Source organism: Arthrobacter sp. TMT4-20 (assembly GCF_054510775.1).
Map to the genome: position 1 here is coordinate 517,359 of NZ_JBTNDW010000001.1, position 111,886 is coordinate 629,244.

The following is a 111,886-nucleotide window of genomic DNA, read 5'->3' on the forward strand; positions in this document are numbered from 1 at the left end:
GCGACATGATCGGTCGCCTGGTGCGTTTCCCTTACGAGATACCGCTGGGCGTCGTCGTCGGCGTGGTGGGGGCTGCAATCTTCCTTTACCTGCTTTTGAGGAGCCCTGGCCGTGTCCACTAAATCGGTAGCTTCGCCTCCGCGAGCGCCCGGGAGTTGGCGGCCCAACCGACCCACCGCAGTGCTCGTGGTCCTGAGTCTGCTGGCCCTCGGGTGCATCGTCTGCTTCCTCACCGTGGGAATCGTTGGCAGCTGGGATTTTGCAGTGCCGTTCCGCGCGCGAAAAGTCGCAGCCATGACGCTCGTGGCCATCGCCGTCGGCGTCTCAACTGTCCTCTTCCAGACCGTCACCAACAACCGGATCCTGACCCCGTCCATCATGGGCTTCGATGCGCTCTATGTACTGATCCAGACGTTGATAGTCTTCAGCTTCGGTGCCCTGACCCTCGCAACAATCGATGACCGGCTGAAGTGGGTCGTGGAGGTGGGCGCGATGGTCCTGTTCTCTACCCTCCTCTTTCGCTGGCTGTTCTTCGGGGCACGGCGCAGCCTGCATCTGATGATCCTGGTTGGGATCATCCTCGGGGTGCTCTTCCGAAGCATCTCCGGATTCATCCAGCGGATGCTCGACCCCGCAGCCTTCGCCGTGCTGCAGGACTCGTTTTTCGCAAGCTTCAACGCGGTGAACGAGGAGCTCATTGTCATCTCCGCGGTAGCGGTTCTGATCTGCCTGTTGGTCGGAGTCCGGCTGCTCCCAGTCTTCGACGTCCTGGCGCTGGGCGAGAACCACTCGATAGGTTTGGGCGTCAACCACCGACGGACCGTGATGACCGTATTGGTCCTAATCGCCGTCCTGGTTTCAGTGTCCACCGCACTGGTCGGGCCGATCACCTTCTTTGGGCTGATTGTCGCAAACCTCGCGTATGCGCTTACCGGAACCAACCGGCACCGCGTGGTGCTGCCCGGAACGGTCCTGCTGGGCATCATTGCTCTCGTTGGTGGTCAGCTCATTCTCGAGCAGGTCTTCGGCTTCAATACGGCACTGGGCATCATCATCGAGTTTGCTGGCGGAATTTTGTTCGTCATTCTCCTGATCAGGAAGGGACCCCGATGATCACGTTACGAGGGGTAACAAAAAGCTACGGCTCGCAGGCAGTGGTCGACGGCGTCGATCTGGACCTCGGTCGGATTGGGGTCACGTCAATCATTGGCCCCAACGGCGCCGGCAAGTCGACGCTGCTCTCGATCGTTGGACGTCTGTTGTCGATGGATCATGGCACTGTCGAAATTGATGGGCTGGACATCAGGACGACGTCGGGCAGGGTCCTAGCGAAGAAGATTGCCATGCTGCATCAGGACAACCACCTCACTGCACGCCTGACGGTGGGCGAACTCGTGGCTTTCGGACGCTACCCACACTCCCGGGGGCGACTCACCAACGATGACAAGAAACGGATTGACGAGGCCCTGCGTTACCTCGATCTGACGGCACTTCAGTTTCGCTTCCTCGACGAGCTGTCGGGTGGGCAGCGACAGCGGGCGTTCATCGCGATGGTGCTGGCGCAGGACACCGACTATGTCCTTCTCGATGAGCCGCTGAACAACCTGGATCTTCGGCATGCTGTTGAAATCATGCGCCTGCTGCGCCGGGCCGCCGATGACATGGGTAAGCGGGTGGTTCTGGTCATGCATGACATCAATTTCGCTTCGGTCTATTCGGACGAGATCGTCGCGATGGCCGACGGAAAGATCATCCACCAGGGCCCGGTTGAGACCATCATGCGGCCCGAGGTCCTTTCCGCCATCTACGAAACTCCGATCGATGTGCAGAGCATCGATGGGAAACTGATCAGTTTGCATTACACCTGATCTGAGCCACCGACCCCCGAGATCAGCGGGATGCGGCCAAGTTCCCGCAGGGTTAGGACCGGAATCACAGCCTCTGCGCAGGGTTTACGCAGGATAAGAAAAGCACCCGTATTCAAGGAGTTGCTAATGCTACTTTCTATCCAGCGTCGGTTCTCATCCGGCGTACCGTTTACCTCATTCCCAGGAGCATTACATGGTCTCTCTCTTTGCCACCCTGCACGTCCTTGGCATCAAAGCCACCGAACGCCTTCGCCGCGAACAGGCCGGCGCCACCGCCGTTGAGTACGCGCTGATGGTCGGGCTCATCGCAGTCGTCATTATCGCGGCCGTTGGATTTCTTGGAGACGAACTAGTCGTCCTATTTGAGGAAGTCACCGAAGGACTTCAAGGCGCCTAGGGCTCAGTATCCTTCACACAGTGGCGTGGGGTTTTTCGCCCTCGCCACTGTGTTTTAGCTACTGCATCAGTGGATAAGAATTCAGGGAAGGGCGTCCAATGGGCCGGAACAAAGAGCGTGGTGCAGTCGCTGTCGAATTCGCCCTCATCCTACCCATCCTCCTTTTGCTCATCCTAGGCACCATCGAGTTTGGCAGAGTACTCAATGCACAGCTCCAGGTAACCTCCGCCGCTAGAGAGGCGGTCCGCGTGATGGCCATCGAGAAGAAGGAAGACGTGGCAGTGTCCACAGCGATATCATCTGCGCCCGGACTGAATCCACCTTTGTCGCCCTTGCAGGTAAAGGTGGACCCGACGTGTACTGACTCCACCGAAACCAGGGTCACCATCACCTACTCGGTTGACCTGCTTGCCGGCCTCTTTGTCGATGCGATCCCACTTACTGGAAGAAGTGTCATGCGATGCGGCGGTTAAAGGATGAGGCAACGGGAGCCATCGCCGTCACCACAGCGCTGCTGATGGTTTTGGTACTGGGCATGACTGCGTTAGTTGTAGATGTAGGAATGGTGTACTTCGAGCGCGCCCAGCTCCAAAACGGCGCCGATGCGGCAGCCCTCGCCGTGGCTCAGGATTGCGCGGCTGGCGACTGTGGGCTAACCAAGGCGACCGCCACCGCCAATACCTTTGCCGGGAACAACGCCAACGACGGTAAGTCGATTGCAACGGTCGATACCCCCCCTGGCGAATACAGCGTCACTGTCCAGACCAGTACACTCACTGAGGACGGTGAAGCCGCGATTCAGCACTGGTTTGCTCCAATCCTCGGCATTGACTCTACAGCGGTCAGTGCATCAGCAGAAGCATCCTGGGGAAGCCCCATCGTGGATGTGGCACCATTTCCGATGACCTTCTCAAAATGTGAAATTCAGATGACCGGCGACCTGGAGATGATTCACTACCAAAAGAAAGATTCGGGCACCCCGGGCTGCCCCGGCGGGCCACCCGGAGGGTTCGGCAAGCTCGAACAAGACTCAGGAATGTGTGGCGCAACCGTCAACGACGACGGATCGGTCGATAGCGACAACGGAAACAGCGTGCCAAACAATTGCGACGATCTTCTCGCTTCCTGGGCCACCGACATCAAAAGCGGATCCTTCCCGATCGGGTTGTTCCCGATCCATGACTCAGTCAACGACAAGGGCAAATCGTACGGTCTTGCCGGCTTCGCGGCTTTCGAAGTGTACGGCTGGAAATGGAAACAAGGTGGCAGCGACAAAGCTTTTGAGGAGTTTCGTTCCGCGCACTACTCAGGGATGAACTGTGGCAAGGACATCTGCCTTATTGGCAAGTTTGTTAATAAGGTGCTCTTGAACGACGACTACGCTATCGGCCCCCCAAATGGCTTCGGCGTTACCGTCGTGAAACTAACAGGTTAGAGGCGAATACAGAGTGAAGAGCCGCATTATCGGGGCGACTACCGCTGTTTTGCTCGCCGTGCTTGGGGCTGTCCTCCTCCTGCAGTACGTAGGCTCAGCCGAGCAACGCGCATTGGCTGGCGCCGAGACCCAAACAGTCTTAGTGGTCCGTGACGGTCTCTCGGTTCCGGAAGGGACCGTAGCTGAAAGTCTCGCCGACTTCGTCTCTGCGGAGGCGGTGCCCACAAAGGTGGTACCAGCCGACTCAATAGCCAGCCTCACCGAGGTGGCTGGACAGGTGACTAGTGTGGAGCTGGTTGCCGGAGAGCAGGTGCTGAGTACGCGATTCGTAGACCCAGCAGTAGACGATCCGGACAGCCCTATCGAAGTACCCGAAGGTATGCAGGAGGTCACTATTCTGCTGGAACCACAGCGTGTCATGGGCGGCCAGCTGCAGGCCGGAGACACGGTTGGGGTCTTTGTCTCGTTGGCTGACGCAGCCGGGCAGACACCCCCCACCACGCATCTGACGCTTAATAAGGTCCTGGTGACCAGCGTTCAGGGCCTCGCTGCGCCTAGCGAGGATTTAGGCGCGCAAGAGTCCAATCCTGTTCCGCCCGGAAGCGTTCTCGTCACCCTTGCCCGAACCGCGCCCGACGCTGAGAAGATCGTGTTTGGTCAAGAGTTCGGAACTATTTGGCTATCGAAGGAACCCAGCACCGCAACGGAGGACGGTGCGCGTCCGATCACCAGCAACGAGATGTTCGAATGAGCCGCTACGCTATTGTCACCACCGCGCCGGACTTCCACCGGCGGTTGGCGGAAGCCGCGTCAGGCGCCCTCGAAGGGGAGATTCACTCGTGGGCCGGCACAGGGATCCCTGCAACCTCTCAGGACCTTGTAGACCAGCTCCCCGATCCCCGCCTCCTGGACGTGCTCATTTTGGGACCAGGAGTCCCGCTCGACGGTGCGCTAGTGCTGGCTGACCAATTTGAAGTACAGCATCCAGAAGTCAGCGTGCTCTTGGCTACTACGCCGACCCCCGCCGTAGTGCTCAGCGCCATGCGGGCCGGAATACGGGACGTGGTCGAGCCTGAAGCTGACGTCGCCGAGTTGAGCGTCCTCCTACACCGGGCCACGCGAAGCGCGGCCATTCGACGGCGAGCGGCCAGCATGTCCTCTAGCGAAACCGGTGGTTCCGCAAACGGGCGGGTCATTGCAGTGGTGTCCCCCAAGGGTGGGGCCGGTAAGACCACTGTCGCAAGCAACCTCGCGGTTGGGTTAGCTGCCACAGCTCCCCATGCCACTGTGCTGGTAGATCTTGATTTACAATTCGGGGACGTGGCGAGTGCCCTGTCGATCTCGCCCGACCATTCAGTGACCGACGCTGTCCATGGACCGGCCAGACGCGACACCATGGTCTTGAAGTCTTTTCTCAGTGCCCACCCGACCGGGCTTTTCGCCCTCTGCGCGCCGGATCTTCCTGACTCGGCAGAGGACGTTACCGGTGAGGATGTGGCACACCTCCTTGATCAACTGGCGAGCCAGTACCGCTATGTCATCGTTGATACCTCGCCCGGTCTTTCAGACCACACGCTGGCTACTCTCGACAAAGCGACCGACTACGTCTTCGTCACCGGAATGGACGTTCCGAGCGTGCGAGGGCTGCGGAAAGAGCTTGACGTGCTGAGGGAACTGGGACTAACCCCGATTCACCGACACATAGTGCTCAACAGCGCAGACCTGCGCGAGGGGTTGACGCTGGCCGATGTGGAGACGACCTTGGGAACAAAGGTAGATATCGTCGTCCCCTCGTCACGGCCTGTACGGATTTCGACCAACCAAGGTCTGCCACTCCTGCAAGGGAAGAAGAGAGATCCTGCGTCGAAGGCCCTTCGGAGGCTGCTTCTCCGCTTTGCTCCGCCCTTGCCGACAAGTACCAAAGGTCGGGGCCGTCATCGAGGAGGGAAATCGTGAATCTCGCACAGCGGCTGGAAGCCGCACGCCGCCCCGGGGGTGCGGAGGCCGTTACCGCGCCAGAGCAGAGTCGGGCGACACCCGCAAAACCGCAGCCGGGTGCACCTCAAGGCAAGAAGCCACCTAGTCAGCCACCGAGGCAGAACATGCCCGCTTCTGCGGCCCCCGCACCCGCAAGGGACGCCCTAGCCAAGCTGAAGGACCGGGCCGGAACCATCCTGTTCGAGCGTTTAGGTAACCGGCTACTCGACTCGGCCCTGACCGAGGAACAGCTTCACGCCCTGGTGCAGGAAGAACTCACCCAAGTGGTCGAGGAGGAGGAAGTACCCCTTTCAAAGGAGGAGCGGCAACGGCTCATCCGTGGGGTCAGCGATGATGTGCTGGGCTATGGCCCTTTGCAACATTTACTCGACGATGAAGACGTCACCGAAATCATGGTCAACGGCCCGAACATGATCTATGTCGAACACAATGGAAAGCTGACCCGCAGTGGCGTCCGGTTTGCTTCCGAAGAGCATCTACGAAAGGTAATCGAACGTATTGTCTCCCGCGTGGGGCGACGGATCGACGAGTCCTCTCCGCTGGTAGACGCACGCCTTGCTGATGGCTCCCGCGTTAACGCCGTCATCCCCCCGCTGGCTGTCAACGGATCATCACTGACCATCCGTAAGTTCGCTACGGACCCGTTTCAGGTTCACGACCTGATCGGCTTCGGCACCCTATCGCCGGACATGGCTGAACTCCTCGACGCGTGCGTCAAGGCACGACTGAACATTATTGTCTCGGGCGGTACTGGAACAGGAAAAACTACCCTGCTGAACGTTTTGTCTTCCTTCATTCCCGAAGGGGAAAGGATCGTGACAATCGAGGACGCGGTCGAACTGCAACTGCAACAGGATCACGTGGTCCGGTTGGAGAGCAGACCCACCAACATCGAGGGCAAGGGCGAGGTTACCATCCGCGACCTAGTCCGCAATTCACTGCGTATGCGCCCGGACCGAATTGTGGTCGGTGAGGTACGCGGTGGTGAGACCCTCGACATGCTGCAGGCCATGAATACCGGGCACGACGGATCGCTATCCACCGTGCACTCCAACTCCCCCCGCGACGCCATCGCGCGCCTTGAGACCCTGGTCCTGATGGCAGGCATGGACCTTCCACTACGCGCGGTAAGGGAACAGATCGCTGCTGCCGTGGATGTAATTGTTCAGCTGACACGCTTGCGCGACGGCACCCGCCGAGTCACCCATGTGACCGAGGTCCAGGGCATGGAGGGAGAAATTGTGACCCTGCAGGACGCTTTCGTGTTTGACTACAGTGCGGGCGTTGATTCGAACGGTCGTTTCCGAGGAACGCCCGTCGCGACCGGGGTGAGACCCAAATTCACCGACCGGTTTCGGGATCTCGGCATCGAACTCTCTCCGAGCGTTTTCGGTTCCCCGCTCAATGGCAGGAATGACCGGTGACCCCCGAGCCACCAATTACCCAGCTTCTTCTCGGGATAGTGGCGTGTTTCGCGGCTATCGCCTCAGCAATATTCCTTGTCATCATCCCCCGCAAACCACGAAATACCCTCAATCGCACCAAGGCTACTGCCACCCCTTCATCGGTTCAGCTGACGCAACTGGCTTCGCTGACGACCGGTGTAGTCGATAGCCTCCTCAAGAGCCGCAACCTCATGGCAGGGATCGCGGGAAAGCTCGAAGACGCGGGACTGAAGATGCGCCCTGCCGATTTCGTGGTGCTCACAGGGGTGGGTGCTGTACTAGCCGCGTGCGTCGGGTTGGTCCTGTCTGGTCCCTTCATCGCGATTATGTTCGCCGTCGCCGTGCCAGTTCTAGTCAAGGTTGGCCTCGGCCTGCTCACGGCACGCCGTCGGAAACAGTTCGCTGATCAATTGGATGACACACTCCAACTGCTCGCTGGCGGGCTTAGAGCCGGGCACAGTCTGCTGCGTGCCATTGATGCTGTTTCAGCCGATTCCGAGGCACCTACCACGGAGGAATTCACCCGAATCATCAACGAGACCAGACTCGGCCGGGATCTTGGAGAAGCTCTGGATGATGCGGCCATGCGGATGCAGTCCGAGGACTTTTCCTGGGTAGCGCAGGCGATTGCGATTCACCGCGAGGTAGGTGGAAATCTGGCCACCGTTCTAGATCAAGTGGGTCAAACCATTCGCGAGCGCAACCAGATACGCCGTCAAGTCCAGGCACTCAGTGCTGAGGGCAAGTTGTCAGCCGTCATCCTTATGGGCTTGCCTCTTGTCCTTGGTGGCACCCTGATGGTGCTGAGCCCCGGCTATATGGACCCAATGTTCAGTCATCCGATTGGATTTGTTCTAATGGGCGTTTCTCTCATTCTGTTGGCCGTAGGTGCACTTTGGTTGAAGAAAGTCGTTTCATTCAAGTTTTGACGATTGGCCTATGAAAATCACAAGCGAGGAAGGAGTATCCCAATGGCACCTTTGGTAGTCCTTGCAATCAGCGCGATACTCGTCGCGATTCCGCTATTTCTCTGGTCAATCGTCGGCCATCGGACACCGGGTAGGAAGGCCATGCAGGCCAACCTCACGCGAGGCATCGCCGGCGAATCAAAAACGACGAAAAAAACTGACGGTCGTTTTGAGGTCATCGCCAGCCGGTTCACGCCTGATGTCCTCGTCGCGAAGCTTGATCGGCAGCTAGCACTCGCCGGGCGGCCCCAGCCCTGGCCTTTGAAGCGCCTCGTTACCGCCAAGATAACCCTCGCCGTCATCGTGGGGATCTTGAGCATTCTGTATGCCGGGGGTGCACCTAGCGGCAGAACTATCCTGCTTGCCGTTGCTGCGACTGCTGTCGCCTACTTCGTGCCCGACTTGCTGGTCTACAGCAAGGGAACCGAACGCCAGACGGCCCTTGCACTAGAGCTCCCGGACACCCTCGACCAAATGACCATCGCTGTCGAGGCGGGGCTCGGGTTTGACTCCGCGATGGCCCGTGCTGGCCAGAATGGGAAGGGCCCGCTCGCGGCAGAACTGGTGCGCACCCTGCAGGATATGCAGCTGGGGATGGGACGTCGAGAGGCCTATGCCGCACTGCTCGCACGCACCAATTCACCTGACCTGCGTAAGTTCGTCAACGCGATTGTGCAGGCCGACCGTTACGGCATATCTATCTCGGCCGTGCTGAGGGTGCAGGCAAGCGAGATGCGATTGAAACGACGCCAACGCGCAGAGGAAAAGGCGATGCAGATCCCAGTAAAAGTGCTATTCCCTTTGATGGTCTGCATTCTGCCGGTGTTGTTTATTGTCCTGCTAGGACCCGCAGGGATCAACGTTTTCCTCACCGTAACCCAGTAGCCGACCGCGTCTGGTGCGCGGCGAACCAGGCGGGCACCTGATCCGCTGGCAGAGCTGGCGACCACAGGTACCCCTGCGCAATGGGCACCTGCATCCGGGACAGCTCGTCCAGTTGCTCAGCGGTCTCCACCCCTTCAGCCACTACCCGTAGACCCAGAGCCTGCCCCATCGCGGCAATGGCTTCCACAATCGGGCCGGCGTGCACGTCGCTACCACCCAGACCGTCGATGAATGACCGGTCAATTTTCAATGATGTGACGGGAAAGCGTCTGAGATAACTCAATGAGGAGTAGCCGGTGCCAAAGTCATCAACGGCAATGCCAATCCCGAGGCTGCGGAGTTTGGTCAGCGTTTTTAGTGACTGGTCGGCGTCGCCCATCAGGACAGATTCGGTGATTTCCAGGATCACTGCCGACGGTTCAATCCCCGCCGCCCGAATGGCGGTGCCCACTGCTGAGTGAAGGCCTGCGTCCTGCAGTTGCCGCGCCGAAAGATTCACCGCCATCCGCCATTTTTCCGCACCGGGCAGGTTCGCCTTCCACCACTTCACCTGCTGGAGAGCCTGGTTGAGCACCCATAACCCGATCGGAACAATCTGACCGGTTTCTTCAGCGACCGGAATGAACGAGTCAGGCCCAATCAGCCCGTGTTCCGGGTGTTGCCATCTCACCAGGGCTTCAAATCCAACTGGTTTACCGTTCGCCACATCGATCACCGGTTGGTAATGAACCTGCAATTGATCGCGTTCGATTGCACGCGGCAGCTCGGTCTCGACGGCCAGCCGCAACGCCGCTCGCCGGTGCATTGCCTCGTCAAAGACGATTGCCTTGTTCCTCCCGCTCACCTTGGCCCGATACATTGCGGCATCGGAATTGTGCAGCAAGGATTCCGGGGTGTCATTGGCAGAGGAGATTGCGATGCCGATACTGACATCCACGAACACTTCCCGGTCCAGAAGCTCAAACGGTATTTGCACTGCTGCGCGGATCCGGCGGGCCAGTTTCGTCGCGCTGTCCTCGGTCATATCCGCGCAGACAATGACGAACTCGTCACCAGCGAAACGGGCCAGTGTGTCCTCAGGTCGAACAGTGCCCAGCAACCGGGACGACAGCTGGACCAAAAGGCTATCCCCCGCAGCGTGGCCCAGTCCGTCGTTGATGACCTTGAAGCGGTCTACGTCGAGGAAGAGCACTCCAACCTGTGAGCCTCTCAGCGCGCACTCGGCCAGAGCCTCCTGAATGCTCTCCGTGAGCAGCGCCCGGTTCGCCAGGCCGGTCAGCGGGTCCCTGAACGCCAGCCGTTCTAGCGCCTGTTCCCCCAGCTTCCGCTCGGTGATATCCAGCGCCGTCCCCAACATCTTGACCGGCTCGCCGTCGTCGTCCCGCTCAAGAACTGCCCGGGCGTAAACCCATCGCACGTTCCCGCCCTGGCCTCCCACACGGTAGGTGAAATCGACTGACGTCCCATGGTCCATCAAGTCCTTCCACAGGAGGGCAATACGGTCGCGGTCCTCCGGGTGCACCGCACTCAACAGTGGCCCGCGCGAGCCCTCCGCCGTAACCGGCAGTCCATGGATCCTGCAATATTCGTCAGACCGCCAGACCCGGTCGGCATGGGCATCCCACTCCACGGACCCAACGTGGGCCATTTCCTGGGCAGCTGCCAGCCGGTCCCGCTCCAGTTCAGAAGCGGCGCGCAGCCTGTTGATCTCAGACACATCACGGGCGACCGCAGAAGAACCGACCAATTGTCCCTGCTCGTCATACATCGGGGATAGCGTGAGCGAAATGTCTAACAGCGATCCATCTTTCCGCATACCCCGAACCAGCTGGCCGATCACGGGCTCCCCCCGCCGAAGCTTGTCGCGTAGCTCCTCATCCGGACCGGTACGTTCCTCCGGCGAGAGCATCAGCACGCTACGGCCAATCACTTCCTCCGGCGAATAACCGTAGATCCGCTCAGCTCCTGCATTCCAACTAGTGATAATCCCCTCGAGGGTTGCACCGTTGATCGCATCGTTCGAGAATTCGACCAGACTCGACAGCCGGCCCATTTCAGCCTGGGCGCGATTCGATTCGGTCGTGTCCGTGGAGACATCAATCACCGCGATTACCTGCCCGGCTTTGTCATAGAGCGGGGTGATTGTCGAGTAGACGGACAGGCGGCGACCGCTTCTGTGCTTGGTCCAGTGCTCACCAGACCACGGCTTTCCCGACGATACCTGGGCAATGATCGCCGCGGCCTTGGGCCCGTTGTCGAACAGGGCGAGATCCGCGAAGTGCCGGCCAACCGCATCCCCCGCGCTCCACCCCAGCATCTGCGCCGAGGCATCGTTCCAATAGGTAATCCGCCCTTGTAAATCAATTGCGACTACTGATTGCCCGACGGCGTCGAGCAGCGACGCTTGGAAGGAGCTTTCCAGCTGGGCCACTCGCTGCGGCGTGATGTCGATGTGGGTGACAACCAGACCGCCGCTGTCACTCCTGCAGATGCGCGTGCGAATCCAGCGTTCACCGCCCTGAGACGGATACTCAAGTGCAAGGTTTTGATGGACCCCGCTCAAGACAGCGTGGAGACCAGCTGAAACTTCGACGGCGGCGCTGTCACCTTCCGCTGCCGCCGCGACACACTCCGTCAGGTAGGACACCCCGGCGACCGGTGCTGCGATACCGGCGAAGGGCTGAGGAAAACGCTCCCATTCCCGATTCACCGCCGAGATCACGCCATCCACATCCAGTAGCGCTACCGCCACCGGCAGCGCGTCAAGGGTTTCACGCAACCCCGCCCGCGGCCGCTGCGCGGGATTGCCGTCGGCCGGGACCGAGGGTCGGTACGTGGTCATCATCACAGCCTATGCCAACCACCGGTCGGGCCTACCATAAACGGACTTGGCAAAGGAATAACGCAGCTTTTGCGCAGTGTAACCCAAACTATTGACCGAAATAAAGGCGATCGAAGTACTCTCAATAAATGATCCCTGCAAATTGCGCCGTGCCTAAAGCGGTGAGGACGGTTTACACGGTGGCGGAATGTACCGCACCAATCGCTCAGTGCTGCCCCTGATATTTTCGCCACAGGGCCGCGTCCCCCTCATCGATCAAAACACCTTACTGGCCCTTGCAGATCAGCTCGAAAACCCGTCGGCCGTCAAGGCATTCATCCTCGACTTCATCCATGTTTGGGATGAGAGGTTTATCCGGCTAGCGGACACCGTTTCCCGTCGTGACCACGCCGCCGCTATGGAAGCGGTGCTGAGCGTCAGAACCAGCGCAATGATGGTCGGGGCAGCGCGGCTCGCCAGCCTGGCTTCCGCCCTTGAGGAATCAGTCCGGCTCAACGACCTGATCGAAGCCGCCGACATCCTTCCGCTCGTGGAAGCGTGCGGCATCCAAACGATCCGCGAACTGGCTCTTTGCTCTGAGGCTGTTCCCGGGTAAGACGAATGCTGGCCGCTGGATCAGGTTCGCTTGGGCGCCAACCTGTAGCCAACCCCGCGGACGGTCAACAACCACCTGGGTTCGCGCGTATCCTCGCCCAGCTTGCGGCGGAGGTTGCCCATATGGACCTCTACCGCCCGCTCGTCGGCATCACTGATATAGGCGTCGTCCCGGTAGTGGTGACCCCTGACAACCCGGACCAGATTCGCTTTGGTACGGACTGATCCACCGCTTCGCAGGAGATCGTGCAGCAAGTCGAACTCACTGCGTGTGAGGCTGAGTTTGTTCCCTGCCAACGTCGCAGTCCGGGTTTCGTGGTTGAGCGCCAGCCCATTGTGCAGCAGCACCCCCGATTCCCCTTCGTCGAGAGTCGGAGCACTGCCCTCCCCTGTTGCATCGGGGTTCCGTGGCCTACGGAGCATTGCGGCTACCCGCGCCCGGAGTTCCCGTGGGCGGAAAGGCTTGGTGATGAAATCATCCGCACCTGATTGCAGTGCAGTCAGGGTATCCAGTTCGTCGGTTCGAGCCGTAAGCATCAGAACGTAGCAATTACTCGACTGCCGGATCCTGCGGAGCACCTCGTACCCGTCGATATCCGGAAGGCCCACATCGAGGGTCACAATGGTCGCGTTATGTTTGCCGACCAGCTCGACCCCTTCGCGGCCGGAGCCCGCCGAATGAACTTCAAATCCAGATTGGGTGAGGACAGCATCGACCAGGTTTCGCACATCGGCATCGTCTTCGATGACCACTGCAACTCCGGGATCGCTCATATCATTCCCTATTGTCGGCTCGTCTGGCCGCTAGGCCATTGGGCTGTAAAGGATACGTTCCCCCGCATTTCACATTACTTCCGCTCGGTCCCCCAGCATACTCTTTGCTGCGGAGTCTGCTTAGTTTGAATACGCAGACCGTCTCGACTGCGTATCAATTTGCGTGATTCCCGGTGCGAGGATGGGCAACACCTATTGTTAGGAGATAATGGGCGCATGCGTTACGACGGCCTGGGGAAGCCGACAACCGAATACTCTCGCCATGATTCCGGACACTCGGCTAAGCCTGAGCGCTTGTGGCTGCCCGGATTCGGACGGTTCGAAGGGGTCTTCAACCCTCGCAAAAAGGCGGCAATGCACCAATTGCCCCTGACGATTGCGGTCGTAATTATTGCCGGCACCGCACCGTTATTGAATCCAGATTTGCTGCTGAGCGGACTCTTTCTCGCAGGACTAGTCCTGACAATTGCTCTTTTCGCGGCGTGTTTCCTGATTCCGTGGGGGCGCCTACCAACAGGGGCAATGCTTGCCATCCCCATCCTGGATTTTGTAGCCATTTTGCTCTGCCGGAACGGCGCCGTCGACATCGTCCCTGGCCTGGGCGCGCTTGCGGCCTTCCCTGTCGTCTGGCTGGCTGCGTCCGGTCTGATGCCACTGCTGGCCGCGATAGTCAGCTTCGTTGGACCCTACCTCATTGTCCTTTTCCCCTATTTACTGGACTCCACCACCACTTATGCATCCTTGGTGGACACCCTGTTGCTCCCGACCATGACGCTCGCACTTTTCCTCGTGATGAGAGTCCTCACGCTCCAGATGCGGATGCAACGGCTGGAGTTACAGCAAAAGGCCGATGAGGTGTTAGCCCTTGAGGCACAAAGCGGTGATCGCGAGAGACTCCTCGCTGCCATCCTCGACACGGTCGACGTCGGCGTCCTCGCCGTCGATACGGAAGGAAGGACCTTGCTGTCCAACCGGCAGCAGCAACTGTTCCAGCAGGGAGCGTCACCCCAAGACTGCGACGAAGACATCAGGTTCTTCGGAAGCAAGGGATCCACTCCCCTACCCGAATCGCTGCACCCCATTCGCCGGGCCGCCGAGGGCGAATCCTTCTCCAATAACCTCCTCTGGTTCGGCGAGGGAGACTGTCAACGGGCGGTGTCCACAGCAGCCCGGCCGATGACTGGTAACGGCGGGGAGTTCACCGGCTCGGTCATCGTCTTCACGGACGTCACCGACCTGGTGAAGGCGCTGACGGTGAAGGAGGACTTCGTCGCCAATGTCACGCACGAGTTCAGCACACCACTCACCTCCATTCTCGGCCATCTCGACCTGGTACTTGAGTCCCCGGACGTCCTGACCCCGCATACCCGTGAGTCCCTGGCCATCGCCAGACGGAACGCTGAACGCCTCTCCATCCTGGTTTCGGACCTCCTGTCGGCAGCCTCCGCTTCGATCAACCTGCATGCCAAGCCGACCGAGCTGACGGCTCTTCTGAGCTCCCGGATACGGTCGGCCCGAACGCACGCGACCAACGCCGGAATCACACTCGTTTCGGAGGTACCTCAGTGCCTGTGGGCCATCGCCGATCCAATGAGGATGGGCCAGGTGGTAGATAACCTGCTCTCGAACGCCATCAAATACTCGCCCGATGGTGGAGCCGTCACTGTCCGGGCGCATGCGGGCGAGGGAAAAGTCCTGCTGGAAGTCGAGGACTGCGGAATAGGTATGACCCCGGACGAGACAGCCCTGATTTACGGTCGGTTTTTTCGCGCTCACAGCGCAAGGGAATCGGCGATCCCCGGGGTCGGTTTGGGCCTGGCCATCACCAAGGCAATTGTCGAAGGCCACGGCGGCACGATTCATTGCTCGAGCTCGCTGGGAACCGGTACAAAGTTCACTGTCAGTCTGCCGACAACCATGGCCCATGCGCCGGCAGTCGTTGGCTGACCGGATGACGATCAGGGAATCTGTTGGCAGCGAGGTCCTGGCTTTGCCACGCGCTGCCCGCATCGTGACCGCGGCTGTGACGGCGTTGCTGGTCGGCGCAGTTCTCGTGCGGTTCGGGTGGGCACCCGAGACCCCCGCGTTCATCCTGCTGCCCCTGTTCGGAGTAGTGCTGGCCGTTATCGACCTGCGCACCCGGCTATTGCCGAACGCGCTATTGCTGCCGTTCGCGGCCACCACGCTGGTCCTTCTCCTGGTGTCCAGTGGCCTGTCCGGGGACTGGAACCGGCTGGCCGGCGCGGCCCTGGGCGGTGCTGCCATGTTCGGCATCTACCTTGTGCTTGCACTTGTTTCACCGGGCAGCCTCGGGATGGGCGACGTGAAGCTCGCCGCGGTGCTCGGTCTCTACGGAGGTTATGCCGGACTGACCACCTGGCTGGCAACCCTGCTCGGCGGCTTCCTCCTCGGCGGCCTCATTAGTATCTTCCTGCTTCTCTTCACCAAAGCGTCGGCCCGTTCGGTCTTCCCGTTTGGACCGCCGATGCTCGCCGCGTGCTTCGCTGCGATCGTCGCGTTCGGTTAGCTCCGTAGCCCCGTCACAGTACCGTCCCGCCGCGCACGGGTCTCCTCGGCGCGGGTCCCGATGGCGTCGTCGTCGGGGTACCGGACCTCTTCGAGGACCAGCGGGTGAGGGGCAGCGAGCACCGAGCGAGCCTCCTTGCTGCGCGCGGTGAGCCGTTCGAAGAGCCACTCGGGGTCTTTCTCCCCCACACCCACACGCAACGTGGAGCCGATAAGCCCACGCACCATGTTGTGGCAAAAGGCGTCAGCCTGAATGGCCGCGGTGATGACGCCGTCGTCGCCGCGGCTGAAGTCGAACCGCTGCAACTCGCGGACAGTCGTCGCGCCGGGCCGCGGTTTCACAAAGGAGCGGAAGTCCTGCAGGCCGAGGAGCAGCCGGGCGCCGTCGTTCATCCGGTCGACCTGCAGCTCGTCGGGGTGCCAGAGCGTCACGCCGCGGACCAAGGGGTCCCTCAGTTCGGGACGGTCCGCGATCCGGTAGCTGTAACGACGCCACAGCGCCGAGAACCTGGCATCGAACCCGGTGGGGGCCAGCCCTACCTTCAGAACGACGACGGCGGGCACCTGGTGGCGCTGCCGGTCGACTTTGTTGAGTTCACGGCTGATCGTGGCTCCCAGCCTGCGCATCATTGCCGTTTCCGGGGTCATCTCCTTGCCGCGGCTGAGACCAAACCATTCCGCTGGAGTGAGATCCACATGAGCCACCTGACCGCGGGCGTGGACGCCGGTATCGGTGCGCCCCGCGACCGTCAGCCGAGCGGGACGGCGCAACAGCGTTGCGAGCCCTGCCTCGACCGCTCCCTGTACGGTGAGCAACCCAGGTTGCAGGGCCCACCCGGAGAAGGACGCTCCATCGTAGGCAAGATCGAGCCGGACACGCAAAAGCCCGCTGTCCTCACGAAGGACAGCGGGCTTTTGCTCAGTCATGGTGCTTATTCAGATGCGGAAGAATTACTTCTTGCCGTCGTCTTCGGTGGTGCCTTCTTCGACTACAACAACCTCATCGGCGCCGGCCTCGGCGCTGACGTTGGTGTCCTCAGCGGCGACCTCTTCGGCGGACGATGCTGAATCTGCTGAATCTGCTGAATCGACCGAGTCAGCTGACTCTGGCGAATCCGCTGAATCCGCTGACTCTGGTGAGTCTGGTGAGTCTGGTGAGTCTGCCTCTACCGGAGCGGCTGGAGCTGCGTTCGCCTTGGACTGCTCGGCTTCTGCAACGACTGACTGCTTCGCTGACATTGGCTCCAGAACCAGTTCGATGACGGCCATCGGGGCGTTGTCGCCCTTACGGTTACCGATCTTGGTGATGCGGGTGTAGCCACCTTCGCGCTCGGCAACGGCAGGAGCGATGTCCGTGAACAGCTCATGGACGATGCTCTTGCTGCTGATGACGCCCAGGACGCGACGACGTGAGGCGAGATCCCCCTTCTTCGCGAAGGTGATCAGGCGCTCGGCGTAGGGGCGAAGCCTCTTCGCCTTGGTCACCGTGGTGGTGATGCGCTTGTGCTCGAACAGTGAGGCGGCCAAGTTGGCGAGCATCAGGCGTTCGTGCGCCGGACCGCCTCCGAGACGTGGGCCCTTTGTTGGTGTGGGCATGATTGTTTCTCCTCTAAGTGGTCCTGTCCGCCGCTACCAGCGGCGGACAGGTCTTTCTAACGTTGTTAGAGCTCGTCGTCGCTGTATGCGGCGTCGTCTTCTTCAATGGCTGCTGCGCGAGCCGCGAGGTCGAACCCTGGAGGGGAATCCTTCAGGGACAGACCCAGCTCAACCAGCTTGGCCTTGACCTCATCGATCGACTTGGCACCGAAGTTCCGGATGTCCATCAGGTCGGCCTCGGAGCGCGCAACGAGTTCACCCACGGTGTGGATACCCTCACGCTTGAGGCAGTTGTATGACCGAACAGTCAGCTCGAGATCTTCAATGGGCAGCGCCATGTCGGCTGCCAGGGCAGCGTCCGTTGGCGATGGGCCAATCTCGATGCCTTCGGCGGCGGTGTTCAGCTCACGAGCCAGTCCGAACAGTTCCACCAGGGTGGTACCGGCCGAGGCTACTGCATCGCGGGGGGCGATGGCGTCCTTGGTTTCGACGTCGACGATCAGACGGTCGAAGTCGGTGCGCTGCTCAACACGGGTTGCTTCGACCCGGAAGGTGACCTTCAGGACCGGCGAGTAGATCGAGTCGACCGGGATGCGGCCGATCTCCGAGTCGCCGGACTTGTTCTGTGAGGCCGACACGTAGCCACGCCCACGCTCGATGGTCAGCTCGAGTTCAAACTTCCCCTTCGAGTTCAGGGTGGCGATGTGCAGATCCGGGTTGTGGAACTCGACACCGGCTGGCGGTGCAATGTCCGCCGCGGTGACGACGCCGGGACCCTGCTTGCGCAGGTAGGCGACAACTGGCTCGTCGTGCTCGGAAGACACGGCCAGGTTCTTGATGTTCAGGATGATCTCGGTGACATCTTCCTTGACACCAGGAACCGTGGTGAACTCGTGCAGTACACCGTCGATACGGATGCTGGTTACAGCTGCACCCGGGATCGAGGAAAGCAGGGTGCGGCGGAGTGAGTTTCCGAGGGTGTAGCCGAAACCGGGCTCAAGCGGCTCGATGACGAACCGTGAGCGGTTGTCGGCGACGACTTCTTCAGTCAGGGTGGGGCGCTGTGCAATAAGCACTTACATTTCCTTTCAGGGAGCATCCGCTATATGACGCAACACAAATGGTGGAAAGGGACAGCTAGCAAGCAACGCTTATTAGCTTGGGGATCGGTGTCGAACGCCGCCCTGAACAATCCCGGGTAGTGGAATCATTCAGCGCGGCATTCGCACCGTAAAAGCTAATTAGACGCGGCGACGCTTCGGAGGCCGGCAACCGTTGTGGGCGCTGGGGGTGACATCCTGGATGGAGCCAACCTCCAGGCCAGTGGCCTGCAGCGAGCGGATAGCTGTTTCGCGTCCTGAGCCTGGGCCCTTGACGAAAACGTCGACCTTCTTGACGCCGTGTTCCTGCGCACGCTTGGCGGCAGCCTCGGCTGCCATCTGAGCGGCGAACGGGGTTGACTTACGAGAGCCCTTGAATCCAACTTCACCGGCGGAGGCCCAGGAGATAACTGCTCCTGACGGGTCCGTGATGGACACGATGGTGTTGTTGAAGGTGCTCTTGATGTGCGCCTGTCCAAGCGCGATATTCTTCTTATCCTTGCGACGCGGCTTACGTACCGCTCCACGAGTCTTGGGGGGCATTGCTTCTCCTACGAAAGGTGATGGGTGAGGTGCCGGGACCTGAGGGCCTGGCGAAGGCGAGCTATGGAACCAATCCTGGGCCGCCTGATGAGGAAGCCAGTGGGTGGGCCCATGGCCGCCGGATTCCCTGGCCGGACGAGCGCTAGCGAGTCAGGTTAGGGAGCTGCCAGGGACTAGCGCGCGGCCTTCTTCTTGCCGGCCACGGTGCGCTTGGGGCCCTTACGGGTACGCGCGTTGGTCTTCGTACGCTGTCCGCGTACAGGAAGACCGCGGCGGTGCCGGATGCCTTCGTAGCTTCCGATCTCCACCTTCCGGCGGATGTCGGCGGCTACCTCACGGCGGAGGTCACCTTCGACCTTGTAGTTGACTTCGATGTAGTCACGCAGCTGCAGCAGCTCCGCGTCACTGAGGTCCTTGACGCGCGTATTCGGGCTGATCCCGGTTTCTGCCAGCGTCTGGTCTGCACGGGTCTTGCCCACGCCATAGATATAGGTAAGCGCTATCACTACCCGCTTTTCGCGGGGAATGTCTACGCCAGCGAGACGTGCCATAGTGGCGGTTCTCCTTTGGTGTTTCTGGAGGTCTGAGACAGAGCGGCCTGCTGAGAATCTCAGCTCCCCGGCCTCCGTGCCCGGGGGTGTGCTCCCACTGATCGTGGGAACTGCTCTGCCTTTATGGTTGTACTACTGCAGCGCGTGGGTGGTGCTTCTCCTGAAGAGAAGAACTAGCCCTGACGCTGTTTGTGGCGCGGGTTTTCGCAGATTACGAGTACGTTGCCCTTGCGGCGAACCACCTGGCACTTATCGCAGATCCGCTTGACGCTCGGCTGGACCTTCATGGTTTTCCTTTGCGTTGTTTGCAGATTGTGCTGTAACTACACTCCCTATCCTGAGGCAGGACGGGAGAATTCCTTATTTGTAGCGGTAGACGATACGGCCTCGTGTGAGGTCGTAAGGGCTAAGCTCCACTACCACCCGGTCCTCAGGAAGGATCCGAATATAGTGCTGACGCATTTTTCCCGAGATGTGGGCGAGGACAATGTGACCGTTTGCCAGCTCAACGCGGAACATCGCGTTGGGCAGAGCCTCGTTCACAGTGCCTTCAATCTCAATGACACCGTCTTTCTTGGCCATATCCTCCGCTAACGTCTATGCCAGCCACTTACGCGGTTGGCGATTGGGGTTGTGATCGTTGACCTACTCCCAGCGCAGCAACAGATTCGGGTTACCGGACCGTGCACACGTGGCACCCTAAATGGGCACACGAGTAGAGACAACCAACAGGCAACTCTACGCTAACAGCTGTGAAATGTTAAATCTGAGGCCCGGGAATCAGAGCGCGACGGGCGTGACGCCCAGGGGCGCGAGCTTGGCCGCTCCCCCGTCTTCGGCGCTGAGCACCCAGATGCCGCCGTCGTGCACCGCCACGGTGTGCTCCCACTGACATGACCGCTTGCCGTCAGTGGTGACAACGGTCCAGTCGTCGTCGAGCAAAGTTGTCTCCAGGCCACCAAGAACAAGCATTGGCTCTATCGCCAGACACAGCCCTGGCTTGACCTTGGGACCGCGGTGTCCACTGCGGTAGTTGAGCACGTCGGGCGGCTGGTGCATGGCGGTCCCGATGCCATGCCCAACATAGTCCTGCAGGATCCCTAACGGAGCGCCATCAAGCCCGGAGACGTAGTCGTCAATAGCGTTGCCCACGTCGCCGACATTCCGAGCGTTCGCCAGCGCGGCGATCCCATGCCACATGGCCGACTCTGTCGCGTCGGACAGCCGCTGGTCCTCGGCGCGCGCCTGTCCGACAATCACCGAGCGGGCGGAGTCTGAATGCCAGCCGTCCACGATGGCGCCACCATCAATGGAGAGGATATCTCCGTCCTGCAGCGCATAGTCCCCTGGGATCCCGTGCACAACCTCATGGTTCACCGATGCGCAGATCGATGCGGGGAACCCGTGGTAACCCAGAAAGTTGGACGTTGCTCCCGAAGCCTTCAAGACACCAGCGAACACGTCGTCGAGTTCGCGGGTGGTCACGCCCACCGCGGCAGCGGCTACGGCCTCATCCAGCGCTGCCGAAAGGATCAACCCGGCCTTCCGCATGATGCGGATCTGCTGGTTGTTCTTGTATTCGACCTTCGACTGGCGGAACATCGTCAATCTACCGGGTGCCGTTCAGGGCGCCGACAACTCGTTCGGTGACTTCGTCGATGGCTCCGATACCGTCGACCCGCCTGACGATGCCGCGCCCCTCGTACTGCGAGACAACCTCTTCGGTCTGCTCGTGGTACAGGTCGAGCCGGTGGCGGATGACGGTTTCGTTGTCATCGCTGCGGCCGTCCAGCTCGGCGCGCCCGGTCAGGCGACGGATCAGTTCCTCGTCTGGGGCCGTGAGCTGCAGAACGGCGTCGAGGGTGAGCTCGTTCTGCTTGAGGATGTCATCCAGTTCCACCACCTGCGCTGGTGTGCGCGGGTAGCCGTCGAGGAGGAACCCCTCGCGGACATCGTCTTCCTTCAGACGATCCCGCACCATCGAGTTGGTGACGCTGTCTGGTACGAAGTCTCCGGCGTCCATGTACTTTTTGGCCTCCAGGCCAAGTGGAGTCTCGCGCTTCACGTTGTCCCGGAATATGTCTCCGGTAGAAATCGCGACGACGCCTAGCCGCTCGGAGATCCGCGAAGCCTGTGTGCCTTTGCCGGATCCGGGAGGACCAATTATGAGCATGCGTGTCATCGCAACAACCCTTCGTAGTGACGCTGCTGAAGCTGGGCGTCGATCTGCTTCACCGTTTCGAGTCCAACACCCACCATGATGAGGATTGAAACACCACCGAACGGGAAGTTCTGGTTTGCGTTGATCAGCACGAGCGCGATCAACGGGATCAGTGCTACCAGGCCGAGGTAAAGGGCGCCCGGGAGGGTGATGCGGGACAACACGTACTGCAGGTACTCGGCCGTCGGCCGCCCCGCACGGATGCCCGGAATGAACCCACCGTATTTCTTCATGTTCTCCGAAACCTCGTCCGGGTTGAACGTGATTGCTACGTAGAAGTAGGTGAAGAAGACGATCATGGCGAAGTAGAGAGCCATGTACAGCGGGTGGTCGCCGTTGGCGAGGTAGGTGGTGATGAAGTTGACCCATTCCGGCGGCGGGGTCTGGCCGTCGGTGGGTGTGTTGAACTGCGCGATCAGGCTTGGCAGGTACAACATCGACGACGCGAAGATCACCGGGATGACGCCGGCCATGTTCACCTTGATCGGGATGTAGGTACTGCTTCCCCCGAGCGTGCGTCGACCAACCATCCGTTTGGCGTACTGCACGGGGATTCGACGCTGCGACTGCTCAACAAAGATCACCAGTGCCACCACCACCAGACCGATGGCGATCACTGCCACGAACACCGTCCAGCCCTGGGTGCGGAGGATCTCGCCCAGAGAGGTTGGGAAGCCTGCAGCGATGGCGGTGAAGATGAGCAGTGACATGCCGTTGCCGACTCCACGCTCGGTGATGAGTTCACCCATCCACATGATCAGGCCGGTGCCGGCAGTTAGGGTCAGGATCAAAAGCAGGATGGTGATGATGCTGTCATCCGGGATGATCGGCACTGGACAGTCACCCAGCAGGGCTCCCGATCGGGCCAGGGAAACCAGCGTGGTCGCGTTGAGCAAGGCCAACGCGATGGTCAGGTAACGCGTGTACTGGGTCAGCGTTGACTGCCCCTGCGCGCCTTCCTGATGCAGCTCCTGGAACCGCGGGATGACCACGCGGAGGAGCTGGGTGATGATGCTCGCCGTGATGTAGGGCATGATGCCCAGAGCGAAGATGGACACTTGCAGGAGAGCGCCACCACTGAAGAGGTTCACGAACTCGTAGAGACCGCCCTCGGTGTTGCCGAGCTGCAAACACTGCTGAACATTGCCGTAGTCAACACCGGGCGCGGGGATGAAGGCACCCAGGCGGAAGATGGTGATGATTCCAAGCGTGAACAACAGCTTGCGCCGCAAGTCTGGCGTCCGGAAAGCCCGGCCAATAGCGCTAAGCAAGCGTCCTCCTGAAGGTCTTGGTGTCCATGGCGGACAGATACACAACAACCGAGTCTAACGGTTGAAACCCGGTGCGTCGGACCCGGGGGCGGCTAGGTAAGCCTACTTGGCTGTAAAAAAACTCTTGGTGGGCCGGAATGTTCCGGCCCACCAAGAGTCTAGTTGCTAGATCGGGTAGATCACAGCGGCTCTGAATTAGAGTCCGGTGACCGAACCGCCGGCTGCAGTGATCTTCTCTGCAGCGCTAGCCGAGTACGCGTGCACGGTGACATCGACCTTGACGGTGATATCGCCGGTGCCCAGTACCTTCACGGGCTGGTTCTTGCGAACCGCACCGTTGGCGACCAGGCTGTCGACCGACACCTCGCCACCGTTGGGGTAGAGCTCCGAGATCTTGTCCAGGTTTACAACCTGGAACTCGACCCGGAATGGGTTCTTGAACCCACGCAGTTTAGGAAGGCGCATGTGCAGGGGAAGCTGTCCGCCTGCGAAGCCTGCCTTGACCTGGTAACGGGCCTTGGTTCCCTTCATACCGCGTCCTGCAGTCTTACCCTTGGAGCCTTCGCCACGGCCCACGCGGGTCTTGGCGGTCTTCGCTCCAGGGGCGGGACGCAGGTGGTGGACCTTGAGCGCGTGAACGCGCTCGTTGTCCGGATTGACCGTGGCTGCTGCCACATTCTTCTCTGCCATTAGTTGGCCTCCTCAACCTTCACGAGGTGCGGAACCGTGTTGACCATGCCAACGGTAACGGCATCAGCGGTACGGACAACTGTGTGTCCGATGCGCTTGAGGCCGAGGGACCGCAGGGTGTCGCGCTGGTTCTGCTTGCCGCCAATGACGGACTTGATTTGGGTGATTTCAAGCTTCGCTGAGCTTACTAACACGCGCTTGGGAGTTGCCATTACGCACCTGCCTTTTGTTCCTGCATTGCGCGCAGCATCGACGAGGAAGCCACCTGATCCAGCGGCAACCCACGACGGGCCGCTACTGCCTGAGGCTCTTCCAGCCGCTTCAGCGCGTCAACAGTTGCGTGAACAATGTTGATGGCGTTCGAAGAACCGAGTGATTTGGACAGAACGTCGTGGATGCCGACGCATTCCAGCACAGCACGCACCGGGCCACCGGCGATAACGCCGGTACCTGGGGAGGCTGGGCGGAGCAGGACTACGCCTGCGGCAGCTTCGCCCTGAACCAGGTGAGGAACCGTACCACCGATGCGGGGGACCTTGAAGAAGGACTTCTTGGCCTCTTCAACGCCCTTTGCGATAGCTGACGGAACTTCCTTGGCCTTGCCGTAACCGACGCCGACCATTCCGTTACCGTCGCCAACGACAACCAGGGCGGTGAAGCTGAAACGCCGTCCACCCTTGACTACCTTTGACACACGGTTGATGGCAACCACGCGCTCGACAAACTTGTCTTTGTCGTCGCCGCGGCCACCGTCACGGCCACCACGGCCGCCGTCGCGACCGCCACGGCCACCGTCACGGCCGCCGGCGCCGCTGTTGCGGCCACCACGTTCTCCGCGGGCACCGCCCTTGCGGTCGTCGGCTGCTGCCGTTGCGGGTGCCTCTGTGGCCGGAGCTGCAGCGGCAGGCTGTTCAGTACCTGTACTCAATTCAGGTTCCTTTGCATTGTTTTCCTCGGTCACAGTGCCAACCCACCTTCGCGGGCGCCATCAGCGATGGCGGCAATACGGCCGTGGTACTTGTTGCCGCCGCGGTCGAAGACTACTGCTTCGATTCCCGCGGCCTTGGCACGCTCTGCTACGAGGTTGCCCACGCGCTTAGCTTTGGCGGTCTTGTCGCCGTCGAATGCACGCAGATCGGCTTCGAGGGTCGATGCCGAAGCAACCGTGACACCCAGACCGTCGTCGACAACCTGAACGAACATGTGACGTGCAGACCGGTTGACTACCAGACGCGGGCGGACCGCTGTTCCGGTGATGCGCTTACGCACACGGAGGTGGCGGCGTCCACGCTGGGCGGACTTGCTCTTCGAGCTTCGCTTCTTATTAATGCTGATAGCCATGATTATTTACCAGACTTTCCGACTTTACGGCGAACAACTTCGCCTGCGTAGCGCACGCCCTTGCCCTTATAGGGGTCCGGCTTCCGCAGCTTGCGGATGTTTGCGGCGACTTCGCCGACCTGCTGCTTGCTGATGCCGGAGACGGAAACCTTGGTAGGTCCCTCAACGGTCAGAGTGATGCCCTCCGGTGCCTTGACGGCGACCGGGTGGCTGAAGCCCAGTGCGAACTCCAGGTCGGAACCCTTAGCCTGCACGCGGTAACCGGTGCCGACAATTTCCAGGTTCTTCTTGTATCCGTCAGTGACGCCGGTGATCATGTTGGAGATCAGCGTGCGTGTCAGGCCGTGCAGCGAACGCGATTCGCGCTCGTCGTTGGGCCGGGTGACGGTCAGTGTGCTCTCGTCGAGATCCACCAGGATTGGGCTGGGCACGGTGTGGCTCAGCTCGCCCTTGGCTCCCTTGACGGAGACCACGTTTCCGGTGATTTTTACCTCAACACCCGCGGGAACGGAGATGGGGAGACGTCCAATACGTGACATGTGTTTACTCCTTCTCTGTTCCGGCTACCAGACGTAGGCGAGGACTTCCCCACCCACGCCCTTCTTGGATGCCTGGCGGTCTGTCAGCAGTCCGGAGGACGTGGACAGGATTGCGATACCAAGACCACCCAGCACGTGCGGCAGGTTGGTGGACTTCGCGTAAACACGGAGTCCGGGCTTGGAGATGCGGCGGATGCCGGCGATTGAACGCTGGCGCTCAGGACCGAACTTGAGGTCGATGGTCAGCTTCTTGCCAACCTCCGCTTCCTCTTCCTTCCAGCCTGCGATGTAGCCTTCAGCCTTGAGGATGTCGGCGACGCGAGCTTTGAGCTTGCTGTATGGCATGCTCACGGTGTCGTGGTATGCGGAGTTTGCATTGCGCAGACGTGTCAGCATGTCTGCCACAGGATCTGTCATTGTCATGTGGGCTCTTGCCCTTCCTCGTAACGGTTTCCGGGGCCCGGTTTAGGGTGTTGGACTTGCGCCCTGCCCTGCCCGGTACGGACCTGGAACGTAGTTAGATTAATCTTCGGATTTAAACGGGAAGCCGAGCGCCTTGAGCAGTGCGCGACCTTCGTCATCGGTTTTTGCGGTGGTGACAACGGTGATGTCCATGCCACGTACGCGATCGATCTTGTCCTGGTCGATCTCGTGGAACATTGACTGTTCCGTGAGTCCGAAGGTGTAGTTGCCGTTTCCGTCGAACTGGCGGCCGCTAAGGCCACGGAAGTCGCGGATACGGGGCAGTGCCAGTGACACCAGACGGTCAACGAATTCCCACATCCGGTCGCCACGAAGAGTTGCGTGGCAGCCGATTGGCATTCCCTCGCGCAGCTTGAACTGAGCGATGGATTTGCGGGCCTTGGTGACCTGAGGCTTCTGACCGGTGATCTGGGTCATGTCGCGTACAGCACCATCAATGAGCTTGGAGTCCTTGGCGGCATCTCCAACACCCATGTTCACAACAACCTTGACCAGGCGTGGAACCTGGTTGACGTTGGTGTAACCGAATTCTTCCTGCAGTCCGGACTTGATTTCAGCGGCGTAGCGCGTCTTCAGGCGCGGGGAGATCTTTGTCTCTACGGCTTCGGTAGTCATTAGAGATCCTTCCCTGATGCCTTGGCGACACGAATCCGGACCGTACGCTCTTTACCGTCTTTTTCGACGGTATCGATGCGGTAGCCAACGCGGGTTGGCTTGTTGGTCTCGGGGTCAACCACTGCAACATTGCTGATGTGGATGGGGGCTTCAATGACCTCGATGCCGCCGGTCTTCGAGCCGCGCTGCGACTGTCCAACCTTGGTGTGGCGGGTGACGCGGTTGATTCCCTCGACGAGGACCCGGTTGTTCTCCCGGAATACCTTCAGAACCTTGCCCTGCTTGCCGCGGTCTCCGCCGCGTTCCTGCTTGGCTCCGCTGATGACCTGTACCAGGTCACCCTTCTTGATCTTGAACTTCACTGTCTTATTCGCTCCCATGGATTAGAGCACCTCCGGCGCTAGCGAGATGATCTTCATGAAGCGCTTGTCGCGGAGTTCGCGACCGACGGGACCGAAGATACGCGTACCGCGTGGGTCGCCGTCTGTCTTCAAGATCACCGCAGCGTTCTCGTCAAACTTGATGTAGGAACCATCCGCGCGGCGGCGTTCCTTCTTGGTGCGGACGATAACCGCCTTGACGACGTCGCCCTTCTTTACGTTACCGCCGGGAATTGCATCCTTGACGGTGGCGACAATGACGTCGCCGATGCCTGCGTAGCGACGTCCAGATCCACCGAGAACACGGATTGTCAAGATTTCCTTGGCACCCGTGTTGTCGGCGACCTTAAGTCGCGACTCCTGCTGAATCACTTATTACTCCTGTCGTCGCGCTGGTTCTCTATACGAGCCTTGCGGAACGGATATGGGTTGGCCCCGTAATACTGGTCCTCAGCCTGCGCGGGCGCGAACACGCCTGCGCAAAGAATGCTGAACAAGATTATCGGGCTTTTGTCTCAATCGCCGGTGTGGAAGCTCATACCTCTAACCCACCGGACAGACAAGATTTTCATCTTATCGCGAAAGTGCCCCGGAGGTGAAATCGCAGTGCGATATCACCTCCGGGGCCCAGTCGTAACAGCTGGTTCCCTTGCGGGAGCCTACTTGGCGCGCTCGATTACCTCGACCAGACGCCACCGCTTGGTAGCGGACAGCGGGCGGGTCTCGCTGATGAGAACGTGATCGCCGATGCCGGCGGTGTTCTCTTCATCGTGGACCTTGACCTTGGTGCTGCGGCGAAGAACCTTGCCGTACAGTGCGTGCTTCACCCGGTCCTCAACCTGGACCGTGATGGTCTTTTCCATCTTGTCCGAGACTACGTAGCCACGACGGGTCTTACGGTAGCCGCGGGCCAGATCGTCCGACGTCGTTGCTTCACTCTTCTGTTCACTCACTTGGCGTCCTCCTTAGAAGCCTCGGTGCCTGCGTCAGGCGTGCCCGCATCCGGGGCGTCTTTGGTGGAGGCCTTCTTGGACTTCTTGGCCTTTTCAGGCTTTGCTTCCTCAACGGGAGCAACATAGTCAGGCCGAATGCCGAGCTCACGCTCACGCATCACCGTGTACAGGCGTGCGATATCGCGCTTCACTGAGCGCAAACGCCCGTGATTTTCCAACTGACCCGTAGCGGACTGGAAGCGAAGGTTGAACAACTCTTCCTTACCCCTGCGGAGTTCTTCGACCAGGCGATCACGATCGAAGCCGTCCAACTGCTCGGATGTCAGTTCCTTTGAACCTATAGCCATGTCTACTCACCACCTTCACGACGCACAATGCGTGCCTTCAACGGCAGCTTGTGGATTGCTAGGCGCAATGCTTCGCGGGCTACCTCTTCTGATACACCGGAGAGTTCGAAAAGAACCCGACCCGGCTTGACGTTGGATACCCACCATTCTGGGGAACCCTTACCGGAACCCATACGGGTTTCAGCAGGCTTCTTGGTCAGTGGGCGGTCGGGATAAATGTTGATCCAGACCTTGCCGCCACGCTTGATGTGGCGGGTCATGGCAATACGTGCAGCTTCAATCTGACGGTTCGTGACGTAAGCCGGGCTCAGTGCCTGGATACCCCACTCACCGAAGCTGACCTCAGTGCCACCGGTTGCAGCGCCGGAACGACCCGGGTGGTGCTGCTTACGGAACTTGACTCGACGAGGGATAAGCATTTAAGCCTGTCCTCCTTCCGCTGCTGCCGGAGCTGCAGCTTCAGCCGGTGCGGCAGTTGCCTGCGCCTCGGTAGGAGCGGAACCGGCCGGGTTACGACGACGACGGTCTGCACCGCGGTCTCCGCCGCGGTCAGCGCCAGCTGGGCCACGGCTCGGACGGTCGCTTCCGCCGCCGCGTCCGCGGGACGGTGCAGCTGCAGCCTGGGCTGCAAGCTCCTTGGCGGTGATGTCGCCCTTGTAGATCCAGACCTTCACGCCGATACGGCCGAAGGTGGTCTTGGCTTCGAAGAAGCCGTAATCGATGTTCGCGCGGAGGGTGTGCAGGGGCACACGGCCTTCACGGTAGAACTCGGAACGGCTCATTTCTGCGCCACCCAGACGGCCGGAACACTGGACACGGATGCCCTTCGCTCCTGCACGCTGTGCCGACTGCATAGCCTTCTTCATCGCCCGGCGGAATGCCACGCGTGAGGAGAGCTGCTCAGCAACGCCCTGGGCAACAAGCTGAGCTTCCATCTCGGGGTTCTTGACCTCGAGGATGTTCAGCTGAACCTGCTTGCCGGTCAGTTTCTCCAGCTCGCCGCGAATGCGGTCTGCTTCGGCGCCGCGGCGGCCGATAACGATGCCGGGACGTGCAGTGTGGATATCCACACGAACACGGTCACGGGTGCGCTCGATCTCTACCTTGGCGATGCCGGCGCGATCCATGCCCGTCGCCATAAGCTGACGGATCTTGATGTCCTCGCGGACATAGTCCTTGTACCGCTGACCTGGCTTGTTGCTGTCGGCAAACCAGTGCGAACGGTGGTCCGTGGTGATACCGAGCCTGAACCCATGCGGGTTTACTTTCTGTCCCACTAGCGGACCTGCGCTTTCTCAGGGGTGGCTACTACAACTGTGATGTGGCTAGTCCGCTTCAAAATGCGGAATGCACGGCCCTGGGCGCGCGGTCGGAACCGCTTCATCGTGGGGCCTTCATCAACAAATGCCTCGCTGATGAACAGGTTATCTTCGTCGAATGCGATGCCGTCCCGGTCCGCGAGGACACGGGCGTTGGCGACCGCCGACTGTACTACCTTGAATACCGGCTCTGAAGCTGCCTGCGGGGCGAACTTCAGTATTGCCAGAGCCTCATTCGTCTGCTTTCCACGAACCAGGTTGACGACGCGCCGGGCCTTCATAGGCGTGACACGCGAAAAACGCGCAACTGCCTTGGCTTCCATTGCTTTCCTTCTCTCGTCTTCTGCCGCTCGAGCAGCGCCTAGCGGCGCTTGCCCTTGCGGTCGTCCTTTACATGGCCGCGGAAGGTCCGCGTCGCAGCGAATTCGCCGAGCTTGTGCCCGACCATTGACTCTGTGACAAACACCGGGATGTGCTTGCGCCCGTCGTGCACGGCGATCGTGTGCCCCAGCATGTCGGGGATGATCATTGAGCGGCGGGACCACGTCTTGATGACGTTCTTGGTGCCCTTGTCGTTTTCACGAGCTACCTTCACAAAAAGGTGCTGATCGACGAAGGGGCCTTTCTTCAGGCTGCGTGGCATGTCTCCAGGCTCCTATCGCTTGTTCTTGCCGGAACGACGGCGACGCACAATCAGTGAGTCGCTCTCTTTGTTTTTGCGGCGGGTACGGCCTTCGGCCTTACCGTTCGGGTTCACCGGGTGACGGCCACCAGAGGTCTTACCTTCACCACCACCATGTGGGTGATCAACCGGGTTCATGGCAACGCCACGAACGGTTGGGCGGACGCCCTTCCAGCGCATGCGGCCGGCCTTGCCCCAGTTGATGTTGGACTGTTCTGCGTTTCCAACTTCACCGATGGTGGCCCGGCAGCGAACATCCACGTTGCGGATTTCACCGGATGGGAGGCGGAGCTGCGCGAAGCGGCCCTCTTTGGCAACCAGCTGTACTGACGCACCGGCCGAGCGAGCCATCTTGGCCCCGCCGCCTGGACGCAGTTCCACAGCGTGAATCACGGTACCAACCGGGATGTTACGCAGTGGCAGGTTGTTGCCTGGCTTGATGTCAGCACCGGAACCGGCTTCCACCATGTCGCCCTGCTTCAGGTGGTTAGGTGCAACGATGTAGCGCTTGGTGCCGTCAACGTAGTGGAGCAACGCGATGCGAGCCGTGCGGTTGGGATCGTATTCGATCTCAGCAACGCGGGCGTCAACGCCGTCCTTGTCGTGGCGACGGAAGTCAATCAGGCGGTACTGGCGCTTGTGGCCACCACCCTTGTGACGGGTCGTGATCTTGCCGGTGTTGTTACGTCCACCCTTTTTAGGGAGGGGACGCACCAGGGACTTCTCCGGTGTCGACCGAGTGATTTCTGCGAAGTCAGCAACGCTTGAACCGCGACGGCCAGGCGTTGTTGGCTTGTATTTACGAATAGCCATGTGTCATTTCCTCGTTAAAGTGGTCTCCGCCCTAACCGAGCGGACCGCCGAAGATGTCGATCGTTCCTTCTTTGAGGGTCACGATGGCACGCTTGGTGCCCTTACGCTGCCCCCAGCCGAAGCGGGTGCGCTTGCGCTTACCCGAACGATTGAGTGTGTTGATCGAATCGACCTTGACGGAGAAAATCTTCTCCACGGCCAACTTGATCTCTGTCTTGTTCGAGCGAGGGTCGACCAGGAAGGTGTACTTACCTTCGTCGATCAGGCCATAGCTCTTTTCCGAAACGACCGGCGCAAGGACGACGTCGCGGGGATCTTTGGAGATGGTCGCGCTCACTTGGCGTCCTCCGTAGCTGTTGTGCTCTCGTCAGCATCTACGGTCGAGTCAGCTGACCCGACGAACGTGTCGTAAGCGGCCTTCGTGAAGATCACGTCGTCGGAAACCAGCACGTCATAGGTGTTGAGCTGGTCAACATAGAGGACGTGTACTTCCGGGACGTTCCGCACGGACAGAGCCGTGAGATCGTTGGCGCGCTCGATAACGATGAGCAAGTTTGGACGCTCCGAGATGCTGCGAAGCGCTTCGATTGCACCCTTGGTGGACGGCTTGTCGCCGGATACCAGGGACTCGAGGACGTGGATACGACCGTTGCGTGCCCGATCAGAGAGGGCACCGCGCAGAGCGGCAGCCTTCATCTTCTTGGGGGTGCGCTGGCTGTAATCGCGTGGGGTGGGTCCGTGTACGACGCCGCCACCGGTCATGTGAGGGGCGCGGATCGAACCCTGACGGGCGCGACCTGTTCCCTTCTGCTTGAACGGCTTGCGGCCGGCGCCGGATACCTCTGCGCGGGTCTTCGTCTTGTGCGTACCCTGACGGGCAGCAGCAAGCTGAGCTACAACAACCTGGTGCAGCAAGGGCACGTTGGTCTGCGTGTCGAAGATCTCCGCTGGGAGATCGACGTTGACGGTGTTGACAACTGAGTTCGTGACCATATTGGTCATGCTCCCTTCACGGCGGTACGCACGAGGACGACCTGGCCGCGGGCGCCGGGAACGGCACCCTTGATCAGCAGCAGCGACTTCTCGACATCCACAGCGTGAACTGTGAGGCTCAGAGTGGTCTGACGAACGGCACCCATACGGCCTGCCATTTTCATACCCTTGAAGACGCGGCTAGGGGTGGACGCGCCACCGATAGAGCCGGGCTTGCGGTGGTTCTTGTGGGCACCGTGGGATGCGCCGACGCCGTGGAAGCCGTGACGCTTCATGACACCTGCGAAGCCCTTGCCCTTGGTGGTGCCGATGACGTCGACCTTCTGGCCGGCTTCGAAGATCTCAACAGAGAGCTCCTGGCCCAGCGAGTAGGTGTCAGCATCGGAGGTACGCAGCTCAACTACGTGGCGGCGCGGTGTGACGCCAGCCTTTTCGAAGTGACCGGCCAGTGGCTTGGTCACCTTGCGGGGGTCGATCTGGCCGAAGCCGATCTGGACAGCTGTGTAGCCGTCCTGGTCCGCTGAGCGGAGCTGGGTAATGACGTTGGAGTCAGCCTGGACGACGGTAACCGGTACCAGCAGGTTGTTTTCGTCCCAGACCTGGGTCATTCCGAGCTTGGTGCCCAGAAGACCCTTTACCTGACGCGTAAGTGAAGTAGACATTATGATCCGCTCTCCCTTACAGCTTGATTTCGATGTTCACGTCCGCAGGCAGGTCGAGACGCATCAGCGAATCAACGGCCTTGGGCGTGGGGTCAATGATGTCGATCAGACGCTTGTGAGTACGCATTTCAAAGTGCTCGCGGCTGTCCTTGTATTTGTGCGGTGAGCGGATAACGCAGTACACGTTCTTCTCCGTCGGCAGGGGCACTGGGCCAACTACCGTAGCGCCTGCGCGCGTCACCGTCTCAACGATCTTCCGTGCTGATACGTCGATGACCTCGTGGTCATACGACTTCAGCCGGATGCGGATTTTTTGTCCCGCCATGGCGTCTCGACTCTCTCTCTCAAGAATTCTTGAATATCTGTCAGTTCCTGCACGTGCTGCGCCCGTTGCACTGGCGCTCCTCCCACAGACTGAATCCGGAAGTTTCCGGGTTCCTCACCCTGTGGAGGTACCGACCCCCGCGCTCGGGCGTGTCGCGGATTTTCTGCAAACTGATCCCTCTGTTTGCTTCCACGTTTCCAGCCGAACTGAAATGAGGGTGGTTATATTTGGGCTAACCGCCCGGCGAACACTGACCCTGCATCAGGCATTATCCTGATCGGGACGGTATCTCAAACCGCGCGCGCAAGCGCTTGAACAACTTGTCCAGTTTGCCAGATATCAGGGCATAAGGCGAATCCACGCGGCGACACGCCCCCCGGATAGTGAACTTTGCAGGCACCCACCTTCAAAATAGTGGCCAGGCCGCAGAATCGCCGTCGGGCAACCACTCCCCTGCCGCTCTGCCACTATGCTGCGAACCAAACTGCTGCTGGACCATTCCTTCGGCCCGTTCCCGGACTCTCCCCCACGGGTGAACGCGGCCCAAACCCGACAGAGCGGCCGAAAGCGGCTGGCGCAGCACATATATCTGGGGCGTTTGCCGTTTTCTGCTGCGCTGGTCGGGTTCTACCGCTTCCATCTGAGTGGGCTTCCAGCAATCAATCCCTTGGAGACCAGCAAAGAGAGCAGCCGCTGCGGTTTGTTGACATCCTCCCAGACCCAGCGCACCACAGTAAAACCGAGGGCACGCAGCCGATCTTCGCGGATCTTGTCATCGACCACCACCTGGCTGGCGCTACGTCCGCCCATGTACTCGGGCTTCTGGTATTTGATGAGGGCGTCGAACTCACCAATCAGCCCCCGCTCCCGCCAATAGAAGTCCGTCTGGGCGACGAAGCCCTGGGCATCGCGGAACGTCTTTTGAAGTTCGGGCGGCTGGATCCCGAACAGAGCCATGAGTGCCCGGCTGGCGGACTCCCCCGGGGATTCCGACGCCGGATCGCCAAAGTCCAGCACCATGCCAAACCGATGGTTCGCCGCCGCCGTCCCCAGACATTGCGCTGCGGTCCGTAACTGGACCGGGTCAGTCCTGTTCCGCCGGAGTGAGTCATCCAGCGCGACGACGGCGCTGGGGAAGGTAGTCCCAGTTGCCAGAGCCAAAAGTGTGTAGTTCAACGAGGTCGCGCGTAGACCATCCAACCGTACCTTTGCCGGCTCGTAGTCATCCGTGAAATGGCGGCGGATATCCTTCCGCGATCTGTCGGACCGACGGCCCACCTGTTGCGTGTGAACCACGCGGGGGACACCCAGAATTGGTATTGAATGAATCAGGGCTGCAGTCTCGTGGGAGAAAAGCGGCGGTCGCTGGGCGCTGAGGTTTACTGCCAAGACCAGTACCCGATACCTGTCCCAGCGGTCCAGGTTGTGCCATACCTCGGCCCCCAGGTAGATGCCGTGCCTCACCCGGACCAGGGTGCCGGCTCTGCATTGACGCTGCAGTTGGGTGGGGTCCACGCCTTGCAGTGCCAGTTCCGAGGAAGTCCTCAGGTGGTTACGCAATTCGAGCATACGATTCATACCCCGAGTGTGGCGCGCCAGCGACCGGCCAGGGTGCAACGTCGTCGTTTTGTGGACAACGCTCCCCCGGCCAGCGTCCCGGAACTCTTCTCCCGCAGCCGAAAACGTCCTGCGCTGCGGTAATCGGCAAGCGCTGCAGTAATCGGCAAGCGCTGCAGCTATAGGTGGCGCGGATGCCGATATGTACTGCGCCCGCCGACACCTGCTGCGCCATCAAAAGACCGACGCAAGGGCAAACGCAAAAAGGAAAGGCCCCGCTGCAACTGCAGCGGGGCCTTTCCTCAGTGACTCGTGAAGAGTTACTTGATGATCTTGGTAACGCGTCCTGAGCCTACGGTGCGGCCGCCTTCGCGGATAGCGAAGCCGAGGCCTTCTTCCATAGCGATTGGCTGGATGAGCGCAACGGTCATCTCAGTGTTATCGCCAGGCATAACCATTTCAGTACCCTCAGGGAGAGTAATGACACCGGTGACGTCAGTTGTACGGAAGTAGAACTGAGGGCGGTAGTTGGAGTAGAACGGGTTGTGACGCCCGCCTTCGTCCTTTGCCAGGATGTAGACGTTGGCATCGAAATCGGTGTGCGGGGTGATTGAACCCGGCTTGACGATAACCTGTCCACGCTCAACATCTTCGCGCTTGATTCCGCGGAGCAGGAGACCACAGTTCTCGCCTGCCCATGCTTCGTCGAGCTGCTTGTGGAACATCTCGATACCGGTAACCGTGGTCTTCTGGACCGGACGGATGCCGACGATCTCGATTTCCGAGTTGATCTTCAGGGTTCCACGCTCGGCGCGGCCCGTAACAACGGTGCCACGGCCAGTGATGGTGAAGACGTCTTCAACAGGCATCAGGAACGGCTTGTCCTTGTCGCGGACTGGGTCCGGAACGCTGTTGTCGACTGCGTCCATCAGGTCCTCAACGGACTTGACCCACTCGGGATCGCCCTCAAGTGCCTTCAGGCCGGAGACGCGCACAACTGGTGCCTCGTCGCCGTCGAAGCCCTGCGCGCTGAGCAGCTCGCGGACCTCCATCTCGACGAGATCAAGCAGTTCCTCGTCGTCGACCATGTCGGACTTGTTCAGCGCGACCAGCAGGTAGGGAACGCCAACCTGGCGGGCGAGCAGAACGTGCTCGCGGGTCTGAGCCATCGGGCCGTCGGTCGCAGCAACCACGAGGATTGCTCCGTCCATCTGTGCGGCGCCGGTGATCATGTTCTTGATGTAGTCAGCGTGGCCGGGAGCGTCTACGTGTGCGTAGTGGCGCTTCTCGGTCTGGTACTCAACATGCGAGATGTTGATGGTGATGCCGCGCTGCTTCTCCTCGGGGGCCGAGTCGATGGACGCGAAGTCGCGTGCCTCGTTGAGATTGGGGTACTTGTCGTACAGCACCTTGGAAATGGCAGCCGTCAACGTCGTCTTTCCATGGTCAACGTGACCGATGGTTCCGATGTTAACGTGCGGCTTAGTCCGCTCGAACTTTGCCTTCGCCACGGGTTCCTCCTAGAACGTTTTGAGAAGATTTGCTTCCCAGCCGCGCTGTTCGCGGCTGAAACTGTTGCAAGTCTACTGGGGGCTTTTACTTTGATGAAATTACTGCATGCTGCAGGAGCCGGATGGCTCCTGCAGCTGGTCTGCGGAAAAGTTATTCGCCGCGGGTCTTCTGGATGATCTCGTCGGCAACTGCCTTCGGAACTTCCGAGTAGCTGTCGAACTTCATCGAGTACACCGCGCGGCCCTGGGTCTTCGACCGCAGGTCACCGATGTATCCGAACATACCCGACAGGGGCACCATGGCCTTGATGACCTTGACACCGCTGGCGTCCTCCATGGACTGCATCTGGCCACGACGTGAGTTGAGGTCACCGATAACTTCACCCATGTATTCCTCAGGGGTGCGGACTTCAACTTCCATCAATGGTTCGAGCAGGACAGGATTAGCCATCCGTGCCGCTTCCTTGAACGCCATCCGGCCAGCGATCTTGAACGCCATTTCGGACGAGTCAACATCGTGGTAAGCGCCGTCGAGCAGCACAGCCTTGATGCCGACAACCGGGTAACCGGCCAAGACGCCGTCGTTGAGGGCATCCTGGATGCCCGCGTCGACGCTGGGGATGTATTCGCGAGGGATACGACCACCGGTGACTTTGTTGTCGAACGCGTACAGGACGCCGTCTTCAACTTCCATCGGCTCGATGGCGATCTGGATCTTCGCGAACTGACCCGATCCACCCGTCTGCTTCTTGTGGGTGTAGTCGTGCTTGGCAACGGCGCGCTTGATCGTCTCGCGGTAAGCAACCTGGGGCTTGCCCACGTTGGCTTCGACGCGGAACTCGCGGCGCATGCGGTCCACCAGGATGTCCAGGTGAAGCTCGCCCATGCCGGCGATGATCGTCTGGCCAGTGTCAACGTTGAGGGAGACCTGGAAGGTCGGGTCCTCAGCGGAGAGCTTCTGGATAGCCGTTGACAGCTTCTCCTGGTCGCCCTTGGTCTTCGGTTCAATCGCAACCGAGATCACTGGGTCAGGGAAGCTCATCGACTCGAGCACGATCTGGTTGGCACTGTCCGACAGCGTGTCGCCGGTGGTGGTGTCTTTCAGACCGATGGCTGCGTAGATGTGACCTGCAAGGGCTTCCTCAACGGGGATTTCCTTGTTGGCGTGCATCTGGAACAGCTTGCCGATGCGCTCCTTCTTGTTCTTCGTGGAGTTGGTCACCTGCGTGCCAGCCGAAATCTGGCCGGAGTACACGCGGATGAACGTCAACTGTCCGAAGAACGGGTGGGTAGCGACCTTGAAGGCCAGAGCCGAGAACGGCTCTTCGGTGCTCGGCTTGCGAGTCAGTTCGATTTCCTCGTCCCGGGGATCGTGACCGATCATCGGGGGAACATCCAGTGGATTCGGGAGGTAGTCGACAACAGCGTCAAGCATCGGCTGAACGCCGCGGTTCTTGAACGCTGAGCCACACAGGACCGGGTAGATCTCCGAAGCAATGGTCAGCTTACGGATTCCAGCCTTGATCTCGGCAACCGAAGGTTCTTCGCCGGCGAGGTACTTCTCCATGAGCTCGTCGTCAGCTTCGGCAACGGCTTCGAGCAGACGCGCCCGGTAGTCGTTAGCCTTCTCCACGAGGTCAGCCGGGATCTCTTCGATCTCGTACTTGGCACCCATGGTGACGTCACCCTTGGAGTCGCCGCGCCAGGTCAGCGCGCGCATTTCCACGAGGTCGATGACGCCTTCGAAGTCGTTCTCCGCGCCGATTGGCAGCTGGATGACCAGCGGCTTGGCGCCGAGACGGCTGATGATGGTGTCAACGGTGAAGTAGAAGTCGGCGCCCAGCTTGTCCATCTTGTTGACGAAGCAGATACGGGGAACTTCATACTTGTCAGCCTGGCGCCAGACGGTCTCGGACTGCGGTTCTACGCCTTCCTTGCCATCGAACACTGCCACTGCACCGTCGAGGACGCGCAATGAGCGCTCAACCTCTACCGTGAAGTCGACGTGGCCCGGGGTGTCGATGATGTTGATCTGGTTGTTGTTCCAGAAGCAGGTCACGGCGGCGCTCGTGATGGTGATGCCGCGTTCCTTTTCCTGTTCCATCCAGTCAGTCGTGGAGGCGCCGTCGTGCGTCTCGCCGATCTTGTGGTTTACACCCGTGTAGAACAGGATGCGCTCGGTAGTAGTGGTCTTGCCGGCATCAATGTGGGCCATGATGCCGATATTGCGGACCTTGTTGAGGTCGGTAAGCACGTCCTGTGCCACGGTGTCTCCCTTATTCTTGGGTTTCTAGAAGTCGGAGTCTGGTTACCAGCGGTAGTGTGCGAAGGCCTTGTTCGACTCAGCCATCTTGTGCGTGTCCTCGCGGCGCTTGACAGCTGCACCGAGACCGTTGGAAGCATCCAGGATCTCGTTCATGAGACGCTCGGTCATCGTCTTCTCGCGGCGAGCCTTCGAGTAGCCAACGAGCCACCGCAGGGCGAGTGCCATGGAGCGGCCGGGCTTGACCTCGACGGGGACCTGGTAGGTCGCTCCGCCGACTCGGCGGGAGCGGACCTCGAGGGAGGGCTTCACGTTGTCCATTGCCTTCTTGAGTGCTGCGACAGGATCGCCGCCGCTCTTGGCGCGGGCACCCTCAAGTGCGCCGTACACGATGCGTTCTGCAGTGGACTTTTTGCCGTCGACGAGTACCTTGTTGATCAGCTGAGTGACCAGTGGGGAACCGTAAACGGGATCTACAACTAGCGGCCGCTTAGGGGCCGGGCCCTTACGTGGCATTACTTCTTCTCCATCTTCGCGCCGTAGCGGCTACGAGCCTGCTTGCGGTTCTTGACACCCTGGGTATCAAGCGCACCACGGACGATCTTGTAACGGACACCGGGCAGATCCTTCACACGACCACCGCGCACCAGCACGATGGAGTGTTCCTGAAGGTTGTGACCGACACCTGGGATGTAAGCGGTAACTTCGATGCCGCCGTTGAGGCGCACACGGGCGACCTTACGGAGCGCCGAGTTCGGCTTCTTGGGGGTGGTCGTGTAAACGCGGGTGCAAACGCCGCGCTTCATGGGGCTGCCCTTCAGTGCGGGCGCCTTGGTCTTGACGACCTTAGGTGTCCGGCCCTTACGGACCAGCTGGTTAATAGTAGGCACTTCTGCGTTCTCCGTAATGTCTAGAGATATTGGCTGTCGTTTGCGCCGAACCCACACATGGAAGCCGTCGCGACTTGACCGTAGGCGTGCGAAAATGTGGCATTCGTTGTACAAGTTCCCTACAACGCGGAGATACGTCCGTCAAGACGCCGATCCTCTGCCACACAAACAATTACCACTACTCTACCAGAGATCGCTTAGCGCATAGACGCGCCCCAGGAGTCCCAACTTCTGCTGGCCGCTCCCCCACCCAGGGCGGAAGGGTTTAACGCGGCAGGCCCCGCCCACCCGAAGGTGTGCGGGGCCTGCTGCTTCAGTATCTTCTAGCGGATCGTCTAGCGGAACTCGGAACCCATGTCGTAGTCATCCAGTGGGATGGCGTGGAACTCGGGTGTCATCGAACCTTCGACGCCTGCATAGTCAAAGTCGCTGAAAGCGCTCGGACCAGTAAACAGGTTGGCCTTTGCTTCTTCTGTCGGTTCGACGGTGATCTTCGTGTAGCGGTCCAGGCCAGTTCCGGCCGGGATCAGCTTACCGATGATCACGTTTTCCTTCAGACCCAGCAGAGGGTCGCTCTTGCCTTCCATGGCGGCCTGCGTCAGAACGCGGGTGGTCTCCTGGAAGGATGCGGCTGACAGCCACGACTCGGTGGCGAGCGACGCCTTGGTGATACCCATGAGCTCGGGACGGCCTGAAGCCGGCTTCTTGCCCTCGGATACCACTCGACGGTTCTCGTCCTCGAAGCGACGGCGTTCTGCCAGCTCTCCGGGGAGGAGGTTCGATTCACCTGACTCGATCACCGTGACGCGGCGAAGCATCTGGCGAACGATGACCTCGACGTGCTTGTCGTGGATGCCTACACCCTGGCTGCGGTACACGGTCTGTACCTCATCGACCAGGAATTCCTGTGCCTTACGAGGGCCGAGGATCCGGAGGATCTGCTTCGGATCGACAGCACCAAAGACCAGCTGCTGTCCAACCTCAACATGCTCGCCATCAGTGACCAGCAGGCGCGCACGCCGCAGGACTGGGTAGGCGATTTCCTCGGAGCCATCGTCGGGGGTGACAACCAGCCGAAGCTGCTTCTCGCCGTCCTCGATGTTGACGCGACCCGCGACCTCGGAGATCGGAGCGACGCCCTTGGGGGTACGCGCTTCGAAGAGCTCTTGGATACGAGGCAGACCCTGGGTGATGTCTTCCGCCGACGCGATACCGCCGGTGTGGAATGTACGCATGGTCAGCTGCGTGCCTGGCTCACCGATGGACTGTGCAGCGATGATGCCAACCGCCTCACCGATGTCGACCGTCTTGCCGGTAGCCAGCGAGCGGCCGTAGCAGAGGGCGCAGGTGCCGACCTTCGACTCACAGGTGAGCACGGAGCGCACCTTGATGTCAGTCACACCGGCAGCGAACAGCTCGCCGATCAGGACGTCGCCGACGTCGGAACCGGCTGGTGCGAGCACCTTGCCCTTGGAGTCAACAACTTCGCTGGCCAGGGTGCGTGCGTACGCAGAGTTCTCGACCTCTTCGTGCAGCACCAGCTCACCGTCGCTGTTCGGCACCGCAATGGTGACGTTCAGCCCACGCTCGGTACCACAGTCGTCTTCGCGAACGATGACGTCCTGCGACACGTCCACCAGACGACGGGTCAGGTAACCCGAGTTGGCGGTACGCAGAGCGGTATCTGCCAGACCCTTACGGGCACCGTGCGTTGCGATGAAGTACTCCAGCACCGACAGGCCCTCGCGGTAGGAGGACTTGATCGGACGAGGGATGATCTCACCCTTGGGGTTCGCTACCAGACCACGGATACCCGCAATCTGACGGACCTGGAGCCAGTTACCACGCGCACCGGAGGAAACCATACGGTTGATGGTGTTGTCCTTCGGCATGGCGCCGCGCATGGACTCGGCAACCTCGTTGGTTGCCTTGTTCCAGATGTCGATCAGTTCCTGACGACGTTCCTCATCAGCGATGAGGCCCTTGTCGAACTGGGACTGGACCTTGGCGGCCTGCTTTTCGTAGACCTCCATGATGCCGGCCTTGTTGATCGGCGCGGAGATATCGGAGATGGCCACGGTGACACCGGAGCGGGTTGCCCAGTAGAAACCGGCATCCTTCAGGTTATCCAGCGTTGCCGCCGTAACAACCTTCGGGTACCGCTCGGCGAGATCGTTGACGATGGTGGACAGCTGTCCCTTATCGGCAACCTTCTCAACCCAGGGGTAGTCAGCGGGCAGCGTCTCGTTGAACAGCACCTGTCCGAGGGAGGTTTCGATCAGCGCGGGAGTTCCTTCAACCCAGCCTTCGGGCGCAGCGACATCAGCGCTGGGCACGAAGTTCGGAATCCGGATCCGCACTACCGAGTTCAGGTGCAGGACACCCATGTCGAAGGCCATGATGGCTTCGGCCGGGGTGCTGAAGACACGACCCTCGCCTGCTGAACCTTCACGCTTGGTGGTGAGGTGGTGCAGGCCGATGATCATATCCTGCGAAGGCAGGGTCACCGGACGGCCGTCCGAAGGCTTCAGGATGTTGTTCGAGGAGAGCATCAGGATGCGCGCCTCGGCCTGGGCCTCAGGGCTCAGCGGCAGGTGAACTGCCATCTGGTCGCCGTCGAAGTCAGCGTTGAACGCGCCACAAACGAGTGGGTGCAGCTGGAGGGCCTTACCTTCAACCAGCTGTGGTTCGAACGCCTGGATACCCAACCGGTGCAGGGTAGGTGCGCGGTTAAGCAGGACAGGGTGCTCAGTGATGATCTCTTCGAGAACATCCCACACCTGCGGGCGGTAACGCTCAACCATCCGCTTGGCGCTCTTGATGTTCTGCGCGTGGTTGAGGTCAACCAGACGCTTCATCACGAACGGCTTGAAGAGTTCCAGCGCCATCTGCTTGGGCAGACCACACTGGTGCAGCTTCAGCTGAGGGCCGACGACGATTACCGAACGACCCGAGTAGTCAACGCGCTTACCCAGAAGGTTCTGGCGGAACCGACCCTGCTTGCCCTTGAGCATGTCAGAGAGCGACTTCAGCGGGCGGTTGCCTGGTCCGGTGACCGGGCGGCCACGACGACCGTTGTCGAACAGGGAGTCAACAGCTTCCTGGAGCATCCGCTTTTCGTTGTTGACGATGATCTCGGGTGCACCGAGATCGAGCAGGCGCTTCAGGCGGTTGTTGCGGTTGATCACGCGGCGGTACAGGTCGTTGAGGTCGGAGGTCGCGAAGCGGCCACCGTCCAGCTGAACCATGGGGCGCAATTCCGGTGGGATCACTGGGACTGCATCGAGCACCATGCCGAGTGGGCTGTTGGTGGTGGTGAGGAACGCGTTGACGACCTTCAGTCGCTTCAGAGCCCGCGTCTTACGCTGGCCCTTACCGTTCTGAATGATGTCGCGGAGCATTTCGGCCTCGGCGGGCATGTCGAAGTTCTCAAGACGCTTCTTGATTGCTTCGGCGCCCATCGAGCCCTCGAAGTACAGTCCGTAACGGTCGCGCAGCTCGCGGTAGAGGCCCTCGTCGCCTTCAAGGTCTGCGACCTTGAGGCTCTTGAACCGGTCCCAGACCTGCTCGAAGCGTTCGATCTCGATGTCAGCGCGCTTACGCACGTTGGCCATCTGGCGGTCAGCCGAGTCGCGAGCCTTCTTCTTCTCGGCAGCCTTGGCGCCTTCACCCTCAAGCCGGGCAACCTCATCCTCAAGGTCCTTGGCAATGGTGGCGATGTCGGAGTCGCGCTGGTCGATCATTTGCTTCTTCTCAAGGTCGTGCTCGGCCTGGAGGTTCGGCAGTTCAGCGTGACGGTTTTCCTCGTCGACTGAAGTGATCATGTAGGCAGCGAAGTAGATGACCTTCTCGAGGTCCTTCGGTGCGAGGTCCAGCAGGTAGCCCAAGCGCGAGGGAACGCCCTTGAAGTACCAGATGTGGGTGACGGGAGCTGCAAGCTCGATGTGTCCCATGCGCTCACGGCGTACCTTGGCGCGGGTTACTTCGACGCCACAACGCTCACAAATGATGCCCTTGAAGCGGACACGCTTGTACTTGCCGCAGTAGCATTCCCAGTCGCGGGAAGGTCCGAAGATCTTCTCGCAGAAGAGGCCGTCTTTCTCAGGCTTGAGGGTACGGTAATTGATGGTTTCCGGCTTCTTGACCTCGCCAAAAGACCAACCACGGATTTCGTCCGCAGTGGCAAGGCCGATTCGCATGAGGCCGAAGGAGGATTCGCTGGACATATGGTCCCTGTTCTCTCTTTGTTCTCTAAATTCTTGAAGTCTTCATAAGGGGCGGGGAGGAGCGGGCGGTTCCGGCGCCCGCTCCGGTGCCTGGAACGGCGGCAACGAAATTTCTTCGGCCGCGGACGGCCTCTGAAATATTAAAGCCGCCTTACTCCAGGCACCGGAGTGGGCTAAATCCGAAGTTCGCCTTAGACTTCCTCGACAGAACTTGGCTCGGCCCGTGACAGGTCGATGCCCAGTTCCTCCGCGGCCCGGAAGACTTCTTCATCCGAGTCACGCATCTCTATCGTGGTTCCGTCAGTGGAAAGTACTTCCACGTTCAGGCACAACGACTGCATTTCCTTGATCAGCACCTTGAAGGATTCGGGGACACCCGGCTCTGGGATGTTCTCACCCTTCACGATCGCTTCGTAGACCTTCACGCGGCCGTGGATATCATCCGACTTGATCGTCAGAAGTTCCTGCAGCGTGTAGGCGGCGCCGTAGGCCTCGAGGGCCCAGACTTCCATTTCACCGAAGCGCTGTCCGCCGAACTGTGCCTTACCACCCAGCGGCTGCTGCGTGATCATGGAGTACGGTCCGGTGGAACGTGCGTGGATCTTGTCGTCCACCAGGTGGTGCAGCTTCAGGATGTACATGTAGCCGACCGAAATGGGGTCCGGGAACGGCTCGCCGGAGCGACCGTCAAAGAGCAACGCCTTGCCGGATCCGCCGATGAGGCGGTTTCCGTCGCGGGTTTCCCGGGTGGAGTTCATCAGACCAACGATTTCGTCCTCTGTTGCGCCGTCGAAGACGGGGGTTGCAACAGTGGTCGAACCGCTTTCGCGGGGCAGGTTCGGGAGGTTCTTCAACCATTCCGGCTCGCCATCGATCTTCCAGCCCTGCTTGGCCACCCAACCGAGGTGGATTTCCAGGACCTGGCCGACGTTCATTCGACCTGGGACACCCAGCGGGTTCAGCACGATATCGACGGGGGTTCCGTCTTCCATGAACGGCATGTCCTCGATCGGCAGGATCTTGGAGATGACGCCCTTGTTACCGTGGCGGCCAGCCAGCTTGTCGCCGTCGGTGATCTTACGCTTCTGAGCCACGTAGACGCGGACCAGCTGGTTCACGCCGGGGGGCAGCTCGTCGTCGTTGTCGCGATCGAAGATGCGCACACCGATAACTGTTCCGGACTCGCCGTGGGGAACCTTCAGTGACGTGTCGCGAACCTCGCGGCTCTTCTCACCGAAGATGGCCCGCAGCAGGCGCTCCTCAGGGGTCAGCTCAGTTTCACCCTTGGGAGTGACACGGCCAACCAGGATGTCGCCAGCTTCAACCTCGGCACCGATGTGGATGATGCCACGCTCGTCCAGGGCCCCAAGGACCTCTTCGGAGACGTTCGGGATGTCGCGGGTGATTTCCTCGGCACCAAGCTTGGTGTCGCGGGCGTCAACCTCGTGCTCCTCGATGTGAATCGAGGTCAGCACGTCGTCGGAAACGATGCGCTGGGAGAGGATGATCGCGTCCTCGAAGTTGTGACCTTCCCAGGACATGAACGCAACGAGCATGTTCTTGCCCAGTGCGAGCTCACCCTGGTCGGTGGACGGACCGTCGGCGATCATCGTGTTGTACTCGACCCGGTCGCCCTCGGAGACCAGCACGCGCTGGTTGTACGCGTTGCCCTGGTTGGAGCGTGCGAACTTCATGATCGGGTAGTTGGTCTCGGTGCCGTCGTCGTTGAGGATGCTCACCAGATCGGCTGAGACCTCCTTGACAACGCCAGCCTTCGTGGCGGTGACAGCGTCACCGGCGTCGACTGCTGCGTTCTTCTCCATGCCGGTGCCCACGAGGGGACGCTCGGAACGGAGCAGGGGAACAGCCTGACGCTGCATGTTCGCACCCATGAGGGCACGGTTCGCGTCATCGTGTTCCAGGAACGGGATCATGGCCGTAGCCACCGACACCATCTGGCGCGGGGAGACGTCCATGTACTCGACCTCAATGGCCTCGACCAGAACGGGCTCGCCCGAACCGCCTCGGGTACGCACCAGAACCGTAGGCTCGATGAAGTTACCCTTGCCGTCGAGAGGCGCGTTCGCCTGAGCAATCAGGCGCTCCACCTCGTCGTCGGCGGTGAGGTAGTCAATCTGCTCGGTGACGATTCCGCCGACTACCTTGCGGTACGGGGTTTCGATGAAGCCGAACGTGTTGATGCGTCCGTAGGATGCCAGCGAACCGATCAGACCAATGTTCGGTCCTTCAGGGGTTTCGATGGGGCACATACGACCGTAGTGGGACGGGTGAACGTCACGAACTTCCATGCCTGCGCGGTCACGGGACAAACCGCCCGGGCCCAGCGCTGACAGGCGACGCTTGTGCGTCAGGCCGGCCAGAGGGTTGTTCTGATCCATGAACTGCGACAGCTGGGACGTTCCGAAGAACTCCTTGATCGCCGCAACTACTGGACGGATGTTGATCAGGGTCTGAGGTGTGATGGCCTCAACGTCCTGCGTGGTCATCCGCTCGCGGACAACGCGCTCCATCCGGGACAGGCCGGTGCGGACCTGGTTCTCGATGAGCTCGCCGACCGCACGGATGCGTCGGTTACCGAAGTGGTCGATGTCATCGACCTCAACGCGCAGTTCGACGTCGCCGCCGTCGCGCTTGCCGGTCAGAGTCTTCTCGTTGGCGTGCAGGGCCACCAGGAACTTGATCATCGCGACAATGTCGTCAATGTTCAGGACCGAAGCGTCCTTGTCGTCAAGGCTCTTGTCGATACCCAGCTTGCGGTTGATCTTGTAACGACCAACCTTGGCCAGGTCGTAGCGCTTGGGGTTGAAGTACAGGTTGTCGAGCAGCGTCTTGGCAGCCTCGACTGTGGGGGGCTCTCCCGGGCGAAGCTTCCGGTAGATATCCAGCAACGCGTCTTCCTGGGTTTCGGTGGTGTCTTTCTCCATGGTGGCGCGGATGGAGTCGTACTCGCCGAAGGTTTCGAGGATCTGGCCCTCGGTCCAGCCCAGCGCCTTCAGGAGCACTGTGACTGACTGCTTGCGCTTACGGTCAAGGCGGACGCCGACCTGGTCGCGCTTGTCGATTTCGAGTTCAAACCAGGCACCACGTGACGGGATGATCTTCGCGCTGAAGATGTCCTTGTCACTGGTCTTGTCGGCGGTGCGCTCGAAGTAGGCACCCGGTGAACGGACCAGCTGTGAAACGACGACACGCTCGGTGCCGTTAATCACAAACGTGCCCTTCTCCGTCATCAACGGGAAGTCGCCCATGAACACTGTCTGCTGCTTGATTTCGCCAGTGTTGTTGTTCATGAACTCGGCCTTGACATACAGAGGGGCCGCGTACGTAGCGTCGCGGTCCTTGCACTCAGCCATGGTGTATTTCGGATCGGCGAACTCCGGCTCCGAGAAGCTCAGGGACATGGTGCCCTGGAAATCCTCGATCGGGGAGATCTCTTCAAAGATGTCAGCGAGACCGGATGTGGAGGCCACACCCTGCAGCTTCAGCTCCAGGGCTTCCTGCACGCGCGCCTTCCAGCGATCGTTTCCAACCAGCCAGTCGAAACTGTCAGTTTGGAGCGCGAGGAGGTTAGGAACGTCCAGCGGTTCGTGAATCTTTGCGAATGAAAGCCGGGTGGAGACGCCTTCGGCGTCGACCTGGCTGGTAGCGGTTGCATTATTAGAGGTGCTCGAGGCGACCAAGAGGGATCCTTCCACAGACCTTCGGCTTGTTCAGCTATATCCGCCCTCTTTGCACTGCCATCGCGTATCAACGCGAGGATTGTGTGTGCGAACCAGGAGCCTGCGGTCAATGACCGGACAGTAAATCTGCCGTTAAATGACTAACGCAAGACAAAGCCCACCGCTATATGAAGGCCGAGGTTAAGAGGAAAGACGCAAATATCTACTGTACTGCAGAGCTCCCGTCCTGTCCAGCCCGGGTGTGGTATACGTAATCCGGGTCAGCCTGCCTGGGTCACCCAGATCAGGAGCATGGTCACCAGGAATCCGGTGAGGAAGTTCAGCCTGATGAAGCGCCGCCATCCCCGGTTGGCAGTTTCGCAGTGCTCATCGCTGAGGTTGGCGTACGGCAGGATACTGAGGATGTAGGGCAGGGCCAGCAGCCCACCCAGCGTCGCTGGCCACGGCGCCAGCAGCATCAGCAAGCCGCTCACCAGATAGGCGCCGACGGCGAACCGCACCACCGCACGCGCGCCCAGGACCGTGGCGATCGAGGCAATGCCCCCTTCGCGGTCGGCCTGGATGTCCTGGACGGCGCCGAACGCCTGGCTGGCGATGCCCCACAGGAAGAACGCCCCGAGCACCGCCCAGAGCCCGGCGTCGAAGGTGGCGCCGGCCAGGACCAGCCCAAACACTGCGGGGCTGACAAAGTGGGTGCTCGACGTGACCGAGTCGATGAACGGCCGTTCCTTGAACCTCAGACCCGGCGCGCTGTAGGCGACGACGGCGAACACACTCACTGCGAGTACCAGTGCCGAGAGCGGATGCCCCAGCACCAGCAGCACGGCCAGGAACGGAGCGTTGGTGAGTACTGCAGCCCACAGGGTGATGCGGTGGAACCGGCGGTCGAGGACTGCCCCCTCGACGCCGCCCTTGCGTGGGTTGCGGAGGTCCGACTCGTAGTCGAAGACGTCATTGATGCCGTACATCGCGAGGTTGTAGGGAATCAGGAAGTACAGCGTCCCGATGACGAAAGCCGCGTCGATGGTTCCGGTGGTGAGGAAGTAGGCGGCGGCGAAGGGGAACGCCGTGTTGACCCATGAAATCGGGCGCGAGGACAGCAACAGCATCCGCGCCACCCCCGTGTGGCCGGTCCCGGCCTGCGCACTCATGGGCGGGCCTGCTCAGGCGAGCGGGTGGAGGAGGACGGGGTGAAGAGGGTCCACAGTGCCGGCAGCAGCACTACGGCCGCCAACGGGTAGGCGAAGTCTTCGAGGGGCGCAACGCCCACAAACACGCCGGAAATCCATTCAGGGTTGTAGCCAAAAAATCCCAGCCGGATCATCAGGTTGTCGAAAACCGCTGTGAGCGCCAGCAGGATGATTGCCGACAGCCCTATCGCACGCCAGGAAAGCGTAGCCGCAGTGTTGGGAGCTGCCGGCGAGCCGGTAGCTGGCGCCCCGGTACGACGACGGGAGCTCACCACCGCTGCGACGGCGACGATGGCGACGGGGATCAGGAAGATCGCGTTGAGGGTCCAGTACGTCACTGCGCCACCCGCGTTCGTGTCTCGATGGTCCGTTTCATCAGCAGGTAGATGTTCATCGCCATCCAGCAGAGGAAGGTCAGGAAGAACAACTCCTCGAGGGGAAGTTCGGGTGCCAGCATGGCGCCGATCATGAACTCGGAGTCACCTTTATAGAAGATGTCCAGCCCTATTCCGCCCAGGTCCCAGGCCAGGAAGAATCCCACTCCCACGGCCAGGACCAGTCCTGCCCGGCGGGGCGCTGCCCAGAAGAACAATCCGTACCGGTAATCCATCAGGGCTGCACACGCCAGTCCGCCGAGCAGGGAGACCAGGTACAGGGCACTGATCATTGTCTGCCCTTGCTTTCGGCGACCAATGGAGCAGCACCTGGGGCGACCAGCGGCTCGGCCAGCGGCCCGGTGCTGGTGTCGGAGCGCAGCCGTTTGATCAGCAGTTCGGCGCTGATCAAACACATCGGGATGCCGATGCCGGGGATGGTTGAGCTGCCCGCATAGTAGAGCCCTTCCACCTTGCGGCTCTTGTTGCGGCCCCTGAAGAACGCGCTCTGCTTCAGCACGTGCGCCGGGCCCAGCGAAGTGCCTTGCCAGGCGTTGAAGTCCCCCACGAAATCCTGCGGCCCGTAGGTCCGCCGCACCACAATCCGGTCGGCGAGGTCGGGGATGTCCGCCCACTTGCTGATCTGGTCGATTACCGTGTCGGCGAGGCTTTCGATGCGCCGGTCCCCCGCACCGCCGATCCCGCCGGCGCCCAGCCCTGGATCAGCCGGCAGCGGGACCAGGACAAACACGTTTTCGTGACCCTGGGGGGCCACCCCGGGGTCGGTGGCGCTGGGCCGGCACACGTACAGCGACGCCGGGGTCGGCACTGAGGTGGTCTTGCCGAAGATCCGGGAGAAGTTGTCTTCCCAGTCCGCGGTGAACAGAAGTGTGTGGTGTTCCAGTTCGGGCAACTGCCCCTTGACTCCCAGGTACAGGAGCAGGGCGCTGGGCCCTGCGGTCCGCCCGGACCAGTACTTCTCCGGGTAGGTCTGGTCGGCGGGCTGCAGAAGCTGCGTCTCGGCGTGGTGCAGATCGTTGGCGGCGACCACCGTGTCTGCGGGGGTGGTGTGCTCGGTGCCGTCGGCCGACACCCAGCGGACGCCGGTCACCCGGGCCTTTTGGGACCGGCCATCGCCGGGCAGGGTGAGGATCTGTTCCACCCGGGCGCCGGTGATGACCTCGACGTTCCTCGATCGGGCCTGGGAGTCGATGGCCTCGGTCAGCCGGGTGAAACCGCCCATCGGGTACAGGACGCCGTCGTCGAGATCCAGGTGGCTCATCAGGTGGTACATGCTGGGGGCTTCGAACGGGGATGTGCCCAGGAAGACCGCCGGGTAGCCGAGGATCTGTCGCAACCGGTTATCGGTCACCGTTGCGGCAGCGAGCTTGGACAGCGGTTGCAGGAGCAGGCGCACCAGCTTCGGGACACGGCTGAGCACATCGGGGCGGAGCAGGGGCAGGAAGGACTGGAAGGTGGTGTAGAGGAACCGGCGGGTGGCCATGGTGTACGTTTCGCCGGCCGAATCCAGGTACTTTTCCAGGGCCTCCCCCGCACCGGGTTCGACGTCGTTGAACAGCTTGACGACGTCGGCCCGCTCAGCGGGAACGTTGATGGGCTCGGTGTGCCCCTCGGAATACACCCGGTACCCCGGATCCAGCCTGACCAGTTCCAGGTGGTCGGCCGCGCTGGTGCCAAGGAGCCTGAAGAAATGGTCGATCACGTCGGGCATGAGGTACCAGGACGGCCCGGTGTCGAACCTGAACCCGTCGCTCTCCCATAGCCCGGCCCGGCCCCCGGTGGCTGCCTGCTTTTCGAGCACGGTGACGGCGTGCCCCTCCTCAGCGAGCAGCGCGGCCGACGCGAGGCCGGCGATCCCGCCGCCAATTACTACTACGTTCCGGCGTGGGCCGTTCAGGGGTGCGTGCGCGTTCATGGCAGCCTTCCGGTGGTCATCAGGGTGTTTCATCAGGCTGCGGGACACGGCCCGCCAGTGCCTGGGCGGCGATCCGGAGTTTCACGGGATTGGGAACCCGGACCCGTGAGGTGAGGAGCTCCTCGGCGGGAGTCCTGCGCAGCCGCAGGGACAGTTCGGTGAAAAGTCCCTGGGCCAGGGCGACGGCGCGGCGGCTGGAACCCGGCAGGTCGCGGAGGGCGTCGGCCGAGACGGCGAGATCCGCGGCGATGTCATCGAGCAGCCGGTGTTTGTCAGCCTCCCCAAAATTGCCGGGCCTGATCCCCGGGAAGTAGCTGCGCCCCAGGGCTTCGAAGTCGTCGGCGAGGTCACGCAGGAAGTTGATCTTCTGGAAGGCAGCTCCCAGCCGGCGGGCTCCGTCGACCAGCTTGCGTTCCTGGTCGGCGCTGCGCGGGCTGGCTTCCTGGTAGAGGAAACACTTCAGGCACATGAGCCCCACCACTTCGGCCGACCCGTAGACGTACTCGTCGAACGATTCGGCGGTGTGCTCGGTCCGCTCCAGGTCAGCGCGCATCGAGGCGAAGAAGGGCCTGGTCAGGTCCGCGGCGATTCCGGTTTCCCTGGCGGTGTTGGCAAAGGCGTGCACAACCGGGTTGGCGCTGTATCCCACGGCCATGGCTCGTTCGGTTTCCTGCTCCAGGTCGTCAAGCACCGCGCGCGTCTGATCAAGGCTGAGCCCGGCGGCGGCTGCAGCGCCGTCCACCACTTCATCGGCGACCCGGACCAGGGCATAGACAGTCTCAACGTGCTGGCGGACGTCGCCGCCGAGGAGCCGTGATGCCAGCCCAAACGAGGTGGAGTAGGACCTGATCACCACCGCCGAGGTGCGGTGAGTCACATCGGTGTAGAAGGCAAGAGCATCGCGTGGCTGCATGAGAAGCTACCGCACCCTCGCCAGGACGGCAGTGGCCACGGGGCTCAGACCCTGGCGTAGTTCGGCAGGGATATGGCCGGCCTCCAGATGGACCTGCGCCCGCTGCGCATATTCGGTCGCCAGAGCCACCGCATGATCCAGGGCCCCGCAGGTCCGCAGGACGCCGCGGATCTTTTCGGCCCCGGCAGCTGAAAGCTCGGACGATCCGATCAGTGAGGAAACCTCTTCCCACTCGGCCCGCTGGGCAACGTAGGAGATCAGTGCTGTCCGTTTGCCCTCCCGCAGGTCTCCCCAGGTGGTCTTGCCGGTGGTTTTCTCGTCACCGAAGACCCCGAGAATATCGTCGGCGACCTGGTAGGCGATCCCCACATCCCTGCCGAAGTCACCGAGCGAATCGATGATGGTTTCATCAGCGCCAGCCAGGACAGCGCCGGCTTTGAGCGGGCTCTCGAAGGAATAGACCGCCGTCTTCAGGCGCGCCATCTGAAGGGTGTCCTCGGACGACGTCGTGTTGGAGGTTGAGGCGTCGACGTCGAGTAGCTCCCCTGCTGCTGAGGCGAACACTGCGTCGTCCAGGAGCCAGCCGAGCCGTTCCCGGGTGGCGGGGTCGGTGCGGACGCCGTCAAGGAGGCGGTGCGCGCTGGAGAGGGCCAGGTCCCCGGCAATGACCCCCATGGAGAGCCCACGGTGCGCTGCGTCGTCGGGCGCGAGACCGGCGTTTTCCGCGAGCTGACGGTATGTGCCCGAAACGTTGGGGATTCCCCGCCTGACGAAGTCGCGGTCGATGACGTCGTCGTGAACGATCAGGGCTGTGTGGAGCATTTCGAAGGACGCCGCCACCATGGCCGCGGTGGCACGGTCGGTTCCCGCCAGGCAATCGTAGGCTGTCATGACCATGCGCGGCCGGAATCGTTTACCACCGGCTGCGCAGTTCTCGAGGGTTTCCCACAGGTGGTGATAGGTGGGTCCAAGGGTCGCGGCACGGGCCTTCGAGCGGGCGAAGCTCTTGGCGAGGACACTTTCCACCTGCTCCAAGCCGCGGGAGTCAACCAGCAAGGTTTCCATGTCCATAGGTAAAGTAAACACTGACCCCACATTTTTAAGCTAAACGACTCAGGTCAGAGAGCGGTCAGACAGTGTTTGTAGCAGAAGGCAGTCCCCGCTCCAGTGCGGAACTTGTCGTCCTGGTGGACGACGACGGTACCCCCACCGGGACGCAGGAGAAGTCCGAGGTGCACCACACGTCAACTCCGCTGCACCTCGCCTTTTCCACCCATGTCTTCGACGCCGACGGCCGGATTCTCGTCACCCGCCGGGCGCTCTCCAAACGCACGTGGCCGGGCGTCTGGACAAATTCGTTCTGCGGGCATCCCGGTCCGGGAGAGTCCACGGTGGATGCGATTGCGCGGCGTGCCGACTATGAGCTGGGAATCACCGTCACTGACCTGACCCCCGCCCTGCCGGACTTCAGATACCGGGCAGTGGACTTTTCGGGAGTGGTGGAGAACGAGATTTGCCCCGTCTACACCGCCCGTTGCAGCGGGCAGCTTTCCCCGCGGGCATCGGAGGTCTGCCAGTGGGAGTGGGTTGAACCCCGCCAGCTCGTGGAATCGGTCCGTCTCACCCCCTGGGCCTTCAGCCCCTGGCTGACGCTCCAGCTTCCGCGGCTCTACCCCGCTGAGTGATACCGCCGCCGGGTAGCCGGCCTTAGGTGATTGGCCCAGCGCTCCCACGGTGGTGCGATGATCCAGTGCAATGCAATGGTGTGAAAGGCACGGGTGACACGACGTCGCAGGTCGGCTCCCCCCACCAGCGCACGAGGTGAGATCCCGACCCGCAAGGAAAAGTCACACGCCGTCCGGTGGCCGGGATCCAGCGCAAACGCGAGGTCGACGTCGTCGTGCACCTCGGGATCGGTTGAATGCACCCGGGACTGCACCGCCTCCCACACCTCGGTGCGTATCGCCATATTGGAACCGAACAGCGGCCAGCGCGCCATGGCCGCGCCCATGGAGAGGAAATAGGCCCGCATGTACAGCAAATCTGCTGTGACGGCCCGCAGCCGGGATACACCGTAGAACTGGCCGGGCCCGGTCAGCGCCGCCAGCCCGACGTCGGCGGCGAAGCGGGCGGCAATCTTCTCCAGCCAGTCGTCGGAGGGCACTGAATCGGCGTCGCACCGCACGATGACAGCGCCCTGGGCCTGGTTGTAGCCGGCAGCGGCAGCCGCGCCAATGCCCACCCGGGACTCGGTGACCACCAGCGCACCGTGGGCCTCGGCGATCGCGGCCGTGAGGTCGGTGGAGCCGTTGTCGACAACGATCACCTCCAGCGGCTGATAGGTCTGGGCGGCGAGGGCGTCAAGGCAAACCGAGAGGAGCTCGCCGTCGTTCCGGCACGGAATGACCACTGAGAGCGTAGGGAGCATGCCTTTGATACTAGGGTGTTTTACATGATCGACGATTTACTTCGACCTCCGGCAACCCCCTGGGCGGTGATGGCTGACGCGGTCCGCGGGGCCGCTCTGCTCAGCGTCATTGTCGTGCTGCTCTGGTGGGGGCCGGTCGAGTTTGCAGTACTTTTCCTGGTGCTCGGTGGAGTCCTCGTGTCGAGGATGGTCCGGGTTGATCCGAGGATCGACACCGTCTACGGTCTCGCTCTGCTGGTGGCCGCGTGGAGCGCCGTAGTGGATCTGTACGAGCTGATCTCCTGGTGGGATCTTGTCATCCACACGCTCGCCACAGGGGCAATCGCGCCCATCGCCTACCTGCTGCTGTTGCGGATGCGGTACGTGCCTCGGCCCGAGCCGACCCGACGGGCCGGAACGGGAGTCGCGATCATCACCCTCGCGCTCGGTCTGGGCCTCAGCGTGGTGTGGGAGTTTGCTGAGTGGGCTGGAAACGAGTACATCACCAAGGAGATCAATGTGGGCTATGAAGACACGCTGGCCGACATGGCTGCCGGCGGTGCCGGCTCCCTTGCGGCCGGGGTGGTCCTCGCTTCCTCGTTGTCACGACACCGGCACTCCATTTCAGTTAATGCTCACTAGCTGAGCTGGGGAGGAGGGAGTAGCCTTGTCTGCAACTGCTTCAAAGACGAAAGTGAGCGTTCCCCTCGATGAACACTGCAGAAAAGTCACCCGCCGACGTTGTTATTGTCGGAGGTGCCCGGACCCCTCAGGGCCGCCTGAACGGCCAGTTGTCCTCCTTTACCGCTGTTGATCTGGGAGCCCTGGCGGTTGCCGGTGCACTGGACAAGGCTGGGGTCGACGCCGGCACGGTGGGGGCCGTCATCATGGGCCACGTCATCCAGGCGGGCTGCGGCCAGAATCCTGCACGGCAGACCGCATTGAAAGCAGGGATCGGCTGGGATGTCCCAACGGTCACCATCAACAAGGTCTGCCTCTCCGGCCTGACGGCTGTCATCGACGCAGCCCGACTGATCCGCAGCGGCGAGGCAACGGTGGTGGTTGCCGGGGGCCAGGAATCCATGACCCGTGGGCCCCACCTGCTGCCGGGATCCCGCCAGGGCTGGACCTACGGCAACATTCAGGCGATCGACTCGGTGGCCAACGACGGACTCACCGACGCGTTCGACAACGAGTCGATGGGCGCCTCTACCGAGCGCGGCAACACCGGCCTGGGCATCAATCGGGACGAGCAGGACGCCGTCGCCGCCGCTTCACATCAGCGCGCTGCGGCGGCAATGGAATCCGGTGTGTTCGACGTCGAAATTGTGCCGGTTTCGGTCCCCCAGCGAAAGGGTGACCCGGTGGTCCTGAGCCGGGATGAGGGGATTCGCCCGACGACGACAGTCGAGTCCCTCGCAGGGCTGCGGCCAGCGTTTGATCAAGCCGGCACCATCACAGCAGGTAATTCGTCACCACTGTCAGACGGTGCAGCAGCACTTGTCCTGACAACGCGGGCTTACGCCGAGGAGAATTCGCTCACCGTCCTCGCGGTGGTGGGGCAGCCGGGCCAGGTGGCCGGACCCGACAACTCGTTGCACTCGCAGCCATCGCGGGCGATTGAGCAGGCTTTGGGGCGCGCCGGCTGGCAAACCTCGGAGCTGGACTTCGTGGAAATCAACGAGGCCTTTGGCTCGGTGGCGTGCCAGTCGCTCAAGGATCTGGACTACCCCTTGGAGAAGACCAACATCCACGGTGGGGCCATTGCGTTGGGGCACCCCATCGGTGCCTCGGGCGCCCGCCTGGCGCTGCATGCTGCGCACGAGCTCGCCCGTCGGGGTACCGGCAAGGCGGCCGTTTCATTGTGCGGCGGCGGCGGGCAGGGAGAAGCCTTGCTCCTCTACCGCGACTGAGCCGTGACATGAAAAAACCCCTGACTCCATGAGTCAGGGGTTTTTTCGTAAACCAGAAAAGACTACTTCAGGGTTACCGTCGCGCCAGCGGCCTCGAGGGATTCCTTGGCCTTCTCGGCAGCTTCCTTGGTTGCGCCTTCCAGCACAGCCTTCGGGGCGCTGTCGACAACGTCCTTGGCTTCCTTCAGACCCAGGGAAGTCAGTGCGCGTACTTCCTTGATCACTGCGATCTTCTTGTCGCCTGCTGCTTCGAGGATAACGTCGAAGGAATCCTTCTCCTCTTCAGCAGCTTCGCCTGCGCCGCCACCGGCGGGGCCTGCAACTGCAACTGCAGCTGCGGTGACGTCGAAGGTCTCTTCGAACAGCGTAACGAACTCGGAGAGTTCGATAATGGTCAGTTCCTTGAAAGCTTCAATGAGCTCTTCGTTGGTGAGCTTCGCCATGGCGAGAGCCTTCCTTCCTATAGTGGTGCCTGGCATCGGGTTCGACGCTCGGTACCGGAGTTTGGTGGATGAAGAAAATTACTTCTCTTCAGGCGCTGCGGCAGCTTCGGGAGCGGCCTCTGACTCGGCTGCTGCTGGTGCAGCTGCTTCCTCTGCAGCAGGAGCGTCGGCGGCTGGCGTCTCTGCTGCTGCAGGCGCTCCACTTTCCTCCTCTTGCTTGATGCGCAATGCATCAATGGTGCGGGCGAGTGCTGCCATGGGTGCTTGCAGCACTCCGGCAACGCGGGCCAGCTGAAGTTCACGCGACTCGAGAGCAGCGAGAGCCTTTACACCGGCGGCGTCAAGGGCTCGGCCCTCGAAAACACCAGTCTTGATAATGAGCTGTGGGTTGGACTTCGCGAAATCCGTCAGGCTCTTTGCCGCTGCAATAGCGTCACCCTTGATGAAGGCGATTGCAGTGGGTCCGGCGAGCTGGCTATCGAACGCGTCGATGCCGGCTTCCTTGGCTGCAATGCCCGTCAGGGTGTTTTTGACGACAGCGTACTTGGTGTCCTGGCCGAGTGAACGGCGCAGTTCCTTGAGCTGTGCAACGGTGAGCCCGCGGTATTCGGTTAGGACTGCAGCATTTGAGTCTTTGAAATCAGTGACGATTTCCTCAACTGCGCTTACCTTGATTGCGGTTGCCATAACCCTCCTTCCGGGGAATTGATGCCGGCTTTTACTGCCCCAATAAAAAACGCCCCGCGCAGATGCACGGGGCTTCGGTACATCGGCTTTACCGTGTGTACTGAGGAGCTTCGTTCACCTGCGCTGGCCGCCCTTGACGGGAACCTTCAGACACATGCCCCGGCCCGCAAACCACAGGAAACCTGTGGATAAAGGGTGGGGTACGCATCGACCGACGGTCTTTGGTTCTTCAAGGGTACGTCACCGGTCAGAGGGTAACCAAATCCTGGCCCCTCGCGGGGTTTCCGTCCCGGTCTGGGACGCGGGATGGCCAGCCCTCTCACGGAAAAGTGGCCCACCCGCAGGGCAGCGGTTGGGCCACCACTCTTCCGCAGTCCAGCCACTTTCCTGCGCGGCCGGACGCGGTGCAGCCACTTTCCTGCGCGGCCGGGCGAAGGGCAGTCGCGTTTCCACCCGGCCGGACGCGGTGCAGCCACTTTCCTGCCAGCCCGCCCCCGGAATAGTGGCCCACCCGCAGGACAGCGGCGGGGCCACCACTCTTCCGCAGCCCAACCACTTTTCTGCGCCGCCGGACGCGGTGCAGCCACTTTCCTGCGCCACCGGGCGCGGGGCGGCCACTTTTGTCCGTAGCGTCAACCCTTCTTTTGCCAGGCGGCGGTGTACCCCGCGGGCATGAAACTCAGTTCCACGTTCACCGCGAGCATGTGCGCATTCTCCTCCGCGTTCCAGGTGTAGACCCGCTTTGCCTCCGGCCAGACGGAGGGTACGGACAGCAAATTCGCTGCCTTCAACCACATACCGAGTCGATGCCCTCGATGGTTACGCAACACCAGGGTGTCGTCCTGGGACACCACTTCCGGCTTCTCCGGCTGGTACTCCAGGATGGTGTGGCCTGCGAGCAGTCCGGTGGGACAATGCCGGACCGCCCGGACCAGCGAATGGCCACCGGAGCGAAGCAGGCGGTCTTCGCCCTCCCTGATCCGTGCGGCATCCCAGACTTCCTCTTCCCAGTCCAGATCCCCCATCGGCACGTCCGTGCTCATCGTCTGGCGCAGCAGGGCGTATTGCTCCACGAGGTCTTCGGGGCAGCGGTCCCGCCAGTGCACCAGCTCATAATCCTGACCTGCTGTCTTCTGGGCGGTCCGGGCCAGCGCGTCGGCCCGCGGAAGTGACCTGTCCAGGAGCAAGACGCTACACCGATCGATCTGCGCCAGCTGGAACCCGTTACGGAGGGCAAGCGCCGTCGTCGCGCAGTGCCGCGGGAAGGCTCCCGCACCCGTTGCCGGGACCATCACGTTAGCTGGACTGGCATCGAATCCGGCGGGCTCGTCGGTCCAGGCCATGATGATCGTTCTGCCGATCTCCCGCGCGTGATCTTCCAGGGCACGGTAGAGCCGCGCGCCGATGCCCTGTCTGCGGTAGTCAGGATGGACTGCGACGAAGACGTAGCACGTGCCAAGGTTATCGATGAGGGGAATGTCGATGACGGCTTTCCCGACGACGACGACGCCGTCGCGCGCCACGAACATCACACGTTCCTCGTAGTCGTTCGGCTGTGAGGACTCGTACCGCGCCTGTGGACTGTAGTAGTGGTCGTCGTTGCCCCAGAGGACCCGCTCAACCAGGTTGCTTAACTCAGCTGCCGCGACGAAGTCGGCTCCGCCGGCATGGTCGAGCGACGCCGGTCGGGTAAGGACTTCAATGGTGGTGGCAGTGGTTTTCATATCGGAAGTCTAACCGAGTGATTGAGAACTGCCAATCACTAATTCCAAACCGACTGAAATCGATGGTTAAACGACGAAGGGACGCAGCGTTATGCTGCGTCCCTTCGGCTGTCTAGCTCAGAAACTGTGCCCGACGGCGTTCGAACTGCCTAGGCGTCGGCCAGAACCTTGGTGACGCTTGGGTCAACGGTGATGCCTGGACCGAAGGTAGTGGATACCGTGGCCTTCTGGATGTAGCGACCCTTGGAAGCTGAAGGCTTCAAACGAAGCACCTCTTCCAGAGCGACCGCGTAGTTCTCGGCGAGCTTCTGCACATCGAACGACACTTTGCCGATGATGAAGTGCAGGTTGGAGTGCTTGTCGACGCGGAAGTCGATCTTGCCACCCTTGATGTCAGTAACAGCCTTCGTGACGTCGGCGGTTACGGTGCCGGTCTTCGGGTTTGGCATCAGGTTACGGGGACCCAGCACCTTACCCAGACGGCCAACCTTGCCCATGAGGTCAGGGGTGGCGACGGCGGCGTCGAAATCGACCCAGCCGGCTGCAACCTTCTCGATCATGTCGTCGGAACCAACGAAGTCGGCGCCTGCAGCAATTGCCGCTTCTGCCTTTTCGCCCGTCGCGAAGACCAGGACGCGCTTGGTCTTGCCGGTGCCGTGCGGGAGGTTGACCGTGCCGCGGACCATCTGGTCAGCCTTGCGAGGGTCAACACCCAACCGGAACGCTACCTCGACGGTGGCGTCGAAGGTTGAGGGGTTGGTTTCCTTGGCCAGAACTACTGCTTCGAGCGGGGCGTACTGCTTGTCTGCCTCGATCTTGGCTTCGGCCGCCTTATATGCTTTGCTGCGCTTTGCCATCTGCTTTTTCTCCTTATGCAGTTGTGGTCTGCGGACCGCGCGGGCCCTGCCACACTCCGACGCTCGATTCCGCCAAGTTGGCGGTTCTCGCGTCTACGTTTTGTTTGTGAGGTGCACGGTGAATCGCTTCGCCGAGCGGTGGGTGAAAGGCTTTAGCCTTCTACCGTGATGCCCATTGAGCGGGCGGTACCGGCGATGATCTTGGCTGCTGCCTCGACGTCGTTGGCGTTGAGGTCTTCCATTTTCATGGTGGCAATCTCGTTGACCTGGTCCTTGCTCAGCTTGGCAACCTTGACGGTGTGCGGCGTTGCGGAACCCTTGGCAACTCCGGCAGCCTTCTTGATGAGCTCGGCAGCTGGAGGGGTCTTGGTGATGAACGTGAATGAGCGATCCTCATACACGGTGATTTCAACGGGGATGACGTTTCCGCGCTGGGATTCTGTTGCAGCGTTGTACGCCTTGCAGAATTCCATGATGTTGACGCCGTGCTGGCCAAGTGCTGGGCCAATGGGTGGTGCCGGGTTAGCGGCGCCCGCATTGATCTGCAACTTGATCAGGCCGGTGACCTTTTTCTTGGGGGCCATGAAGGGTCCTTCTTTCACATTACGTCCACAGGACAGGAGCGTCCCATGGGTTGTTGGTCACCATGGCGTGATGACCTACCGCACCACCTGGGCTAAGCCGGCCCGGGCGGTACGAAGCTTGATTACTGCAGCTTGGTGACCTGGCTGAACGAGAGCGTCACCGGGGTTTCGCGCTCGAAGATCGATACCAGAACAACCAGCTGCTGGGACTCCGGTTTGATCTCGGAAATTGTCGCCTGCAGGGTCTCGAATGGGCCCTCGTTGACCGTGACCGGCTCGCCTACTTCGAAGTTGACCGTCGCTGGGGTGAGCTGGTTCTTCGCTGGCTTGCCCGATTCAGGATCGGTGTGGACCACTGTGTGCTCGAGCATGGAGAACACTTCGCCGAGGCTCAGTGGCACCGGGTTGTGGGCGTTACCCACAAAGCCGGTGACTCCCGGGGTGTGCCGGACGGCACCCCACGATGCGTCGGTGAGGTCCATGCGGACGAGCACGTATCCGGGAATACGGACCCGGTTGACGATTTTGCGGGTGGTGTTCTTGATCTCCACCACTTCCTCCATCGGCACCTGGATTTCGAAGATGTGCTCTTCCATGTCCAGGGTCTGGATACGAGTCTCGAGGTTCGCTTTCACGCGGTTCTCGTAACCGGCATAGGAGTGGATGACATACCAGTCACCCTCCTGCCGGCGGAGCTGCGCCTTGAAAAGTGCCACCGGATCTTCCGCCGGAGCGGCATCCTCGTCGGCGGCCGGCTCGGAATCATCGACGTCGGTTTCGACATCGGTGGATTCTGCGGTCTCGGTGGATTCTTCAGTTTCGCCTTCGAAAGGTTCCACTGGGGACTCGGTCTCGCCGTCGGCCGAGGCATCGCTGTCAGCCGGGGTCGCTTCGACTCCGGAATCAGCTACCTGATCCTCGTTCTCCAGATCATCCTCAACAGAAGTGATCTGCCGTTCGAGTTCTTGCTCGGACACCTAGCTGCCTGCTTTCTAAAATTCTTCAGCTTGTTTACTGCATTACCGCGCGGGTCTCGCTATGCGCCGCCGAAGACCCATACCGCAGCCGTCCCGAACAGGAAGTCCAGGGCGGTCACAATCAGCATCATGATGATCACGAAGACCATCACGGTGATGGTGTACCGCACGAGTTCCCTGCGGGTCGGTACAACTACCTTCTTGAGCTCAGAGACAACCTGCCGCACGAAGAGGATGATTCGGCCGAAGAAACCCCGCTTGGGAGTGTTCTTCTCGGAAGGGCCACCCTGGGGGCTGCCCGCAGCCGTTTCGGTCACCTTCAACCTCTTCCATTTGTGTCGGTTTCTGTAGTCCGTGAGGACTCTCTTGCTACGTCGAATGCGCAGGGCAGACAGGACTCGAACCTGCAACCTGCGGTTTTGGAGACCGCTGCGCTACCAATTGCGCCACTACCCTATGGATTGATTCCGCCGATCCGACTACGCTAACGCAGGCACGAACCATCATGGCGATTTCAACACCGAGGAATAAGTCTACGCAATGTCCGCCCCGGCGTCGAACCGGAAGACCCGGCGAACCGCCTGGACCGCTAGAAGTGCCCGAAAAAGGCTGAGTTGTGCGACAGTAACGTGGCCGGACGGCGTCTTCGGCCTAAGCTGGAATCACGTCACAGTCCACTGCACCACCAACTCTAAGGGAACACCATGACTGCCACCCCTGATGCCCAGACGCAGGACGCCCCGAACGAGCCACGCCGGCGGATCTCGAAGCGGATTGCCGCCATCGCTGAATCGGCGACACTCGCTGTCGATGCCAAGGCGAAGGCGCTTAAGGCCGCCGGCCGTCCGGTAATTGGGTTTGGTGCTGGCGAACCCGATTTTCCTACACCCGACTACATTGTGGAAGCTGCGATCGACGCGGCACGGCAGCCCCGTTTCCACAGGTACTCGCCTGCAGGGGGGCTTCCCGAACTGAAGCAGGCCATCGCCGAGAAGACGCTGAGGGACTCGGGCTACACGGTTGATCCGGCCCAGGTGCTTGTCACCAACGGTGGCAAGCAGGCCGTCTATGAATCCTTCGCCACCTTGCTCGATCCCGGAGACGAGGTTCTGGTTCCCACACCGTTCTGGACCACCTACCCCGAGGCAATCCGGTTGGCTGGCGGAGTCCCGGTGGAGGTGTTTGCCGGACCCGAGCAGGGCTACCTGGTGACCGTCGACCAGTTGGAGGCCGCGCTGACCCCGCGCACCAAAATTCTGCTGTTTGTTTCCCCATCCAACCCCACCGGAGCGGTTTACAGCCCGGACCAGGTGAAGGAAATCGGCGATTGGGCTGCGGGGCATGACCTGTGGGTGGTTACCGACGAAATCTACGAGCACCTCACGTACGACGGCGTCCCGTTCACCTCCATTGCCACTGCGTCACCTGCAATTGGCGACCGAATGGTGATCCTCAACGGCGTCGCAAAGACCTACGCCATGACCGGCTGGCGGGTGGGCTGGATGATCGGGCCGAAGGACGTGGTGAAGGCCGCCACCAACCTGCAGTCCCATGCCACGTCCAATGTCTCGAACGTACCCCAGATGGCGGCCTTGGCCGCAGTGTCCGGCCCGTTGACAGCAGTTAACGAGATGAAGGTGGCGTTTGACCGACGGCGGATTGCGATGGTGGAGGGGCTGAACGCGATCGACGGCATCGAGTGCCCGGTCCCCAAAGGCGCCTTCTATGCCTACGCTGACGTTCGGTCTCTGCTGGGTCGCGAACTGGGAGGGATTCGGCCAGCGACCTCAGCTGAGCTGGCCGCGCTAATTCTGGACAAGGTCGAGGTGGCGGTGGTGCCGGGTGAAGCGTTCGGCCCCAGTGGGTACCTTCGGCTGTCCTATGCCTTGGGTGATGCTGACCTCGCCACCGGCGTCGGTCGCCTGCAGGAGTTCCTCGCCACGGCGCAGTAATTAACGACGGCGCAGTAGTTTGCACAGTGTCCTCCCGGCCAGCCGCCCGGGCGCTAGAGGAGCCGCCGTTCGGCGGCCCACCGGGTGAGTTCATGCCGGGAGGACAGCTGGAGCTTCCGAAGCACCGCCGATACGTGCGTTTCGACCGTCTTGATGGAGATGAACAGCTCCTTGGCAACCTCTTTGTAGCTGTAGCCGCGGGCGATGAGGCGCATCACTTCGAGTTCGCGGGCCGAAAGCCGGTCGAGTTCGCTATCCACCGAGGCGACTGCCGCGGTGCCGAAGGCGTCAAGGACAAAACCGGCCAGCCGCGGCGAGAACACAGCGTCCCCGGAGGCAACCCTCAGCACGGCTTCGGAAATCTCGGGGCCGGAAATGGTCTTGGTGACATATCCCCTGGCACCGGCACGGATCACAGTCACCACGTCCTCTGCCGCGTCTGACACGCTCAGCGCCAGGAACCGCGTCCCCGCGAGCAGGCCAGTACAGCCCGCGATAACCTCGGCACCGCCGCCGCCGGAACCGCCCGGCAGGTGCACATCCAGGAGCACCACCTGCGGCCGGTGCTCGTGGATGGCAGCAATGGCTTCAGCTACTCCGGCGGCTTCTGCAAGAACTGTGATCCGGCTGTCGAGGTCGGCGCGAAGACCGGATCGGAAGATGGCGTGGTCATCAACCACGACCACCGTGATTGGCTGCTGGGGATCATTCACTGCGCACCGTCTGCTTCCTTTTCTGGCATCACCAGTTTAACCTCGGTGCCTTCCGAGTTACTGCGGATGGACACCTCACCTCCGTGTCGGTCCATCCGGCTATACAGGGAGACGCGGATCCCCATCCGATCCTCCGGAATGGTCTCCGGATCGAACCCGCTGCCCCGATCCCTGACGAAGATCGTCGATCCGGTCGGGCCGGCCTCCAGGTACACGGAAATGTTGCCCCCAGCGTGTTTCGCGGCGTTGAGCACCGCCTCGCGGGCTGCCTGCGCCAGAATCTCCTGCCGCGCGGAGAGTTCAGCGTCCCCCACAACCACTACGTCGATGGGAGTTCCGTAGCTATCCTCGATCTCGGCGGCGAGGGCGCGGATCCGCTCCGCCAGGTTTCCAGACTGCTGGGTGGCATCGGCGTACAGCCAGTTTCGCAACTCACGTTCCTGCGCTCGGGCCAGCCGGACCACATCCTGTTCGGAGCCCGCCCGGTTCTGGATCAGCGCGAGGGTCTGCAGCACCGAATCATGGAGGTGGGCGGCGATTTCGGCCCGTTCAGTTTCTCTGGCCCGCCCCGATCTTTCGGTTTCGAGATCCCGCCAGAACTTCAGCCCCCACGGGGCCAACACCAGAAAGACCCCAGCCAGCACCGCTCCCGTGGCTATCAGTGTTGACCAGGTGAGTTCCCAGGAGATGGACCCGGAAACCATGATCAGCACTCCAACAGTCACCAACAGCAGGCCGGCTACCAGTCGGGCCACGCCTCCGGCCTGCGATGCCCCGGCACGGTTCATCAGGCCAGCACGGCGTGTCTCGTCCAGTTGGGTCCAGGCCAGTACTGCCCCGGCCACCACCACACCGACCGGCAGCAGGGTGTCGAGCGGCAGGTTGGCGCCAAGCTGCTGGGCAATCGCCACTGCCGCCACCAGCAAAAGTGCAGTGCCGAGCAGGACTTCGCGTTTACCGATGAGGGATTGAGTGCTGCCGCGCGACCCAGCCGAGGGATCCGCCGTCGGGCTCACCATTGGGCTTGCGGAACTCCCTACGAAGCTGCTGGTGGCCCCACCGGCAGCCCCCTGGGACGTCGGGAAGGTGAGGCGGGGGCCCACTGGGGTGGGGGCCCGACGGAGTTGTTCCTCCTGGGTGGGGACCAGCACCCACAACCAGCCATAGAGGAAGATCCCTGCCCCGCCGGCAAATGCCAGGCCCACCATGGCGATCCGTGCCACGTTGACCGTGATGCCGAGGTGGGCGGCAAGTCCCGCGCACACACCGGCGATCATCGCGTCGTTGGAGCGAAGCAGGGCTGGTCTCATGACCCAATCCAAACACGATCCCGGGCCGACTGGTGCGGGATTCAGGGAAAGTCAGGTGCCCCTCAGGGACAGGTCAGGGTAGCCCCCGATAGAAACTCTGTTCCCCTGCCGACAGGATTGAGGTATGAACCCGCATCAGGACCCGAACGACCACTCGGATAACCCTCCGATTGAAGCAACACCCGATCCCGTGGAGTCGACTGCCGGACACGGTCAGGACTTCAGCCCCCGGGACCAGCCCGCAGGCGAGGCTCCTCCCGCCGTCAACGGCATGCCTGACCCAGACAGCGCTCCCGGGGGGACGCCTCGGGCCGACACACCCCCAGCAGCCTCCACCAACTTCTTTGGCTGGCTTCGTGGCCTTGGCATCGTCAGGGGTCAGGACCGCTGGATCGGCGGGGTCGCCAGCGGTATCGCGGTCCGGACCGGCCTGGACCCGGTCCTCATCCGGGGCGGGTTTATCCTGCTGGCAATCTTCGGCGGCGTGGGAGTCCTGCTGTACGGCCTCGCGTGGGCGCTGCTGCCCGAACCAGACGGACGCATCCACCTCGAATCCGCGGCGCGGGGCAGCTGGACCTCAGGCATGACCGGCGCCCTGATCCTGACGGTTGTGGGAATCGGCCGCCCCAACTTTCCGTTCTTCGTCGACGACGGTGGTGGTGGTGCATTTTTCTGGACCATCTTCTGGATCGGCGCCGTTATCTTTGGGATTTATGTGGTGGTCACTATGTCGAACAAGAAGACGGACGCCCCAGGGACTGCAAGCGCGCCACCCGCCGGGGCCCACACCAGCTCGACTCACACTGTCGCCACCGACAAACCGGGCACGTCCCGACCGCCGGGCACCCTAACCCCACCGCCTCTGTACAGTGAGCTGCCACCGCTCCCGGCTCCCAGGCAGCGACCGCCTGTGCCGCAGAAACCTCCGGTCCCCAAGCCGAGCGGCGCCGAACTGGCTCTCTACCTGGGTGGCGCACTCATCGCCGTCGGCGCCGTCCTGGTCCTCGACTACACCGGAATTTTCAGCCTGGGCAACTCAGCGATCCCGGTAGCGATCGCCGCTGGCCTGATCCTGCTCGGATTGGGCATCGTGACGCTGGGTCTCCGCGGCCGCACCTCAGGCTTCCTCGGCTTCATGGCTGCAGTCGGCATGGCGGCAGCAGTGGTGACCGGCTCAACCCTAGGCACGGGGGCTCTCACGATCGGCAGCAGTGCCGTCTGGAGTCCCACCACCGAGAGGCCTGCCAGCAACGGATACACCGTGGTTGCGGGTCAGGGCACAGTTGATCTCAGCAACCTGGCCAACCTCGACGAAGACCTGGTGGTCCCAGTGAACTCCCTCGCTGGAAATGTGGGAATCCTGATTCCCGACGACGTCCCGGTCGAGGTGCGCTCCTCAATCGCTCTCGGAGCTCTCAGCACCGTGGATAACGGCCAGGAAGCGACGGCTGGCGGCATGTGGCATCCCGCGCAGATCGATTTGAACCAGGACGCCTCCGGACCGAGGATCATCCTCGAAATCCGCGGCGCCATGAGCCACACCACGGTGGCCGCCACCCAAACCGAACTTGAAAACGTAGGAGGCATCTCGCGATGAGCACCACTGGGTACACTGCCAAGAACGACGGCGGGAAATCAGTCCGCGCCGGCACCGTGGTCTGGGGGCTGATAGCGATCGCGGTGGGAATTCTGGTGCTGCTGTCTCAACTTGTTGACATCAACCTGGACACCGGTCTGGTGCTGATCGGTTTACTGGTCGGCACCGGGGTGGCCCTCGTGGTCGGCGGTCTGATCTCAATGACCGGCCGCAAATCCAACCACCACTGACTACCGAAACGGGTTAGCCTAAATCATGGACAAATTCTTCGATATTCTCCGTAAATCGCCCATCAAGCGTGCCCCGGGCGGGTGGCTCGGCGGGATTGCTTCCGGCATCGCACTGCAGTTCAACTGGCCAGTCGCGTACGTCCGGATCGGCATCCTCCTGAGTTTCCTCCTGCCGTTCATCAGCATCCCGATGTACTTCGTGGCGTGGCTGCTCCTTCCCAAGACGGACGGCACCGTAGCGTTGCAGAAGATCATCGCCAGCCGGTAACGAACGCCGTAGTGAAGTAGGGGGCGCCCCGCAGCAGCGGGGTGCATCTAGGCAGACACTGCTCAGAATGGCGGTGGGGTTTCCGGCCGTGGTGCTGGTGGTGGGTCGGCTGTGGTGAGGTAGGTTTCACCGGCAGGCGAGATCGCGATGATGGTCCCGGGGTCGGGTTGTTGGTAGTGCCAGTAGCCTTCGGTTTTGAACATGTGGTGGCGTTTACACAGGGCCGCCAGATTCCCGTAGCTGGTTTTGCCGCCTTGGGACCAGGGGGTGGTGTGGTCGAGTTCGCAGAACACCGCCAACCGGTTACATCCCGGATGCCGACACGTCCCATCCCTAACCCGGACCGCATCCTTCAGGTCCTGCGGGACCCGGTACGTGGTCGCATCAGCGCCCAGCCTGGCCCCGGTGAAGGGGTGCGTGAGGATCCTGGTGAACGATGGTGCGTGCCCGGCGAGCTGCCGTGCCGTCTCGGGATCAATCGGCCCATAGCCTTCCAATTCACCCGGGGCATCCCCGCCGAGGAGAGTCATCACCGGAACGGTGACGAACACCTTCGCCTGCACACCCCAATACGTGCTGGCCTCCCCCGGCTGACCGGATGCGCTGTTCGTCCCGGATCCGCTGTCCGTCCGCGATTCGGGGTCCGCTGTTCCCGGCCAGCTCCGGTCAGCACCCGGGCCGGCCCCAGCGGCAGTACTAGGTTCGGTCCCAGCGGCAGCAGCAGGGCCAGCTGGGCCAGCTGGGTCGGGTGCTTCACTCATGTGTCCGGTGGGTCCGGCGCTGGTGAGGACATCCACGAGGACGTCGGCGCGTAACTGGGTGAGGGTCCGGTCCTCGTCGGGGCCTTGCAGGTTACGGGCGGCGGTGTCGACGCGGTGGAAAATCCCTGCGGCTTGTTCGGTGGGCAGGAGGGCTGCGAGCCAGGCCATCCCGTCCTGCGCCGGGTCCAGATACACTCGACGGTCCTGGAGCGCCTTCCGGTGCCGCAGGGTGATCGATTCGGGGTGGAAGATGTCACGTAACCGTTGGGCCTGGCGGTAAAACTTCGCCACCGTGGTCTTGCAGGCCAGACCGATGAGCTGGGCCTCGAATGCGGCCATCACGGCGGGAACGGTATCCGGGATACCGATCGCTTCCCCGACCACCGCCCACGCGTGACGGCGCGATAACCTGCCATCCTCCAACGCGGTCAGGGTGGCCCGGTAATCGCGGACCAGCAGCTCACTATGGTCGAGCAGGGAACCAGCCGTGCGCTCCGGCAGACGCAGGGCCGCACCGATCTCCGACGCAGCCAGGGCGTGAGTGTGGTCCTGGTCTTCGGCCCACGGGTGTTCCTCGGCCATCAGGTCATGAAGGTGGGTGGCCGCTTTGGCTTCCTGCGCATCGACCCAGGACCGCAACGCTGAGAGCGTCTGGAGCAGGTTCACGGTCTGCCCCGCGTTCAACGTCACCATCGCCGCGACCGACACCTGACCAGACAACGCCGGCAGCGACGCCGGGCCACCCTCGGCAGCCGGATCAAGAGGATCAGTGGGACCGGGGGGATCGGTGGGATCGGTGGATGCCTTCGGTGCCGTCCAGGTCGAGCCCTCGCCCAGGGGCCCGCCGGCACCATACCCACCCGGGATCCTCGAAGCCCCCGCAGCACCCGCAGCACCCGCACACCCTGGAGCGCCCGGGGACCTGTTCGCGGACCCGGAATCCGGACCGGAATCCGGGCCGGAGTCGGGGAAGAATCCCGGTCCGGTAGAAGAAGCTGTATTGCTTTTCATACCTCCATTCCATCATCGAGCACTGACAAAACAGGGGCCGATTCAGGGTCACCAGAAAAACTTTTTCAACTATTTTTCAACACCAGAGAACCCGCTCCTGAACACCGCTCAACCTTTCCCGGCCAAGGCTGGGATGCGGGTCGAAGGCGTCCTCGTCCGGGGTTTGCCGTCCCGAACCGGCTGATGATCCTGTCCTGCTGTAGCAGGACAGGATCACTCGTCCTACCGGATCTGTCGCCGGGCTGGCCCCGGTGACACGCTGGTGTTATGAAACAGTCAACTGCGTCCAGCCGCACCGAAACACCAGGTTCCGCACCCCCGCCCGATCCGGCGAGCGCCGTCGTCGTCGACTTCCTGACGAAGTCTTACCGGCAGCCGAAGAAGGGTGATCTAGTCGCCGTCGACAAGCTGTCGCTGACCATTGAGACCGGCGAAACCTATGCCCTGTTGGGACCCAACGGTGCCGGAAAAAGCACCACGATCGAGATTCTTGAAGGCCACCGCAAACCAACATCCGGCACTGTCACCGTCCTGGGACAGAACCCGTACAAGGCGCCGGCTTTGTTCCGCTCACGCATCGGCATCGTGCTGCAGGAAGCCACCGATATGGGCACACTGAAGGTCGCCGAGGCACTCAAAGACGCTGCCGCCCTCTATCCCAACCCGCGCCGCGTTGATGAAGTGATGGTTGCTGTGGGGATCGAGGAGAAGGCCGGGGCCCTCATCAAGTCCCTCTCCGGTGGTCAGCGCCGACGGGTTGACGTGGCCCTGGGCATGATCGGCAACCCGGAACTGCTGTTTCTCGACGAGCCCACCACCGGCTTCGACCCTGCCGCCCGCCGCCGGTTCTGGGACCTGATCCGGGGCCTTGGCAAGGATGGAACCACAATTGTGCTCACCACCCATTACCTGGACGAAGCCCAGCACCTCTCCGACCGGCTCGGCATCATCGCGTCCGGACGGGTCATCGCCACCGGCACCGCCGACAGCGTGGGAGGCCCGGACCTCAGAATCCCCCGAGTGCGGTGGAGGGACGACGACGGCCAGCACGAAAAGGCCACCACCTCCCCCGGTGCCCTGATCCACCAACTCACCGAGGGAGGCTCCTGGGAACCGACCGATCTGGAGGTTATCCGGCCCAGCCTCGAGGATGTCTACCTAGAACTTCTGCGCCAGCACGACGCCGACACCGTAACCACCACGACCGCTGACCCGCTGACCTCATCCGAAGGAGAACAGGCATGACCACCCTGAACGCCGGCCAGCAGACCGGCGCTGCACACAACGCAGCCTGGCGGCCCAGCACCCTTGCCCTCGGCGGACGCCGGGCCGTCACCGAGATCAAAGCCTTCAACCGGGACGGGCTGTCGTTAATCCTGATCCTGTTCTTCCCGATTGTCATGATGGCGCTCTTCGGGACCGTGTTCGGCAACGACCCCTCAGTGGGCCCACCCGAGGCAAAAGTCACGATGGCACAGTACTACTTCCCGGGGATGCTGGCGCTCGGCACAATCCTCAGCGGCTTCCAGAACCTCAGCGGCTATGTGGCCGCCGACCGGTTCAACGGCGGGATCAAACGGCTCGCTGGAACCCCGCTACCCATGCTGTCCTATTTCATCGGCAAAATGGGTGTCACCCTGTACCTGATTGTCGGGCAGTCAATCATCCTCGTGATCGGCAGCACTCTCTTCCTCGGCATCGAGCTCCCCACCACCTGGGGCGCCTGGCTAACCGTAGCCTGGCTGCTACTGGGCGCCACTGCCGCCTGGGCGGTCGTCGGGACAGCCTTCGCTTGCATCGCCAAATCGGCTGAAAGTGCTTCGACTCTGGCAGTAATGCCGGTCCTCATCCTGTCCTTCATCTCGGGTGTCTATTTCCAGTTCACGGGTCTCCCAGAGTGGCTGCAACAGGTGGCCAACCTGACGCCACTGCGCTGGACTGCCAGTGGCCTGCGCAGCGTGTTCCTGCCCGAACAGTTTGAACTGGCTGAGCCCGGCCAGACCTGGGCGTTGGGCATGTCAGCCATGGTGATTGGTCTTTGGCTGGTGGTCGGGCTGATTCTGACCCGGCTCACCTTCAAATGGCCACCGCAGAAATGAGGACTTGTGGGCCGCGGCACCTCACCGGACGTAGGGTGTTGGCATGAACACCAAACCCGAGCGCACCGACCGGCTCCTGCCGGAGAACTCGGTGTGGATCCACGGGATGAAGTGGTGGCACATCGGGTTCTACACAGCATTAGTTGTGGTGGTCCTCGTGGTTCTCAACGGGGAGCCGAACCCCACGATCATGGCGGTGACCCTCAGTGCTCTGGGGGTGTTGGCGGCCACGTACCCCTTCCTGACCCGCCAACAACATCTGGGGACGTGGCGTCCTACGGCCTACGTGATCCTCCTCATCCTGGTGGTCGGATTTCTGGCCTTCCTCCCAGGCTCCGGAGCTGTACTCCTCTTCGTGGCGTTTCCGCAGATCTGGATGTTCTCCAGCACGGCGCGTGCAGGGCTCATCAGCACGGCAGCCATCTGCGTCGCGGTGGCAACGGGGCAGCTTGTCCGGTTCGGCGGGTCCCCCGAAGACCTCCTCGGAATCGGACTGCAAGCCGGCCTGTCCTTCCTGGCCTCAACGATGCTGGGACTGTGGATCTACAAGATCATTGACCAGAGCGAGGACCGTGCGCAGCTCCTCGCCGAGCTGGAGGCCGCCCGGACCGAACTCCAACTCGCCGACCAGCGGCAGGGCGCCATGGCGGAGCGGGAACGGATGTCCCGTGAAATTCATGACACCCTCGCCCAGGGCTTCACTTCGGTGGTGATGCTGTCCGAAGCAGCGCTCGCACAGCTGCGCAGCACCCGATTGGACGACGGCGCCGCCCAGGAGCTGGTGGCACGGCTGGACGCCATCAACACCACCGCACGTGACAACCTACAGGAAGCCCGGTCCCTGATTGCGTCGACCGGGCCGTCCCAGCTGCAGGGCGGAGACCTGCTGGGGGCACTGGACAGGCTTGCCTCGGCGGCGACATCAGCGGGCTGTGACACCTCCTCGACTCTGCCCGATGCCCTGCCGCACCTGACCTCGAACCAGCAAATCGCGCTCCTCCGCTCGGCACAGGAGGCACTCACCAATGTCCGGCGGCATGCTTCGGCTTCCCGGTCCCAGCTGAAACTCGAACACTCGGGATCCCATCTGGTCCTGACCGTCAGCGATGACGGCGGAGGGTTCGACCCGGACCTGGATACCTCCGGCTACGGGCTGAAATCCATCAGCGCACGGCTCGGCGAGATTGGGGGGACTCTCAGTATCAGCTCGGCCAACGGAGAGGGATGCGTCCTCCACATGGTGGTGCCCGTCGAAGATCACCAGAGCACCGTTGCGGCCCCGCCTGCTGCGGCGCAGAACCAGCCGGAACGGGTTGAGGCTCAATGACTCCTGCCCAGCCGCGCAGCAGCAGTTCCACCTCACCCAACTCCCCCGCCCACAGTGCCGACGCGGATACGGTCCGAATTCTTGTGGTTGATGACCATCCGGTGGTGCGCGCCGGGCTGATTAACCTGCTCTCCACCGATCCCCGGATTGTGGTCGCCGCCGAAGCAGCCAACGGGGAGGAAGCAGTGGCCGCCGCGACCGACGTCGTGCCCGAAGTCGTCCTCATGGACCTGCGGATGCCGCTCCTGGATGGGGCGGACGCTACCGCCCGCATCCTGGCGAGCCAGCCCGGGGTCAAAGTATTGGTGCTTACCACCTACGACGGCGACTCCGACATTGTGCGGGCCGTCGAGGCCGGCGCGGTCGGTTACCTGCTGAAAGACACCCCGGGTGAAACCATCATCAGTGCGGTGTTCGCGGCGGCCCGTGGGGAAACAGTTCTCGCGCCGCCGATTGCGGCGAAATTGGTGTCACGGCTGAGGGCGCCAGAGCGACCGCGCATGTCGCCGCGGGAACGGGAGGTGCTCCAGTGCGTCGCCCAGGGGCTGAGTAACCCGGATATCGCCGCGAAGCTCTACATTGCCGAAACCACCGTGAAGACCCATCTGCTGCGGATCTTCGCCAAACTGGACGTCGATGATCGAACGCGGGCGGTCGTGGTGGCGATGGAACGTGGCATCCTGAACGGGCACACACCGGGTTCCCGATAGCGGTCTTGCTCCAAAAATGTGTTTAGAATCATAGCTGAGCTCAATGGGGCGCTCTGACCTTTCTACCTCTTCAACCTGCAAGGACCCAGCTCCACATGAAAATCGGAATACTCACCAGCGGTGGCGACTGTCCTGGACTCAACGCCGTGATCCGTGGAGCAGTCCTCAACGGCATCAAGACCCACGACCTGGAATTTGTCGGATTCCGTGACGGCTGGCGTGGTGTGGTGGAGGGCGACATCATCGAGCTCCCCCGTCAGGCCGTCCGGGGCATCTCCAAACAGGGTGGCACCATTCTGGGAACCTCCCGCACCAACCCCTTCGAGGGCAACGGCGGACCCGACGCCATCAAGGCCACCCTCGAACGGCTGGGCATCGACGCGATGATCGTGATCGGCGGCGAAGGAACACTCGCCGCCGCGAATCGGCTTACCGATGCCGGCCTGAAGATTGTCGGCGTGCCCAAGACCGTCGACAACGACCTCGACGCCACCGACTACACCTTCGGCTTCGACACCGCCGTACAGATCGCCACTGAGGCTATTGACAGACTCCGGACGACCGGGGAGTCGCACAGCCGCTGCATGGTGGCCGAGGTGATGGGACGCCACGTAGGGTGGATTGCCCTGCACGCCGGGATGGCGTCCGGCGCCCACGCCATCCTCATCCCTGAGCAGCAGACCAGCCTGGAGCAGATCGCCGAGTGGGTCACCGAGGCCAATCACCGTGGTCGTGCGCCCCTTGTGGTGGTGGCCGAAGGTTTTGTCCCGGCCCACCTGGACCAGGCCCACTCCGAACGTGGCCTCGACACCTTCGGGCGGCCGCGCCTCGGTGGGATCGCCGATCAGCTGGCCCCGGAAATCGAATCCCGTACCGGAATCGAAACCCGCGCCACGGTGCTGGGTCATATCCAGCGCGGCGGGGTTCCCTCGGCGTTCGACCGGGTCCTCGCGACGCGTCTCGGCATGGCTGCCGTTGACTCGGTGGTGGACGAAGCCTGGGGCACCATGGTCTCGCTCAAGGGAACGGAAATTGCGCGGGTGGGCTTCGCGGCCGCTTTGGGTAACCTCAAGGTGGTCCCCCAGCACCGGTACGACGAGGCAGCCATCCTCTTCGGCTAACGTTGCCTAGATGGAACTTGATCCCGGCACCGTCTCAATCATTCAGCTCGGATGGTCTCGGCTGCTGAAACTCGATGACACCGCGTTCGCCGAGGCAGCTGGCGAACGGGTTTACCGCCGGGACGACGACGCCGAGCTGCTGACCTTTGTGCGGCTGTTCGGCGAGGAAGCGTTGGTCGGACCCGGTTGGGCCCTCGACGCAGCAGCAGAGCTCGACGGCGATGTGCTCGCCCGCCACTCGACCCTGCTCCGGCTCTCCAGAGAACAGGGGGGCCGCGGTCTGGGAGCGGCTGGCCTGTATTTTTGCGACAACCTGCCGACCCTCGAACCCCGCGACGACGTGGCAGTGAGCGATGAGCTGGAGTTCGCCGTCGAGCTGGAGCGGCTCTGCCCGCCCGATGACATCGCCGAAGTGGGTCTGAGCGCTCTGGAACACCGCACCATCCTGGTCGATGACTCGACCGCTCCCCCCACACCGTTCGCCGGCGCAGGGTACGACATCTGGAGCGGCATCCTCGCCCATCTGGGGGTACTGGCCGCGCCGGGTCACCGCGGTCAGGGCCACGCCACCTTCATCACCAAGGTGGTGATTGAGGATGCCATGGCGGCGGGACTGATTCCGCAGTGGCGGGCACGCACGGATAACAGCGCTTCGATCAGGACGGCGTTGAAGTCAGGCTTCGTCGCGTGCGGCAGCCAGACCAGCGTGCTGCTACCAGCCGGGCACTAAACAGGGCGGTTGCTACTGCCCGCCGAACAGCTCCAGCAGGTTCTGACGCTTGAACATCTGGGCCGTCTGTCGTGCCGTGGGACTGCCCCGGTCGGGGTCGGCCCCGGCACCTACCAGCACCGCTGCGACGTCGTCATAACCCTTGAAAGCCACGCCCGCCAGTGGCGTCTGACCCTTGTCGTTGACGGCGTTGACATCAACCCCGCGGCGGGCAAGGTCAGCCACGACACTGGCGTGCCCGTGGTAGGCAGCCAGCATGAGGAGACTGTCACCGCCGCTGTTGGTCAGTGTGACGGGAACCCCCGCGTCCAGGTAGCGGCTCAGGGTAGCCGCGTCGCCGGCACGGGCGGCGTCGAACAGCTGGTGTGCCAGTGCGACGGCCTCATCCGCGCTGGTGTCCGGTGAATTGGTGTCCGGTGTGTTGGCATCCGTCATCGCTACCGGCGTCCTTTCAGGAACCCGGTGGCGCGTCCCACCACCTGGCCCGCGTCCGGCGCCACAATGATTTCCTGCGCCGCGGCGTACACCTCATCGCCGTCCTGCACCACCAGTTCACCCAGTGGATCGACCGAACGTTTCACGACGGCGAGCGCTACCGCGCCCATCTCGTAGTGCTGCGCCACAGAGGTCACCGTGCCGACGGTGCGTCCACCGGCGACGACGGCGCTGCCCACCGCGGGCAGGGTGTGCTGGCTGCCGTCGAGCTGCAGGAAGACGAGGCGGCGTGGTGGGTGTCCGAGGTTGTGCACCCGGGCGACGGTTTCCTGACCTTTATAGCAACCCTTGTTCAGATGAACAGCGGTCCGGATCAGGTCCAGTTCGTGCGGAATCGTCTTCTCATCGGTCTCGGCGCCGGCCCGCGGACGCCACGCGGCGACACGCAGCGCCTCGGAAGCCATGGCGCCGGCCAGGCTCAGACCGTGCCCAGCGAGTTCATCCACGGTGGTGGCGAGTTCGGCCTGCGGGATCAGGTATTCGAACCAGGGGCGTTCCAGCCCGGGGTGGTCTTCCTCGGTCACCACCGAATAGGCGTACCCGCCCTCCGTGACCCGCGGCCAAGGGTCGACCCACACGGTGCGTGCTGCCAACGACTCGATGGGTTTCACCGATCCGAGCACCGCCCAGGTCTCTGACACGTCGGCGATTTCCACCCGGAGCATGAACTTCATCCGGTCCAGCCACGCGGCCATACCTGCGGCTTCGAAGCCTTCGACGAGCAGCCAGGTAGTGGTTCCGTCGTCGACCACCCGGGCGTTGTATTCGATCCGGCCCTGCACGCTCAACAGGAGGGTCTCGGAGCTGCTGCCGGGCTCCAGGCCCAACAGGAGTTGCGAAGAGAGGGTGTTCAACCAGCTCAGGCGGTCAGGGCCGGTTACCGTGACCACGCCCCGGTGGGACAGGTCGACGACGGCGGTGCCACGGGCGAGGGCGCGCTGTTCCTTGAAGGGGTCACCGTAGTGGGATGCGGTGCCCTGATCGGGTGCGCCAGCGGCGACGGCGCCGGGCCGGGTGAGCAGCGGGCTGAGATAGGTCATGGTGATGTTAACGCATCCTTAGGCGGGCCGTATTCCTTGGCCAGCCGTGGAGCACGACTGGTCAGGATTCTTTTTTGAGAATCGCGGAGGCGTGGGCTTTCAGCGGCTGGCCGTCGGCGGCGACGTCCCAGCGCCAATACAGGTCGCCCTCCACAAGTCCGTACAGACGTGTGGCGGCCGTGTATTCCTTGGAGTTCTGGCCCCGCATCACCAGGTCGGTGCTGAGCCGAATTTGTGGGCCCTTGATGACCCCGTAGTACAGTTCGGCGATTCCTCCGGGGTGCACAATGGTGGCGGTGATATCGAAACCGTCTTCGGCGTTGCGGAGTTGCTCCACCTCGTCGGCGCTCTTCAGCGCCGGGACGATGTCGGCTGGTTCCAACCCGGGCCCGCCGTCGGCGTCGTTGAGTTTGCGGTCCAGCGCCCAAAACCCGGTTTCCACTGAGAGCGGGCGCAGGCGGGTGCCGTGCTCGTCGGTGAGCCAGCTCTCCGCCGTGTACCGCAGGTACGGGAGCCCGTTCTGGGTGAAAGTGACGAGCTGCTCGAAGTGCTCGGACTCGGACGAACCCTCGCCGAGACGGCCAGAGCCCTTCCAGGTACCCAGCAACCAGGACAGTGGCACCAGTTCGGGCGTGAGGTCCGTGGGAATCTCAAAGGACATGGTGAGCGGGCAGCCTTACTTTTGGCCCTTGTACAGGCGGGTGATCACCAGCGCTGCTACCCCAGCCATCGCCAGCGAAGCGAGTACCAACAGTCCAATGAAGAAGATTTCAAGCGCAAGAATCGACATGCGTCCATCCTAACGCGACGTATCGGCAGCTCTCGACCCCAACGGCGCTCCGGTGCGGCGCGGGCCGGCAGGAGGTAGAAGTTAGGCGGTGAGCAGCTTTTCCAGGAAGTAGACGAGCGAGCCGATCACCAAAATGGGTGCGACGCCGACGGACAGGGCCGCTGCCACGTTCAGTGGCGCTTCACGGGCAAGGAGCAGACGCCGGGTGCACACAATGACCGCTCCACTGATCGCACCCACAATGCCTGCGGCGAGGCCAGGCACATCGGTGAACAGAATGGCACCCAGGGGTCCGGCAGTTGCGGCCAGGACCGTGCCCAGGGGCGCAACAATCCGGTCGGGCCAGGGCAGTAGCGACACGGCCAGGGCAATCATGACGCTGATCCCGGTGACCAGCATCATCCCGGTGTTTCCCGCATTGACCGACAACTGGTCAGCGGCCACCCAGCCGGACCCAAGGCAGACCAGGAAGACCCCCACGCCGACGCCGAGCGTTGATTCCAGCCGAAGGCTTTGGCCGGTTCCACGGAACAGCTGAATCAGGAAGACAGCCCCTAGACCGAGGGCAGCGGCGATAGGCATCCACCGCATGTACTCGCTGTCCGGGGCGGTGTAGGCGGCGGCCGTGGCCGCCAGCGCGCTCGCGGCCATGACCGTTGACTGGGTTTTCTTGGCCGGAACCCCCAGCAGATGAGGCCAGCCGATAGCTCCCACGAGGATGAGGACCGCAGTCACTGCTGCTACAGCACTTAACGAGACGTAGGACGCAGCCACCACCGAGACGACTGCTGTTGCCGCCGCAGCGGCCACCATCCATATTCTCACCCCAGCAATACTGCCTTACCGCTCCGGCAAGTGAAAACGAGGGTCCCGGGTGGGTCGCATCACACCCGGTATACTGAACCAAATCTGACAGGACTGCTGACCTGTGGAGATCGGTCAGGATCTTCATCAGCCGCCCGACCCAGAGCGCCCGATGATGCGCGTCCAAATATATGGAGGACACATGCCGCACATCTTGATGTTGACGAATAGCCCCGGATCCTCGGTGGGTGTGCTTCCCGCGCTCGAATTGCTGAACCACAAGGTCCACATTCTGCCCGCCGAACCGACCGCATTGCTGGAAACCGAGCCCTGCGACGTGGTGATGGTCGACGCACGTAAAGACATGGTCGGGGCCAGATCGCTGACCCAACTGCTGAAAGCCACCGGACTGAGTGCCCCGCTGATGCTGGTGCTCACCGAGGGTGGGATGGCCGCCGTCGCCGCGAACTGGCTGGCTGACGAGGTCGTCCTCGACTCCGCCGGTCCGGCTGAGGTGGAGGCCAGGCTACGCCTCGTCATCGCGCGGTCCAGTGCCGCCGAGACGGAAAGCAGCAGCGAGATCCGCGCCTCTGGCGTCGTCATTGACGAGGCCAGCTACACCGCCCGGGTCGGCGGGGAACCGTTGAACCTGACCTATAAGGAATTCGAGTTGCTCAAGTACCTGGCGCAGCATCCGGGCAGGGTGTTCACCCGGGATCAGCTACTGCACGAGGTGTGGGGTTACGACTATTACGGCGGCACTCGTACCGTTGACGTTCATGTGCGGCGGCTGCGGGCAAAACTGGGCGCCGACCATGAGCAACTGATCGGGACCGTGCGCAACGTGGGGTACCGGTTCACGCTGAACCGGTCCACCGACGACCGGCCAGCGGTCGACGCCTGAGGATTGCCTCCCTCCTGAAGACGCTCCCCAAAACACGCCGCTTAACGAAAGAAGTCCCTCCCCCACTTGCGTGGCGGTGGGACTTCTTTTGTCTTACAAAGTGGAGGACATACGGGTCGAACGTATCGCGGGCACCCCACTGGTGCATCCCCCGTGAACGATCCCCAACTCTACCCCACCGGCTGCGCCAGGCCAAACTCCTCCCCTACGCACGGGGGACCAGGGGGTTAAGCTGGCATTATGACCACAGCCCACGTTCCCACCTGGCCCATTCTCCATTCCGCTGGGGCTCCCGACCCGCGGGTCCTGCAGGACATTCTCGGGCTCGCCGCGGCTGCCGCGGAGGCCGACGGCAACCCTCCTCTGTCCGAGCAGACCCTGGTCAACCTGAAAACCGCGGGTGCCCATCCGGGGTCCCTGCTGGTTTTCGCCACCTACGCGGTCGACGACGACTCTTCCGGCGGAGATCCGGCTGGGGCATCCCACGACACCGAAGAACTGGCCGGGGTTGCGGTGGTGAGCCTGCCCCGCACCGGGACCGGCGCTGATAATGCCGATGAGGGTGAAGCTGGCGGCCCGGGTGTGCTCGAGCTTGTGGTCCGGCCGACCTACCGCAGCCAGGGAGTCGGGACCGCCCTGGCCGACGCCGTCCAGGCCCACGGGCTGCCGAACCTGCATGCCTGGTCCCACGGCAATCACGCGGCGGCTGTCAGCCTGGCCTCCAAGAATGGGTTCGCGCCCGTGCGGGAACTGTGGCGGATGCGTCAGACCCGGGCCGCGTTGGAGGAGTCGGTCCTGGCTCCCACCGCCGAACAGATCACCCTGCCCGACGGCGTTTTTCTCCGCGCCTTCCAGCCAGGCGTCGACGAGCCGGCATGGCTGGCGGCGAACCGGGCGGCGTTCGCCCATCACGCCGAGCAGGGCTCAACCACGCTTGAAGACCTCCAGGCGCGGATGGCCGAAGACTGGTTCGACCCCGCAGGGTTCCTGCTGGCGGTCCGTGAATCCGACGGGCAGCTGCTGGGCTTCCACTGGACCAAGGTGCATCCACGCTCGGGTGACCACCCCGCGATGGGTGAGGTGTACGTCGTCGGCGTCACCCCCGAGGCCCAGGGCATGGGCCTGGGGAAGGCACTGACTATCGCCGGAATCGAGCACCTGCATCGCCAGGGCCTGCAGGCAATCATGCTTTATGTCGACGCCGACAACACCGCCGCTGTGGCCCTCTACCGCAAGCTGGGATTCACCCGCTGGGATGTTGACGTCATGTACGCGCCGCAGGTTTCCGGGGCAAGCTTGTAAGGTGGATCCTGATGCCGTGAAACCCCTCCAGAGAGGGGTGGATCAAGGCAACCTACCCGCTGTCAGGAGACACTATGGAATCGGAAACCGCGGCACGCGTTCCGGCACGGTATGGCTCGTCCGAAGTTGCACCGGCCCGTGCCACCCAGGACCGCATCGACATCCCGGAGTTCGCCCCGAGCCTGCTCCCCTCCGGCGAGATCACGCCTGACCGGTTCCTCGACCGTGAGTCGAGCTGGCTCGACTTCAACGCCCGGGTGTTGGAGCTCGCCGAAGACCCCGACCTGTACCTGCTGGAGCGGGTCAGCTTCCTCTCCATTTTTGCGTCCAACCTGGACGAGTTTTTCATGGTGCGCGTAGCCGGCCTGAAGCGCCGCATCGCGACCGGCCTGGCTGTCCCGTCAGCCGCCGGCCTGAGCCCCATTGAGCAGCTCGAGCAGATCATGGCCGACGGCTACAAGCTGCAGCAGCGTCACGCCGCCGTCTTCGCAGAGAACATTCGACCTGCTTTGGCCGAGGAGAACATTCACCTCACCACGTGGGACGAGCTGGACGACGCCGCCCGCACCGACCTGAACAAGCTCTTCGCCGAGAAGGTCTTCCCGATCCTGACGCCCCTGGCCGTGGATCCAGCGCACCCCTTCCCTTACATTTCGGGGCTCTCACTGAACCTCGCCGTCGTCGTCCGCAATCCGGTGAGCGAAAAGGAACTCTTCGCCCGCGTCAAGGTTCCCGACCAGTTGCCGCGCCTGATTTCGGTGGACGGCCCCCGTGCCGGGAACGTCACCGGCCGTACGGCCCGGTTCATCCCGCTGGAAGAGGTCATCGCCGTCCATCTGGACCAGTTGTTCCCCGGCATGGAAGTCCTCGAACACCACACCTTCCGGGTGACCCGGAACGAGGACCTCGAAGTGGAAGAGGACGACGCCGAGAACCTCCTTCAGGCGCTGGAGAAGGAGTTGCTGCGCCGCCGGTTCGGCCCACCGGTCCGGCTTGAGGTCACCACCGATATCAATCCGAGCATCCGCGCACTGCTGTCACGTGAACTCGGCGTGGAAGAGGACGAGGTGTACGGCCTGCCGGCGCCGCTGGATCTCCGTGGGCTCAGCGTGATCGGCGGCATCGACCGCGGCGAGCTTCGCTACCCGAAGCACGTCCCGCACACCAACCGTGACCTCAAGGAAAGCGAGACGTCGAAGGCTGCGAATGTGTTTGCCGCCATGCGTCGCCGCGACATTCTGCTGCACCACCCGTATGACTCGTTTTCCACCTCCGTTCAGGCGTTCCTGGAGCAGGCAGCGGCCGACCCCAAGGTGCAGGCCATCAAGCAGACCCTGTACCGCACGTCGGGCGACTCGCCAATTGTCGATGCGCTGATTGACGCCGCGGAGTCCGGCAAACAGGTACTCGCCCTCGTCGAGATCAAGGCCCGGTTCGACGAACAAGCCAACATCTCCTGGGCACGCAAGCTGGAGCAGGCCGGGGTGCACGTGGTGTACGGGATTGTGGGGCTGAAGACGCACTGCAAGCTTTCCCTCGTGGTCCGGCAGGAAATCGATGGACTTCGCCGGTACTGCCACATCGGCACCGGCAACTATCACCCGCGCACGGCCCGCTACTACGAGGATTTCGGCCTGTTGACCGCCAATGACCAGGTGGGCCAGGACCTGACCCGGCTGTTCAACCAGCTGTCGGGATATGCGCCGAAATCCACCTTCAAGCGTCTCCTTGTCGCCCCGCGTTCAGTGCGCTCCGGGCTGATTGACCGGATTGAACGCGAGATTGCCAACCAGAAGGCCGGTCTTGCGGCTCGCGTGGTGGTGAAGGTCAACTCGATTGTTGACGAGGCCATCATCGACGCGCTCTATCGTGCATCGCAGGCCGGGGTGAAGGTGGACGTCATTGTCCGCGGGATCTGCTCGGTACGCCCCGGCGTCCCGGGCCTCAGCGAGAACATCACAGTCCGCTCGGTATTGGGCCGTTTCCTTGAGCACTCACGGGTGTTCGCGTTTGCGAACGGCGGAGACCCAGCTGTATTCATCGGTTCGGCGGACATGATGCACCGCAACCTGGACCGTCGGGTGGAGGCGCTGGTGCAGCTCAGCGCGCCCGAGGACATCGCCTACCTCATGTCCCTGCTCGACCGGTACATGGACGAGGGAACGGCGAGCTGGCACCTCGACAACCAGGGCGATTGGACCCGCCATCACAAGGACGACGACGGCGCACCGCTCAGTGACGTGCAGAGCTACCTGCTGGCTTCCCGTGCACGCAACCGGTCAGCGGTCCGCCGCTGATGGCCTCAACTGACGAGGCGGTCACGGAAACCGCCCAGGAGGCGGCGCCGGCGGTGGTGGCCGCGGGTGCTATCTGCTGGCGAAAGGAACAGGGGCAGCTTGAGGTACTCCTGATCCACCGTCCAAGCTATACGGACTGGTCCTGGCCCAAGGGCAAGATCGACCCCGGTGAGACCACCCCTGAGTGTGCAGCCCGGGAAGTGTTGGAAGAGGTTGGCCTGCGGATTTCGCTGGGCATTCCGCTGGCGTCGACTCGTTACGCTGTGGCCTCCGGGCAGAAGGTGGTCTACTACTGGGCGGCACGCACGGAGCGCATGACGGTCCGCCCGGACGGCAAGGAAGTGGACAAGTTCCTGTGGGTCGCCCCGGCCCGGGCGTTGGAGTTGTTGACCAACCCTACCGATCGTGAACCCCTTGAATCGTTGATTGCGGCTTACGCAGCGGACCAGCTGGAGACCTGGCCGCTGATCGTGGTCCGCCATGCCAAGGCGAAGCCGCGCTCGTCCTGGACCCGCGCGGAAGGCGAACGCCCCCTGGCGGCTACCGGTCGCCGGCAAGCCGCAGCAGTGAGCCGGCTCCTTGAGGCCTGGGGCCCGTCCTGGGTGGTGAGCAGCCCATGGGAACGGTGTATTCAGACCGTCGCTCCGTACCTGAAGAACAAGGACATCAAACTCAAACTCGCTGATTCAATGACCGAGCGTAACGCCACCCGCAAGCCGGACAAGGCCCGTTCAACGGTGGAGAAACTCTTCGATAAGCGCCGTCCCGTGGCGCTGTGCACCCACCGCCCGGTCCTCCCCCTCATATTTGGCGTGCTGCAGCGCCACATGCCCGACACCCTGGCAGTTGGGCTGCCGGCCGACGACCCGTATCTGGCGCCCGGAGAAGTGCTGATTTCCCACGTCAGCACCAGGGCTCCGGGGCGCATTGTCGCGCTCGAGCAGTTCAGGGCCTACGACGACTAGCTCCCGTGGCTGTCCCCCGCCTGGCTGGTCACTGTAGTCAGTAGGAACACGGAGTCCTCTATGGCCTCAACCCCGTGACGCACATGAGTCAGTGCGACTATGTCGCCAGCTATCACTTCCGCCTGGTCCTGGCCGGTGATCCGCACCCGGCCGCGCAACACGTACATGCTCGCCGCCGGTGGGGAATTGTGCTCGGCAAGAACCTGCCCGTGCCTGAGCCCGATGATGGTCTGACGAAGTGGCCCATCATGAACAACAATTTTGGCGGAACGGCCCTTGTCACTCGCCATTGCTTCTTCCAACGCCGTCGTAAGAGCCGATTCAACACTAGTCATACTGCCTCCTGAGGTGCGCTGTCGTCTCGGATCCAACCGGAGGGGTCCAAGAATGCTGGCAAGTCTATAGGCCTATGGAGGTAAAGATGTTCCCCGCGTTGAGGTTGCCCACCAAGTACCCCGAAATCGGCAAACGCCCCCGATATATCTACGGCGTTTGCCGGTTTCTGCCGCACTGGCCGGGTTCAGCTGCGTCGACGCCGGCTCATGGGGTTGACGCAGTGCAGAAGGCACGCACCGCTGGGATGACCGACCAGCACCTGCTGGAGCTCGTCCGCGCCCACCAGATAACCCGCCGGTAGGTGTGAAGCGCGCCGGGTGGCCTTAAAGCACTCAACCACTAGAGTGGATGGGGTGAGTTCACAACCCATCCCCACCCCGTACGAGGATCTGCTGCGCGATGTGATGGCCAACGGTGCGGTCAAGACCGACCGCACCGGCACTGGAACGCGCAGCGTCTTCGGGCGACAGCTGCGCTTCGACCTCGCGGACTCCTTCCCGCTGGTCACCACCAAGCGCGTGCATTTCAAATCCGTGGCCCTGGAGCTGCTCTGGTTCCTTCGCGGGGATTCCAACGTGTCCTGGCTGCAGGAACGCGGCGTCAAAATCTGGAACGAATGGGCCGGCGACGACGGCGAACTCGGCCCGGTCTACGGCGTCCAGTGGCGCTCCTGGCCCACACCCGACGGCGGTCATATCGACCAGATCGCCCAGGTGGTCGAGGACCTCAAAACCAACCCGGATTCCCGGCGGCACCTGGTCTCCGCATGGAATGTCTCCGAACTGCACAACATGGCCTTGCCGCCGTGCCACGCGTTCTTCCAGTTCTACGTGGCGGACGGCAAGCTGTCCTGCCAGCTGTACCAGCGTTCGGCGGACACCTTCCTCGGTGTGCCGTTCAACATCGCCTCCTACGCCCTGCTGACTCTGATGGTTGCGCAGCAGGTGGGGCTGGAGCCAGGGGAACTCATCTGGACCGGCGGCGACGTCCATATCTACGACAACCATGTGGAGCAGGTCAGGGAACAGCTGACTCGTGAGCCCTACCCGAGCCCCAAACTGCTGATCAACCGCAAACCCGAGAGCATCTTCGACTACACGCTGGAGGACTTTGACGTGGTGAATTACCAGCACCATCCCACTATCAAGGCACCGATCGCCGTATGAGTTCAATGAATCGCGGCATCATCGAGGCCATCGGACGGGAACCGTTCGTCGGCATGATCTGGGCCCAGACGGAAAACGGTGTGATCGGGAAAGACGGCGGAATGCCGTGGCGTCTCCCCGAGGATATGGAGCACTTCAAGCGGACCACCACGGGGCATCCGGTGATCATGGGTCGCCACACCTGGCAGTCCTTTCCCGCCAAATATCGCCCCCTCCCGGACCGCACCAACATCGTGGTGAGCAAGCACGGGCTGGAGGCAGGTGAGTTGGCGGGCGCCGTCGTCGTCGACTCGCTGGAGGACGCACTCGAGGAAGCCCGACGCAGTCCGGGAGCCGAGCAGATCTGGGTGATCGGCGGCGGGCAGATCTACGAAGCCGCCCTGCCAATCGCCCAGGCGGCCGTCGTGACAGTGATCGAGTCGACGACCAAGGGCGACACCTTTGCCCCGACGCTGGGGCCGGACTGGCAACTCGATGGCGTCACTCCACAGCAAGGCTGGCTTTCGGGCGCCAACGGCACCCGCTACCGGATCAGCCTGTGGACCCGCGGCCGGGACTAGCCGGATAACTCCGGCGAGCTTCGTAACCAAGCGGGGCTCACGGGGGTCCTGACCTAGACTGGTAGCATGACTTCTGCAGTAAATAGTTCATCCTCAGCGCCCAGCGTCGGCTTCGTCGGCTGGCGCGGCATGGTGGGATCGGTCCTGATGCAGCGCATGCAGGACGAGGGCGACTTCCGCCTGATCAACCCCGTGTTCTTCTCCACTTCCAACGTGGGAGGCCCCGCGCCGTCGTTCGCTGAGGGCGCCCCGACGCTCCAGGACGCGTACGACGTCGACACGCTGGCCAAGCTCTCCACCATCGTCACCGCCCAGGGCGGCGACTACACCGCCGAGGTGTACCCGAAGCTGCGCGACAGCGGCTGGGACGGACTGTGGATCGACGCGGCGTCAACGCTGCGGATGGAGTCCAGCTCCATCATCGTGCTGGACCCGGTGAACCGGGACGTAATCGACGCCGGCCTCTCCCGCGGTGTGCGCGACTTTGTTGGCGGTAACTGCACCGTCTCCTGCATGCTCATGGGGCTTGGCGGCCTGTTCCGCAACGGCCTCGTCGAGTGGGGAACCTCGATGACGTACCAGGCGGCGTCCGGCGGCGGCGCCCGCCACATGCGTGAACTGTTGAACCAGTTCGGTGCCATCCACGGTGCCGTGGCGCCCAATCTGGACGATCCGGCGTCGGCCATCCTGGCCATCGATCAGGCGGTCCTGGCGCAGCAGCGCAACCCTTCGATGGACGCGTCACAGTTCGGGGTGCCGCTGGCGGGATCGGTGATCCCCTGGATTGACGCCGATCTCGGTAACGGGATGTCCCGCGAGGAATGGAAGGCCGGCGCCGAAACCAACAAGATCCTCGGCACAGATGCGGTCGACGGCGGCCGGATCCCGTTCGATGGGCTCTGTGTCAGGATCGGGGCCATGCGGTCACACTCGCAGGCGCTGACCCTGAAGCTCACCGAAGACGTGCCACTCGCCGAGATTGAACGCCTCATTGACAGTGACAACGAATGGGCGACGGTAATCCCCAACACCAAGGAAGCAACCATGGCCGGGCTGACACCGGTCGCGGCGACCGGTTCGCTGTCAGTCCCTGTGGGTCGGCTCCGGAAGCTGGAGATGGGACCGCAGTATCTGAGTGCCTTCACCGTGGGAGATCAGCTGCTGTGGGGCGCCGCAGAGCCGCTGCGCCGGATGCTGCTGATCTCCACCGGAAACCTTTAGGAACCAGACTTCCAGGGACTGAAAGGCTCCCCGCTGGGCTAATTGTTAAGGCCTGAACTTTCGGTTCGGAGGGCGCAGCCGATCAGGAGCGGCTCCGGGTGCAGCCGGATACCAAACCGGTGTTCGACGCCGTCGGCCACCAGTGCGGCGATGGCCAGCAGGTCGGCGGCCGAGGCACTCCCCCGGTTGGTGACTGCCAGGGTGTGCTTGGTCGACAGGGAGGCCCGACCGCCTGCAGCGGTGAAGCCGCTGTCTGCGGCAAGGCCAAAGCCCTTCCCGAAGCCGGCCTGATCAATCAGCCAGGCCGCCGATAGTTTGACCTGCCCGTCTTCCGTCGTTGGGTACCGCGGAGCGTTATCGGGGAGGGCCGCCGCGGTGTCGGCGTCGACGAGCGGGTTGGTGAAGAAGGATCCAGTGCTGAACGTGTCGCGGTCGTCGGGGTCCAGCACCATTCCCTTTGCTGCGCGCAGTTTCAGGACGGCCCGCCGCACATCGTTGGCGTAGGCCCGCTCGCCAATGTTCACTCCCACCTCGCGTGCCAGCTCGGCGTACTTCACGGGAGCGCTCATCCGCCCCAGGCCCAACTGGAACTCGACGGTCAGCACCACGTAACGGGGCGACCCGTTCACGGTGGTGTGCTTCAACAGTGAATCCCGGTAGCCGAACTTCAGTTCGAAGTTTGTAAAGGACTTAACAGTATTTGTTTCTCGGTCCCAGGTGCGCACCGTGGCGATGGTCTGCGAGACGTCGGCCCCGTACGCACCAACGTTCTGGACGGGGGTGGCGCCGGTAGACCCGGGGATACCCGAGAGTGCCTCAAGGCCGGAGAAGGCGTGCAGCACCGTGTATTCGACGAGGGCGTCCCAGGGCTGGCCCGCCTCGGCCTTGACCATCACACCACCGCACGTGGCGTCGTCGTCGTTCACTGAGAAACCGGTCGAGGCCAGACGTATTACCGTGCCCGGGAAGCCTTCGTCGGCGATGATGAGGTTTGATCCGCCGGCAATGATCAGCAGGGGGTCGCCCGCTTCGTCAACTGATCGGACGGCGTCGATGATTTCCGTTTCGGTGCGCGCCTCCACGTAGGTGTGGGCGGGGCCGCCGACGCCGGCCGTGGTCAGCTCAGCCAGCAGGGTCACCAGATGTGCACCACTGCCTGTGCCTTGACCAGCACCTTGAGCCCCGCCGACATCACGGTGAGGTCCACGCGGACCGTTGAATTGTCGAGGTCTACTGCGCCGATCTTGCCGGCCACCTCAATCACCGCACCCGGCGTGCCATCGGCGGTGGTGTCCTCGACGATCACCGGTTTGGTGAATCGGGTCTGATAGTCGACGACGGCGGTGGGGTCGCCCACCCAGTCGGTGACCAGCTGTACAGCTGCCCCCATGGTGAACATGCCGTGGGCAATGACGCCCGGCAAGCCGACGCTTTGGGCGAAGTCGGAGTTCCAGTGGATGGGGTTGAAATCACCGGAGGCGCCAGCGTACTTGACGAGGTCCTGACGGGTCACTTCCACCGTGGTGGTGCCGATTTCCTGGCCGACGCTGAGGTCGGTGATAGCAATGCCCATTACTGTTCCTCTCCTCGCACCAGCAGGGATGACGTGGTGGTCGCGGTCTTTTCACCGTCGGTGGTGGAGATTTCAGCGCGGGTGGTGATCATCGCGCCGCCGCCCATTGCGCGGACGCTGTCCACATGGAGCTCGACCACCAGTTCATCACCGGCCACGATCGCACGGTGGTGAATGAACCGCTGGTCGGCGTGGACCACGCGGCTGAAGTCGATGCCGGCGTCGGGATCGTTGATCAGCTGGGCATCCGCCAGCTGCGCCACAATGATCGCGAAGGTGGGTGGTGCCACCAGGTCCCGGTGCCCGAGGTCCTGGGCTGCTTCGACCTCATAATGTGACGGGTGGGTTGCCTTGACGGCGCGGGCGAATTCGCGGATCTTTTCGCGGCCCACGACGTATGCCGGACCGGCGGGATAGCTGCGGCCCTGCAGCTCTGGATTGATGGTCATGGGGCTCCTGACGGGTGCGGTGGAAGTTCGTTTCCAGCCTAGTGCAGTGGGCTACTTCTTCTGGGTACGCGCCTGGTGCCGACGCTTGGCATCCCGCGCACGCACGACCAGTCCCGCCAGGTGCGTCACCAGACCGGCGACAAGTACCGGGATGCCCGTGAACACTGTGGCGTTGCTGCCAGTAGCTGCGCCCAGAACGGCGATCAGAATGCCGGCACCGGTCAGGATGAGGGCGGCGATGACCAGCCGGCGATACAGGTCCGATCCGGTGTCCCAGGGGGTGTTCAACATGGGTTAAGCCTACCGGGGTTAGGCTGCTTTGCAGGAGCTGGCTAGAGCGTCGGCCCTTCCGCGAATATGATGAGTCTTCCCGCAGCGTCGCGCACCCGTCTCACAACCATTCGGAGGCCCCACTGATTCCTGCCCCTCTGCCCTCGCGCAGATTTCGAACCATCACCGGTGCTCTGGGCGCCGCATGGCTGGTTGCCGTGGCATTGATCGTGTTCAACAGGACGCCGGTGGATGCAGGGGCGGGCGACTTATTGCAGCGTGGCCTGCGGTTTCTTCACTCGCGCGGCGTTCCTACTTTCATCGACTACGGTCTGGTGGAGTTCACCGCCAACATTGTCATGTTTGTACCCTTCGGCATACTCTGGTTCGTCCTTTCCCCGCCGGCCTGGAGGTGGATAGGGCCAGCGGTCGGTGTGGGCTTGTCAATTCTGATTGAGCTTTCACAGTTGTTCCTTCTTCCCTTACGGTTTGCCAGTCCTTACGACGTGTTGGCCAATGGACTTGGCGCCTGGGCGGGCGCACTGCTTGCGTGGGCCGGATTGTCGGCCCACGCGTCGGCGCGGCGACAGTAATGGTCATCCATTAGAGTTGCAATTGATCGCAACCACTTCTGAAGGATAAGAGCATGCGTATTTCCGTAATTGGTTGCGGCTATCTGGGGGCAGTACACGCTGCGTGCATGGCCAAACTTGGTCATGACGTGGTCGGCATCGATGTCGACGAGCGGAAGATCACCGAACTCCAGGCTGGCCGCGCACCGTTTTTTGAACCCGGTTTGCCGGAGCTCCTGGAAGAGGTGCTCGCCACCGGTCGGTTGAAGTTCAGCTCGAGCATGGCCGATGCCAAGGGCGCTCAGGTGCACTTCCTCTGCGTGGGCACGCCTCAGCGCAAGGGCGAGTACGCAGCCGACATGAAGTATGTGGATGCCGCGTTTGTTTCGCTACTTGACTCTCTTGAACCCGGCAACGTTGTGGTCGGTAAGTCGACGGTTCCCGTCGGCACCGCAGCCCGCCTGTCGTGCGACTTGGCCGAGCGCCACCCGGAAGCCGTTCTCGCTTGGAACCCCGAGTTCCTGCGGGAAGGGTTCGCGGTGAAGGACACGCTGACCCCTGACCGCTTTGTCTACGGCATTCCCGAGGGCGCCGCCGGCGAAACAGCAACAGCGGCCCTCGACGAGGTTTACCAGCAACCGCTCTCCATGGGAACGCGTCGCCTGACAGCCGATTATGCGACGGCTGAGCTCGTCAAGGCTGCGGCCAATTCATTCCTTGCCACAAAAATTTCGTTCATCAACGCCATGGCCGAGGTCTGCGAGGTCACCGGCGCTGATGTTACTCTGCTGGCTGATGCGATCGGCATGGACGATCGCATTGGACGCAAGTTCCTCAACGCTGGCGTGGGTTTTGGCGGCGGCTGCCTGCCTAAAGACATCCGTGCTTTTATGGCCCGCGCCGGTGAGTTGGGTGCCGACCAAGCGCTGACGTTCCTTCGTGAAGTCGATGACATCAACGTCCGCCGTCGGCTCCGCGCCGTAGAGCTCACCCGGGGCCTGGTGGGCGGATCCCTCCTGGGCAAAAGGATTACCGTGCTTGGCGCAGCGTTCAAGCCCAACAGCGACGACGTGCGCGACTCCCCCGCCCTAAGTATCGCGGCGCAGCTCCAACTGCAGGGGGCTGACGTGACCGTCACTGATCCTGAGGCCATCGAAGGCGCACGCCGCCGCTTCCCTGAGCTGAACTACGAACCTGACCTCACCACAGCCATGATCGGGGCAGATGCGCTGTTGCTTTTGACGGAATGGGATGAATACAAGTCCCTTGCCCCTGACACCGCTGCTAAGGTGGTGGGTTCCAGGAACATCCTCGACGGGCGGAACGTCATCGACCCCGCAACTTGGCGCGCCGCTGGCTGGAACTACAAGGGAATCGGCAGACCATAGACAATGACAGACGTCGACGAGACGCAGCCCTTCGCCGGGGAACCCTTTCGCATCCTTACTGTGTGTACAGGCAACATCTGCCGGTCCCCCATGGCCGAGCGCCTTCTACAGGCAGGCTTTGACGAACAGGCGCCCGGACAGTTCATCGTCGAGAGTGCTGGCACCGGCGCCCTCGTAGGGAACCCGATTGACCCCCGTGTAGCTGGAATGATCCGCCTGCTCGGAGGCTCAGCAGATCACTTTGCCGCTCGCCAGCTGGCACCACAGATCCTGCAGGGCAAAGATCTAATCCTGACGCTGACCCGAGAGCACCGCAGCAAAGTGGTGGTGCTTGACCCGTCAATGCTGAGACGCACCTACACGCTGCGGGAGTTTGCGCGGATCTACGAGCACCTTGAACTCGACGAGACACTCCAGGCAAATGATCGCTGGCGTGCTGCGGTCAACCAGGCCTTCCGTGCACGGTCGGTCCATACTGCTAACGTCGACGAAGACAACGTGGTGGATCCATATCGCCGTGCCGATGAGGTGTATCAACAAATGCAGGTCGACCTTGCACCGGCAATTCGGACCCTCACTTCGCGGCCGCTTTCCTCGCGGACTACGATGTAAGCATCCCCGTTAGCTGCTCGCCTGATTAGTGCGGGACAAAATCTCGACGATCTCTGACCACATCTCTGTGTTTGCGCTCAGTAGACGCAACCGGGCTTCGGTTAGCTGGCTAGACATCGATTCTTTGAGCATGGAAGTCATCAGGTCCGAAGGGAAGCTATCCGTCGATTTGAGCAACCACTCGCTTACGTTGAAGTCGTTCATCAATTCTTGATACTTGTGGGACCACCCGAATGCCAGAGCTGGCGTCCCCTGAGACAAGGCGCTCACTACGGCGTGATACCTGCTGGCTACTACCAACTTCGACTCTCCAAGAACTTTTTTCAGAACAAGCGGGCTTGAGTCAACAAACAATTCTGCACCCAAGCGATCGACCAGCTTCTGTGCCAGAATTAGGTCACTATCCTCATGAACAACAATCACCACCTGAAGTCCAATTGCGCGCATCTCCAATCCAGCACGGCTCAGGAATTCGAGATAGGCTTCTTCTGACAGGGGCGTATGGGAAATTACCTTGCTGTTTGGAACAAGCGAGCCAAATTCTCCACAAACGCGCGATTCTAGGTGATCTACCTTGAGACCAATAGTGAAATCAGGAGCCTTCCGCACACGTATATGTGTTCCCAACTTCCGAACAAAATCAAGGCTTATCTCGTCTCGGGCGTAAACCACATCTGCGTGACTAAGCAGCTTCTCCGACCACATAGCCTGGTCTGCATTGTTGAACGGTCCGAAGGCCTGCGGCAGCATTACGAAAGGAAGGCCCTTCTTGTGCCATTTTGCTGCCTGTCGAGCCTCGCGTTGGCTGCGTTTAGTAGAGAAGCTATCGCTGTAAGCAAATCCTGAGGCATCAACAACCCCAGTAACATCTTTTGAACGCGCAATCCCATAGGCCTGGGCGAGTCCTTTTGGCACGAGGTTACCGGCTGAAGCCGTTAGGCGTGGTGCCTGATTGATAGTTAGCGTTTGCTTAAGTTGCAGTGAAGCTCGAACGTCGAACGACGAACCATTGGGTGACGCGCAGAGAGGAAATCTCTCACCCAGCGCCGAAGCCACCGAATGCATCATCAGCTCGGCACCCTTATTATGGGTATTAACTCCACGTATATCGATTACCATGTTTAGTTGTATCTCCTTAAACTTTCAAGTGACCTTTTTTCGGAATGCGGAGTCAGGCCCTCGGAATCTGAAAACCCAAATCCAACCAACATGACAACCCGCTCAAAGGGTTTAAGACCCAAGAAGTCACTCATCCTTTTGTCGCGTTCCGCTATGTCCGGCCAGTTTATGCATACGGATGAGATCCCTTGACTCTCCAATCCGAGAATGAATGCCATGGCGGCCAGGCATCCATCTGTATAAATTAGATGCCTATCGCGTTCATCTGAGAACGCCGAAAGATCGCCGACAATCACTGCCAAAGCTGGAAGATTGTGGCCGTACCCAGCCGTCCCCATCGGGATCTTGACTACCTCTTGCACAAGATCGGGCTCATCAAAAACTCTGAACGAAAATGGCTGCCTATTACATGCGGACGGTGATTGTCTTGCCACCATCAGGGCTGCATCTATACTCTCCCGAGGGACCGGGCGTGGCAGGTACCACCGCACTGACTTTCGGCGAACAGCCAGCTTAGTCAGATCCTCAATGCTCACGGTGCTCGTCTCACTGAAAGGCGCATGCGGGCCATTTCTCTCCTCAACATTTGATGGAAGCTGCAGGGCCCTGAATGCTCCCTCTGCAGCCAGCACCACTGAATTTCCGGACTCGCGAGTTGCGTCGAAATACTGTTCGAGAACTTCGGACGCCCAGCCCTCCTCGCTGGTTGACAAGACAGAGAGCTCAGTCGACATCAGTTTTCCAAAGAGCCTTACGGTTTCTGAAATGTAGTCGAGACCAAAGAGCGGCCTTCGCGGCTGCATCGTCAGGCCCTTTTCCAACATGTGAATGTTTCGTCGAAGCAGGAAGAACTGTTTGCCGCCACGTATCGTAGCGGCATGTTCGCGGTGGCCGCTGGAAACCAGTTCCCGCTCACGTCTAAACGCATCGCTGAAGAGCGAGTAATAGACCCCTCGTTGTGCCGAGTTACCCCTTTTAAGCCATTCAAGTGTCGCCTTACGGACACGGCCCAATGGACGCCGTAGCTTATTGATCACTGCTTCCCCTTCTCTTCATAATGTTTAGTACAAACCGGGCCGGCGCAGCGATTGCAAGCGTCATTTGATTGCCCGCTGGTCTTGTCGAGCGACCGAGGAAGCATACAAGGTACGAAGCAAAAAAATATGAAGCGACCGATGCCCAGGCCGCTCCGACGATCCCTAGTTGCGGGATGAGCATTAAATTTAGCAAAATATTCAGGATCGCCCCCAGGAGGTGTCGCCAAAGGCTAGCAAGCAGGAATCCTTCAATAATGATCCATTTGCTATAAACCGCTGCCATGAACACGAAAGGAAGTGCAAGAACATGGATCTGGAGAACTACCCCCGCAGGCGCATAGCTCTCGCCGAAAAGGACCGCGATGACCCACGGGCCCAGAAGAAACAGCCCAAGCGAGATAAGAGCGCCGATCCAAAAGGCTAAGTCGTAGGACCGCTGTAGCTGTCTTTGGTAAGCCCCAGGGGTTCCTGCCCGGCGAGCGGATATCAGCCCAGGCATGAGTGCCGTCATAAAGACAGCCGGTAAGAAGTAGAATACCTCGGATATTCGTGCAGCCGAAGCATAGAGACCCACACTTGCGCTCCCAGTAAGTAGTTGCAGAAGCAATATATCGCCCCGGCTGTTGACCTGACCGGCTATGCCCGAGAGAAGCAAAATCCATGAGTCTTTGAGCAAGCTAGTAGTACCCGACAAAGTTCCACTTGAGAACTTTAAGCGCCCCCCGGCCGTCCTGAACCGAATAAACAAGCCAATGCTTACAAGCACACCCTCAACAACGTAGAGGAAAACAAACCAAGTCAGGTCGACTCCGCTGAAGGCCAAGACGCCGCGCAGTAACAGCATGGCCAGCACCACACCGATGCGGATTGGCGCTGTCTTGCCACTTTCCACCCGGGCTTGAAACCAATACTCTGTTGCATCGAACCCCCTGGCAAAGAGTACCGCTAAGGCGAGAGCGCTTGATTCGAATACCAAGTCGTCACCCGAGCTAAAAGCAACTCCAAGTAAAATACAAAAAGCGAAGAACCCGAAAAACTCCCTGATCAGGATCAGACTTGTCATCGTCTCAGGTTGGAGTTTCTTGTCCTCCACAAGCGCTCGGATTGCTAGACCTGATAGCCCAGCTGTCACCACGGTTGTCCCGATACTTGCGAGGGTAACTGCGTAGCTAAATATTCCGAACTCTTCAACAGATAGCGTTCGCGCCAGGATGACGCTGGTCGCACCTGTCGCGCCAAGCGTGACGAACTGCTGCGCCATCGCCCAGCTGGCACTAGACAGAACTTTCCTCGAACTTGGGTTGTCCCCGCTTGTTGTCGTCACCGGACAATCTTTCTGTGTTTCATACGAGCAAGTGAACCCGCCGTGCTCACAGCAGGCGTTTTAGGAAAGAGCACGAAGAACAGTATGGAACAAACCAAGATGGGGAATGCCCTACCCTCCGTCCAATAAATTAGCCGGGGGAGCTCAAGCAGACCTAGGAACAAAACTGCATAGGCGACAGAGGCAGGAAATGATGATCTTACAGCCGCTCGATGAAGATAGCCGAAGATGGCCCCAAGGACGAGCCAGAAAGCAACCATGCCCACAGTCCCGAGCTCGGCGTTTGTCATCAAAAAAGATCCATAATTTGTGAAGTCGGCTTCGCCGTAGAAGCTTAGGTTCTCGAACCACCATCGACCAATGGGTATTCCAGAAATTCCGGGATGCTCGATGACCTGAGCGATGCCGGGAGCGTTCCAGAAAAACTGGACACTGTAGTAGGGCGTCATCTCACTTCCGTCCGCCACCGTGTTGAAGATCGCACTGTTGTTGTATCCAGTCACGTAATAGCCGAGAAGCCGGTACGTCACCCACTCGTGGAAAGGCAAGGTGGATATCTGGGAGTAGTAGATCCAACTCCGGCTATACTCTGAAGCCGCAAAGACGATCCACACAACGACCGGCGCGATGATTGGTACAGAGTTAGCCATTAGCCGCATCTTTGGAGTATTGGATCTCAGCAATACCGCGAGCAGAGCCAGTGGAATTGCTACCTCAATCAGGGCTAGCCGTTCAGCGTAAAATACAGCCCGCACCATAGCCAAAAGTATTATCAAATAATATGCGCGCGATGAGCCAGTTAGCCTCCGAAGTAGGGCACCCAAGAGCACCACAATGGGTCCTAACTGAGTAAAAGTTGTCACACCGGCTATTGGGGAACTATTCGACTTTAATGTGCTTATCGCGCCGGGCTCACGATTTAAGACTAACAACAGATCCGACAGTGTGACACCCTGCAATCCAGCACTAATGAACCACGCCAAATACCCAAGTATAGTGATCACAAAAACGGTTTTGTACGCATTGGTCAAGAAACAAATTTGGCGTACGGAAAACGTCAAATTTGTCCGCCCTCGATGCTCCCACGGCCTATTAAATACGATGATTGCCGCCAAAAAGGCGAACATCCCCAGGGCGAGAGTCGAGTAGTTGCTTGGGGATAGATACTTATCGGTCTCCCAGAGAGTGAAGACTTTTTCGGGGAGTAAACAGGCTAATAGCGCCGTTAGGCCACTCAACAAAAGAAAAGCCGTAGCTGGATGCATCCACCAGACCCACCTCAACGTGAGCGATTTTTCTACTCTAGGAATCTGATCGTTAGAGACAGGCTGCGAGGGCAACTTCATGAATCGCCGACGATGAATTCTAGAAGCGATTTGGTCCGGGAGGTCCAAGAATAGCCTTCTGCTTCTTGTCTACCAGCCAGATTTTCGGAAGTTTTTGAAAATGCCTTCTTTAGAGCAAATGGAATCTCCGTTCGATTTGAGTACAGATAAACCCCTTCTGCTCGTCGAGAACGCAGTGCTGGCGTTTCGGATCCGATAATATAAAGCCCCGCAGCTAAGTACTCGTAGTATTTCATTGGACTACGGCCCTGATTCACTGAAGCTTCAGAAAATGGAAGAAGTCCAACCTTCGCTGATCCAAGTAGATTTGGTAGATTTTCGTATTCTATCGGACCAAGAAGTTCAATGTTTTTCTCAAGCGGCGGTACTTTACTACTTACCACTGGCCCGGCAAGGATGAATGGTTCTTCAGGGAAATCGCGCGCCATATCGTTAACGGCTTCCCAATCGAATCGATTGTCGAGTGCACCAACATAGATAGCTCCGCGACGCACCGAGTGATTTGTATTCTCCGAGTTCGCGAACGCTTTGAAGTCAACACCGTTCTCAAGAACCATTCGTGGGACATCATCTTTAAGGGTCGTAAGCGAATCTATGACATGTTGGGATGTTCCAACAACCCGATTAGCTTTTGTAACCGTGTGCATTTCCGCACTAAAAGCTATTCCTGCAGAATGAGTGTCTGTAGGTCGGTAGACGACGACTTTAGGTGCCAAAATATCGACTAAGCCATGAAGGAGAGGCTGGTCGATAATCAATACATCGGGGTTCCTAGCAACCTTGAAAGCCCAAGGAAGGACTGGAAGCTTCAACATTATTGAAACTAACCTGCTCGGAACCTTCGTTACCGGGAGCAGCGTTATTGGAACAATATGGCTGACGCCGTCGATTACATAGCGATCCCTGGCTATGGCGATTTTGATTCGCCTACGGATACTCCGGTCCCCTATGCGGAGCACATGTCCTAAAGAAAGAGGAGTTGTGATGTGCGTCACTTCGTGGCCAAGGACGGCGAGCTCCCGAGAATAATGGTGGCTACCGATCCGGAAAATGTCTGTGCGCGCTGTGTGGCTGGCGAAAACTATTTTCATTCTTTTTCCTAGCCGGATGTAGCCATTTGCAACATCAGGGTTTTGTTTGTATCTGATAGACATGCGCAACCCGCGAAGTGAAGACTGTCAGCGAGGTCCTTGGTGCTGCATTGCGTCTTTCAGACGCTTCTCCATCTCATATCTAAACTCGTCTCGGGCGCCTTTCGAGCTATTCATCAGTGTTCGATACCTCTCCCTCTCTTCCGGGTCGACTGATAACGACCGCACTTGGGCGACGACGTCATTTATCGAAAACCTATTGACGTTGTGCACGTATGCGCCCAGGCCCAAATCCGCGAACGCCCCGAATCCCTTTCGCTCGTAGGCTAAGTGGATGACGTAGTGCCCCGCCTTCAATGCCATCAGAGCTGCATGCAACCTCACTGCGATAAAAACTCTAGGGCGCTCCACATTCCCAATTGCCTGCGGTATCTCGGGGAGGAGCGATACATATCCAAGCTCCTCGGTTACCGATCTATCGTCATTTCCGCGAGTGGTGCTCTGGACATAGGCATCGAAGGTATACAGTTTACTGGCCAGTTCCCTGACAAGAGGCGGTAGGCGGTTGCGAACAGCACGAACGGACAACACCGGCTCAGGAACGGGCACCGGTTCATGTTTGAACCGATTGACATCGACTGTTGCGAGATCAAACCCCCGGATGGCCGGCAACACATCGAACTCCTGCATACTCTTATCGTCACGGAGGTACAACACTGTGATCCTCTTTAGCAAAAAGCGAACGAGCGTCCGTGTCCCAAACCGGAATGGCCCGACGCTCTGAGGCATGTAAACCGACGGGCCTCGGTAAAGTGAGGCGGCAATTAGCTGAGGTCCGTGCACAAGAAGCGCCTTGATGAACTCAGAGAAAGTTCCGCCTCTTAGGTATCCCCCTCCAACACCAATGACCATGTCGAAGCTCCTTACACGAAAGAGTGTCGACAGATAATCCCGGCTGTAACCCCGTTTCGTTGGCATCGAACAAAGGAACTTCTCAGCCCCCTGTGGGAAAGAGCACGGGTAGGAGGCAGCGATTATGATCTCGCTACTGGCCCCGGCCAACTTGTTTACTATTTTGAGGGTCTCTTCGACCAGTAGCCCGTCGCCCGCATTCAGGGCGCTATAAGCATGGAGGATGAGTATGCGTGTCATTTCTGCACCCGCCGATAGACGCGGAGGTGATCCTCGACGCTTCTATCCCAATCGAAGCTCGAAAGCCAGGATTTCCCCGCTTTCAAACTAATCGCCCGTGCGGCACTGTCAGTGAGAGCTTGCTCCAAAGAGCTTACCAAGCTATCGAGGTCAGTTATATCCAGGACCAACGCGGGACCGGCAACGTCCTCCAACGAACCCCTTCGAGATGAAGCAACTACGGCTCCGGCTGCCATAGCTTCCAACACCGGGAACCCAAAACCCTCATACAAGCTTGGAAACACAAATAGAGAGCACGCTTGCATCAGGGAAATCTTATCTTCCTCGCTTACGAACCCGAGGTACCGGACATTCTTGGATCCTGCGATCGCGGCCATAGCCTCTTCCGAGTCCCAAGCCGGCTTCCCCACGATCACTAGAGGAATGTCGAGCGCCCGAACAACTGGGGAGCTGAAAGCACGGCAGAGCTGAGTGAGATTTTTCCGAGGCTCAATATTCCCGACGTATAGAGCAAATCTAGCCGGAAGATTCAGCCTTATCTGATCACTCATTAGGGAGACAGAACGAAATCGTTCAGTATCGATCCCATGAGGTATCACTGTAAGTCTCGAACTATCTAACCCAGTTAGCTCACGAATGTCCCGGGCACTGGATTCAGACACAGTGATTACATGATCACACGAAGCTACTGCCCGCTTGACCCGGGTGCGCCAGATTTTCTCGCTCAACTTACTACGCACATCCGGCACAGACAGACTTGCAATCCCATGCACCGTTACCACCGAAGGACTTCTAGTCGAAAGCATGGGGCCAGTGTCGGCCACGTAGTGCAGCACATCGCCCGCTGGCCTTCTTAGAAGACCAGCTGCTGTCTCATAGATCGCGGTTACATGAGGAGAAAAACCTGCCTGTATTGACTCCACGTCATGACCTCTCGTCATGAGACCCTCAGCGATTCTCCGAGCATAAGTTGTATTTCCCCCAACTTGCCTATCGAGAATTCGGGACGGCATTAATATCTTCATTGTCACCTCGGCTAAGAGAATTCATTTCGGCTAGCAGATTTTCTATTTTAATTTGTTGTTTTTCTGGGCTCATGGATCTGAGTAAGTCTCCCGTCCGCTTCTTGACTTTCGCACGGAGAGCAGGGTCACTAAAGTAAGAAAGAATCTTTTCACTCGCTTCCGACACATCCTTGACCGACTCAAGCCCGCTTCCTCGAAAACACGGAAGATCTCTTACTATCACCGGTGTCCTAGCTTCAGCAGCATCGATGACGCTAAGGGGAAATCCCTCATAGCCCGCACTATGAAAGTAGAGGGAAGACTCTTCCAGCCGACTTCTCAACCGAGCCTCGTCAAGCCACCCTGTGACCTCTACACCGGACTGGCTAAGAGCCTGCGTCAGCGCGTCATCCCCTGATCCGATCCATGTGAATTTAATTCCTGGATCGCTCAGTCTGACCCTACGCGCCACCTGCGCGTAAAACTTGGGATCTTTCTGAACAGCTATACGCCCGGACATAACCACTGACCGGGATCGAGGTCCTTCACTTGCTGTATCCCTTGTAGACGCGCTGAGCGTCGAGACGTTATTTATCCGCCGTATCGTGGAACGACCAACCAAGGGACGGGCGAAACGTTCCTCTGCTTCTGTCAACGCAACGATTGAGTCACCATTTCGAGCAAGAATGTATTCAGCACCCCAATACGCTGCTCTCATCGCCAAGTTTCGTGAGGGGTCCGTGAATACGAAACAGTGTGGTTGATAAATAACGGGGACCGGGCGTTTCACTAATCTCGTATAAAGACCTGCCCAACTGGAGTGCGCCCAGACTATGTCAATGTTGTGCTGAATTATAGCCTTTCCGACCTGATTCACTCGCGCTAGCAGCAGCTTGGGTAGAACATCAATATGTTGATAGCCAAAGCTGAGGCTTGGCTCCTCAGGCCCGCTCCAAAGCAGGATATGTTCGTGCTGACGAGAATTTTCAACGATCGAATTGATCGCTCTACTGACACCGCCGCCGTAGCATTCGGTCACATGGAGAATGCGCATACGCCCCTATTTTCGTCGGCCGACATAAAAAACGGCGACCTGACTTGCCCCAACGTGCATATTCGCTGCTTGCAAGCCTATCGCAAGCGAAACACTAGAATACACTAGCCTCCTCTCGTGACCGTTCGCCGGCAGGACGCTGGACCAAGAAAGGGAGAAGTAGAACGTCCGGTCCGTCAGCGGTCAGGGCTCGATGAGCAAGCCGGGTTAGTATCAATAGGCCTGTTGTTTCGATGGGCGCATCAAGTTGAAGGGGCGATCGTGGAGCTGTCCGGTTTGGTACGCATTTTACGCAGAAGCTGGAAGCTCATTGTCGCGCTCTCCGTAACGGGGGCCTTACTCGGTGCCATCTCTGCACTCATAGCCGAGCCTGAGTATGAGGCTGAAACAAGACTATTTGTGAGTACCCAAAACGCCGTGAATCTGGCGGAGGTTCAGCAGGGGAACAGCTTCTCGCAGGCAAGAATCAAATCGTACACAGAAATGGTCACTACCCCCCTGGTGCTTCAACCGGTGATTGACAGCCTCGGCTTAGACGCGACACCTGCCCAACTCGCTAACAAAATTGAGGCCGGTGTAGGACTGGATACTGTGCTGCTCCGCATTGCCGTTGAGGATCAGTCTCCCGTGCAGGCCGCAGCCATCGCCCAAGCAGTCGCCGATAGTCTCGTGTCGTCGATTGATTCCCTCGAGGGAACAGACGTCGGTGGTGTTTCCCCAGTTCAACTGACAGTCGTATCACCAGCAACAGCTCCCGCAGAACCGTCCTCGCCAAATCCGCCGATAAACATCGCTATTGGTCTTCTCATAGGAATTCTTGTTGGCCTGGCCACTGCTTTCTTGCGTCATGCATCGGACACCCGGGTTCGTGGTGAATCCGACCTTAGACGTATTAGCGACATACCTTTGCTGGGCGGCATATCATTCGATGCTGACGCAACCAAGAAGCCGTTGCTGACTCAAACTGCTGCGCAAAGCCCCCGGGCCGAGGCGTTCCGGCAAATTAGGACAAATCTCCAGTTCGCGCATGTGAGCCACAAGTCGAAGGCCGTTCTTATTACTTCTTCGCTTCCGGGCGAGGGCAAGAGCACTACAGCAGTAAACCTTGCTATTGCCTTGGCGCAGGCTGGGCAATCCGTAGCACTTGTTGACGCTGATTTGAGGCGCCCCCGCGTAGATGAATACCTCGGTTTGGAACGAAACGCCGGCCTGACAACCGCCCTCATCGGAAGGGCTGACCTTAAAGATCTTATGCAGCCCTGGGGCAAGGACGAATTGTACGTTCTGACAGCCGGTCAGATACCCCCGAATCCCAGTGAACTACTTGGATCCGACGCAATGAAGAACCTAATTGACGATCTTGAACAAAACTTCGACGCCGTAATCATTGACGCGCCTCCACTCCTACCCGTCACCGACGCAGCCGTGCTCGCACAACAAGTAGGAGGGGTCGTCATGGTCATCGGATCATCCAAGGTCAAGCTCCACGATCTCCAAAAATCCTTCGAAAGCCTGGAAATGGTCGACGCCGATTTGCTAGGCGTCGTTATCAACCTTCTTCCGTCCCGGGGCCCGGATGCCTACTCGTATGCCTACTACTCATACGAGTCGACGCCCGCAAAGGAACTAGGGAAATATCCAGTGCTATCCGCTGAGTCCGAGCAGGGAAGCCGCTCGGAGTTTGATGAAAAAGTCCTTGGGCTTCGGTCAGATAAAGGCTGAATATCCCTACCTTTTGGGCCTAAGAGAGTGAAAGAAAACGGGGGTTGTGTGGCACTCAAGAGTGAAGGGTCAGCTTGGGGGCCCAGATATGCGCGAAAACTGGCGATCGTCGACGCGGTTGTGGTCTTGTGGGCCACAGTCGGCGCATTGCTTGTCCGGTTTGGTGTGCCCGACACGGATCAATTTTCAGTAGGCAGTCAGCCTTACGTTGGGGCCTCAATAGCACTTGCCACCAGTTGGTGGTTTATTTTGACACTGAGGGGTAGCCGTGAGCCGACCGTCTTGGGACACGGGGCCGAAGAGTACAAGCGCGTTGTGAGTGCCTCCCTAATTCTTTTTGGAGTCGTCGCGATTGTGAGCTACACACTCCAATTAGATACAGCCCGCGGCTATATCGGGGTTGCGTTGCCCTCTGGGTTGATCATGCTACTCCTGGCCCGCGCGGTAGTTCGGCGGTTGTTACACGTTGAACGGTCTCATGGAAAAAGCTCGCTCAAAGTGCTTGTTGTCGGGAATCGGAGCGGAGCAGAGCACCTGGTCGAATCCCTACGGGCACAGCCTATGGCTGGCTATGTGCCAGTTGGCGTGTATCTACCGGGGGTTGAACGAACTGAAATCCTCGCAAAGTCAACCAGCCTCCCAATTGTGGGTAACGCCATAGAACCTGGCGCGATCATGGAGGACGTGGCCAAATTCGGCCCCGACGCCGTTGCTTTATCCAGCAGCTCTCAGCTTGCTCCCAGCACGATTAGAGCAATGGGGTGGGCTCTCGCAGACCTGAATGTCCGTCTAATACTCGCTCCAGCTTTAACTGACGTCGCCGGTCCACGAATACATACACAACCAGTCTCCGGTCTTCCTCTTATCCATGTCTCAACACCGAATCTGGAGAAGGGTCAGCGTTTCGTTAAACGCAGCATGGACCTCGTGGGCGCCGGCCTCTTGACGGTAATGCTCTCACCCCTCCTTGTGTTAATTGCCGTTCTCGTCCGATTTGGCTCCCCCGGGCCTATACTGTTCAGGCAGGAAAGGGTCGGTGCAGCGGGCCGACGATTCGAAATGTACAAATTCCGTTCGATGGTTGCCGATGCCGAGTCACGTCTTGCCGAGGTACAGGATGGGCATGACGGAAATGAAGTTTTGTTCAAGCTCAAAAATGACCCGCGCGTGACGAGGGCCGGTCGCATTCTCAGAAAATTTAGTCTCGACGAGCTTCCGCAGTTACTAAACGTTCTCAATGGGTCGATGTCGTTGGTCGGTCCACGTCCTCCACTTGCCAGCGAGGTCGAGCGCTACGACGTGAAGGCACACCGGCGCTTACTGGTGCGGCCAGGGATGACGGGACTATGGCAGGTTAGTGGACGGTCCTTGTTGTCTTGGGACGAAACTGTCCGCTTGGATCTTTACTATGTAGAAAATTGGTCTCTCTTGGGCGATCTGGCGATACTTATGCGGACATTCAGGGCTGTCACTGGCCGTCACGGAGCTTTCTAGCTAACATCACTAATCGAACAAGGACCCCTAAATGGCCCCTAACTTATTGCACAAAAGGCGGAGTTCGCCAAACAGCAGCGCTAGACGGAAAAGGATTTTATTGTGGACGGGCTCCGGTCTAGTCGTCATTAGCCTTAGTGCCGGATGGCTCGCCTTTCGCGGGCTCCAGGTCAAAGACAACCTTGAGACGAGCATGGCGCTGATCTCGATCTTGCAGGATGAAGTTGTAGCGAGGGATCTAGACGGAGCAGCTGAAACTCTAGCCGAGCTGGAGATTTACACCTCGGAGGCCCGCGTGGCAGCGACCGACCCGCTGTGGAAGGTTGCCGCAGCGATTCCTTTCGTTGGCGATAATTTTTCCACGGTGACAGAGGTAGCTGTGTCTGCTGATGACGTCATCAGCAGAGCAGTAAGCCCGATGGTCAGAAGAGTCGAGGCCTTAGAGTGGAACTCCTTGACGCCTTCAGATGGTGAGGTTGAACTTTCAGTTCTCAGCGAAGCGGCTCCGACATTGATTTCAGCTGCGAACACAGTTGAGCTGTCCCACGATCGACTTCAATCGATAGATCGCACTTTTCTTCTTCCGCAGGTGAGTGGACCACTCGAGGAAACTGAAGCAGCCCTTGGACAAGTCCGAGGCCCGCTCGTCAACGCTTCCCGTGCCGTGCAGCTCCTTCCACAGATGCTCGGCGAGGACGGACCTCGGCGCTACCTGGTTCTTATCCAGAATAGCGCGGAAGTTCGAGCGACTGGAGGCATCCCAGGCGCGCTTGCCGTTGTCACCGCCGAAGAGGGCCGAATCAGCCTGACCGACCAAGGCGGCTCTGCCGATATCGCGAAGTTTGAGCCCCCGCTGGAAGTTGACGCTGAGCAGGAGCGGATCTATTCGTTCCGCATGGGCGCTTACATCCAGAGCGTCAATATGACGCCCGACTTCCCTACTGCGGCGCTGACCGCCAAACAAATGTGGGATGAACGCCGCGGTGGCGAAGAGATTGATGGCGTACTCGCCATTGATCCCGTAGTCCTGTCCAACATTCTCGGGGCAACAGGAGGAGTCGATCTTGGTGAATTTGAGGATCCCGCGGTCAACGCTTCACTAGCTGGTTCTACTCTACCTTCCGAGCTAACAGCCGAAAATGTCGTGCCAACTATGCTCTCCGACGTTTACGCGCAGGTGGAAGATCCGCTGGTTCAGGACGCCTACTTCGCGGCAGTGGCCGAGAAGGTCTTCGATGCAGTGGCCGGCGGTCTAGGAGACAGCTCACAGCTGATTCAGGCGCTCATCACCAGCTCTGAGCAGGACCGGCTGTACCTGTGGTCCAACTCCGAAGCGGAGCAGGCTCTAATTGCGCCCACTCGCCTGTCGGGTGCGGTTACTGGCCCCGCAGTTGGCGGCACCTCATTCGGCGTCTACTTCAACGACGGAACGGGCGCGAAGATGGATTACTACGTCAGGCGAACTGCACAATTGCTGAGAAGCTGCACAATTGACGGCTACTCTCAGTACACCGTCAAGGTCACCCTCACCAACACCGCACCATCGGACGCCGCCGAAACCCTGCCCGACTATGTCACCGGTGCAGGCGCCTTCGGTGTGACGCCAGGACACGTCCAAACCAACACCGTTGCCTATGGGCCAGCACAGGCTTTCCTACAAACCGCTCGGATCGACGGCAAGGACGTTCCCGTCGGTTCCTTTGGCCATGACTCCCGTCCCGTGGGAGTGCTAACCACAAACCTCGCCCCTGGGGAAACGACAACCGTTGAGATGGACTTCTCGAAGGTGGTCCAGAACGCTGAGGGCATTCTTCGGGTCACACCCACCATCCAGGAGTACGCAGAAGTGGTCCTGCCGAATCAAAGCGATGAATCCTGTTCAGTCCTCGGGTAGTTCCTTACATTGAGTTAACACTGAGTTACATTATGGATTCGATCAAAATTTCCCTTGGAGTACTCGCTCCGCACTGATAACTTCTAGGTAGTGCTTCTCCATCCAACGTAGTAGACACACCTCGATGCAAGTATTCGATGAGTAGTCCTATATGGTAAGGGAAGTGAAGTATAGGCAATCCACGATCGCTAAACTCTCGCATCTACTCTTGATTCACAATAACCTCTGGGGAGCACAACTTGAAAAAAACCACCTCCATTCTGGCCATCGCCGGAACACTGGCATTCGTCGGAGCGGGCGCGGCACAGGCCGTAACCCCGGTCTCTATCCCTGCCTACGTCGGCGACGAAACTGCAGCAACGGTTAGTGACGCCACCGTCGCTCCCGGAGAATCAGTAGTCTTCAGCAGCAACCAGGGAATCTTCACCCCCGGCGAAATCATCGACATTACTGCAGAACTCTCCACCGGGGACCCCTCGGCCATGAGTGCAGGCGCAGGCGGATTCTCCGCTTCCCGCGGCGGCCCCATTGTCCTGAACCGCCTCGTCCTGGACACCACCACCACTGCAGATGCTGAGGGGAACTTCTCCTTCGCAGTCACCCTGCACGAAGAAGGCACCTACACCCTGACCGCGACCGGTCGCGAATCCGGTGCAACCGTCACCGCACAGGTTGTTGTCGACTCCCAGTACGCCGCATCAGGTGGAACCACCGGCGGAACCTCCACTGATGGAACCTCCACTGATGGAACCGCATCGGCTGAGGGTGGCCTCGCCAACACTGGTATCGATTCCGCAATGCTCCTCTGGGGTGCTGCAGGCATCGGCGCTCTCGGACTTGGCGCTGGCAGCGTCATCGTAGCTCGCCGTCGCGCGGCCTCCGAAGCCTAAGCAGACATTCCGAAGTACTAGAAAGCCGGTTGGGATCCTATCCCGACCGGCTTTTTAGCGCCTAAATACCAATTCCCGCCATCAAGGGCTAACCGCTAAAGGACAACACCAATCGTCGGATTGGAAAGTTCAATCACACCGGAGAGCCACGGGAAGACCACCTGAAAGAGCACCACTACAATCACCGCGATCAGTAGCATGGAGGTGAGGATCCGTACCCATAGGGGGCCCGGGAGATATCGAAAAATCCATCCATACATTGTGAGTCAGCCTTCTTCCTGCAGGGCAGCAACCTGGCCGGCGATTTCTTCGGGCGGACCAGCGGACAATGGCTGCCATGAATCTAGGGTGGAATAGGCGATGATACGTTCCTGCTCCCCAAACATCGGATTACAGCTAGTCAATGTCAGGACACTTTCCTCAGGAATTGCCCCAGGCTCAGTTGGCACTGGAAGCAGCACATCCGAGCGGTCAGGCAGAACAATCTCAGTGTTGCGGTACACATACGTATAGAATCCGTCGACAGTCTGAACGTAAATCTTGTCCCCCGGGACCAAGGTGTGAATATTATCCAGCACAGCCCCATGGGTTTGGCGATGGCCTGCCACAGCGAAGTTCCCCGGCTCCCCCGGCATAGTGGTTGACGGGTAGCGACCTAGCCCCAGCGTATCGAGAACGTCATCCCCAGTGCCCTCCGCCAAAGGCCTGGTGTAATCCTCGCCAAAGCGCGGAATGTAGACAATCCCAAATGTCTCCCCTGCTGCGGGTTCTTCGCCCACCTGCATGGGACCGTAGCCTTCCTGCAGCTCAGAGTGTCCTGGTTCTGCGCCCAAATCCGGCGCGGCCGGCGGCTGCGATGTCGGCCGGGTGTCCTGAATGAACTGCGCCACCGCCTGATCCTGCACGGCATCCGCCTCGACTCCAGTCCACCAAAACTCCCAAACCACAAACAGCACCGCAAACATTCCGAACGTCATCAGAAACTCGCCCGCCACCCCGAGGACCGTCAGACGTTTAGCCTTTGGGCGCCTGCGTTGGCGCAATGTATCGGTGCTATCCACGGTCGCTGCCCAGGAAACACAGTCCGTTGGATAGGAGCGGAAGCACGGCGCTGGAAACGGCACCATCCCGAATGTAGGCCACCACACACGTATCATCGCCCCGCACCCCGACCTGGATTGCGTCAGCAGCCAGACCTGTGGGGGTGGTGCTCGCCGAAATCTCCAACAGGTCTCCCGGTATCCCCTGGGAAACGAGTGAGTCTCGCACCTGTTCCCTGCTCGGTTGGGCCGACGACTCCGCAAGCGTCCTGAGCGCCTTGTCCACCGTCTGCCGCAGGGCGTCGTCCCCGGCCTCCGGGTCCTGCTCGGCTGGCTCGTCGGTAACGGCACCGTCGGCAGCAGAGGGTGGCATGGAAGGTTCCTCCGGGCCAGCCCCGGCGGAACCTGATGCGGACGCGCTGGTCGATCCAGGAGTGCCATCGGGTAGAGGTGCCGTACAACCCGTCATCATTGCGAGCAGAACTAGCCCCTGGAGCAGCCGGGCGGATCGTTTGGAAGCGGCAGCTGAGATGCGTACGCGGGCAAACGCCATCGCTTCACTCCCCTTGGTCACAGGCACTGCGGTCAATCCTACCCGGCCGGGACCCACCGCCCGAACCCATAGGACTGTCTTCTGACCTACAGCCCGAACGCGTTGAAGGACCGGCGGTTTCCCGCCGGCCCTTCAACAAATCGCGCCTGCTGTGGGGCAGTTAGGCGGTCTGGCCTTCGTGCTCGCCTTCGGCGATCTCCTCGATCATCTTGTCGTTGAAGGCCGGGAGGTCGTCAGGGGTGCGGCTAGTGACGAAGCCCTGGTCAGTGACCACTTCGTCGTCGCTCCAGTTGGCTCCGGCGTTACGGAGGTCGGTCTGCAGCGTGTGGTACGAGGTTAGGTCGCGACCGCTGACCACTCCTGCGTCGATCAACAGCCAGGGCGCGTGACAGATCGCCGCGACTGGCTTGTGCTGGGCAAAGAATGCGCGGGCAAACTCCTGGGCGTCCTTGTCGACGCGCAGGTGATCCGCGTTTACCACTCCACCCGGTAGGACCAGGGCGTGGAAGTCGTCAGCATTGGCGTCCGCGACCGCGAGGTCAATGGTGAACGTGTCACCCTTGTCGGTGCCGTTGAAACCCTGAACCGTGCCGCTACCTGGGGCTACGAGCACGGGCTCGCCGCCAGCCTGCTTGACCGCATCCCAGGGGCTGGTGAGCTCAATCTGCTCGACTCCGTCGGTGAGTAGGAATGCGACTCTTTTACCGGAAATGTTATGGGGGGACATGCTTCCTCCTGTGTTCAGAACGTCGATGTCGTACTCCTCAACACTATGAACACGCGAGATAATAAGCAAGCTGTCTAAACCTGGAGGGGTTGACCTACAGGCCCTCGGCGACGCCCGCCGCTGCGGACAGCCAGGCGCGTTGAGTCGCCGGCCGCAGTGAGCCCCAGCGAATGCGGCCTTTGTGCAGCGCCGTGTCGTAGGGGATGGTCACCGCACGGCGGGCGAGCTGCGCGAAACCGTCGGCAATCTCCTGCGCCTGGGCTGCTGTGCCGTTCTTGTCGGACTGGCTGACAATAACGACGGCGTTCTGCGACAGCTCCGCGTACCGGCCTCCCCTGGCCTGCAACGCCTCGAGCAACAGGGCTCCGGCCTCCGCATGCTCTTCGAGGGTGGTGGTGGCGATCACCAACTGGTCAGTGTGGTGGATCATCCGCAGCCAGCGCTCGGCCGTTTCGTCGTTGCCAGAGTCGACGACGTTCAGCCTGAAGTACTTCGACGCAACCTCGTGCAGGTCGTCGAAATTGTCGGCGGTGACCTGCTGCTCGGAGGCAAGGACATCCGGCTTGGAGCGCAGCACGTCGTACTTGTCCTCTGTCTGGTGGTGCACGTAGCGGGCCAGCAGCGCCGACTGTGCCGAGGGAGCCAGCAGCTGAGCGGTCTGCGGCAACAGATCCATCACCGTGGCGCTGTGCGGCCCTTGCTCGGTGCGCCACCCGAGGGTGCCCCGGGTTTCGTTGTTGTCCCAGGCGAGTACCGGACCGCCACCGTTGCGGGCAAAGACTGAGGACAGCATCACAGTGGTGGGAGTCTTGTTGGCGCCGCCTTTACCGTTGACCACGGAGATGGTGCGGGGTCCGGGCCAATGCTGGCTCACGGCACGGGTATTGGCCCGTTCCTCCAGTTCACGCTGGGAAGGGGCAATGCGGATACCCAGTTTGGTCAGGATGCCCCTGAACCCGGTCTCGGCGGGCACCCGTGTGGTGTCAGCGGCAAGGAACGACTTCCGGGTACTCGGCTCTGCCTGCTGGCGGCCCGGTGCCGTTGGCGCCACGGGCCCGGATGCTGCCACTGCGGGCGACGGAGCGGCTGCTGGCGACGGTACGGCTGCTAGCGCCGGAGCAGAGGACCCTGGCACACCGGTCACGGGCGGCTCAGCGGTCACAGAGTCGGCAGACTCCGGGGCTACCCGGTCGGCGAAGCGCGGGACCTCGGAGCTGGGCCCGGCGACCGGATTAGCCGCTGCGTCCCGGCGTCGTCGTGCGCGTGTGGGGAGGGCCCCGGGATTGACGTCGGGCCCCCAGTCGGAGTTGTTGTCTGTCATGGTTCCGTCCGTTTCGTGCGCCGCGTGCAGGTGGTGTTCATCACTGGTGCGCCCGCACCATCCATGAGGATGCTTAGTGTGGGGGCCGACCCGTCAGAACCATGATGGGAGAAGGCCGGTAAAAAAGAAAGCAGGTCAGCGGCTGCTCAGCCTCTGACCTGCTATGTCTGTAGCGGTGCCGGGACTCGATCCCGGGACCTCACGATTATGAGTCGTGCGCTCTAACCAGCTGAGCTACACCGCCACAAATGAGTGTGCCCGCAGCCGGACCAGTTGGTCTGCTTGCGGGACTCCCACTTGAGAGCCCCCCACCGGAATCGATCCGGTGACCTCGTTCTTACCAAGAACGCGCTCTACCACTGAGCTAGGGGGGCAACAGCAGAAAACTTTACCAGCTTCTGCCACCTACACGAAATCAGCATCCGGCCACTGGAGCCGGGCCCTGATTTCACCGTCAGATCCCCGGAAAACCGGGGATCTGACGAAATCAATCAGCTACTAAGTTACCACTTGTCGCGGCGCTGGGTGGTGCCTGCTCCGGCACCCTTACCGTGACGTTCCTTACGGTCCCCGCCGCCACCGCCGGCGCTGTGGCCGGAGGAGCGGAAGCCGCCGTCGTGCCCGCGATCCTTGTTGAACCCGCCACCCTCGCCTTCACGCTTCTTGAACGGCTTCTTGAAGCCGTCACGGTCGCCGGCAGGCTTGCGGCCCTTGTCCAGCTCGAGGTGAATCAGCTCGCCACCGATGCGGGTCTTGGACAGTGCGCGCCACTGATCCTTGGACAGATCGGCTGGCAGTTCCACCAGGGTGTGGTCGGCGCGGATGTCGATGCCGCCGATCTGAGCTGAGGACAGGCCACCCTCGTTGGCGATAGCGCCAACAATGGAGCCCGGCATGACCCGCTGGCGACGTCCTACCGCAATGCGGTAGGTGGCGTTGCCCTCGGTCAGGCTGCGGGTTGGTCCGCGTGAGCCCAAGCCATCCTTGCGGCCGGCAGCGCGTTCCTTCTGCCCTGCAGGGGCTACCGGGATGTCCTTGACCAGGATCGGGTTGCCACCCTGAGCCATGACGGCGAGGGCTGCGGCGATCTCGGTGGCGGGCACATTGTGCTCGGTCTCGTAGCTGGTGATCAGGTCACGGAAGATTGACACATCTTCAGTGGCGATGGTCTCGGTGATGCGCTCGGCGAACTTGTTCATCCGCAACGCGTTGACGGCGTCCGAGGAGGGCAGATGC

At 61.0% G+C, this 111,886-nt stretch carries 120 protein-coding genes and 3 tRNA genes (2 of these 123 only partly in view); 42 read left to right on the forward strand and 81 right to left on the reverse strand.

Going from position 1 to position 111,886, the window contains the following annotated elements; all coding sequences use genetic code 11:
- From ACX80Z_RS02330 to ACX80Z_RS02380, 11 genes are all read left to right on the forward strand, one after another.
- Positions 1–122 carry the 3' portion of an ABC transporter permease gene (locus ACX80Z_RS02330; RefSeq protein WP_459314799.1) on the forward strand. Its footprint begins 817 nt before the window's first position, so 122 of the gene's 939 nt are visible here — the last part of the coding sequence; the start codon falls outside the window, past its left edge; the stop codon is at positions 120–122.
- Entirely contained in the window at positions 112–1,113 is a 1,002-nt protein-coding gene (locus tag ACX80Z_RS02335; RefSeq protein WP_459314800.1) for an iron chelate uptake ABC transporter family permease subunit, read from the forward strand. The genes ACX80Z_RS02330 and ACX80Z_RS02335 overlap by 11 nt, the downstream gene beginning before the upstream one ends.
- Positions 1,110–1,868 (forward strand): iron ABC transporter ATP-binding protein, encoded by a 759-nt coding sequence (locus ACX80Z_RS02340; protein ID WP_459314801.1) that lies wholly within the window; start codon positions 1,110–1,112, stop codon positions 1,866–1,868. Before ACX80Z_RS02335 ends, ACX80Z_RS02340 begins: the two co-directional genes overlap by 4 nt.
- A gap of 193 nt (positions 1,869–2,061) precedes the next feature.
- Positions 2,062–2,265 carry a Flp family type IVb pilin gene (locus ACX80Z_RS02345; RefSeq protein ID WP_459314802.1) on the forward strand — a complete coding sequence of 68 codons (204 nt, stop codon included), beginning with the start codon at positions 2,062–2,064 and terminating at the stop codon, positions 2,263–2,265.
- A 98-nt stretch (positions 2,266–2,363) separates the two neighbouring features.
- Positions 2,364–2,738, forward strand: coding sequence for a TadE/TadG family type IV pilus assembly protein (locus ACX80Z_RS02350; RefSeq protein WP_459314803.1), 375 nt, complete (start codon positions 2,364–2,366; stop codon positions 2,736–2,738).
- Positions 2,726–3,700 carry a pilus assembly protein TadG-related protein gene (locus ACX80Z_RS02355; RefSeq protein ID WP_459314805.1) on the forward strand — a complete coding sequence of 325 codons (975 nt, stop codon included), beginning with the start codon at positions 2,726–2,728 and terminating at the stop codon, positions 3,698–3,700. Before ACX80Z_RS02350 ends, ACX80Z_RS02355 begins: the two co-directional genes overlap by 13 nt.
- A 13-nt stretch (positions 3,701–3,713) precedes the next feature.
- On the forward strand, positions 3,714–4,451 hold the full coding sequence (gene cpaB, locus ACX80Z_RS02360) for a Flp pilus assembly protein CpaB (RefSeq protein ID WP_459314806.1): 738 nt from the start codon (positions 3,714–3,716) through the stop codon (positions 4,449–4,451).
- Positions 4,448–5,656: an AAA family ATPase gene (locus tag ACX80Z_RS02365; protein WP_459314807.1), complete on the forward strand. Its 1,209-nt coding sequence runs from the start codon at positions 4,448–4,450 to the stop codon at positions 5,654–5,656. The genes cpaB and ACX80Z_RS02365 overlap by 4 nt, the downstream gene beginning before the upstream one ends.
- Before the next feature lie 146 nt (positions 5,657–5,802).
- Positions 5,803–7,122, forward strand: coding sequence for a CpaF family protein (locus ACX80Z_RS02370; RefSeq protein WP_459314808.1), 1,320 nt, complete (start codon positions 5,803–5,805; stop codon positions 7,120–7,122).
- Entirely contained in the window at positions 7,119–8,072 is a 954-nt protein-coding gene (locus ACX80Z_RS02375; protein ID WP_459314809.1) for a type II secretion system F family protein, read from the forward strand. Before ACX80Z_RS02370 ends, ACX80Z_RS02375 begins: the two co-directional genes overlap by 4 nt.
- A gap of 42 nt (positions 8,073–8,114) precedes the next feature.
- Positions 8,115–8,996 (forward strand): type II secretion system F family protein, encoded by an 882-nt coding sequence (locus ACX80Z_RS02380; protein WP_459314810.1) that lies wholly within the window; start codon positions 8,115–8,117, stop codon positions 8,994–8,996.
- Here ACX80Z_RS02380 and ACX80Z_RS02385 read toward each other — a convergent pair.
- Positions 8,980–11,838: a sensor domain-containing protein gene (locus tag ACX80Z_RS02385; protein WP_459314811.1), complete on the reverse strand. Its 2,859-nt coding sequence runs from the start codon at positions 11,836–11,838 to the stop codon at positions 8,980–8,982. The two genes, ACX80Z_RS02380 and ACX80Z_RS02385, sit on opposite strands and share 17 nt — an antisense overlap.
- A 187-nt stretch (positions 11,839–12,025) precedes the next feature.
- Here ACX80Z_RS02385 and ACX80Z_RS02390 point away from each other — a divergent pair, with 187 nt between their 5' ends.
- Positions 12,026–12,433 (forward strand): Hpt domain-containing protein, encoded by a 408-nt coding sequence (locus ACX80Z_RS02390; RefSeq protein WP_459314813.1) that lies wholly within the window; start codon positions 12,026–12,028, stop codon positions 12,431–12,433.
- A gap of 20 nt (positions 12,434–12,453) precedes the next feature.
- Here ACX80Z_RS02390 and ACX80Z_RS02395 read toward each other — a convergent pair whose 3' ends face one another.
- A complete protein-coding gene (locus tag ACX80Z_RS02395; protein WP_459314815.1) occupies positions 12,454–13,206 on the reverse strand; it encodes a response regulator transcription factor in 753 nt (250 codons plus the stop codon).
- Between the two features lie 354 nt (positions 13,207–13,560).
- Between ACX80Z_RS02395 and ACX80Z_RS02400 the strand changes: the two genes are divergently transcribed.
- Both ACX80Z_RS02400 and ACX80Z_RS02405 read left to right on the forward strand, forming a co-directional pair.
- Positions 13,561–15,153: a sensor histidine kinase gene (locus ACX80Z_RS02400; RefSeq protein ID WP_459314816.1), complete on the forward strand. Its 1,593-nt coding sequence runs from the start codon at positions 13,561–13,563 to the stop codon at positions 15,151–15,153.
- Complete coding sequence (locus tag ACX80Z_RS02405; RefSeq protein ID WP_459314817.1) at positions 15,131–15,733, forward strand: prepilin peptidase; 603 nt, start codon at positions 15,131–15,133, stop codon at positions 15,731–15,733. The genes ACX80Z_RS02400 and ACX80Z_RS02405 overlap by 23 nt, the downstream gene beginning before the upstream one ends.
- On the opposite strand, the gene ACX80Z_RS02410 is transcribed toward ACX80Z_RS02405, so the two are convergent.
- The 43 genes from ACX80Z_RS02410 to ACX80Z_RS02620 all read right to left on the reverse strand — a co-directional run bounded on the left by ACX80Z_RS02410 (position 15,730) and on the right by ACX80Z_RS02620 (position 52,788).
- Positions 15,730–16,659 (reverse strand): tRNA pseudouridine synthase A, encoded by a 930-nt coding sequence (locus tag ACX80Z_RS02410; RefSeq protein ID WP_459314818.1) that lies wholly within the window; start codon positions 16,657–16,659, stop codon positions 15,730–15,732. The genes ACX80Z_RS02405 and ACX80Z_RS02410 overlap by 4 nt on opposite strands.
- A 24-nt stretch (positions 16,660–16,683) precedes the next feature.
- On the reverse strand, positions 16,684–17,328 hold the full coding sequence (gene rplQ, locus ACX80Z_RS02415) for a 50S ribosomal protein L17 (protein WP_459314819.1): 645 nt from the start codon (positions 17,326–17,328) through the stop codon (positions 16,684–16,686).
- 65 nt (positions 17,329–17,393) lie between these two features.
- Complete coding sequence (locus tag ACX80Z_RS02420; RefSeq protein WP_019481518.1) at positions 17,394–18,404, reverse strand: DNA-directed RNA polymerase subunit alpha; 1,011 nt, start codon at positions 18,402–18,404, stop codon at positions 17,394–17,396.
- A gap of 165 nt (positions 18,405–18,569) precedes the next feature.
- On the reverse strand, positions 18,570–18,971 hold the full coding sequence (rpsK, locus tag ACX80Z_RS02425) for a 30S ribosomal protein S11 (protein WP_019481517.1): 402 nt from the start codon (positions 18,969–18,971) through the stop codon (positions 18,570–18,572).
- 173 nt (positions 18,972–19,144) lie between these two features.
- The gene (rpsM, locus tag ACX80Z_RS02430) at positions 19,145–19,522 is read right to left on the reverse strand and encodes a 30S ribosomal protein S13 (RefSeq protein WP_019481516.1); all 378 of its coding nucleotides are present in this window, start codon (positions 19,520–19,522) and stop codon (positions 19,145–19,147) included.
- Between the two features lie 173 nt (positions 19,523–19,695).
- Positions 19,696–19,809: a 50S ribosomal protein L36 gene (gene rpmJ / locus ACX80Z_RS02435; protein ID WP_024475611.1), complete on the reverse strand. Its 114-nt coding sequence runs from the start codon at positions 19,807–19,809 to the stop codon at positions 19,696–19,698.
- A 73-nt stretch (positions 19,810–19,882) separates the two neighbouring features.
- Entirely contained in the window at positions 19,883–20,104 is a 222-nt protein-coding gene (gene infA / locus ACX80Z_RS02440; RefSeq protein ID WP_019481515.1) for a translation initiation factor IF-1, read from the reverse strand.
- A gap of 198 nt (positions 20,105–20,302) precedes the next feature.
- Positions 20,303–21,124, reverse strand: coding sequence for a type I methionyl aminopeptidase (map, locus tag ACX80Z_RS02445; RefSeq protein WP_019481514.1), 822 nt, complete (start codon positions 21,122–21,124; stop codon positions 20,303–20,305).
- A gap of 7 nt (positions 21,125–21,131) precedes the next feature.
- On the reverse strand, positions 21,132–21,704 hold the full coding sequence (locus tag ACX80Z_RS02450; protein WP_019481513.1) for an adenylate kinase: 573 nt from the start codon (positions 21,702–21,704) through the stop codon (positions 21,132–21,134).
- Positions 21,701–23,014, reverse strand: a complete 1,314-nt coding sequence (gene secY, locus ACX80Z_RS02455; protein WP_026040899.1) for a preprotein translocase subunit SecY — start codon at positions 23,012–23,014, stop codon at positions 21,701–21,703. The genes ACX80Z_RS02450 and secY overlap by 4 nt, the downstream gene beginning before the upstream one ends.
- A 195-nt stretch (positions 23,015–23,209) precedes the next feature.
- Positions 23,210–23,704, reverse strand: a complete 495-nt coding sequence (gene rplO / locus ACX80Z_RS02460) for a 50S ribosomal protein L15 (RefSeq protein ID WP_019481511.1) — start codon at positions 23,702–23,704, stop codon at positions 23,210–23,212.
- Complete coding sequence (rpmD, locus tag ACX80Z_RS02465; protein ID WP_019481510.1) at positions 23,704–23,916, reverse strand: 50S ribosomal protein L30; 213 nt, start codon at positions 23,914–23,916, stop codon at positions 23,704–23,706. The genes rplO and rpmD overlap by 1 nt, the downstream gene beginning before the upstream one ends.
- Entirely contained in the window at positions 23,916–24,665 is a 750-nt protein-coding gene (rpsE, locus tag ACX80Z_RS02470) for a 30S ribosomal protein S5 (protein WP_019481509.1), read from the reverse strand. The genes rpmD and rpsE overlap by 1 nt, the downstream gene beginning before the upstream one ends.
- Positions 24,662–25,045, reverse strand: coding sequence for a 50S ribosomal protein L18 (gene rplR / locus ACX80Z_RS02475; RefSeq protein ID WP_019481508.1), 384 nt, complete (start codon positions 25,043–25,045; stop codon positions 24,662–24,664). Before rplR ends, rpsE begins: the two co-directional genes overlap by 4 nt.
- A gap of 2 nt (positions 25,046–25,047) precedes the next feature.
- Positions 25,048–25,584, reverse strand: a complete 537-nt coding sequence (gene rplF, locus ACX80Z_RS02480; RefSeq protein ID WP_019481507.1) for a 50S ribosomal protein L6 — start codon at positions 25,582–25,584, stop codon at positions 25,048–25,050.
- 24 nt (positions 25,585–25,608) lie between these two features.
- A complete protein-coding gene (gene rpsH, locus ACX80Z_RS02485; RefSeq protein ID WP_019481506.1) occupies positions 25,609–26,007 on the reverse strand; it encodes a 30S ribosomal protein S8 in 399 nt (132 codons plus the stop codon).
- A 99-nt stretch (positions 26,008–26,106) separates the two neighbouring features.
- On the reverse strand, positions 26,107–26,682 hold the full coding sequence (gene rplE / locus ACX80Z_RS02490) for a 50S ribosomal protein L5 (protein WP_019481505.1): 576 nt from the start codon (positions 26,680–26,682) through the stop codon (positions 26,107–26,109).
- Positions 26,682–27,062 (reverse strand): 50S ribosomal protein L24, encoded by a 381-nt coding sequence (gene rplX / locus ACX80Z_RS02495; RefSeq protein WP_019481504.1) that lies wholly within the window; start codon positions 27,060–27,062, stop codon positions 26,682–26,684. Before rplX ends, rplE begins: the two co-directional genes overlap by 1 nt.
- A gap of 3 nt (positions 27,063–27,065) precedes the next feature.
- Positions 27,066–27,434 carry a 50S ribosomal protein L14 gene (gene rplN, locus ACX80Z_RS02500; protein WP_019481503.1) on the reverse strand — a complete coding sequence of 123 codons (369 nt, stop codon included), beginning with the start codon at positions 27,432–27,434 and terminating at the stop codon, positions 27,066–27,068.
- Positions 27,435–27,721: 287 nt separating this feature from the next.
- Positions 27,722–28,015, reverse strand: a complete 294-nt coding sequence (rpsQ, locus tag ACX80Z_RS02505; RefSeq protein WP_019481502.1) for a 30S ribosomal protein S17 — start codon at positions 28,013–28,015, stop codon at positions 27,722–27,724.
- Positions 28,012–28,362: a 50S ribosomal protein L29 gene (gene rpmC, locus ACX80Z_RS02510; protein ID WP_459314820.1), complete on the reverse strand. Its 351-nt coding sequence runs from the start codon at positions 28,360–28,362 to the stop codon at positions 28,012–28,014. The genes rpsQ and rpmC overlap by 4 nt, the downstream gene beginning before the upstream one ends.
- 2 nt (positions 28,363–28,364) lie before the next feature.
- The gene (gene rplP / locus ACX80Z_RS02515; RefSeq protein WP_019481500.1) at positions 28,365–28,781 is read right to left on the reverse strand and encodes a 50S ribosomal protein L16; all 417 of its coding nucleotides are present in this window, start codon (positions 28,779–28,781) and stop codon (positions 28,365–28,367) included.
- Complete coding sequence (rpsC, locus tag ACX80Z_RS02520; protein WP_019481499.1) at positions 28,782–29,639, reverse strand: 30S ribosomal protein S3; 858 nt, start codon at positions 29,637–29,639, stop codon at positions 28,782–28,784.
- A complete protein-coding gene (gene rplV / locus ACX80Z_RS02525; RefSeq protein ID WP_019481498.1) occupies positions 29,639–30,004 on the reverse strand; it encodes a 50S ribosomal protein L22 in 366 nt (121 codons plus the stop codon). The genes rpsC and rplV overlap by 1 nt, the downstream gene beginning before the upstream one ends.
- Before the next feature lie 38 nt (positions 30,005–30,042).
- Positions 30,043–30,324, reverse strand: a complete 282-nt coding sequence (rpsS, locus tag ACX80Z_RS02530) for a 30S ribosomal protein S19 (RefSeq protein WP_019481497.1) — start codon at positions 30,322–30,324, stop codon at positions 30,043–30,045.
- Positions 30,325–30,336: 12 nt separating this feature from the next.
- Positions 30,337–31,176 carry a 50S ribosomal protein L2 gene (rplB, locus tag ACX80Z_RS02535; protein WP_459314822.1) on the reverse strand — a complete coding sequence of 280 codons (840 nt, stop codon included), beginning with the start codon at positions 31,174–31,176 and terminating at the stop codon, positions 30,337–30,339.
- Between the two features lie 31 nt (positions 31,177–31,207).
- A complete protein-coding gene (gene rplW / locus ACX80Z_RS02540) occupies positions 31,208–31,513 on the reverse strand; it encodes a 50S ribosomal protein L23 (protein WP_019481495.1) in 306 nt (101 codons plus the stop codon).
- Positions 31,510–32,178, reverse strand: a complete 669-nt coding sequence (gene rplD / locus ACX80Z_RS02545; protein WP_019481494.1) for a 50S ribosomal protein L4 — start codon at positions 32,176–32,178, stop codon at positions 31,510–31,512. Before rplD ends, rplW begins: the two co-directional genes overlap by 4 nt.
- On the reverse strand, positions 32,175–32,831 hold the full coding sequence (gene rplC / locus ACX80Z_RS02550) for a 50S ribosomal protein L3 (protein WP_024475622.1): 657 nt from the start codon (positions 32,829–32,831) through the stop codon (positions 32,175–32,177). The genes rplD and rplC overlap by 4 nt, the downstream gene beginning before the upstream one ends.
- A gap of 16 nt (positions 32,832–32,847) precedes the next feature.
- Positions 32,848–33,156 (reverse strand): 30S ribosomal protein S10, encoded by a 309-nt coding sequence (gene rpsJ / locus ACX80Z_RS02555; RefSeq protein WP_003803825.1) that lies wholly within the window; start codon positions 33,154–33,156, stop codon positions 32,848–32,850.
- 627 nt (positions 33,157–33,783) lie between these two features.
- Entirely contained in the window at positions 33,784–34,734 is a 951-nt protein-coding gene (locus ACX80Z_RS02560; protein WP_459314823.1) for a type IV toxin-antitoxin system AbiEi family antitoxin domain-containing protein, read from the reverse strand.
- A gap of 299 nt (positions 34,735–35,033) precedes the next feature.
- Entirely contained in the window at positions 35,034–36,224 is a 1,191-nt protein-coding gene (gene tuf, locus ACX80Z_RS02565) for an elongation factor Tu (RefSeq protein ID WP_019481491.1), read from the reverse strand.
- A gap of 151 nt (positions 36,225–36,375) precedes the next feature.
- Positions 36,376–38,490: an elongation factor G gene (gene fusA / locus ACX80Z_RS02570; protein ID WP_019481490.1), complete on the reverse strand. Its 2,115-nt coding sequence runs from the start codon at positions 38,488–38,490 to the stop codon at positions 36,376–36,378.
- A gap of 42 nt (positions 38,491–38,532) precedes the next feature.
- Positions 38,533–39,003, reverse strand: a complete 471-nt coding sequence (rpsG, locus tag ACX80Z_RS02575) for a 30S ribosomal protein S7 (protein ID WP_019481489.1) — start codon at positions 39,001–39,003, stop codon at positions 38,533–38,535.
- The gene (gene rpsL, locus ACX80Z_RS02580) at positions 39,003–39,377 is read right to left on the reverse strand and encodes a 30S ribosomal protein S12 (RefSeq protein ID WP_019481488.1); all 375 of its coding nucleotides are present in this window, start codon (positions 39,375–39,377) and stop codon (positions 39,003–39,005) included. The genes rpsG and rpsL overlap by 1 nt, the downstream gene beginning before the upstream one ends.
- A 335-nt stretch (positions 39,378–39,712) precedes the next feature.
- Positions 39,713–43,603 (reverse strand): DNA-directed RNA polymerase subunit beta', encoded by a 3,891-nt coding sequence (locus tag ACX80Z_RS02585; protein WP_019481487.1) that lies wholly within the window; start codon positions 43,601–43,603, stop codon positions 39,713–39,715.
- A 191-nt stretch (positions 43,604–43,794) separates the two neighbouring features.
- A complete protein-coding gene (gene rpoB / locus ACX80Z_RS02590; protein ID WP_019481486.1) occupies positions 43,795–47,304 on the reverse strand; it encodes a DNA-directed RNA polymerase subunit beta in 3,510 nt (1,169 codons plus the stop codon).
- Positions 47,305–47,564: 260 nt separating this feature from the next.
- Positions 47,565–48,455: a prenyltransferase gene (locus ACX80Z_RS02595; RefSeq protein ID WP_459314824.1), complete on the reverse strand. Its 891-nt coding sequence runs from the start codon at positions 48,453–48,455 to the stop codon at positions 47,565–47,567.
- Positions 48,452–48,832 carry a lycopene cyclase domain-containing protein gene (locus ACX80Z_RS02600; RefSeq protein WP_459314825.1) on the reverse strand — a complete coding sequence of 127 codons (381 nt, stop codon included), beginning with the start codon at positions 48,830–48,832 and terminating at the stop codon, positions 48,452–48,454. The genes ACX80Z_RS02595 and ACX80Z_RS02600 overlap by 4 nt, the downstream gene beginning before the upstream one ends.
- On the reverse strand, positions 48,829–49,161 hold the full coding sequence (locus tag ACX80Z_RS02605; protein WP_019481483.1) for a lycopene cyclase domain-containing protein: 333 nt from the start codon (positions 49,159–49,161) through the stop codon (positions 48,829–48,831). The genes ACX80Z_RS02600 and ACX80Z_RS02605 overlap by 4 nt, the downstream gene beginning before the upstream one ends.
- Positions 49,158–50,804 carry a phytoene desaturase family protein gene (gene crtI, locus ACX80Z_RS02610; RefSeq protein ID WP_459314826.1) on the reverse strand — a complete coding sequence of 549 codons (1,647 nt, stop codon included), beginning with the start codon at positions 50,802–50,804 and terminating at the stop codon, positions 49,158–49,160. The genes ACX80Z_RS02605 and crtI overlap by 4 nt, the downstream gene beginning before the upstream one ends.
- A 19-nt stretch (positions 50,805–50,823) precedes the next feature.
- A complete protein-coding gene (locus ACX80Z_RS02615; protein WP_019481481.1) occupies positions 50,824–51,717 on the reverse strand; it encodes a phytoene/squalene synthase family protein in 894 nt (297 codons plus the stop codon).
- A 6-nt stretch (positions 51,718–51,723) separates the two neighbouring features.
- Complete coding sequence (locus tag ACX80Z_RS02620; RefSeq protein ID WP_019481480.1) at positions 51,724–52,788, reverse strand: polyprenyl synthetase family protein; 1,065 nt, start codon at positions 52,786–52,788, stop codon at positions 51,724–51,726.
- Between the two features lie 65 nt (positions 52,789–52,853).
- On the opposite strand from ACX80Z_RS02620, the gene idi reads away from it, so the two are divergent.
- Positions 52,854–53,402: an isopentenyl-diphosphate Delta-isomerase gene (gene idi, locus ACX80Z_RS02625; RefSeq protein WP_459314827.1), complete on the forward strand. Its 549-nt coding sequence runs from the start codon at positions 52,854–52,856 to the stop codon at positions 53,400–53,402.
- On the opposite strand, the gene ACX80Z_RS02630 is transcribed toward idi, so the two are convergent.
- Positions 53,387–54,145: a glycosyltransferase family 2 protein gene (locus ACX80Z_RS02630; RefSeq protein ID WP_459314828.1), complete on the reverse strand. Its 759-nt coding sequence runs from the start codon at positions 54,143–54,145 to the stop codon at positions 53,387–53,389. The genes idi and ACX80Z_RS02630 overlap by 16 nt on opposite strands.
- Positions 54,146–54,169: 24 nt before the next feature.
- Between ACX80Z_RS02630 and ACX80Z_RS02635 the strand changes: the two genes are divergently transcribed.
- Complete coding sequence (locus ACX80Z_RS02635) at positions 54,170–54,766, forward strand: hypothetical protein (protein WP_459314829.1); 597 nt, start codon at positions 54,170–54,172, stop codon at positions 54,764–54,766.
- A gap of 68 nt (positions 54,767–54,834) precedes the next feature.
- Positions 54,835–56,037 carry an acetyl-CoA C-acetyltransferase gene (locus ACX80Z_RS02640; RefSeq protein ID WP_019481476.1) on the forward strand — a complete coding sequence of 401 codons (1,203 nt, stop codon included), beginning with the start codon at positions 54,835–54,837 and terminating at the stop codon, positions 56,035–56,037.
- A 62-nt stretch (positions 56,038–56,099) separates the two neighbouring features.
- On the opposite strand, the gene rplL is transcribed toward ACX80Z_RS02640, so the two are convergent.
- The 8 genes from rplL to ACX80Z_RS02680 all read right to left on the reverse strand — a co-directional run bounded on the left by rplL (position 56,100) and on the right by ACX80Z_RS02680 (position 61,765).
- Positions 56,100–56,480, reverse strand: a complete 381-nt coding sequence (rplL, locus tag ACX80Z_RS02645) for a 50S ribosomal protein L7/L12 (protein ID WP_019481475.1) — start codon at positions 56,478–56,480, stop codon at positions 56,100–56,102.
- A gap of 78 nt (positions 56,481–56,558) precedes the next feature.
- A complete protein-coding gene (rplJ, locus tag ACX80Z_RS02650) occupies positions 56,559–57,167 on the reverse strand; it encodes a 50S ribosomal protein L10 (protein ID WP_019481474.1) in 609 nt (202 codons plus the stop codon).
- A 632-nt stretch (positions 57,168–57,799) separates the two neighbouring features.
- Entirely contained in the window at positions 57,800–58,891 is a 1,092-nt protein-coding gene (locus ACX80Z_RS02655) for a GNAT family N-acetyltransferase (protein WP_459314830.1), read from the reverse strand.
- Between the two features lie 149 nt (positions 58,892–59,040).
- Positions 59,041–59,748, reverse strand: coding sequence for a 50S ribosomal protein L1 (rplA, locus tag ACX80Z_RS02660; RefSeq protein WP_019481472.1), 708 nt, complete (start codon positions 59,746–59,748; stop codon positions 59,041–59,043).
- A 152-nt stretch (positions 59,749–59,900) separates the two neighbouring features.
- Entirely contained in the window at positions 59,901–60,332 is a 432-nt protein-coding gene (gene rplK / locus ACX80Z_RS02665; protein ID WP_024475782.1) for a 50S ribosomal protein L11, read from the reverse strand.
- Positions 60,333–60,454: 122 nt separating this feature from the next.
- Positions 60,455–61,309, reverse strand: a complete 855-nt coding sequence (nusG, locus tag ACX80Z_RS02670) for a transcription termination/antitermination protein NusG (RefSeq protein WP_019481470.1) — start codon at positions 61,307–61,309, stop codon at positions 60,455–60,457.
- A gap of 59 nt (positions 61,310–61,368) precedes the next feature.
- The gene (gene secE, locus ACX80Z_RS02675) at positions 61,369–61,626 is read right to left on the reverse strand and encodes a preprotein translocase subunit SecE (protein WP_019481469.1); all 258 of its coding nucleotides are present in this window, start codon (positions 61,624–61,626) and stop codon (positions 61,369–61,371) included.
- A gap of 66 nt (positions 61,627–61,692) precedes the next feature.
- Positions 61,693–61,765: transfer RNA gene (locus tag ACX80Z_RS02680), tRNA-Trp, on the reverse strand.
- Between the two features lie 248 nt (positions 61,766–62,013).
- Here ACX80Z_RS02680 and ACX80Z_RS02685 point away from each other — a divergent pair.
- On the forward strand, positions 62,014–63,261 hold the full coding sequence (locus ACX80Z_RS02685; RefSeq protein WP_019481468.1) for a pyridoxal phosphate-dependent aminotransferase: 1,248 nt from the start codon (positions 62,014–62,016) through the stop codon (positions 63,259–63,261).
- A 53-nt stretch (positions 63,262–63,314) separates the two neighbouring features.
- Here the strand turns inward: ACX80Z_RS02685 and ACX80Z_RS02690 are convergent, their stop codons facing one another.
- Entirely contained in the window at positions 63,315–63,974 is a 660-nt protein-coding gene (locus ACX80Z_RS02690) for a LuxR C-terminal-related transcriptional regulator (RefSeq protein WP_459314831.1), read from the reverse strand.
- Positions 63,971–65,284 (reverse strand): ATP-binding protein, encoded by a 1,314-nt coding sequence (locus ACX80Z_RS02695; RefSeq protein WP_459314832.1) that lies wholly within the window; start codon positions 65,282–65,284, stop codon positions 63,971–63,973. Before ACX80Z_RS02695 ends, ACX80Z_RS02690 begins: the two co-directional genes overlap by 4 nt.
- Positions 65,285–65,408: 124 nt before the next feature.
- Between ACX80Z_RS02695 and ACX80Z_RS02700 the strand changes: the two genes are divergently transcribed.
- From ACX80Z_RS02700 to ACX80Z_RS02710, 3 genes are read left to right on the forward strand one after another with little or no spacing between them, the layout of a single operon-like run.
- On the forward strand, positions 65,409–66,881 hold the full coding sequence (locus tag ACX80Z_RS02700; protein WP_459314833.1) for a PspC domain-containing protein: 1,473 nt from the start codon (positions 65,409–65,411) through the stop codon (positions 66,879–66,881).
- The gene (locus ACX80Z_RS02705) at positions 66,878–67,111 is read left to right on the forward strand and encodes a hypothetical protein (RefSeq protein ID WP_019481464.1); all 234 of its coding nucleotides are present in this window, start codon (positions 66,878–66,880) and stop codon (positions 67,109–67,111) included. Before ACX80Z_RS02700 ends, ACX80Z_RS02705 begins: the two co-directional genes overlap by 4 nt.
- Positions 67,112–67,136: 25 nt before the next feature.
- Entirely contained in the window at positions 67,137–67,379 is a 243-nt protein-coding gene (locus ACX80Z_RS02710; RefSeq protein ID WP_019481463.1) for a PspC domain-containing protein, read from the forward strand.
- Between the two features lie 62 nt (positions 67,380–67,441).
- On the opposite strand, the gene ACX80Z_RS02715 is transcribed toward ACX80Z_RS02710, so the two are convergent.
- The gene (locus tag ACX80Z_RS02715; protein WP_459314835.1) at positions 67,442–69,151 is read right to left on the reverse strand and encodes an HNH endonuclease signature motif containing protein; all 1,710 of its coding nucleotides are present in this window, start codon (positions 69,149–69,151) and stop codon (positions 67,442–67,444) included.
- Between the two features lie 267 nt (positions 69,152–69,418).
- Between ACX80Z_RS02715 and ACX80Z_RS02720 the strand changes: the two genes are divergently transcribed.
- The 6 genes from ACX80Z_RS02720 to ACX80Z_RS02745 all read left to right on the forward strand — a co-directional run bounded on the left by ACX80Z_RS02720 (position 69,419) and on the right by ACX80Z_RS02745 (position 75,138).
- Positions 69,419–70,396, forward strand: coding sequence for an ABC transporter ATP-binding protein (locus tag ACX80Z_RS02720; protein WP_459314836.1), 978 nt, complete (start codon positions 69,419–69,421; stop codon positions 70,394–70,396).
- Positions 70,393–71,250: an ABC transporter permease gene (locus ACX80Z_RS02725; RefSeq protein ID WP_459314837.1), complete on the forward strand. Its 858-nt coding sequence runs from the start codon at positions 70,393–70,395 to the stop codon at positions 71,248–71,250. The genes ACX80Z_RS02720 and ACX80Z_RS02725 overlap by 4 nt, the downstream gene beginning before the upstream one ends.
- A 43-nt stretch (positions 71,251–71,293) precedes the next feature.
- On the forward strand, positions 71,294–72,577 hold the full coding sequence (locus ACX80Z_RS02730) for a sensor histidine kinase (protein WP_459314838.1): 1,284 nt from the start codon (positions 71,294–71,296) through the stop codon (positions 72,575–72,577).
- Positions 72,574–73,287 (forward strand): response regulator, encoded by a 714-nt coding sequence (locus tag ACX80Z_RS02735; RefSeq protein ID WP_459314839.1) that lies wholly within the window; start codon positions 72,574–72,576, stop codon positions 73,285–73,287. The genes ACX80Z_RS02730 and ACX80Z_RS02735 overlap by 4 nt, the downstream gene beginning before the upstream one ends.
- Positions 73,288–73,382: 95 nt before the next feature.
- Positions 73,383–74,408, forward strand: a complete 1,026-nt coding sequence (locus ACX80Z_RS02740) for a 6-phosphofructokinase (protein WP_019483722.1) — start codon at positions 73,383–73,385, stop codon at positions 74,406–74,408.
- A gap of 10 nt (positions 74,409–74,418) precedes the next feature.
- Positions 74,419–75,138 (forward strand): GNAT family N-acetyltransferase, encoded by a 720-nt coding sequence (locus ACX80Z_RS02745; protein ID WP_019483721.1) that lies wholly within the window; start codon positions 74,419–74,421, stop codon positions 75,136–75,138.
- A gap of 12 nt (positions 75,139–75,150) precedes the next feature.
- On the opposite strand, the gene ACX80Z_RS02750 is transcribed toward ACX80Z_RS02745, so the two are convergent.
- From ACX80Z_RS02750 to ACX80Z_RS02765, 4 genes are all read right to left on the reverse strand, one after another.
- Positions 75,151–75,573: an ankyrin repeat domain-containing protein gene (locus ACX80Z_RS02750; protein WP_459314840.1), complete on the reverse strand. Its 423-nt coding sequence runs from the start codon at positions 75,571–75,573 to the stop codon at positions 75,151–75,153.
- A gap of 2 nt (positions 75,574–75,575) precedes the next feature.
- A complete protein-coding gene (ygfZ, locus tag ACX80Z_RS02755) occupies positions 75,576–76,673 on the reverse strand; it encodes a CAF17-like 4Fe-4S cluster assembly/insertion protein YgfZ (protein WP_459314841.1) in 1,098 nt (365 codons plus the stop codon).
- A 61-nt stretch (positions 76,674–76,734) separates the two neighbouring features.
- On the reverse strand, positions 76,735–77,334 hold the full coding sequence (locus ACX80Z_RS02760) for a nitrobindin family protein (protein ID WP_116778270.1): 600 nt from the start codon (positions 77,332–77,334) through the stop codon (positions 76,735–76,737).
- Between the two features lie 210 nt (positions 77,335–77,544).
- Positions 77,545–78,288, reverse strand: a complete 744-nt coding sequence (locus ACX80Z_RS02765; protein WP_459314842.1) for a hypothetical protein — start codon at positions 78,286–78,288, stop codon at positions 77,545–77,547.
- A 181-nt stretch (positions 78,289–78,469) separates the two neighbouring features.
- Here ACX80Z_RS02765 and ACX80Z_RS02770 point away from each other — a divergent pair, with 181 nt between their 5' ends.
- The 4 genes from ACX80Z_RS02770 (at position 78,470) to ACX80Z_RS02785 (ending at position 83,735) form a co-directional block, all read left to right on the forward strand.
- A complete protein-coding gene (locus tag ACX80Z_RS02770; protein ID WP_024477494.1) occupies positions 78,470–79,171 on the forward strand; it encodes a winged helix-turn-helix transcriptional regulator in 702 nt (233 codons plus the stop codon).
- A 240-nt stretch (positions 79,172–79,411) separates the two neighbouring features.
- Positions 79,412–80,473 carry a mycothiol synthase gene (gene mshD / locus ACX80Z_RS02775; RefSeq protein ID WP_459314843.1) on the forward strand — a complete coding sequence of 354 codons (1,062 nt, stop codon included), beginning with the start codon at positions 79,412–79,414 and terminating at the stop codon, positions 80,471–80,473.
- 74 nt (positions 80,474–80,547) lie between these two features.
- On the forward strand, positions 80,548–82,770 hold the full coding sequence (locus tag ACX80Z_RS02780; RefSeq protein ID WP_019483712.1) for an RNA degradosome polyphosphate kinase: 2,223 nt from the start codon (positions 80,548–80,550) through the stop codon (positions 82,768–82,770).
- Positions 82,770–83,735 (forward strand): NUDIX hydrolase, encoded by a 966-nt coding sequence (locus ACX80Z_RS02785; protein ID WP_459314844.1) that lies wholly within the window; start codon positions 82,770–82,772, stop codon positions 83,733–83,735. The genes ACX80Z_RS02780 and ACX80Z_RS02785 overlap by 1 nt, the downstream gene beginning before the upstream one ends.
- Here ACX80Z_RS02785 and ACX80Z_RS02790 read toward each other — a convergent pair.
- The gene (locus ACX80Z_RS02790; protein WP_459314845.1) at positions 83,732–84,070 is read right to left on the reverse strand and encodes a cupin domain-containing protein; all 339 of its coding nucleotides are present in this window, start codon (positions 84,068–84,070) and stop codon (positions 83,732–83,734) included. The two genes, ACX80Z_RS02785 and ACX80Z_RS02790, sit on opposite strands and share 4 nt — an antisense overlap.
- Before the next feature lie 74 nt (positions 84,071–84,144).
- Between ACX80Z_RS02790 and ACX80Z_RS02795 the strand changes: the two genes are divergently transcribed.
- From ACX80Z_RS02795 to asd, 4 genes are all read left to right on the forward strand, one after another.
- Positions 84,145–84,372: a hypothetical protein gene (locus ACX80Z_RS02795; protein WP_459314846.1), complete on the forward strand. Its 228-nt coding sequence runs from the start codon at positions 84,145–84,147 to the stop codon at positions 84,370–84,372.
- Between the two features lie 103 nt (positions 84,373–84,475).
- A complete protein-coding gene (locus ACX80Z_RS02800) occupies positions 84,476–85,237 on the forward strand; it encodes a thymidylate synthase (protein ID WP_050995003.1) in 762 nt (253 codons plus the stop codon).
- The gene (locus tag ACX80Z_RS02805; RefSeq protein ID WP_024477502.1) at positions 85,234–85,797 is read left to right on the forward strand and encodes a dihydrofolate reductase; all 564 of its coding nucleotides are present in this window, start codon (positions 85,234–85,236) and stop codon (positions 85,795–85,797) included. The genes ACX80Z_RS02800 and ACX80Z_RS02805 overlap by 4 nt, the downstream gene beginning before the upstream one ends.
- 66 nt (positions 85,798–85,863) lie before the next feature.
- Positions 85,864–87,018, forward strand: coding sequence for an aspartate-semialdehyde dehydrogenase (asd, locus tag ACX80Z_RS02810; RefSeq protein WP_459314847.1), 1,155 nt, complete (start codon positions 85,864–85,866; stop codon positions 87,016–87,018).
- Positions 87,019–87,056: 38 nt separating this feature from the next.
- Here asd and ACX80Z_RS02815 read toward each other — a convergent pair whose 3' ends face one another.
- The 4 genes from ACX80Z_RS02815 to ACX80Z_RS02830 are packed head-to-tail and all read right to left on the reverse strand — an operon-like array spanning position 87,057 to position 89,331.
- Positions 87,057–88,157, reverse strand: coding sequence for a UDP-N-acetylmuramate dehydrogenase (locus ACX80Z_RS02815; protein WP_459314848.1), 1,101 nt, complete (start codon positions 88,155–88,157; stop codon positions 87,057–87,059).
- A complete protein-coding gene (locus ACX80Z_RS02820) occupies positions 88,154–88,591 on the reverse strand; it encodes a MaoC family dehydratase (protein WP_459314849.1) in 438 nt (145 codons plus the stop codon). The genes ACX80Z_RS02815 and ACX80Z_RS02820 overlap by 4 nt, the downstream gene beginning before the upstream one ends.
- On the reverse strand, positions 88,591–89,040 hold the full coding sequence (locus ACX80Z_RS02825) for an FAS1-like dehydratase domain-containing protein (RefSeq protein ID WP_459314850.1): 450 nt from the start codon (positions 89,038–89,040) through the stop codon (positions 88,591–88,593). The genes ACX80Z_RS02820 and ACX80Z_RS02825 overlap by 1 nt, the downstream gene beginning before the upstream one ends.
- Positions 89,041–89,091: 51 nt before the next feature.
- Positions 89,092–89,331 (reverse strand): hypothetical protein, encoded by a 240-nt coding sequence (locus ACX80Z_RS02830; protein WP_019483700.1) that lies wholly within the window; start codon positions 89,329–89,331, stop codon positions 89,092–89,094.
- Between the two features lie 197 nt (positions 89,332–89,528).
- Here ACX80Z_RS02830 and ACX80Z_RS02835 point away from each other — a divergent pair, with 197 nt between their 5' ends.
- Genes ACX80Z_RS02835 through ACX80Z_RS02845 form a run of 3 tightly spaced genes read left to right on the forward strand, consistent with a single transcriptional unit; the run spans position 89,529 to position 91,882 of the window.
- Positions 89,529–89,903, forward strand: a complete 375-nt coding sequence (locus ACX80Z_RS02835; RefSeq protein WP_459314851.1) for a VanZ family protein — start codon at positions 89,529–89,531, stop codon at positions 89,901–89,903.
- Positions 89,904–89,956: 53 nt separating this feature from the next.
- Positions 89,957–91,270, forward strand: a complete 1,314-nt coding sequence (locus ACX80Z_RS02840) for a UDP-glucose dehydrogenase family protein (RefSeq protein ID WP_459314852.1) — start codon at positions 89,957–89,959, stop codon at positions 91,268–91,270.
- Positions 91,271–91,273: 3 nt separating this feature from the next.
- A complete protein-coding gene (locus ACX80Z_RS02845) occupies positions 91,274–91,882 on the forward strand; it encodes an arsenate reductase/protein-tyrosine-phosphatase family protein (protein ID WP_459314853.1) in 609 nt (202 codons plus the stop codon).
- Positions 91,883–91,891: 9 nt separating this feature from the next.
- On the opposite strand, the gene ACX80Z_RS02850 is transcribed toward ACX80Z_RS02845, so the two are convergent.
- From ACX80Z_RS02850 to ACX80Z_RS02885, 8 genes are all read right to left on the reverse strand, one after another.
- On the reverse strand, positions 91,892–93,001 hold the full coding sequence (locus ACX80Z_RS02850; protein WP_459314854.1) for a polysaccharide pyruvyl transferase family protein: 1,110 nt from the start codon (positions 92,999–93,001) through the stop codon (positions 91,892–91,894).
- Between the two features lie 2 nt (positions 93,002–93,003).
- Positions 93,004–94,038 (reverse strand): nitroreductase family protein, encoded by a 1,035-nt coding sequence (locus ACX80Z_RS02855; RefSeq protein ID WP_459314855.1) that lies wholly within the window; start codon positions 94,036–94,038, stop codon positions 93,004–93,006.
- A complete protein-coding gene (locus ACX80Z_RS02860; RefSeq protein ID WP_459314856.1) occupies positions 94,028–95,362 on the reverse strand; it encodes a flippase in 1,335 nt (444 codons plus the stop codon). Before ACX80Z_RS02860 ends, ACX80Z_RS02855 begins: the two co-directional genes overlap by 11 nt.
- Positions 95,359–96,120 (reverse strand): hypothetical protein, encoded by a 762-nt coding sequence (locus ACX80Z_RS02865; RefSeq protein WP_459314857.1) that lies wholly within the window; start codon positions 96,118–96,120, stop codon positions 95,359–95,361. The genes ACX80Z_RS02860 and ACX80Z_RS02865 overlap by 4 nt, the downstream gene beginning before the upstream one ends.
- Positions 96,121–96,704: 584 nt before the next feature.
- The gene (locus ACX80Z_RS02870; protein WP_459314858.1) at positions 96,705–97,862 is read right to left on the reverse strand and encodes a glycosyltransferase family protein; all 1,158 of its coding nucleotides are present in this window, start codon (positions 97,860–97,862) and stop codon (positions 96,705–96,707) included.
- A gap of 24 nt (positions 97,863–97,886) precedes the next feature.
- Positions 97,887–98,951 carry a polysaccharide pyruvyl transferase family protein gene (locus tag ACX80Z_RS02875; RefSeq protein WP_459314860.1) on the reverse strand — a complete coding sequence of 355 codons (1,065 nt, stop codon included), beginning with the start codon at positions 98,949–98,951 and terminating at the stop codon, positions 97,887–97,889.
- The gene (locus ACX80Z_RS02880; protein WP_459314861.1) at positions 98,948–99,976 is read right to left on the reverse strand and encodes a glycosyltransferase family 4 protein; all 1,029 of its coding nucleotides are present in this window, start codon (positions 99,974–99,976) and stop codon (positions 98,948–98,950) included. Before ACX80Z_RS02880 ends, ACX80Z_RS02875 begins: the two co-directional genes overlap by 4 nt.
- Entirely contained in the window at positions 99,942–101,009 is a 1,068-nt protein-coding gene (locus ACX80Z_RS02885; protein WP_459314862.1) for a glycosyltransferase family 4 protein, read from the reverse strand. The genes ACX80Z_RS02880 and ACX80Z_RS02885 overlap by 35 nt, the downstream gene beginning before the upstream one ends.
- Positions 101,010–101,126: 117 nt before the next feature.
- On the opposite strand from ACX80Z_RS02885, the gene ACX80Z_RS02890 reads away from it, so the two are divergent.
- The 4 genes from ACX80Z_RS02890 (at position 101,127) to ACX80Z_RS02905 (ending at position 107,009) form a co-directional block, all read left to right on the forward strand.
- Entirely contained in the window at positions 101,127–102,731 is a 1,605-nt protein-coding gene (locus ACX80Z_RS02890) for a tyrosine-protein kinase domain-containing protein (RefSeq protein WP_459314863.1), read from the forward strand.
- Positions 102,732–102,851: 120 nt separating this feature from the next.
- Positions 102,852–104,225: a sugar transferase gene (locus ACX80Z_RS02895; protein ID WP_459314883.1), complete on the forward strand. Its 1,374-nt coding sequence runs from the start codon at positions 102,852–102,854 to the stop codon at positions 104,223–104,225.
- Between the two features lie 589 nt (positions 104,226–104,814).
- Positions 104,815–106,119, forward strand: a complete 1,305-nt coding sequence (locus ACX80Z_RS02900) for a DUF4012 domain-containing protein (protein WP_459314864.1) — start codon at positions 104,815–104,817, stop codon at positions 106,117–106,119.
- Between the two features lie 239 nt (positions 106,120–106,358).
- Positions 106,359–107,009: an LPXTG cell wall anchor domain-containing protein gene (locus ACX80Z_RS02905; protein ID WP_459314865.1), complete on the forward strand. Its 651-nt coding sequence runs from the start codon at positions 106,359–106,361 to the stop codon at positions 107,007–107,009.
- Between the two features lie 266 nt (positions 107,010–107,275).
- Here the strand turns inward: ACX80Z_RS02905 and ACX80Z_RS02910 are convergent, their stop codons facing one another.
- From ACX80Z_RS02910 to ACX80Z_RS02940, 7 genes are all read right to left on the reverse strand, one after another.
- Positions 107,276–108,004, reverse strand: coding sequence for a class E sortase (locus ACX80Z_RS02910; protein ID WP_459314866.1), 729 nt, complete (start codon positions 108,002–108,004; stop codon positions 107,276–107,278).
- Positions 108,005–108,062: 58 nt separating this feature from the next.
- A complete protein-coding gene (locus ACX80Z_RS02915; protein WP_459314867.1) occupies positions 108,063–108,422 on the reverse strand; it encodes a DUF6993 domain-containing protein in 360 nt (119 codons plus the stop codon).
- Positions 108,423–108,762: 340 nt separating this feature from the next.
- Positions 108,763–109,329 (reverse strand): type 1 glutamine amidotransferase domain-containing protein, encoded by a 567-nt coding sequence (locus tag ACX80Z_RS02920; RefSeq protein ID WP_459314868.1) that lies wholly within the window; start codon positions 109,327–109,329, stop codon positions 108,763–108,765.
- A gap of 94 nt (positions 109,330–109,423) precedes the next feature.
- The gene (locus ACX80Z_RS02925; protein ID WP_459314870.1) at positions 109,424–110,650 is read right to left on the reverse strand and encodes a MinD/ParA family ATP-binding protein; all 1,227 of its coding nucleotides are present in this window, start codon (positions 110,648–110,650) and stop codon (positions 109,424–109,426) included.
- A gap of 170 nt (positions 110,651–110,820) precedes the next feature.
- Positions 110,821–110,894: transfer RNA gene (locus ACX80Z_RS02930), tRNA-Met, on the reverse strand.
- Between the two features lie 58 nt (positions 110,895–110,952).
- Positions 110,953–111,024 (reverse strand) — tRNA-Thr (locus tag ACX80Z_RS02935).
- 129 nt (positions 111,025–111,153) lie between these two features.
- A protein-coding gene (locus ACX80Z_RS02940; RefSeq protein WP_019484323.1) for a DEAD/DEAH box helicase crosses the window boundary here: on the reverse strand, positions 111,154–111,886 show its 3' portion. It continues 1,202 nt past the right edge of the window; 733 of the gene's 1,935 nt are visible here — the last part of the coding sequence; the start codon falls outside the window, past its right edge; the stop codon is at positions 111,154–111,156.

Excerpts from the sequence above, each read along its gene's own strand:
- ACX80Z_RS02825 (WP_459314850.1), bottom strand. The coding sequence starts at position 89,040 with ATGACCATCAATCCAGAGCTGCAGGGCCGCAGCTATCCCGCCGGTCCG.
- ACX80Z_RS02790 (WP_459314845.1), bottom strand. The coding sequence starts at position 84,070 with ATGACTAGTGTTGAATCGGCTCTTACGACGGCGTTGGAAGAAGCAATG.
- rpmD (WP_019481510.1), bottom strand. The coding sequence starts at position 23,916 with ATGGCAACTCCCAAGCGCGTGTTAGTAAGCTCAGCGAAGCTTGAAATC.
- ACX80Z_RS02350 (WP_459314803.1), top strand. The coding sequence starts at position 2,364 with ATGGGCCGGAACAAAGAGCGTGGTGCAGTCGCTGTCGAATTCGCCCTC.
- rpsM (WP_019481516.1), bottom strand. The coding sequence starts at position 19,522 with ATGGCACGTCTCGCTGGCGTAGACATTCCCCGCGAAAAGCGGGTAGTG.
- ACX80Z_RS02390 (WP_459314813.1), top strand. The coding sequence starts at position 12,026 with ATGTACCGCACCAATCGCTCAGTGCTGCCCCTGATATTTTCGCCACAG.
- ACX80Z_RS02730 (WP_459314838.1), top strand. The coding sequence starts at position 71,294 with ATGAACACCAAACCCGAGCGCACCGACCGGCTCCTGCCGGAGAACTCG.
- ACX80Z_RS02655 (WP_459314830.1), bottom strand. The coding sequence starts at position 58,891 with ATGAAAACCACTGCCACCACCATTGAAGTCCTTACCCGACCGGCGTCG.
- ACX80Z_RS02885 (WP_459314862.1), bottom strand. The coding sequence starts at position 101,009 with ATGCGCATTCTCCATGTGACCGAATGCTACGGCGGCGGTGTCAGTAGA.
- ACX80Z_RS02740 (WP_019483722.1), top strand. The coding sequence starts at position 73,383 with ATGAAAATCGGAATACTCACCAGCGGTGGCGACTGTCCTGGACTCAAC.
- ACX80Z_RS02830 (WP_019483700.1), bottom strand. The coding sequence starts at position 89,331 with ATGTTGAACACCCCCTGGGACACCGGATCGGACCTGTATCGCCGGCTG.
- rpsK (WP_019481517.1), bottom strand. The coding sequence starts at position 18,971 with ATGCCCCCCAAGACTCGTGGAGCGGTACGTAAGCCGCGTCGCAAGGAT.
- ACX80Z_RS02700 (WP_459314833.1), top strand. The coding sequence starts at position 65,409 with ATGAACCCGCATCAGGACCCGAACGACCACTCGGATAACCCTCCGATT.
- rplK (WP_024475782.1), bottom strand. The coding sequence starts at position 60,332 with ATGGCCCCCAAGAAAAAGGTCACCGGCCTGATCAAGTTGCAGATCAAT.
- ACX80Z_RS02865 (WP_459314857.1), bottom strand. The coding sequence starts at position 96,120 with ATGGTGCGGGCTGTATTTTACGCTGAACGGCTAGCCCTGATTGAGGTA.
- ACX80Z_RS02925 (WP_459314870.1), bottom strand. The coding sequence starts at position 110,650 with ATGACAGACAACAACTCCGACTGGGGGCCCGACGTCAATCCCGGGGCC.
- ACX80Z_RS02355 (WP_459314805.1), top strand. The coding sequence starts at position 2,726 with ATGCGGCGGTTAAAGGATGAGGCAACGGGAGCCATCGCCGTCACCACA.
- rplJ (WP_019481474.1), bottom strand. The coding sequence starts at position 57,167 with ATGGCAACCGCAATCAAGGTAAGCGCAGTTGAGGAAATCGTCACTGAT.
- rpsH (WP_019481506.1), bottom strand. The coding sequence starts at position 26,007 with ATGACAATGACAGATCCTGTGGCAGACATGCTGACACGTCTGCGCAAT.
- ACX80Z_RS02345 (WP_459314802.1), top strand. The coding sequence starts at position 2,062 with ATGGTCTCTCTCTTTGCCACCCTGCACGTCCTTGGCATCAAAGCCACC.
- rplC (WP_024475622.1), bottom strand. The coding sequence starts at position 32,831 with ATGTCTACTTCACTTACGCGTCAGGTAAAGGGTCTTCTGGGCACCAAG.
- ACX80Z_RS02880 (WP_459314861.1), bottom strand. The coding sequence starts at position 99,976 with ATGAAGATATTAATGCCGTCCCGAATTCTCGATAGGCAAGTTGGGGGA.
- rpsG (WP_019481489.1), bottom strand. The coding sequence starts at position 39,003 with ATGCCACGTAAGGGCCCGGCCCCTAAGCGGCCGCTAGTTGTAGATCCC.
- ACX80Z_RS02920 (WP_459314868.1), bottom strand. The coding sequence starts at position 109,329 with ATGTCCCCCCATAACATTTCCGGTAAAAGAGTCGCATTCCTACTCACC.
- rplX (WP_019481504.1), bottom strand. The coding sequence starts at position 27,062 with ATGGGAGCGAATAAGACAGTGAAGTTCAAGATCAAGAAGGGTGACCTG.
- ACX80Z_RS02785 (WP_459314844.1), top strand. The coding sequence starts at position 82,770 with ATGGCCTCAACTGACGAGGCGGTCACGGAAACCGCCCAGGAGGCGGCG.
- ACX80Z_RS02725 (WP_459314837.1), top strand. The coding sequence starts at position 70,393 with ATGACCACCCTGAACGCCGGCCAGCAGACCGGCGCTGCACACAACGCA.
- rplP (WP_019481500.1), bottom strand. The coding sequence starts at position 28,781 with ATGCTTATCCCTCGTCGAGTCAAGTTCCGTAAGCAGCACCACCCGGGT.
- ACX80Z_RS02720 (WP_459314836.1), top strand. The coding sequence starts at position 69,419 with ATGAAACAGTCAACTGCGTCCAGCCGCACCGAAACACCAGGTTCCGCA.
- ACX80Z_RS02705 (WP_019481464.1), top strand. The coding sequence starts at position 66,878 with ATGAGCACCACTGGGTACACTGCCAAGAACGACGGCGGGAAATCAGTC.
- asd (WP_459314847.1), top strand. The coding sequence starts at position 85,864 with ATGACTTCTGCAGTAAATAGTTCATCCTCAGCGCCCAGCGTCGGCTTC.
- ACX80Z_RS02640 (WP_019481476.1), top strand. The coding sequence starts at position 54,835 with ATGAACACTGCAGAAAAGTCACCCGCCGACGTTGTTATTGTCGGAGGT.
- infA (WP_019481515.1), bottom strand. The coding sequence starts at position 20,104 with ATGGCCAAGAAAGACGGTGTCATTGAGATTGAAGGCACTGTGAACGAG.
- ACX80Z_RS02840 (WP_459314852.1), top strand. The coding sequence starts at position 89,957 with ATGCGTATTTCCGTAATTGGTTGCGGCTATCTGGGGGCAGTACACGCT.
- rplR (WP_019481508.1), bottom strand. The coding sequence starts at position 25,045 with ATGGCTATCAGCATTAATAAGAAGCGAAGCTCGAAGAGCAAGTCCGCC.
- ACX80Z_RS02800 (WP_050995003.1), top strand. The coding sequence starts at position 84,476 with ATGGCCAACGGTGCGGTCAAGACCGACCGCACCGGCACTGGAACGCGC.
- ACX80Z_RS02760 (WP_116778270.1), bottom strand. The coding sequence starts at position 77,334 with ATGTCCTTTGAGATTCCCACGGACCTCACGCCCGAACTGGTGCCACTG.
- mshD (WP_459314843.1), top strand. The coding sequence starts at position 79,412 with ATGACCACAGCCCACGTTCCCACCTGGCCCATTCTCCATTCCGCTGGG.
- rplA (WP_019481472.1), bottom strand. The coding sequence starts at position 59,748 with ATGGCAAAGCGCAGCAAAGCATATAAGGCGGCCGAAGCCAAGATCGAG.
- ACX80Z_RS02750 (WP_459314840.1), bottom strand. The coding sequence starts at position 75,573 with ATGACGGATGCCAACACACCGGACACCAATTCACCGGACACCAGCGCG.
- ACX80Z_RS02340 (WP_459314801.1), top strand. The coding sequence starts at position 1,110 with ATGATCACGTTACGAGGGGTAACAAAAAGCTACGGCTCGCAGGCAGTG.
- ACX80Z_RS02770 (WP_024477494.1), top strand. The coding sequence starts at position 78,470 with ATGCCGCACATCTTGATGTTGACGAATAGCCCCGGATCCTCGGTGGGT.
- ACX80Z_RS02450 (WP_019481513.1), bottom strand. The coding sequence starts at position 21,704 with ATGACACGCATGCTCATAATTGGTCCTCCCGGATCCGGCAAAGGCACA.
- ACX80Z_RS02710 (WP_019481463.1), top strand. The coding sequence starts at position 67,137 with ATGGACAAATTCTTCGATATTCTCCGTAAATCGCCCATCAAGCGTGCC.
- rplB (WP_459314822.1), bottom strand. The coding sequence starts at position 31,176 with ATGGCTATTCGTAAATACAAGCCAACAACGCCTGGCCGTCGCGGTTCA.
- rpmC (WP_459314820.1), bottom strand. The coding sequence starts at position 28,362 with ATGGCTATAGGTTCAAAGGAACTGACATCCGAGCAGTTGGACGGCTTC.
- ACX80Z_RS02605 (WP_019481483.1), bottom strand. The coding sequence starts at position 49,161 with ATGATCAGTGCCCTGTACCTGGTCTCCCTGCTCGGCGGACTGGCGTGT.
- rpsS (WP_019481497.1), bottom strand. The coding sequence starts at position 30,324 with ATGCCACGCAGCCTGAAGAAAGGCCCCTTCGTCGATCAGCACCTTTTT.
- rplE (WP_019481505.1), bottom strand. The coding sequence starts at position 26,682 with ATGACTACCGAAGCCGTAGAGACAAAGATCTCCCCGCGCCTGAAGACG.
- ACX80Z_RS02595 (WP_459314824.1), bottom strand. The coding sequence starts at position 48,455 with ATGAGTGCGCAGGCCGGGACCGGCCACACGGGGGTGGCGCGGATGCTG.
- ACX80Z_RS02370 (WP_459314808.1), top strand. The coding sequence starts at position 5,803 with ATGCCCGCTTCTGCGGCCCCCGCACCCGCAAGGGACGCCCTAGCCAAG.
- ACX80Z_RS02395 (WP_459314815.1), bottom strand. The coding sequence starts at position 13,206 with ATGAGCGATCCCGGAGTTGCAGTGGTCATCGAAGACGATGCCGATGTG.
- ACX80Z_RS02735 (WP_459314839.1), top strand. The coding sequence starts at position 72,574 with ATGACTCCTGCCCAGCCGCGCAGCAGCAGTTCCACCTCACCCAACTCC.
- rplO (WP_019481511.1), bottom strand. The coding sequence starts at position 23,704 with ATGGCAGAGAAGAATGTGGCAGCAGCCACGGTCAATCCGGACAACGAG.
- ACX80Z_RS02400 (WP_459314816.1), top strand. The coding sequence starts at position 13,561 with ATGCACCAATTGCCCCTGACGATTGCGGTCGTAATTATTGCCGGCACC.
- ACX80Z_RS02405 (WP_459314817.1), top strand. The coding sequence starts at position 15,131 with ATGCGCCGGCAGTCGTTGGCTGACCGGATGACGATCAGGGAATCTGTT.
- ACX80Z_RS02630 (WP_459314828.1), bottom strand. The coding sequence starts at position 54,145 with ATGCTCCCTACGCTCTCAGTGGTCATTCCGTGCCGGAACGACGGCGAG.
- ygfZ (WP_459314841.1), bottom strand. The coding sequence starts at position 76,673 with ATGACCTATCTCAGCCCGCTGCTCACCCGGCCCGGCGCCGTCGCCGCT.
- rplL (WP_019481475.1), bottom strand. The coding sequence starts at position 56,480 with ATGGCGAAGCTCACCAACGAAGAGCTCATTGAAGCTTTCAAGGAACTG.
- ACX80Z_RS02915 (WP_459314867.1), bottom strand. The coding sequence starts at position 108,422 with ATGCCACCCTCTGCTGCCGACGGTGCCGTTACCGACGAGCCAGCCGAG.
- ACX80Z_RS02780 (WP_019483712.1), top strand. The coding sequence starts at position 80,548 with ATGGAATCGGAAACCGCGGCACGCGTTCCGGCACGGTATGGCTCGTCC.
- ACX80Z_RS02715 (WP_459314835.1), bottom strand. The coding sequence starts at position 69,151 with ATGAAAAGCAATACAGCTTCTTCTACCGGACCGGGATTCTTCCCCGAC.
- ACX80Z_RS02685 (WP_019481468.1), top strand. The coding sequence starts at position 62,014 with ATGACTGCCACCCCTGATGCCCAGACGCAGGACGCCCCGAACGAGCCA.
- ACX80Z_RS02410 (WP_459314818.1), bottom strand. The coding sequence starts at position 16,659 with ATGACTGAGCAAAAGCCCGCTGTCCTTCGTGAGGACAGCGGGCTTTTG.
- ACX80Z_RS02615 (WP_019481481.1), bottom strand. The coding sequence starts at position 51,717 with ATGCAGCCACGCGATGCTCTTGCCTTCTACACCGATGTGACTCACCGC.
- ACX80Z_RS02870 (WP_459314858.1), bottom strand. The coding sequence starts at position 97,862 with ATGTCTATCAGATACAAACAAAACCCTGATGTTGCAAATGGCTACATC.
- ACX80Z_RS02850 (WP_459314854.1), bottom strand. The coding sequence starts at position 93,001 with ATGGTAATCGATATACGTGGAGTTAATACCCATAATAAGGGTGCCGAG.
- crtI (WP_459314826.1), bottom strand. The coding sequence starts at position 50,804 with ATGAACGCGCACGCACCCCTGAACGGCCCACGCCGGAACGTAGTAGTA.
- rpsJ (WP_003803825.1), bottom strand. The coding sequence starts at position 33,156 with ATGGCGGGACAAAAAATCCGCATCCGGCTGAAGTCGTATGACCACGAG.
- ACX80Z_RS02585 (WP_019481487.1), bottom strand. The coding sequence starts at position 43,603 with ATGTCCAGCGAATCCTCCTTCGGCCTCATGCGAATCGGCCTTGCCACT.
- rplQ (WP_459314819.1), bottom strand. The coding sequence starts at position 17,328 with ATGCCCACACCAACAAAGGGCCCACGTCTCGGAGGCGGTCCGGCGCAC.
- ACX80Z_RS02845 (WP_459314853.1), top strand. The coding sequence starts at position 91,274 with ATGACAGACGTCGACGAGACGCAGCCCTTCGCCGGGGAACCCTTTCGC.
- ACX80Z_RS02620 (WP_019481480.1), bottom strand. The coding sequence starts at position 52,788 with ATGGACATGGAAACCTTGCTGGTTGACTCCCGCGGCTTGGAGCAGGTG.
- ACX80Z_RS02875 (WP_459314860.1), bottom strand. The coding sequence starts at position 98,951 with ATGACACGCATACTCATCCTCCATGCTTATAGCGCCCTGAATGCGGGC.
- ACX80Z_RS02820 (WP_459314849.1), bottom strand. The coding sequence starts at position 88,591 with ATGGGCATTGCTATCACCGACCTCAGCGTCGGCCAGGAAATCGGCACC.
- rpmJ (WP_024475611.1), bottom strand. The coding sequence starts at position 19,809 with ATGAAGGTCCAGCCGAGCGTCAAGCGGATCTGCGATAAGTGCCAGGTG.
- ACX80Z_RS02745 (WP_019483721.1), top strand. The coding sequence starts at position 74,419 with ATGGAACTTGATCCCGGCACCGTCTCAATCATTCAGCTCGGATGGTCT.
- ACX80Z_RS02560 (WP_459314823.1), bottom strand. The coding sequence starts at position 34,734 with ATGAATCGTATGCTCGAATTGCGTAACCACCTGAGGACTTCCTCGGAA.
- ACX80Z_RS02365 (WP_459314807.1), top strand. The coding sequence starts at position 4,448 with ATGAGCCGCTACGCTATTGTCACCACCGCGCCGGACTTCCACCGGCGG.
- ACX80Z_RS02380 (WP_459314810.1), top strand. The coding sequence starts at position 8,115 with ATGGCACCTTTGGTAGTCCTTGCAATCAGCGCGATACTCGTCGCGATT.
- ACX80Z_RS02795 (WP_459314846.1), top strand. The coding sequence starts at position 84,145 with ATGGAGGTAAAGATGTTCCCCGCGTTGAGGTTGCCCACCAAGTACCCC.
- map (WP_019481514.1), bottom strand. The coding sequence starts at position 21,124 with ATGTTCCGCCAGTCGAAGGTCGAATACAAGAACAACCAGCAGATCCGC.
- rplF (WP_019481507.1), bottom strand. The coding sequence starts at position 25,584 with ATGTCACGTATTGGACGTCTCCCCATCTCCGTTCCCGCGGGTGTTGAG.
- rplD (WP_019481494.1), bottom strand. The coding sequence starts at position 32,178 with ATGACCAATATGGTCACGAACTCAGTTGTCAACACCGTCAACGTCGAT.
- rplV (WP_019481498.1), bottom strand. The coding sequence starts at position 30,004 with ATGGAAGCCAAGGCAGTTGCGCGTTTTTCGCGTGTCACGCCTATGAAG.
- ACX80Z_RS02635 (WP_459314829.1), top strand. The coding sequence starts at position 54,170 with ATGATCGACGATTTACTTCGACCTCCGGCAACCCCCTGGGCGGTGATG.
- ACX80Z_RS02385 (WP_459314811.1), bottom strand. The coding sequence starts at position 11,838 with ATGACCACGTACCGACCCTCGGTCCCGGCCGACGGCAATCCCGCGCAG.
- ACX80Z_RS02695 (WP_459314832.1), bottom strand. The coding sequence starts at position 65,284 with ATGAGACCAGCCCTGCTTCGCTCCAACGACGCGATGATCGCCGGTGTG.
- ACX80Z_RS02805 (WP_024477502.1), top strand. The coding sequence starts at position 85,234 with ATGAGTTCAATGAATCGCGGCATCATCGAGGCCATCGGACGGGAACCG.